We start from the raw sequence: 107,205 nt of genomic DNA on the forward strand, positions 1-107,205 counted from the left end.
GCCCGCAAAGGTCGCCATCGTCGCCTGCATGCGCAAGCTCGTGACCATCCTCAACGCAATCCTCAGGGACAAAAAGCCATGGGCAAACGCTTGACCCTCACGACGGTCGCTCAGGATGAGGTCGATGGGTCAACCTGAGACGGAAAGACTCTAGATGATTAGTCCCGGTGGTTGCTGTTCCGGTCATCCAGAGCGCCGCGAAGGATCTCGCGCTCACCACGGATTTCTCCGATAGATTTGTGAGGTTCTTCGCTGTGCTTGCGACGACGTGCCGGCCCTCCACACATGACAAAGGCCGGCCCCCTTCGTTCGGACCGGCCTTCGCCGCTTCAAGAAGCTATTTCTTCTTCACGCTTTCGAGCGTCGGCAGCCTGTAGCGGTCCTCGGGATCGTTCCAGCCCTTGAAGTTGGGCTTGCGCTTCTCGGCGAAGGCGGCGCGCGATTCCATCAGGTCGCTCTTGGCGCCGTGATCGTGCAGTGCGTCGGCTAGGCGCTGCTGGTCGGCGCTCGGGGCCGGGCGCATCTGGCGCATCATGTGGACGGTGTTCACGCGGCTGGCCGGCGGCAGGGTGAGCAGGTGCTCGGCCATCGACATCGCCGTGGGCATCAGCTCGGCTGCATCGACCAGGCGATTCACGAAGCCGATCTCGTAGAAGCGCTGCGCGGTGAAGCGGAAGCCCAGCGCCATCTCCATCGCCACGGGGTAGGGCAGGTTGGCGATGTGGCCGTGATTGTAGCCGCCCAGCAGCCAGCGCTTGGCCTCTGAGACCTCGAACACCGCTTCGCGAACCGCGACACGCAGATCGGTGCGCTCGACCAGCATGAAGCCTCCGCCCATGGCGAAACCGTTGATCGCGGCGATCACCGGCTTTTCGAGCTTGCCCGACATGAACGGGTCTTCGATCTCAGGCCGGCGGCCGCCCGGCGCGCCGTCCTTCAGCGATTCCTTCATGTCCTCGCCGGCGCAGAAGCCGCGGCCGGCACCGGTGAAGATCGCGACCTCGAGTTCCCTGGACGCGCGGAACTCGTTCCAGGCCTTCGACAGTTCGGTCCGCATCTCGTGATTGAGCGCGTTCAACCGGTCTGGCCGGTTCATGCGCACGACGAAGATCTGCCCGTGCTTCTCGGTTTCGACGACAGCCATCTCTTGTTTTCCCTTATCCCTTCAGGAAGGCCAGCAGGTCGGCGTTGAGCTGGTCCTTGTTCATGGTGGCGAGCCCGTGGCTGCCCTTCGGATAGATCTTGAGCGTGGAACCCTTCACCAGCTTGGCGGAAGCGCGGGCCGAAGCGTCGATCGGCACGATCTGGTCGTCGTCGCCGTGAATGATAAGCGTCGGCACGTCGAACTTCTTCAGGTCCTCGGTGAAGTCGGTCTCGGAGAAGGCCTTGATGCAGTCGAGCAGGGGCTTCAGCCCGCCCATCATGCCCTGCATCCAGAAGAAGTCGCGCACGCCCTGGCTCACCTTGGCGCCGTCGCGATTGGCGCCGTAGAACGGCGTCGTCAGGTCCTTGAAGAACTGCGAGCGATCGTCGGTAACACCCTTGCGGATGCCGTCGAACACCTCCATCGGCAGGCCGCCCGGATTGGCCGCGGTCTTGAGCATCTGCGGCGGCACGGCGCCGACCAGCACGGCCTTGGACACGCGCCTGGTGCCATGCCGCCCGATGAAGCGCGTCACCTCGCCGCCGCCGGTCGAATGACCGACCATCGCCGCACCCTTCAGATCGAGCGCCTCGAACAGCGCCGCCAGATCGTCGGCATAGGTGTCCATCTCGTTGCCGTCCCAGGGCTGGCTCGAGCGGCCATGACCGCGGCGGTCATGGGCGATCACGCGGAAGCCGTTCTGCGCGAGGAACACCATCTGGTCTTCCCACGCATCGGCCGTCAGCGGCCAGCCATGGCTGAAGGTCACGGCCGGGCCCTTGCCCCAGTCCTTGTAGTAGATGTCGGTGCCGTCGCGGGTCTTGATGAAAGGCATGGAACGCTCCTCTCGCGGCGATGAGTTACTCGACGCGGGAGAATGCACCAGCTGTGAGGCCGGCGCGAGTAGACGTTATGCGGAGCTACCGCCGCTCGAAGTCGATGCGTTCGTCGACCGGCAGGCCGAGCAGGTGGCGGCGCAGGCAGTCGAGGCCGAGTTCGGTCGCGCCGACGCGCACCCAGTCGCGGCCGCCGATCAGGCGGGCCTGGCGCGTGACCGCGCCGTTTGGGTCGGCGAGGCCGATGCAGATCGTGCCGCCCATGTCGGGCCGGTCGGCACCCTCGTCGAGTTCGAGCAGCACGACCAGCGCGTGGCTGGCGCCGCTGGAGGCGCGGATGGCCTTCGCCACCGAAGCCGCCTGGTCGGGCGCGACCGACGTGGCCCCGAGTTCGGCCAGATCGCGCGCGACGATGCCGCGGCGGAAGGCGCGCTCGGCGCCGGCCAGCGGCGCGAGCCGCGCGGCGAGATGGCCGCCCGTCACCGTCTCGGCGAGGGCCAGCGTGAAGCCGCCCTCCAGCAGCTTGCCCAGGATCACGCCTTCGATCGTCTGATCGTCCTCGGCCACGATGAAGTTGCCCAGCCGCTTGCGCACCTCGGCCTCGGCCGGGCCGAGCCGGGCGGCGAGCGAGGCTTCGTCGTCGGCGCGCAGCGCGAGCTTGGTCTCGAGCTGCGGATAGTGTGCCTGGAAGCCGAGCTTGATGCCGCCGCCTTCCTTGAAGGCCTCGATGTCGCCCAGCATCTGGTCGGCGCGCGATTCGCCGATGCCGAACGTGTGGAATCGCTTGAGTTTCGTCACGCCCTCGAGGCCGCTCATCGCCAGCAGGCGCGGGATCACCTGCTCGTCGAGCATGCGGCGCATCTCGCGCGGCACGCCGGGGGTGAAGAAGAAGCGGGCCTTGCCGATCGTGACGGCAAAGCCGCAGGCGGTGCCGATCGGATTGTCGATGAACTCGGCATTGGCCGGCAGCATCGCCTGCTTCACGTTGTTGGGCGGCATGACCCGCCCGCGGCGCGCATAGGATTCCTCCATGCGCTTCATCCAGTAGTCGCTCAGCACCAGCTCGACGCCGCAGGCCTGGGCCGCGACTTCCTGCGAGAGATCGTCGACCGTGGGCCCCAGTCCGCCGTTCACGATCACCGCGTCGGCGCGCTCGCCGGCCTGATGAAACGCCTTCAGCAGGCTCTCGCGGTCGTCGCCGACGGTGGTGCCCCAATGGACGCCCAGTCCGACCTCTACGAGGCGGCGTGCCATGTGGCTGTAGTTGGTGTTGACGGTCTTGCCGGTGAGGATCTCGTCGCCGGTACAGAGGATTTCCACGCGCATGGGCGGAATTATCGGCTAACGTCGCGTCTAAAGCGAGAGATCAAAAGCGAGCGGGAGAGAAGAGCATGACCATGTTGTCATCCGATCTGAAGGAAGCGCTGGCGAAAGTCGGCACCTCGACCCTGACCGGCGTGCTGAACAAGCGCGGCCTGCGCAGCATGACACTGTACGATGTGTGGCCGATGCGGCCCGAGCAGCCACGCATGGTGGGCCTGGCCTTCACGATGCGCTTCATCCCGTCGCGCGAGGACAAGGACGGGCCGACCTCGACCAGCCGGTCCATGGTCCAGCCGCAGGCGATGGAGGAGTGCCCGCCGGGCCATGTGCTGATGATCGATTCGCGGGGCGATTCGCGGGCGGCGTCTGCGGGCGATCTCTATGTCGGTCGGCTGAAGGCGCGCGGCGCCGCCGGCATCGTCACCGACGGCGGCTTCCGCGATACCGACGGCGTCCACAAGACCGGGCTGCCGGCCTATCACCGCCGCCCGTCCTCGCCGCCCAGCCCGATCGCTCACCGTCCGGTCGATCTCCAGCTGCCGATCGCCTGCGGCGGCGTCGCCATCTATCCCGGCGACGTGATCGTGGGCGACCGCGATGCCGTCCTCGTCATCCCGCCCGACATCGTGGAAGCCGTCGCCCAGGAAGCGCTCGACGCCTACCACTACGAGGAGTTCGCCGAAGCCGAAGTGGCGCGCGGCCGCTCGCTGAAGGGCCTGTTCCCGGTCGCAGGCGAGGAAGCCAAGCGCGACTACGAGGCCTGGAAGGCGCGGGGAAAGAAGTAGCTTTTCATACTCCTCGCCCCCGTTGGGGGAGAGGAACATGAGTCGTCACGCCAGCGACGTCCGGATCTCGAGGCCGTTCTTCAGCGTGAGCGTGACCGGGGTGCGCTCGGCGATGTCGGCCATGCGCTTCTTCTGTTCGTCGTCGACGTTGCCCTCGATCGTCAGCACGCGGTCGATGCGCTGCCTGTCGCCGTCTCGGCTGAAATGGATGTCGGCATGCACGGCCGTGACCGGCCACTGCTTGCGCTCGGCATACATGCGGAGCGTGATGACGGTGCAGGCGCCCAGCGCCGACGTGAGAAGATCGTAGGGGGCGGGGCCGGCATCCTTGCCGCCCAGTTCGGGGCCCTCGTCGGCCGTGAGCCTGTGATGCCCGCCGTGGCCGGTCGAGATGGCGGTCGCGTAGTTGGTCGTGCCGATGCTTGCCCTTGCGTGCGCCATTGCAGCCTCCCGATGCGTCGGAGCGCCCCCGCTTCGGGGACGCTCCGGCACCAGTCTAGCGGCGCTTGCGGCGAGCCGCTGCCTTCTTCGTCGCCTTCTTCACGGCCTTCTTCGGCGCGGTCTTCGTCTTCGTCACGGCCTTCTTCGCCGCCTTCTTGACGCTCTTCTTCGCAGCTTTCTTCTTCGCAGCCATTCCATTTCTCCCTGTGCAAATCGCGAGATCGCAGATGCCGAACCTCGCACAACATTGCATCTAGCGCGCGATTCGCATGTTTGTCTCGTTTTCTTCGCGTGCGCGCACTGTTCCGACATGAGTCATGTCGTCGCTGATCGGCGCGTCGGCGGGCAAGGCCGCAAGCAGGCCACCGGCGGTTTGCGGATCGAACAGCAGCGGCAGCTTGGAATGCGAGGCGGCCCGATCCATGCCGTCGATGAGATGACGGGCGCGCAGATTCTCCGGCTGCAGCGAACTCGCGAAGCCCTGCGCGAACAGCTCGGTTGCGCCCGGCAGTGCCGGCAACGCATCGAGATCGATGTCGACCGCGACGTTGCCGCTCGCGCGGATCATCTCCGCAATGTGACCCGCCAGTCCAAAGCCGGTCACGTCGGTACAGGCATGGGCACCCGCATCGAGCAGCGTCTGTGCGGCAGCGCCCGATGGCGTACGCATGGACGCGAGCGCTGCCTCGATCCACGCGGCCCTGGCCATGCCACGCATCGCGGCCGCGAAGATCACGCCCGTGCCCAGCTTCTTCGTGAGGACAAGCCGGTCCCCGGGACGCAATCCGCCTTTGCGCAGCGCCCGCGATGCGACGACGAGGCCGTTCACCGAAAAGCCCAGCGCGGCTTCCGGCCCTTCGCCGGAATGGCCGCCGATCAACGCGCAGCCCGCGCCGTCGAGCACGCGCCGCGCGCCCGCCAGCATCTGGAAGAGATCTTCCTCCATCAGCCGCTCGGCGGCGGCCGGCACCACCGCCAGCGCGAGCGCGCTGTGCGGCCTGGCGCCCATCGCCCACACGTCGCCCAGCGCATGCACGGCCGCGACCTCGCCGAAGACGAAGGGATCGTCGATGAAGGTGCGGAAGAAATCGACCGACTGGACCAGTGCCTGTCCCGGCGGCACTTCGATCATCGCCGCATCGTCGGGTGCGTCGAGGCCGATGGCCACGCTGGATCCCGGCGAAGGGCCGAGGCGCGCCAGCACGCGGTCGAGCACGCCCGCGCCCACCTTGGCGCCGCAGCCGCCGCAGCGCATGCCGATGTCGGCCAGCAGGCGCCTCGCGTCCGCATCGGCCAGCGCCGGATCGGGCGGCGCGGTACGCGCGCGCCTGTCCATCGGCGCGGCGGGCGGCTCGCGGTACATGCGCATCCACTTGCGGTCGATATGGTCCTTCCAGCGCCAGACCCACGCGCCCTCGATCGCGAAGCCGCCGCGCGTGGCCACGGCATTGCCGTCGCCGGTGCCGAGGATCGACAGGTAGCGGCGTTGCGGCGTGAAGGGCCGGGGTGGCTGGCCCAGCAGCGCGAGCCGCAGGTTTTCGGCGAGCGGCGGGCCGTGGCGCACGGCGAAGACGCCGGCCTTGGGCCGCGGATGCGCGGTCACGCTGGCGCAGTCGCCGGCCGCGAACACCGACGGGTCGCCGCTCGACGCCAGCGTCGGCTCGACGGCGAAGAAGCCACGCTCGTCGAGCGAAAGACCGGTCTCGGCGAACCACGCGGCGGCGCTGGCCTGCGTCACCACGAAGGCGTCGTCGGCCCGCAGCCGCTCGCCGTTCTCGAGATGGACGGCGTCGGCGTCGATGCGCGTGGTGGCGGTATGCTCGATCAGGCGCACGCCGCGCCGCCCGAAGATCGCGCGCATGCGCTGCCGCGCCGCGACCGCCTGGCCTGACAGGATCTCGCCCTTGGTGGCCAGCGTCACCGACACCTGGGCGCCGCGCGCGACCTGGCGCAGGCGATGGTCGATGGCGAGCGCCAGTTCGACGCCGCCCGCGCCGCCGCCGATCACGGCGATGTCGAGCGCGCCCTGCCAGTCCTTGACCCGTTCGAGGAAGCCCAGCCAGCGCCGCCCCAATTCGGCGATCGGCTTCACCGGCGTCGCATGCTCGGCGGCGCCCGCAATTGCCGCCATGCTGGGCGAGGAGCCGACATCGAGCGAGACGAGATCGTAGGAGACCGGCGGGCGATCCTTCAGCAGCACCTGCCGGTTGAGCCGGTCGAGTCCCACCGCCTCGGCATGGATCAGCCGCGCGCCGTTCCAGGCGCAGAGCCGCGCCAGGTCGATGTGACATTCGTCGAACGTGTAGGTGCCGGCCACGAAGCCGGGGATCATGCCGGAGTAGGGCGTCTCGATGTCCCGCCCGATCAGTGTCAGCCGCACGCCGGGCATCGGCTTCATGCCGAAGCTTCTGACCACATGGACATGCGAATGCCCGCCGCCCACGAGCACGAGGTCTTTCAGGAGGGGCGCAGCTTGCATCCTGCTCTCTATATCCCATTCCCTTGGCCGGCTCTCTTCGCGCTGCGGGAGAGTTTGAGATCAATTAGTAGCGTGTCTCAAAAGAATAATGTATATCAATTGATTAGGGGAATTTGTTCCCCTTCTTTCGGAGCGCGCCCCATCGCCGTCACGTCCGGTCTCTCGGTAGCCCCTGATCTCTCCGGGGACGCCGCTTCGCTCGTGGCGCAACCGCGTTCGGCCTGGTCGCTGTCCTGGCCGCTGGTGCTGGGTCTGCTGCTCTTCATCTGCCTCGCCAACGGCAGCGGCCTGCCGCTGCTGGCCGATCCCGACAGCCACTGGCACATTGCCGTCGGCAACTGGATGCTGGCGCACGGCACGGTGCCGACGGTCGATCCATTTTCGTTCACCTTTGCCGGCCAGCCGTGGATCGCCAAGGAGTGGCTGTCGCAACTGCTGATGGCGATGGCCTTCAAGCTGGGCGGCTGGGGTGGCGTCACCGTGCTGGCCGCGACCGCGCTCGCAGCGTCCTTCGCGCTGATGCTGCGGCTGCTGCTGCGCGACCTGCGCCCGTTGCCGGCCGGCCTGTTCGCGCTGGCCGCCATCGCGATGACCCTGCCGCACTTCCTCGCGCGGCCGCATGTCCTCGCATTCGCCTTCATGCTGATCTGGATGGCGGGCCTGGTGCGCGCCGTCGAGGAGCGCCGCGCCCCCGCGCCATTGCTGCTGGTCGCCATGCTGCTGTGGGCCAATCTCCATGGCGGCTTCACGCTCGGCCTGCTGCTGGGCGGCGCCTTCGCAATCGAGGCCCTGCTGGGCGCGCGTAATGCCGACGAGCGCAAGGCGTTGTTCCTCGGCTGGGCGAAGTTCGGCGCGGCCGCCTTCCTCGTCGCCTGCATCACGCCCTACGGGCCCGAACCGATCCTCGTCACCCTGCGCATCTTCGGCATGGGCGATGCGCTGGCCTTCATCTCGGAATGGAAGTCGCCGGACTTCCAGAAGCAGCCGCTGGCCGAGCTGGTTCTGTTGATCGCGCTCTACGCCGCCCTGTCGCGCGGGTTGAAACTGCCGCTGCTGCGCCTGCTGATCGTGCTGGGCCTGCTGCACCTCTATCTCAGTTACGCGCGCAACGCCGAGCTTCTGGCGATGCTCGCGCCCCTGGCGATCGCCCCGCTGCTGGCGCGGCAATGGCCGGGGCTGCGGCCCGATCCCGCCGCGGGTCTCGGTGCGTCGCTCGCCGACCAGGCGGCGGCACTCGCCAAGCCGGCTGGATTGGCGGCCGTTGCGGTCGGCATCGCCGCATGCGCCACGATTGCGCTCGGGCTGGTGCGCTATGGCGGCATCGTGCCACCGCTCTCGACCATGCCCTCGACCGCGATGGCCTATGTGAAGCAGGCGGGCATCGGCGGTCGCGTGCTCAACCACTACAATTTCGGCGGCTATCTCATCCATGCCGGCGTGCCGACCTTCATCGACGGCCGCGGCGAACTCTTCGGCCGCGATTTCATCCGCCGCTACGCCGACACGATCGGCCTGCGCGGCAGCGAATCGCTGGAGCAGCTGCTCGAGCGCAATCGCATCGACTGGACCTTCATGCCGCCCGACCAGCCGGCCAACCGCCTGCTGGCCCGACTGCCGGGCTGGCGCCAGGCCTATGCCGACGAGGCTGCGGTGATCTTCGTGCGCGAGCGCTGACAGCCCCGCGAACGCTCCGGCGGGTCGTCATCGACCTCCCGTCGTCGCGCTACTCCTTCAGCACGATCCAGATGCAGTGGCCCAGCGCGCAGAGGCGGCCGGACTCGGTGTAGAGCGCCGTGCCCGAATAGAGCTTGCGGCCCTCGGCGCCGATTCGCCAACCGACGACGGCGCAGCGTTCGCCGACCCTGGGGCGGTCGAGCACCTTCGCGGTCATGCGGCCGGTGAGGGCGGGGCGCCAGTCGTCCGGGTCCTGCGCGGCCCAGGCGCCGGGGCAATCGAGCGTGCCCCACAGGAACTCCGGCCGGATGCGGCCGTCGGCATCGGCATGGTTGGCGTGAGGCACGTAGCAGGAGAGGGAAGTGCCACCCTGGCCCTGGGCGCTGCCGAATACGCGCAAGCCATCGCCCACGCCCCGGCCGCGACCGCACACCAGGCACCACTGGAAATCGCTGCCCTCGCCACAGCCGCCGACCGCGTCCTGCTGCATCACCTCGTTCCAGTCGGCGGGCGGCTTCGGGGGCTGCAGGTGATCGACAGAGCCGGCACGAGCCTCGCAGATCAGCGTGTCGCCGTCGCGCATCATCAATGCCGCGTCCTCGCGCACGAGGTTCATCGGCGTCTCGATGGGAATCGGCGCGCGCAGGGTGATCTCGACCGCATCGTCGCCCGTGCCGTACGCCTTGTTGTAGTGCGCGGCCAGCACGCCGCCGACATAGCCGCCGTTGCCCGAGAGGCGCGGGCCGTTGAAGCCGGTCCGGATGATGACTTGATCGTCCACTCTGTCCTCGCTTGCGTTGGCAGCGGCAAAAACTGGCGTGCGCATGCGGAGAATGCAAGCCTGCCGGGCCCGCAATCGGCTTGCATCGCCGCGCGCGCTCGTCGAGGGTAAATCGATGGGTTCGGCTTTGCCGTGGGCGCTGGTGGCGCTGTGTTTTGCGCTCGGCATCGCCAGCCGCTCGGTCAGCGACACGTTCGTCGTCTTCGTGCCTGCGCTGCAGCACGACTTCGACGCCAATCGCGGCCCGGTCACGCTGATCTACAGTTTCGCGCTGCTGGTCGGCGGTACCGCGGCGCCGATCACCGGCTGGATCCTCGACCGCTTCGGCCTGCGCGCGCTGACCGTGTTCGGCGTGATCGCCGCCGCCGGCAGTACGGCCCTCGCCTCGCAGGCGAGCCAGCTCTGGCATCTCTATCTTTCGCTGGGCGTGATGATGGGGTTCGGCGCGGCCTCGCTGTCGGGCATCCTGTCGTCGTCGCTGATCGGCCGCTGGTTTCCGGCCCATCGGCTGGGCGTGCCGCTCGCGGTGTCGTGGTCGGCCTCGGGCGTCGGTGCGATGGCGACCTTTCCGGCGGCGCAATATCTGATCGACACCGAGGGCTGGCGTCATGCCTATCTCGTGTTCGCCGCCTTGACCGCGTTGTTCATCCCGTTGCTGCTGGTGCTGCCGTGGAAGAAGATCGAGCGTGGCGCGCCGGGCCTCGCGAAGCTGCGCGAGACCGCGGCGCCGGGCGTCACGGTGAGCGAGGCGTTGCGCGACTGGCCCTTCTGGGCGCTGACCTCGTCCTTTGCATTGACCTCGATCGGCATCTTCTCGCTGGTTCCGCAGAGCGTGGTCTATCTGCTCGAGCGCGGCATGGACGGTCCCTATGCCGCGCGGGCGATGGCGGTCGCGGGTTTCCTGACGCCGCTCGGCATGATCGGCTTCTCGTGGCTGGCCGATCGCGGCGGACGGCGGCTGGCGGCGATCCTGGCCTATGCCTGCTCGATCGCCGGCGTCGGGGCGCTGGCGATGGTGCGCGGGCCGGACGACGATTTCTGGCTCTGGACCTTCGTGCTTCTATTCGGCGGCAGCATGGGGTCGCGCGGGCCGATGATCTCGACGCTCGCCACCCTGCGCTATCGCGGCGCGCATTTCGGCCGCATCTACGGGCTGATCGCCATCGGCATGGGGCTGGGCGGCTTCCTGGGCGCCTGGATCGGCGGCGTGCTGCACGATCTCACCGGCGGCTATGCGGCGGTCATGGTGCTGTCGGTGCTGGCGCTGGCGACGGCGGCGGCGACCCTGGGCGCCGAGGCCGGGGCGCGGGAGCGGCTCAGCCGCCGACCTCCTGCCGCATGACATGTCGGTGACGATTGCTCCCGCATATTGTGTTTCGTCCCGAGTCCGGCCACTATGGCCGGCATGTTGGACCGCATCGACTTACCGAGTAGTCCCACTCCGAGGCGGCGGACCTAGCCGTGACCCCGGGCCTTGAGTCCTGCCAAGCGCTGGTGCTCAACGCCGATTTTCGGCCACTGTCGTATTTTCCTTTGTCCGTCTGGTCCTGGCAGGATGCGGTCAAGGCCGTGTTCCTCGATCGGGTCTGCGTGGTCTCCCAGTACGACCGCAAGATCCACAGCCCGACGTTCGAGATGCGGCTGCCCAGCGTCATCGCGCTCAAGGAATACGTGCCGGCGGCGCGCCGTCCCGCCTTCACGCGGTTCAACGTCTTCCTGCGCGACCGCTTCACCTGCCAGTACTGCAACGGCGACTTCGCGACCAACGAACTCACTTTCGACCACGTGATTCCCAAGTCGCGCGGCGGTCGCACGAGCTGGCAGAACGTCGTGACCGCCTGCAGCCCCTGCAACCTGCTGAAGGGCAACATGCTCCTGAAGGAGAGCGGCCTCGCCCTGCGCTGCGCCCCGGTCGAACCCTCGACGCAGCTCCTGCAGGAACACGGCCGCGCCTTTCCGCCGGGCTACCTCCACGAGAGCTGGCGCGACTTCCTTTACTGGGACAGCGAGCTCGACCAGAACTGAAGCATCGGCGCGCTCCGATGATTCAGATCCGCGTCGACAGCCAGATTGCCAGGCGGGAGCCGGTCTTGATCACCGCCGAAAGCGCTTCGTAGCCGACCGCCTGTTCGGCGCCGGCGGCGAGGGCTTCGTCGCGGTGTTCGATCTCCTCGTCGCGGAACTTCTCGACGGTCGCGCGCAGGTCCTTCTCGTCGTCGCCAAGGGCGGCGGCCTGCTCGGCGTAGTGCTCCTCGATCGTCTCCTCGACGGCGACGGTGCAGGCCATGGCGGCCTTGTCGCCCATCAGCGCCGTGGCGGCGCCCAGCGCGAACCCCGCCACGCTCCACAGCGGCGACAGCAGGGTGGGCCGCACGCGGCGCTCGACCAGCAGCCGGTCGAACACCTTGTTGTGGTTGCGTTCCTGCGAGGCCATGTGCTGGATGCGGCGGCCGGTCTCGCTGTTCGAGCGGCCGGTCCAGCGCAGCGCGGCCAGCTGGCCCTCGTAGATGCGCACGGCGCCGAACTCGCCGGCCTGATCGACGCGGATGGTTCGTTCGATCACTTCGCGGGCGTCTGGGTCGCCGGGATTGCGGTGGTGAGCGGTCTTCATGGCACCCTCAGCGTGAGCTTGCCGTGCGCGACAGGCCCGAAGCGAGGCCGACGGCCAGGATGGCGGAAAGGATCGCGTTCCAGCCGGCCATCGAGATACCCAGCAGCGACCACACGACGGCGTCGCAGCGAACCATCTTCGCGCCGAACAGGTACTTCTTCAACTCTTCGGGCGAGAGGCCGGTGGGCACCGTGCCGGTGCAGGATTGCGGCCCCTGCCACCAGCGGTACTCGACGCCGGCGTGGAACAGTCCGATCGCCGAAGTGATGGCGATGGCCGCGATGGCGATCACCAGGAACGTGGTGGCGAGGCGCGGGCGGCTCGACGAGGCGAAGGCCGCGAGGCCCGCGATCATCGCGGCGATGTGCGGCCAGCGCTGCCAGTGGCACATCTCGCAGGGAGCGAAACCCATCACGTACTGGAAGAAGAGCGCACCTCCCAGCATGATGCCGCTGCCGAGCAGGGCGACGAGGCCGAGCTGGCTGGGGAGAGGTAGGCGCTGCGCGGCAGCCATGGAGCGATCCTAGAAGAGGTACCGGACGACGACGAATCCGCCGATCAGGGCGAACAGGAAGAGCCAGGTGAGCAGTGTCAGGCGCTTCTCGATGAAGGCCCGGATCGGCTCGCCGAACTTCCACAGCAAGGCTGCCACGAGGAAGAAGCGGAGACCACGCGTCAAGATGGACGCCCACACGAACGTGAACAGGTCGAAATGCGCGGCGCCTGAAGCAATCGTCACGAGCTTGTAGGGGATCGGCGTCAGGCCCTTGATCAGGATGAACCAGGTCCCGTACTCGGTGAACCCGGCGCGGAAAGCCGCGAGGCCCGCCTGCAGCCCGTAGGTCTTCACCACCCAGGCGCCCAGCGTCTCGAAGAAGTAGTAGCCGATCGCGTAGCCGAACAGTCCGCCCGCCACCGAGCAGATCGTGCACACGAGCGCGATTCTGAACGCCTTCTCCCGGTTGGCCAGCACCATCGGCACCAGCATCACGTCGGGCGGAATCGGGAAGAACGAGCTCTCCATGAAGGAGACCACGCCCATCGCGGGGATGGCGTTCTTGTGTTGGGCGAGGCGGATCACCCAGTCGTACAGGCGGCGGATCATGGGCTGCGTTCTAGCCCGGCGACCGGGGCGAGGCGAGCGGGCTTTGTGCTGCCGAAACGGTGTGCTCGCAGGGACCGCTCCGCTTTGGCACACTGGCCCGCATGTCAGCCCTGAACCAGCTCCATCTCGCCCAGCCGCTCACCCTGCCAAACGGCGTCGTGCTGAAGAACCGCATCGGCAAGGCGCCGCTGACCGAGGGGCTGGCCGATCCCATGAACCGTGCCACCGAACGGCATGTGAGGCTCTATGGACGCTGGGCCGCAGGTGGCGCCGGGCTCGTCGTCACGGGCAACGTGCAGGTCGACCGTCGCTACCTCGAACGGCCGGGCAACGTGGTGATCGACGGCAATGACGGGCTCGAGGCGCTGCGGGCCTATGCGCGCGCCGGCACGGCCAACGGCACGCAGCTCTGGATGCAGATCAACCATCCCGGCCGCCAGACGCCGCGCCGTGTCTGCGAGCAGCCGGTGGCACCCTCGGCAGTGCCGCTGGCGCTGCCCGAGAGCGCCTTCGCCCATCCGCGCGCGATGACGGCGGAGGAAGTGGCCGACCTGCCGCGCCGCTTCGCCCATGCCGCCCGGGTGGCGCACGAGACGGGCTTCACCGGCGTGCAGGTCCATGCCGCGCATGGCTACCTGCTCAGCCAGTTCCTGACGCCGCTGGTGAACCGGCGCGACGATCGCTGGGGTGGCGACATCGCCGCGCGCGCGTCCCTGCTCCTCGAGGTCGTGCGCGCCGTGCGGGCGGCGACCTCACCCCGCTTCTGCATTTCGGTGAAGCTCAATTCGTCGGATTTCCAGCAGGGCGGCTTCTCGAACGAGGAATGCCTTCGGGTCGTGACGTGGCTGGGCGAAGCCTCGGTCGACCTCATCGAGATTTCCGGCGGCAACTACGAGAAGCCCGCGATGATGGGCAGCGGCGCCAAGGAAAGCACCGTTCGCCGCGAGGCCTACTTCCTCGACTATGCGCGGTCGGTCCGGAAGGTCGCGACCGTGCCCATCATGCTGACCGGCGGCTTCCGCACGCGCGCCGCGATGGAAGCGGCGCTGGAAGAGGGCGCGTGCGACGTGATCGGGCTCGGCCGGCCGATGTGCGTCGACACCGATCTGCCCAACCGCCTGTTGCATGGCGAGACGGATCGCGCCGAAGCCTACGAGGAGCGCATCGTGCCGGCGAAGGCGGGCCTCGGCTGGTTCTGCCTGCAACTGATTGCCCACGGCGACGGCCGCGAGCCCGATCGGGCGCTGGACGGCGAGGCGGCCATTCGCGGCTATCTCGCCAACGAGGAAAGCACCGCGGCGGCGCTCGAAGGGCGTTCGTGACCCCCGGTGATGCCGGAGGCCCGACCGGTTCTCCATGTCGGGCCGGGGGCTGATTGGGGAAGGCGGAGCTTCAACGCTCCTGCAGGTCCGACGGCTGGTCCGCCGAAGGAGTATCATCCTGCTCGACTCGCTCCTCCCAGGCATGTGGAGGGACTCGGCTATATTGACGAAGCGTCCCTGAAGGATCGGCGGAACCGAACATGACCAGACTGCGACTGCACCGGGAAAACCATCTGGTCCAGCGGATAGGCTGGCTGCGCGCCGCCGTGCTGGGCGCCAACGACGGTATCGTGTCGACGGCGAGCCTGATCGTAGGGGTGGCGGCCGCCGCCGCATCCCCGGGCGACGTGATGATCGCGGGTGTCGCGGGACTGGTGGCCGGCGCCATGTCGATGGCGGCGGGCGAGTATGTCTCCGTGAGTTCCCAGGCCGATACCGAACGCGCCGACCTCGCGCGCGAGGGCGCCGAACTGGCGGCCAATCCCGCCTTCGAACTCGACGAACTGGCCGAGATCTATGTCGCTCGCGGCGTCGAACCCGCACTGGCGCGACAGGTGGCGGAGCAGCTGATGACCAGGGGCGCCCTGGCGGCACATGCCCGCGACGAACTGGGGATTTCCGACGCGACCGCGGCGCGTCCTCTCCAGGCCGCCCTGACCTCGGCCGCGACCTTCTCGCTGGGCGCCGCCTTGCCTCTGCTCATGGTCGTCGTTGCTCCCGCGGCGTGGCTGGTGGCTGCGGTCAGCGCCGCCTCGCTGCTCTTCCTCGCGCTGCTGGGTGCGATCGGCGCGCGTGCAGGTGGTGCCGACATCTGGCGCGCCACGGTTCGCGTCACCTTCTGGGGAGCGCTGGCCATGGCGCTCACCGCCGGCATCGGCCGCGTGTTCGGCACGGTCGTCTGAGCGGCCTCGGCGAGGGCCGGCCTGGCTACGTCGACCTGTCGCGCAGCTGCCGGACGAGTTCGCGATACTCGGCGATCGTCGGCAGGCTCGGATCGCGCGGGGGGCGGCCCAGCGGGATGTCGGTCGCCAGCAGCATCTCGAGCTGGCGCATGGCGTGGTCGCAGTCCGTGTGGCCGGCGGCGAGACGCACCAGCATCTCGGCCAGCCATTCGCACTCCTTGGAATCGACGTCGCGCCCGCGACTTTCCACCTCGTCGAGGAATAACTCGACATAACGGAACAGGGCGGCCTGCTTGGCCTTTGGATCGGGAGCCACGGCTAGCAGGGAAGGAAAAGGGACTCGGAGGCGGCCGTCATGCTGCGCTGTCACGAAGGTGAGCGGGAGCGGAACACTCGGGATGGATGTCGCCGTCTCTCGGTCGCCGGCGCTCGTTCGTCACGGCCGGCGATGGCCCCGAATAAGCCCGTCGGCCGGGGACCGGCAAGCGGAAACTGGCATCGTGTCGTTACGGCTTGGCCGCCCCGGTGCCGGTGCGCGGGACGGGCCGGGTGGGTGCGGGACGCTTTTCCAGCCTCTCGATGCGCTGCTCGAATCCCGCCTGCATCTTCTCCATCCGTTGCTGGAGCTGCTGGTTCTGGACCTTGAGTTGCTCGATCTGGGCCGACAGCGCCGCCGTCGACCGTTGCAGTTCATTCAGCCGCCCCTCGACGCCGCTCTGCGCCGCAGCCGTGCCGGGCAGGAGAAGCAGCGCCAGGAGGGCGAGCCGCGGCATCGGATCGCCGGTTACTCGGCGGCCTGCTTCAGGCTCGTCGGCACCGTCTCGCCGGCGAAGAGGGCGGCGCGCGCGGCGTCGTACTCGGCCTTGAGGCGGGCCACGATCTCGGCGGCTGGCGGCGCGTCGTGGATCTGGCCGACACCCTGGCCGGCGCCCCAGATGTCGCGCCACGCCTTGACCTTCATGTTGCCGCCGGAGCCGAAGTTCATCTTGCTCTTGTCGGCTTCCGGCAGCGCATCGGGATCGAGGCCGGCGGCGGCGATGGAGCGCTTCATGTAGTTGCCGTGCACGCCGGTGAAGAGGTTCGTGTAGACGATCTCCTCGCCGGTCGAATCGATGATGCACTGCTTGTTGGCGTCGGTGGCGTTGCCTTCCTTGCTCGCGGTGAAGCGCGTGCCGAGATAGGCGAGGTCGGCGCCCATGGCCTGGGCCGCCAGCACCGAGGCGCCGTTGGAGATCGAGCCCGACAGCAGGATCGTGCCGTCGTAGAACTGGCGCACTTCCGGCACCAGGGCGAATGGCGAGAGACGGCCGGCATGGCCACCGGCGCCGGCGCAGACCAGGATCAGGCCGTCGACGCCGGCCTTCAGCGCCCGCTTGGCATGCGCCACGTTGGTCACGTCATGGAACACCAGGCAGCCGTAGCGATGCGCCGAGGCGACCACCTCGTCGGGTGCGCGCAGCGACGTGATCTGGATCGGCACCTTGTACTTCTCGCACATGTCGATGTCGTGCTGCAGGCGGTCGTTCGACGAGTGCACGATCTGGTTGACCGCGAAGGGCGCGACTTTCTTCTCGGGGTGCTTGGCCTTGTACTCCGCCAGCTCTCCGGTGATGCGCTTCAGCCACTCCTCGAGCATCTCCTTCGGCCGCGCGTTCAGCGCCGGGAAGGAGCCGACGACGCCGGCCTTGCACTGCTCGATGACGAGGTCGGGGTTGGAGACGATGAACAGCGGCGCGCCCACCACGGGGATCGAGAGGTTGTCGCGCAGCAGGGCGGGAAGGGCCATCGTTTCACTCCTTGGATTCGTACGTTCTTGGTGTCGGCACAGGGCCTAGCACGATGCCGGCCCCAGTCCCAAGCGCTTGTCGCTAGTTGGCAAAGTCGTAGGCGCCGCCCTTGTCCAGGGCGCGCTTGTAGGCGGGCCGGGCATGGATGCGCTCGAGGAAGGCCTTGATCCGGGGCATGCCCTTGATCGCGGGCGCGCGCGAGCCGGCGGCCTCCAGCGGGAAGCTCATCTGGATGTCGGCGGCGGTGAAGTCCGGGCCGGCGAACCATTCGCGGCGCGACAGCTCGCCCTCGATGAACATGAAGTGGTTGCCGAGCTGCGGCGCCAGCAGGCTCTTGTTTGCGCCGCCCGAGATGGCCCGCGCCACCGGCCGCATGAAGAACGGCACGCGGGAAGGGATGCGGTCGAACACCAGCTTCATGAACAGGAGCGGCATCAGCGAGCCCTCCGCGTAGTGCATGAAGTAGGTGTACTGCAGCCGCTCGGGCGTGCCGGCCGCCGGGGTGAATTTCCCGCCGCCGTAGGTCTCCGACAGGTATTCGAGGATGGCCCCCGATTCGGCCAGCACCTTGTCGCCGTCGGTGATGACCGGCGACTTGCCCAGCGGATGGACTTTGCGCAGTTCGTCGGGGGCCTGCATCGAGGGCTGGCGCTGGTAGCGCTTCACCTCGTAGGGGACGCCGAGCTCCTCGAGCATCCAGAGGATGCGCTGCGAGCGGGAGTTGTTCAGGTGATGGACGGTGATCATCCTACAGCGTACCGGGACGCCAGTTGCCATGGAAGCCCGCCGGCACCCGGCTGCTGAGATGGGCAAGCGCCACCGGCCCCTTGGCGATGTCGGTCGCCTCGAAAACGCCGAGGTCGCTGCGGCCCTCGGCGGCGCGGAAGATCGTCGCCAGCACCCAGCCGTCGCCTTCCTCCGCCTTGTCGTGACGGGGCACGAACACCGGCTCGCCGAACCGGTCGTCCTCGCCTGCCTTCCAGGTGGCGTTGGTGCCCTTCTTCAAGTCGTAATGAGTGATGCCTTCGCCTCGGCGCACGCCGGCATGGGTGATGTTGCCCGACACGATCCAGCCGTGGCGGTAGTCGCTCATGCAGAAGCGCTCGTCGAAGCGCGGGAACTCGCCGGCGCGGTCGTCAAGCTGTTCCTCGCGGAAGGTGTTGGACTGGCCCGACAGGTCGAAGGTCCAGCGGAACAGGCGGGCGGCCGGCGGCTCCTTGGTCGAGGGCGAGCCGTCGGGCAGCGGGAACAGCGGCGCCACGTCGTACTTCATGACGTCGATCACGATCCTGCCGTCGTCCGTCTCGAAATGGTTCATCGGATGGAAGACATAGGACGGCGGCGCCGTGACCCACTTCACGTCGGCGACGGTGCCCTTGCGCGGGATGAAGGCGATGTGCGTGCCCTTGTCCGGCTCCCAGGCGAAGGGCGGCAGGCCGCCCATGGCGCGCTCCATCGACGAGGTGAGCGGGAAGATGGGCACGACGATCCAGTTCTTCGTCACCGCGAAGTCATGGATCATCGACGGATAGGGACCTTCGAGCATCTCCGCGCGCGTAACGGTGCCGTCCTCCGTCACGGTCTGGATGCTCACTTCCTTGGTGAAGCGCCCCGTGGCTGAGTAGCCGAAGAACACCATCTCGCCGGTCTCGGGATCGAACTTCGGATGGGCGGTGAACGGACCGATCAGCTTGTCGCCGAAGGTCTCGTAGCCGCCGTCCTTCGGGCCGACCGGCATCAGGCTCTTCGGATCGAGCGAGAAGGGCGCATGCGCCTCCTCCAGCGCCAGCAGCTTGCCGCCGTGCCAGACGATGTTGGTATTGGCGATGGTCGAGTTCAGTGCGAAGACGCGCGGGTCGGTGTAGCGAGGATTGCCGAACGTGCCGGAGAGGCCTTCGCCTTCCGCGTTCTCGATCATCCACTTAGGGGTACGCACCCAGCGGTTCTTGTAGGAGACGTTGCCGTTCTCGACGTGGAAGGCGTGGATCATGCCGTCGCCGCCGAACCAGTGATACGGCCCGCGCGGCGCGAACTGCGGGTTCGGACCGTTGCGGTAGAGCGTGCCGCAGAGTTCCTTCGGCATCTCGCCGGTGATCTGGAGATGCCCCGCATCCGCCTCGGTGTTGACCGGCGCGAAGTAGCCCTTGAGGAACGGATTGTCGGTCGGAAATGGCTTGGCCACGGGAAGTCTCCTTCTGGGTAACGCCGTGTATCTATCCGAGGTTATCGATACACGGCGTTTCCCGCAAGGGCGGAATCGAAGAATTCCAATTCTCTCCTCAGGACGGTCGACATCGGTTAGTCAGGTGCCAACATGACTTCGATCAAACCCGTTCTGCCTTCAGGTTATTCCGCCGTTCCGCCCGGCCATGTCGCCACGGTCGTGACGAGCCTCGAGATGTCGGCCCGTCCGCCGGAGCGACCGGCGCAGCCGTTTCCGGCGGGTGTCGCGCTGGAGCCGCTGGAGCGCACGGTCGCGGCCTATCGCGCGCTCTATCGCGCGGTGGGGACGGACTGGCTGTGGTTCTCGCGGCTGGTGATGGCGGATGCGAAGCTGCAGGCGATCCTCGACAATCCGCAGGTGGAGTTCTTTGCCCTGCGCAAGGACGGGCGGGATGCCGGAATCCTCGAACTGGATTTCAGCCAGGCCGGCGAATGCGAACTCGCGTTCTTCGGGGTCACGCCGGACATGGTGGGAACGGGCGTCGGGCGGAGCCTGATGAACGAGGCGATCGCGCGGGCGTGGTCGCGGCCGATCAGCCGCTTCTGGGTGCATACCTGCACGCTCGATCATCCCGCGGCGCTCGACTTCTACCGGCGGTCGGGCTTCGTGCCCTACGCCTTCCAGGTCGAAGTGTTTCCCGACCCGCGCCTTAGGGGCGTGCTGCCGCGCGACTGCTCACGGCACGTGCCGCTGCTGGGCTGAGGCGGCCGCGCCGGCGACCTCGCGGTTCTCGGCGCGCCAGAAATAGAGCCAGCCGCCGATGCCCAGCGCCAGCAGAAGCAGTCCGAACCAGAACTCGGTGTGGGTCGGACCGATCAGGTCGAACATCGGCGTGGCCGCGAGGTTGAACAGCAGCATTGAGCCCGCCATCACGGCCAGCCGCAGCCGGAACACGCGGGCGATCTCGGCGCCGCGGAACACGGTCTGCATGCGGGTGATCATCGGGATGAAATAGAACGGCCCGCCGAAGCCCGCGACCAGTCCGGACAGCATCATCGCCGGCAGCTTGTAGGGATTGTCGAGGCCCCAGGCCGACAGCGCGATCAGCGCGAAGCCCGTGCCCATGGCGACGTAGCCCAGGAACATGGTTGAGAGCGGGCGGCGGAAGCGCACGCTGCCGGCCACCAGGTTGCCGGCCACGTCGCCCACGCCGCAGGCGCCTACGATCATGCCGAGCGACGCGAGCCCGTGCAGGCCGAACAGGTGCGGGTCGTGCTCCACGACCATCAGCGCGATGCAGAGCTGCAGCGCCACGCTCCAGGGCCCATTGGCGAAGGCATTGATCATCAGCAAGGCGCCCATGCGGGGCTCGCGCAGCATCAGCCGCGCGCCGTCGAGCAGGGCATCCCAGGCGCCGCGCCAGCCGCCGCGGCCCGGCCTCGGCTTCTGGGCGGGGTCGTACAGCCGGTCGCGCACCGCCCAGACCGCCAGCCCCGACAGCACGAAGCCCAGCGCGGTGATCGACAGGAAGTGGATCACCGGCAGCAGTGTGTTCAGCACAGCGGCCATCATCGGCCCGATCAGGCGGGCGAGCCGCCAGGTCGCGTCGAACAGGCCGTTGATCGCCTGCATGGCGTCGCGGTTGGTCACCAGCACGGGCACCGCCGACTGCAGCGCTGGCGTGAAGACCATGCGCATCGCCGCGAGGCCCATGACCGACACGATGAGAAGCGGAATGGAGATCCCGAACACGTAGAAGCCGAGCACCGGCAGGATCGCCAGCACCGCGCTCGCATACTTGGCGCCCATCATGGCGCGGTCGGCGCGCCAGCGGTCGAAGGCGGAAGCGCCCAGCAGGCCGACCACCAGCATGGCGCCGTACTGCGTGGCATTCACGTAGCCGGCGGCATTGCCGATCTGCTCGGCCGCGATCCAGACGACGGCCACGCGGAACAGGTCCTCGCCGATGGTCGAGGCGGCGAGGCCCGACCAGATCGTGGCGACGGCGGGATCCTTTAGCGGGCGGAAGACGGGGATCATGCCGGGTGACGATTCCCCACTATCCTCATCCTGAGGAGGCGCGACGCGCCGTCTCGAAGGATGGGCAACGGACGCGGTGCGGGTTCCCACCCTTCGAGACGCAGCCTGCGGCCGCTCCTCTGGGTGAGGCTCTGTTTTGCAATCCCAACTGTCACTTCACCCACACGCCGCCGTCCTTGTTGCGATACCCGAGCGACAGATAGGCCGCGTCGACCAGCGACTGGCCGCGCTCGTTCATCAGCAGGCCGGGGCCCATGCGGTTCATCGTGTAGCCGAAGGACAGGCCCGCGGCCGGATCGGCGAAGCCCAGCGAGCCGCCGGCACCGACATGGCCGAACGCTGCGCTGCTCATGATCACGCTGTCGCAATCCTCACCCCACAGCTTGGCGGCGAGGCTGCGCCTGCGATTGTCCATCGACTTCATGAAGCCCAGCGCAAAGCGCGTCGGGATGCGCAGTGTGGCGTCGTCGTGCGTCGCCATCGACACTTCGCCCATACGCAAAAGAGTCGTCGCATCGACCAGGTCACCGCCGCCGTTTGCCAGCGGCGCATACATGCCGGCCAGGCCGCGTGCGTTGGTAATGCCGTTGGCCGCACCGATCTCGGCGGCGTGGCCCGCGCGGCTGTTGGCGCCGCCGGAGCGCCAGGCGCCGTTGTTGAAGTAGAAGAGGGCGGCCACCGATTGCTTGTTGGTCGCGAGATCGCGCATGAAGGGCGTCACCGCATCGGCCGCCTTGTAGACATGCGGCACGATCGGCGCGACGCGCGGCTCGATCGCTTCGGGAAGGCCGATCCAGAAGTCGAGTCCCAGCGGCCCCGCGATCTCCTCGCGGAAGAACGTGCCCAGCGATTTGCCCGAGGCGCGGCGCACCATCTCGCCCACCGTCCAGCCGAAGGTGAAGCCGTGATAGCCGTTGCGCGTGCCGGGCTCCCAGAAGGGGACTTCGGCCGCCAGCCGGTCCGTCATGTAGGCCCAGTCATAGGGCCCGTCGTCCTTCACCGGCGCACGCACGGCGGGCACGGCCGAGGAATGGTCGAGCATCATGCGCGTGGTCACGCGCTCCTTGCCGTGTTGCGCGAACTCGGGCCAAAGCTCGGCGACCGGCGTGTCGAGGTCGAGCTGGCCGCGGCTCGCCAGCACATGCGCGCACAATGCCGTGGCGCCCTTGGTGCAGGAGAAAACGATGCTCACCGTGTCGCGGGTCCACGGGGCCTTCGTCTTGGGATCGGCGACGCCGCCCCACAGGTCGATCACCGTCTCGCCGCCCAGCGTCAGGCAGACCGAGGCGCCGATCTCGCCCTTTTCCTTCAGGTTCCTCTCGAAGGCTTCGGCGACGCGCTCGAAACCCGGACGGCAGCTGCCGCCGATCGCTCCCTCGCTCATGGCTTCGGCACCTGAAGCTTGAAGGCTTCGAGCACGAAGCGGGCGCAATGCGACAGGCCGGTCTGGTCGATCCCGTGGCCGACGCCTGGGGCGATGTGGACGCCGACCTGCACGCCGTTCTCGTTGAGTGTCTGCGCCGCGCGCTGGGTCAGGACGGCCGGCAGCATCTCGTCGCTGTCGCCATGGACCAGCAGCACCGGCGGCTTCGACCTGATCTCGGCCTCGAGCGTCTCGGGCCCGGCCAGCATGCCGGAGAAGCCGACGATGCCCGCGAGCGGCTTGGCGCGGCGCAGGCCGACATGCAGCGCCATCATCGTGCCCTGGCTGAAGCCGATCAGCACGGTCTTGGATTCGTCGAGCCCGTACTGCGCCATCGTCTCGTCGAGGAACCGGTCGACGAAGGGTGCGGCCGAGCGCACGCCCGCCGCCGCCACCGCGGGGTCGAGGCGCGAGATGCCGAACCACTGGAAGCCCATCGGATTGCCCTCGCAGGGATAGGGCGCGTTGGGGGAATGGAACACCACGTCGGGCATCAGCGGCGCCAGCACGGGCGCGAGGCCGATCAGGTCGTTGCCGTCGGCGCCGTAGCCGTGCAGCAGGATCACGAGATGGCAGGGCTTGCCACCGGCCTGCGGGCCGTGGCTGGGGCCGTCGAGCTTCTTCGCGGTCATTTCTTCTCCTTCGCCGACCAGTCCGGCATGTTGCGGCGATAGTGCCAGAGCACGAGCGCGGCCGCGCTGCGCCACGGCCGCCACGCCTCGGCGATTTTGAGAAGCCGCTTTGCGTCGGGGCGGGTGCGCAGCTTCTTGAGATGCTGCGCCGCCACGACCAGGCCAAGATCGAGGCCCGGCATGATGTCGGGGCGGCCGTGCGCGAACATCAGGTAGATCTCGGCGGTCCACGGGCCGATGCCCTTGGCCTGCGTCAGCATGGCAATGGCCGCCGTGTCGTCGAGTTCGTGCAGCCGGTCGAAGGCGATGCGGCCCTCGACGATGTCGGTGGCAAGGCTGCGGCCGTACTTCATCTTGGCACCGGAGAGGCCGACGGCGCGCAGCTGCTCGTCGCTCATCGCCAGGAAGTCCGCCGGCTCCATCGACGGCACGGCTGCTTCCAGCCGCAGCCAGATACTGCGGGCGGCATGGACCGAAACCTGCTGGCCCACGATCGAGCGCATCAGCCCGCCGAAGCCCGTCGGCATATCGCGCAGCTCGGGGTGCCCTGCCTCGGCCAGCGCTCGCGCGATGTCGGGATCGGCGGCCGCCAGTTCGGCCAGCGCCTTCTTCAGGGTCTTCTTGTCGAGGACAACGCCGGGCGCCGGGGTGCGCGTGGTCTTGGATGCCGTTTTGGCCATGTTGCTCCCGCCATAGCACGCGGCGAGGGGGCGCTGTAACGTCGGATCATGACGGCCGTCACGCGTTTTGCCCCCAGCCCGACAGGCGAACTTCATCTCGGCAGCGCCTATTCGGCCCGCATCGCCTGGCGGCGTGCGCGCGACGTCGGCGGCACGTTTCTGGTGCGGATAGAAGATATCGACATCCGCCGCTGCCGCCGCGAGTACGAGACCGCGATGCTGGCCGACCTGCAATGGCTGGGTCTCGCCTGGGACGGCGAGGTGCGCCGCCAGTCCGATCATTTCGCCGACTACGGTCGCGTCCTCGACCAGCTCGACGCGCGCGGCCTGGTCTATCCCTGCTTCTGCACCCGTGCCGACATCGCCGCCTCGACCAGCGCACCGCATCCCATCGCGATGGGGCCGGACGGGCCGCTTTATCCCGGCACCTGCCGGCACCTCTCGCGCGAGGACCGTCGCCAGCGTATCGCCGCCGGTATCGAGCATTGCATGCGCTTCCATGCGGCGCGCGCGGCAGAGCAGGCGGGGCCATATTCCTTTCTTGACGAGGGGCTCGGCCGCATCGAGGGCCAGCCGCTGCTGCTCGGCGACTTCGTGATCGCGCGAAAGGACACGCCGACCAGCTACCATCTCTCGGTCACGGTCGACGATCACCTGCAGGGTGTGACGCTGGTGACGCGCGGCATCGACCTGCTGCCGTCGACGCACGTCCACGCGTTGCTGCAGACGCTGCTGGGCTACGCTGCGCCGCAATACGCGCATCATCCGCTGTTGACCGATGCGACCGGCCGGCGCTTCGCCAAACGCGACCGCGACCTCACCATCCGGGCGCTGCGCGAGAGTGGCAGGACTCCCGCCGAGGTGTTCGCGATGATCGACGGTTGGAGTTGCGCAGGTCCGGCGAAGGCATAACATCGCCGTCATGGACCGGAACGAACAACTGGCCGTCGGGAGGCGGCTGCTCGGCCATATCGACGGCCGCACCACCGATCTCGCCGACGCGATGTTCCACAATCGTGTCGACGCCTATTCAGACCGCGAGCGCGCCGCGCGCGAACGCGACCGGCTGTTCCGCAGCCAGCCGCTGTTCATGGGCCTGTCCTCGCGCCTGCCCAAGGCCGGCGACTACCTCACCGAGGACGTGGCCGGCATGCCGGTGCTGCTGGTGCGCGGGCCCGACGGCACGCTGCGTGCCTTCGCCAATGTCTGCCGCCATCGCGGCGCGCCAGTGGCGGAAGGCTGCGGCAATGCCCGCGCCTTCGTCTGTCCCTATCACGCCTGGACCTACGATACGCAGGGAAGGCTTCTCGGCGTCACCGACAAGGCGGGCTTCGCCGGTCTCGACATCGGCGCGCACGGGCTGGTGCGGCTGCCGGCCGGCGAGAAGCACGGCATGATCTTCGTGCGCGCGACGCCGGTGCAGGCGGGCGAGGCGGCCGACATCGACGTCGATGCGGTGCTGGGTTCCTTCGTTCCCGACTTCGCGGCGCTGCGGCCGGAGACCTATCCGCTCTATTCGGTCGATCGCATCACGCCGCGCATCAACTGGAAGTTCGCCGTCGACACGTTCCTCGAGGGCTATCACATCCCGCACCTGCACCGGAAAACCATCGCGCCGTACTTCATCGGCAATTGCGGCACCTTCGACAGCGCCGGACGTCACGGCCGCATGTGCGTGCCACGCACCTCGATCGAGGCGCTGCGCGACCTGCCCGACGACGAACGCAACCTGCGCCCGCACATCATCGCGATCTACCAGCTGTTCCCCAACACCATCGTCATCTGGCAGGTCGACCATATCGAGATCTGGCGGGCCTTTCCCGGCCGCGACGATCCCGGCCGCTGCGACATCGAGTTCACCCTCTACCGGCCCGCCGAAAGCGACCGGCCGGAGAAGCACTGGGCCAAGAACCGCGACATCGCGATCCGCACCGTGCTGGAAGAGGACTTCCCGCTGGGCGAGCGCATGCAGATCGGCTTCGAGTCCGGCGCGACGGAAGAGGTGATCTACGGCCGCAATGAGCCCTCGCTGGTCCATTTCCACAACTCGATCCGCAGCGCGCTCGGCGTGGCGGCTTGAGTGGTCTTCCTATCGTGTTCCTCTCCTCCGATAGGGGGAGAGGCTAGGTGAGGGGGCCAGGGGCGGTCGCGCGTCACCCCCTCACCCAATCTCTCCCCCTTTCGGGGGAGAGGAGCATAAATTGATCGCCCGCCCGCTTACCCGCGTCGCGCTGGCATTCAGCGTCATCCTGTTCGCCGCGAGCCTGACGCAGGACGCGTTCTGCGTTTCCGGCATCTGCTCGGACTGGCCGGGATGGAGCATCCTTCTGTTCGGCGCGTTGGGCCATACGAGCTGGTTCGCCAACCCGCTGCTCGGTGCTTCCTGGATCGCAAGCTTGTTCAGCCGCCGCGTGCCGGCGCTGATCCTGGCTCTGGCCGCCCTCGCACTCGCCGGCTCGTTCCTGTTCGAGACAAGCGTCGTCACCAACGAGGCCGGCATGTCCAACCCTGTGACCGGCCTGCGTGAAGGCTACTGGCTGTGGCTGGCCAGCATGGCCTTCGCTTTCATCGCCGCCTTCTTCGCACGCAAGGTGCCGGTGAAGTTGTAGCGGCCATGTGCGACGTCGACGGCCAACCGGACTTGTCATCCTGAGCGACGCGAAGGATCTCCCGCGAGCCCCGGAGTACGGCGGGCGCTCGCCGAAGTCCTTCGCCGCTCAGGACGACAGAATCATCGCCCCTCGAGCTGCTTATTGATCCAGACCTGCGCGGTGTTCGACTCCAGGAACTCGTGCGCGAACTTGCGCCGGGCTGGATCGCGCGCGTCGCCGTCGATGATCGCGGTGATGACGTCGCATTTGTAGGCCACGGCGACGGCCTCGCCGTAGCGCAGGGACTTGTTGTTGCGGCGGTGGACGTAGACGCGGGTCCAGCCGGTCAGGTCGGTGACGCGGATGCGTTCGCCCGGGCCGACCGGTTCGAAGCGCGGGTCGAGGATCCGGATGTCGACGGCGCGTTCCAGCGCCGCATCGTTCGCGATGCCCTCGGGGCAAACACCGCCGGGCGGACCGAGCGCATCGAGCGTCAGCCAGACATAGACGTCGTGGTCCTCGCCGCTATAGGCGCGTCCTGCCGGCGCGCGCTCCGTCGAGAGCGGCCATGTGAAGGGCCGCCAGCCGAGCTTGTCGGTCGGGCCCAGCGCCACCTGCCGCTCGGCGAACCAAGCCAAGGCAGCCAGCGCCGCGACCTGTGCCACGCCGAGCAGGATGTAGCGGCGCGTCTGGCGGCTCAGGGCCATCGGACGCGCCAGCCCTCACGTCAGATCTGATGCGCCATCGGCGGCGCGGGGATCGGGCGGACGCGCTCGTAGGCTGCCGCGGCGCGCAGGACGAGCGCGTCGCGGGCGTGGCCGCTGACGATCTGCAGGCCGATCGGCATGCCCTCGCGGTCGAGGCCGCAGGGGATGGTGGCGGCCGGCTGGCGCGTCAGGTTGAAGGTGAGGGTGAACGGCGTCCAGCCGATGTCCACGCCGTCGCCGCCCCAGGCCGCGTTCTCGTTCACCGGGAAGGCGGTCATCGGCATGGTGGGCGTCAGCAGCAGATCGTACTTGGCCATGAACTGGTTCATGATCGCGGAAATCGCCTGGCGCTGGTGGATGGCCGTGACGACGGCCTCCTGGCCGAGCTGGGCGCCGAATTCGGCGGCCTTCACCAGGCCGGGGTCCATCAGTTCGCGCTTCTCCGGACTGAAGCCCTTGAGCAGCAGCGCGACGTTCGACTGCCAGTGCGCGTTCAGCACCTTGCGCGGATCCATGCCCTGGAAGTCGGGCGAATCCTCGACGATCTTGGCGCCCAGCGTCTTGAACACCTTGACCGCCTGCTCGACGGCGACCGCCACGTCGCGGTCGATCTTCTCGCGCTCGACGAAGCCCAGGTGGGGCGAATAGGCAATGCGCAGGCCCTTCACGCCCTTATCGAAGCCCTTGAGATAGTCCTCGACATCGTCGGGACGGCCATAGGGGTCGCGCGGGTCGGGGCGGGCGATAACGTTCATCATCATCGCCGCGTCGCGCACGGTGCGCGTCATCGGCCCGATATGCGAGAGCGTGCCCTGCGCCGAGACCGGGAACAGCGGCACGCGCGCCTGCGTGGGCTTGAGGCCGAACAGCCCGCAGAACGAGCAGGGGATGCGGACGGAGCCCGCGCCGTCGGTGCCGATGGCGAGGTTGCCCATGCCGACCGCCTCGGCCGCGGTGCCGCCGCCCGAGGAGCCACCCGAGGTGCGTCCGATCTTCCACGGATTGTGCGTGGCGCCGAACAGCTTGGAATCGGTGACGCCCTTCCAGCCGTATTCGGGCGAGGTCGTCTTGCCGAGCAGCACCGTGCCCGCCTCGCGCAGCCGCTGCGCCACCGGCGCGTCGACGGTGAAGGGGCCGTCGGGATCGGTGGCGAGGCTGCCCATGCGCGTGGGCATGCCCTTGGTCAGCACCATGTCCTTGATGGTGATCGGCACGCCGTCGATGTCGGACAGCCGCTTGCCGCCCTTCTTCCAGCGCTTCTCCGAGGCGCGCGCCTGGCGCATCGCCGAATCGGGATCGAGATGCTGGAAGGCGTTGAGCTGGCCGTTGAAGGCATCGACGCGCGCGAGCGCGGCTTTGGTCGCCTCGACCGGGGAGGCCTTGCGGGCCTTGAAGAGTTTCACCAGCTCGTGGGCCGGCATCATCGCAAGGTCGGCGGTCATTTACTTGGTCTCCGGAAGGACAGGGAATCTCAGGGTGTGGATCTCGGCAAAAGCCGCCGCGGCGCGCAGTACAAGCGCGTCCTTGTAATGCGCCGAGACGATCTGCAGCCCGACCGGCAGGCCCTGCCGCGACAGGCCCACCGGCACGGTCGCGGCGGGATGGCGCGTCAGGTTGAACTGCGGCGTGTAGGGCGACCACATCACGTTGGGCTTGCCGTCGGGGCCTGGCGGCAGGTTGGTGCCGGCCGCGAAGGGCTGCACCGCGACGGTGGGCGTGAGCAGCAGGTCGTACTTCTCGAAGAACAGGTTCCAGGCCAGCGTCAGGTCGCGCCGCGTCACCTGCGCGTTCACGACGTCCTGCAGCGTGCAGCGCAGGCCCGCCTTGGCGCCGGCCAGCAGGCTGGGGTCGAACTCGTCGTGGCGCGCCTCGGGGAAGACCTGCAACAGCCGTTGCAGGGCCGAGAGCCAGTGGACCACGAAGGCGCGGCTCGCCTCGCCGAACGAGAACGGCGCCTCGACCTCCTCGACCTTGCAGCCCAGCGCCGCGAAGTCGCGCGCCGCCTTGGTCACCATCGCGGCGACTTCGATGTCGAGCGGATGGTCGCCGAGGCGCAGCGCGAAGCCGACCTTCAGCTTCTTCGGCAGCCTGCCGAGCTTCCGCGTGTAGTCGGTGTCGTCCGCGGGGAGGGCGGAGCCGTCGCGCGCGTCGGGACGGGCGATGACGTTCATCATCAGGGCCGCGTCGAGCGCGGTGCGCGCCATCGGGCCGGTGTTGGACAGGTCGCCGGTCATCGAGGGCGGCCAGGCGGGCACGCGGCCGAACGTGGCCTTGAGGCCGATCAGCCCGTTGAAGCTCGCGGGGATGCGCACCGAGCCGCCACCGTCGGTGCCGATGGCGATCGGGCCGAGACCGGCGGCCACGGCCGCACCGGCGCCGCCGGACGATCCGCCCGGCGTCAGGGCGGTGTTCCACGGATTGCGCGTGATGCCGTGCAGGGGCGAATCGGTCACGCCCTTGTGGCCGTATTCCGAACTGGTGCTCTGCGCGAACACGACGGCGCCCGCCGCGCGCAGCCGCGCCACCGCCGGCGCGTCGGCATCGGCGGGAGTCTTGTCGGTGAGCTTGCTGCCCATCGAGGCCGGCCAGCCCTTCACCCGAACGAGTTCCTTGACCGAGACCGGCACGCCGTCGAGGGCGGAGCGCGGCTCGCCCTTCTTCCAGCGCTTCTCGGAGGCGCGGGCCGCGGCCAGGGCACCGCGCGTCTCGACATGGCAGAGCGCGTTGACGGTCGCGGCAAGCGCGTCGGCGCGCGCCAGCACAGCCTTCATCGTCTCGACCGGGGAGGCCTTGCCCTTGGCGTAGAGTCGGCCGAGGTCGGCCGCGCTCGCCTGCGTGAGGTCCGTCGTCATGCCGCTTCTCCCGTCCTGCCGTGGGCGGCGCGATACTGGCGGGCGAGCCGTTCGGCCTGGTACTCGGCGGCCAGCGCCTGCTCGGTGCGGCCGACCTTGCGATAGACGTCGGCCAGCGCGCGCTTGGTCGCGGCGACGCCCGGACGCTCGCGCTCGTCGGCCTGCAGGATCGCCAGCGCCGCATCGTTCCAGCCGGCGCGGGTGAGCGCGTCGAGATGGATGGCGCCGAACAGCGCGCGCTGCGCGATCGATCCGCCCAGCGTGCGCAGGTGCGGCATCGCCTGGCCGAGCAGCCGCGCGGCGGCCGCCATGTCACCCGACGCGTGCGCGGCGAGGCCGTGCGCCAGCGGCACGACGCAGTCGGCCCAGGTCTCGCGCTCGAACGGACGGGCGCGCGCGGCGCGATCCTCGAGGCTCGCCAGCATCTCGGTGACGGCGCCGCGTTCGCCGGCGCGCGCCAGGCCGTAGAGATAGTGGACGTCGTGGAAGGCCGAGAGATGTTCGTTGAGGCGCGGCTTCAGGTAGGTCGCGAGATCGGCCCAGCGCGCACCGACATCGACGCCGCGCAGTTCGAGCCGGGCCAGCAGCGAGACGGCGTTGGCCTGGTCCTCGCAGAACTCCTTCCACACGCCCCAGACGCGCTCGTCGTACAGGGCCAGCGCCTCGCCGGTGCGATCGAGATCGATCAGGAACAGCGCGAGGTGCCACCAGTTGTGCGTCTGCATGAAGGAGTTGCACTCGGCCCAGGTGTCGGACACCGAGTGGAGGAAGGCCACCCCCTCCAGCATCCGCCCGCGTGCTTCGAGACAATGCGCGATGGCGTGATGCGCCCACGGATCGTTGCGGTCGAGCGCCAGCCCCTTGCGCGCGGCGGCCTCGGCCTCGTCGAGGCGATTGCACTCTTCGAGGCCGAACGCATACATGCCCCAGACGAAGCGGTTGTCCGGATTGCCGGCGAGGAGCTTCTCGCCGACCTCGAGCAGCGTCTCGGCCTCGCCGCGGTTGAAGGCCAGCAGCTGCGCCAGCTTGCCGGCCAGCAGGTCGCGCGGCCATTCGGCGACGATCCGGCGGAACTGCTGCAGGCTGCGGTCGGTGTCGCCTTCGACCCACCATTCGATGGCGCCGAGCCATGCGCGCTCGCGCGCGCCGGCGCCCGCCGTCAACCGCTGCGCGCGTGCGAGGTAGCGTGTGGCCGCGGCCTGGCCCTCGGGCGAGTACATCGTGAGGACCAGGCTGGCCGCCACCAGCGGCAGCATCAGGCACTTCTCTTCGCGATCGGCGGCGGCGATGAAGTCGGCGAAGCGCTTGCCGAAGCCCAGCCATTCCTGCGTGACGAAATCGAGTGCGGCGACCGCGCGCGCGTCCGCATTGCCCAGCTCCAGCCCCTGCCCGTCGCGCGTCACCCGTCCTCCGATCCCTTGCGCCACGACCTTCGCATACCGTGCCGCGGCTGGTCGAGCCTCCCGCCGCGTCAAACCGGTTGTCAATGGCCCGTCCGGCCGACAAGAGTACGGACAAAGACAAGAAACAAAACGGAGGAACACGATGAAGCGCCGCCAACTCCTGGCATCCGCCACCGCACTCTCGATCGGCCCCGCGCTCGCGCCGTCGCTGGTGCGGGCGCAGGCCTTTCCCGACAAGCCGATCCGCTTCGTCGTGCCCTATGCGCCGGGTGGCGCCACCGATACGTCCGCCCGCATCGCGGCGGAGTATCTGACGAACAAGTTTGGTCAGCAGGTTCTGGTCGAAAACAAGCCGGGCGGCGGCACGATCATCGCCACCGAGATCGTCGCCAAGGCCAGGCCCGACGGCTACACGATCCTCATGGCGGCCGCTCCCGTCGCCACCAATACGTCGTTCGGACTCAAGCTGCCCTACGATCCGGTCAAGGAGCTCGCGCCGGTCTGCAGCTATGTCGACATGCCGCTGCTGCTCGCCTGCAATCCCGGCGCGCCCTACAAGACGATGGCCGAGTTCATCGCCTGGGCGAAGAAGCAGACCTCGCCGATCCCGTTTGCGTCGGCGGGCAACGCCAGCATGCCGCATCTGTGGGGCGAGCAGCTCGGAATGGCGCTCGGCATCAAGCTCGATCATATCGGCTACAAGGGCAGCGCCGACGCGCTGAAGGACGTGCTGGGCGGCCACGTCATGCTGTTCTCCGACACGCTGCTGCCGAGCGGTCTCGCGGTGAAGGACGGACGGTTGCGCGGCCTGGTCGTGGCCTCGGCCAAGCGCGTGCCGATGCTGCCCGACGTGCCGACCGTGGGGGAAGCGGGCCTGCCCGCCGACCTGACGGGCGCGGTGTTCTTCGGCGTGATGGCGCCTGGCGGGACACCCGAGCCGATCGTGGCCAGGCTCAATGCCGCCTTCAACGAGGTGCTCTCCGATCCCGCGACGGCGAAGAAGCTGGTCGATCTGGGCTTCGTCCTGATCGGCGGCAGCGCGGCCGACTACGGCAAGCGCCTCTCTGCTGAGACCGACAAGTGGCGCAAGGTCATCCAGCAGGCGAACATCGCGCCGCCGTCTTGAGACGCGTGCGTCATGGCAACCGTGCGGGCTCTCGGCGCTGACTACAGCCCCTGCCGCCCGCCGTCCAAGCCGACTACGACTTGGGCGACCCTCCCAGGAAGCAGAAGATGCTGCCCGTCTTGTTCGCGCAGATGTGGCTGCGTCCGTCGGGGGCGAGTTCGTGCAAGACGACCTTGGGCGGCACCATGACCCAGCGGCCGTCGAGCAGGGCGAACCAGGTGCCGTCGTCCTTCTGATAGGCGCGGGTCGGACGGCAGTCGCCTTCGACGCCGTTGATCGTGCCGCTGCAGCACGAGGCGTTGGACCCTGGCCTTTTCAGCTTCTGGTACCAGTCGTGGTTCTCGACGTGTCCCTGGCCGTGATGGCCGTCCTGCGCCATTGCGGAAAGCCCGGCGAACGACGCCGCCAGGACAAGGATCGCCGAAACCGGCAGATGTCGTGGCATGGAGGCCGCCACCCGTCGCTGTATCGGCCGGGCCGGCACCGTATTCGAAACGACGGGCCGTCGCTCAGCCTGAACCGTTGCGCGGAGTGTACAGCATCCGCAGCCCGGCCACGATGGGGATGAAGTCGGGGTCGTCGGCCGACAGCATGCCGTGGCGCACGAAGAAATCGATCAGCACGAGATTGCAGTTGTACTTGAACTCGGTCGTGTCGCGCACGGTCTCGAACACGCGCCGCGCCGGCCACAGCTCGAACGAATGGACCTCGCCGTCGTTGGCGCGCGGCGTGAAGTCGTGCGGCAGTTCGAGATCGAAGCAGGTCATCACGTCCGGCTTGAGCTGCTGGCCCGACTGGTTCCAGTAGCCCACGACGCTGACCGCCTTCGCCTGTTGCGCGAGTTCGGGCGGGATCGAGGCTTCCTCGCCGCATTCCTTCACGAGATTCTCGTGCAGGCCGAGCCCCGCCGGCTGACCGCCCGCCACCGTGTTGTCGAGCTGGCCGGGAAAGGTCGGCTTTTCGTAGGAGCGGCGCGGCACCCAGATGTGCAGGCCGTCGGCGCGGCGTACGAAGCCCGTCATGTGCGGGCCGCCGGCGCGCACGCCGAACCACGGTACGGCCGAGCGCTCCATCTCCATCAGCAAGGGCGCGCCTTCCTGGGGGGCCACGGCATAGCTCTCCTCGCGCCACAGGCCGTTGAAATAGCCGCGCTCGCGCAGGGCGAGGAGAAAGGCGCGGACCTCGGCGGTACGCGTCCCAGGCGTATCGAGGCGCGGATCGAGATGCCAGGCGCCCCCGCGGTGCCCGAACAGGCCGCTGTCCTGCAAGGCATCGGCGGCAAAGTCGCGATGCACGAAGCCCGCTCGATGCTCGCCCACGAACCAGGGCTCGAACTGCGCGAGGTCGGCGTTGTTGCAACGGCGGATATGGTCGAGGAAGGACATGGGGCGGGGAGATAGCATAGAGTGCGGCAGATGACCGAAGACGAACTTCAGGCGCGGCTCGAAGCCACGCTGCCCGTCGCCGACCTCCATGGAGCCTTCGTCGAGGAGTGCCAGGACCAGGACGTGCGGCTGCGCTTTTCAGCGGCGGCCGCAGGCGGATGGACCACGGCGGCGCTGCTGTCCTTGGTCGACACCTCGCTGCGAGCGGCGGCCGGACTCGACGCGCGCGTATCGCACCTGAACGTCACGGTGCTTCGCGCGGCGCAAGCCGCCGACGTGATCGCGCTCTCCCGCGTCCTGCGCCGCGATGGACCGTCGGTCCATGCCGAGACCTGGCTGTTCAGTCATGCCGTCGTCGAGCCGATGCTGCACGCGACGGCTACGCTTCGGGACTGAAGCGAGGGACCGGACGCCGGGCATGCCCTTCACCCTCGACTGTGCGCCGCCGTTCCTGACGCTGCGATTCGCGGAGCCGCAGCGTACGCTGGGATGGTCGTTGCTGCATCCCGGCTTCGCCGTGGCGCGCGACGTCGTGTGGGTCGAGGTGCGCAACCGCGATCTCGGTCCTTCCGTCGATCCGCTGGAGTTCCTGGCGGCGCGGCGCGCCGAGGCGGGACTTCCCGATGCGCTCGCCTTCATGACCTCGCGCGACATCAGCCGCCATCACCGCGCCGAGCGCACCGTCGAGGGCATCGTGGCGACCTGTGTCACGACGGTCGGCCTGGCGAACGCCGAGCGGGTGGGCGCCCGCAAGCTCCGCGCCCCTCATGCGGGAACGATCAACACACTGGTCCATGTCTCGGTGCCGCTGACCGACGGGGCCTTGGTGGAGGCCCTCTCAATCGTCTCGGAGGCCCGCACGGCCGCCATCGTCGACTGGGGCCGCGCCGAGCCGGGCGCCGCCGTCACCGGTACCGGGACGGACTGCATCGTCGTCGCCTCGCCGCAATCGGGATCGCCGCAATCGGGACCGCAGCAGGCCTATGCCGGGCTGCACACCGCGGTGGGCGAGGCGATCGGCGGCGCCGTCTACGAAGCGACGCTGGAAGGTGCCGGCCAATGGCAGCAGGACTTCGCCGCCTTCATCGCGGCGGGCAACGTCGCCGTGCCGCGCTAGAAGCGGCTAGGCAGCTTCCTTCCAGGCGCCGTCGACCACCGAGACCACATCGCGCATGATCTGGGTGAGGTCGAAGTCCTTGGGCGTGTAGACCCGCGCGACGCCCGCGGCGATCAGGGCCTCGGCATCGGCGGGCGGGATGATGCCGCCCACGACCACGGGCACGTCGCCGATTCCGGCCTCGCGCATCCCCTTGAGGACGTCGCTCACCAGCGAGACGTGGCCGCCCGACAGGATCGAAAGGCCCACGACATGAACGCTCTCCTCGAGCGCGGCATTGACGATGCGCTCCGGCGTGAGCCGGATGCCCTCGTAGACGACTTCCATGCCGCAATCGCGGGCGCGCACGGCGATCTGCTCGGCACCGTTGGAATGACCGTCGAGGCCGGGCTTGCCGACCAGCATCTTGATGCGCCGGCCAAGCCGTCGCGACACCGCGTCGACCTCCCGCCGCGTGACTTCGAGGCGGCCGTCGGTGACGCCGGCGGCACGCGCGACACCGGTCGGCGCACGATACTCGCCGAACACGCTGCGCAGCGCGTCCGTCCATTCGCCGGTGGTGACGCCGGCCTTGGCGCAGGCGATCGAGGCCGGCATGACGTTGCGGTCTTCCTTGGTGGCGGCGACCAGCTCGGCAAGGGCGGCCTTCACCGCAGCACCATCGCGATTGGCGCGCCAGGCGTTCAGCCGCTCGATCTGGCCGCGCTCGACCGAATCGTCGACCGTCAGGATCGAATCCTGGCCGCCGGCGAGCGGCGAGGGCGCACCCTCGGTGTAGGCGTTGACGCCGACCACGGTCTGCTCGCCGGATTCAATGGCGGCGAGGCGCTTCAGGTTCGATTCGACCAGGCGCTGCTTCATGTAGGCGGCTTCGATGGCCGCGACGGCGCCGCCCATGTCGGCGATGCGGCCCATCTCGGCCAGCGCCTCCAGCTTCAGCGCCTCGACGCGCGCCTCGATCTCCTTGCTGCCGTCGAAGATGTCGCCGTACTCGAGCAGGTCGGTCTCGAAGGCCACGATCTGCTGCAGCCGCAGCGACCATTGCTGGTCCCACGGGCGCGGCAGGCCCAGCGCCTCGTTCCACGCCGGGAGCTGCACCGAGCGGGCGCGGGCGTTCTTGCTCATCACCACGGCCAGCATCTCGAGCAGGATGCGATAGACGTTGTTCTCGGGCTGCTGCTCGGTGAGGCCGAGCGAATTCACCTGCACGCCGTAGCGGAACAGGCGCTGCTTGGGATCGGCGACGCCGTAGCGGTTCAGCGTGATGTCTTCCCACATCTCGGCGAACGCCCGCATCTTGCACATCTCTGTGATGAAGCGGATGCCGGCGTTCACGAAGAAGGAGATGCGGCCCACCACCTTGGGAAAGTCGGCGTCGGGCACCTGGCCGCGAGCCTTCACCGCGTCGAGCACGGCGATGGCGTTGACGAGGGCGAAAGCGAGTTCCTGCACCGGCGTCGCGCCGGCTTCCTGCAGGTGATAGCTGCAGACGTTCATCGGGTTCCACTTGGGAACCTCGCGATAGGTGAAGCCGATCGTGTCGGCGGTCAGCCGCAGCGACGGCTCGGGCGGGAAGATGTAGGTCCCGCGCGAGAGATACTCCTTGATGATGTCGTTCTGCGTCGTGCCCTGCAGCTTGGCGCGCTCCACGCCCTGGGCCTCGGCGGTGGCGATGTAGAGCGAGAGCAGCCAGGCGGCCGGCGCGTTGATCGTCATCGACGTGTTCATCCGGTCGAGCGGGATGCCGTCGAACAGCGCGCGCATGTCGCCGAGATGGGAGATCGGCACGCCGACCTTGCCGACTTCGCCCTTGGCCAGCACATGGTCGCTGTCGTAGCCCGTCTGCGTCGGCAGATCGAAGGCGACGCTGAGGCCGGTCTGGCCGCGCGCGAGGTTGGTGCGATAGAGCTCGTTGGACTTCTCGGCGGTCGAGTGGCCGGCATAGGTCCGGATGAGCCAGGGCTTGTCGCGATTGGGCATGGTCATGGGTGGCGGTTCGCAGTCCTGTTGACGTAGACTGGCCTACACCAGATCATGCTGCGTTGCAGCATCGAAAATTTTGCAGAGCGGCGGGGTTCAGGGAGTTGAGTGACGCGTCTTCTCCCTGGCAGCAGGCGGCGATCGAGCAGGCCAACCGGAGCGCGGGCGAGGGGGCGGGTGCATCCGGCCCGGTGAACCCGCCGGGCGGTACCTGGAACCGGCCCGACCTTACACCGAGTCAGCCGGTCTATGACGGCCGGCTGGGCGAACTCTACGCCATCTACCTGCGCCATCTTGCGTTGATGCTGGTGACGCTCGGCTGGTCGCGCTTCTGGGGCCGCACGCGCATCCGCCGCTATGTCTGGAACCACATGTCGGTGCTGGGCGACCGTTTCGAGTATCGCGGTCGCGGCCGGGAACTGCTGATCGGCTTCCTGCTGGCGCTGCTGCTGATCGCGGCCTGGGCCGGGCTGATGTACGTGGTCTGGATCTACGTCTTCCACGAGAAGCCGTTCGCCAGCTTCGGGATGTTCGACATCTTCTCGCTGTCGGTGTTCCTGATCGGCTTTCCGCTGGCCTATGTCGGGCACTATGCCGGGCTGCGCTACAAGCTCTCGCGCACGCGCTGGCGCGGCATCCGCTGTGGCATGGCGGGGTCGGCGTGGCGCTACGGCGCGATCGCCACCTTCCTGCATTTCGCCAACGCCTCGACGGCCTATCTGCTGACGCCGGTCGTTTCGGTGAATCTGGCGCGCCCGCGCATCGTCAATGCGCGGGTGGGCACGCAGGGCTTCGCTTTCGCGGGCAGCGCCGGCGACATCTACGGCCGCTACCTCGGCTACTACTTCCTGAACATCGTGGCCTGGATCGTCGCGGCTGGCGCCACCTTCGCCCTGATCGGCGGCACGATCGAGAGCCTGGGCTTCACGTTCGCGGATGTTCAGAAGCTCTTCTCCCATCCCAGCCTGCGCACCCTCGTCGTCGTGCTGGCGATCGGCTTCGCCGCCTACTTGGTGTTCGGCCTGCTGATCCTGCCGCTGCGCTGCTGGTGGCAGGCCTATCTGATGCGCTACCTGGTGACCCGCAGCCGCGCCGGCAACGTCCTGTTTGCGACGGCGCTGTCCACGCGCCAGATGTGGGGCTTCCTGGTGCTGAACTACCTGATCGTGCTGCTGACCCTGGGCATCGGCTGGCCGTGGGTGATGCACCGCACGATGAAGCTGATCGCGGGCCAGCTCTGGATCTATGGCGCGCCGCTCAGCGACGACATCCGCCAGCCGACCGATCTCGGCCCGACCTACGGTGAGGGCCTGCTCGACCTGTTCGACGTGAGCGGGGTCTGACCATGGCCGCCCGCTACTACGACGGAGAGAGCGCCGGTGTGCAGGAAGTGCTGCTGCGCGTCACGGCCAGCGAACTGGTGATCTATCGTCCGGCCGATTCCAGCATCGTCGCGCGCTGGCCGGTCGCGGACCTTTCGGTGCTCGGCGATTCGCAGCACGAGGCCGTGCCGCCCGTCATCCTTCGCGGCAGCGAAGCGCGACTGGCGATCGAGGACCCGGCCTGGCGCAAGCAGCTCGCCGCGCTGGTGCCGACGCTGAAGCCGCTGGCGCTCGAGCCGGTGAAGGTCGCGCCGCGCCTCGGCGCCTATTCGCTGGCGATCGTCGCGCTGATCGGCCTGTTCTGGAGCGCGATCGAATACGGCACCGGCTATGCCGCGCCGCTGCTGCCCTATTCCTGGCAGGTGAAGCTCGGCGAGACGGTGCTCGACCAGCTCATCGCCGACGAGGAGGAGTGCACGGGCAAGGCGGGTCTCGCCGCCATAAACCGGCTGGCCAACGATCTCGCGAAGGAGGCGGGCTATCCGCACGAGGTCACGGTGCATGTCGTCAAGGGCGGGCCGGTCAATGCCTTCACCCTGCCGGGCTCCATCCTCGTCTTCTATTCCGACCTGATCGACCAGGCGACCAGCACGCAGGTGGCGGGCGTGCTGGCGCACGAGATCGGCCATGTCGTGCATTACCATCCGACCAAGGGCCTCGTGCGCGCCTACGGCTTCGACCTGCTGATCAAGCTCCTGACCGGCGGATATTCGGACGTGCTTACCACCTTCGGCAGCGGCGGCACCGCGCTGCTGGCGCTGCGCAACGGCCGCGCCTTCGAGCGCGAGGCCGACGAGACCGGCGTTCGACTGCTCGAGAAGAGCGGACTGCGTGCCGACGGCGTCTCGACCTTCTTCGAGCAGATGCTGAAGAAGAAGCCCGAGGACGCCGCCACCGAAGCCGGCATCTGGTCGAGCCATCCGCCCACGCAGGAGCGTATCGCGGCGACCAAGCGCCCGCCCTCGGGCAAGCTGCCGTTCACGACGGCGGAATGGCAGGCACTGAAGAACGTCTGCAAGTAATCGGTGCGGCCCGTTCAGTCGACGCGCCGCACCCGGATCTCGACTTCGCGCTCGACATAGGTCCATTCGGGGCTGGCGCGCAGTTCGGCCAGCAGATCGTCGAAGGCCGCCGCGTGCTCGGGCGCGAATTCGAACCAGGTGAGGAAATCGAACGGCTCGCCAAGGTCCCGCGCATGGTGCAGGCGGCGCGCGACGGCGGGCAGATATTTCATCGACAGCGCGATGTGGCGCGAGCGATCCTCGAACACGGCGCGGCGCTCGTCCTGTGCCATCGACCACCAGGCCTCCGACTTGCGGATCGGGATCAGCGCCGCACAGGTCGCCTCGGGGCGGCCCAGCCCGGCCTGCACCCCGGCCAGCATCTTCAATTCGGCCGCTGTCGAATAGCGCGGATGACTGACCACGCCGCGCAGGCGCCAACTCGCCCCGGGCAGGTCGGTCATCGCGAGATGCGTGGCGGCGGGAAGCCCGGGGCCCGCGAGCGTCGAGAGGCGTTCGACGCGCCAGGGGCCGGCGGACCCGGCGGAAAAGGTCACAGTGAAGGGCGGCGGCATGGTCGATCCCAAGCAAGACGCGCGCCGGAGCTTTGGTTATGTAGCGGCATGCGTCCGCACATTGTTCTCGCCACTTCCGCCGACGACCCCGAGATCACCGCCTCCGATCGTCTCTATGCCGATGCGCTGGAGCGGCGGGGCTGTCGCGTGACGGGCGCGCCGTGGGACGGACCGCGCGCTGCTTTCGACGGCGCCGACGCCGTCGTCTTGCGCTCGACCTGGGGTTATTACCGGGCGCTCGACGCGTTCCGCGGCTGGACCGAGGCGATGGCGGCCGCGACGCGGCTGTTCAATTCCATCGAACTGGTGCGCTGGAACCTGCGCAAGGACTACGTGGCCAAGCTCGACGCCGCGGGCGTGCGCGTGCCGCGCAGCTTCGTGGTGCCCTGCGACGCCCGTTCGGTCGGGCGGGTCTTCGACGAGACCGGCTGGGACCTTGCCGTGGTGAAGCCCGCCAGCGGCGCGTCGGGGCATTCCGTCGAGCTGCTGCAGCGTCCCACGATCGCCCGGCAGATCGCGGCGCTCTCCGACGAGGCGCGCGCCTCTGGCGTGGTCGTGCAGGAATTCCTGCCCGAGATCGGCGAGGGCGAGCTGTCGCTCGCCTATTTCGACGGCGTGTTCAGTCACGCCCTGCGCAAGCGACCTCCGCCCGGCGAGTTCCGCTCCAACTCGCGCTTCAATCCGACCCGCACCGCCGAAACGCCGTCGCCGCAGGTGACGGCGCAGGGCGCGGCGTGCCTCGCGACGCTTCCCGCAATGCCGCTCTACGCACGCGTCGATGGCGTGGTGCGTGAGGGAATGCTGATCGTCATCGAGGTCGAGGTGCTCGAACCTGCCTTGTTCATGGACTTCGAACCGTCGTCGGCCGAGCGCTTCGCCGACGCCACGCTGCAACGACTGGCGACATCGTCCCGCGGCTGAACAGGCGCCATCGACTCACCGCCGCGTCGAGACGACGCGCAACCACATTGCTGCCAATTTTCGAACCAAGTCTGCCGCCGCCGGCGCGGTGAGACCTCCGGCACCTGCTTCCCCTTCAACGCCGTCCCCGAGGACCTTCCTGGAATGCCGGATTCACAGGCTGCCGTCGCGCAGACCCCCTTCGAACAGTTTCGTCCGGCCCTTGCGGCAGGACGGCCGTGGAGAAAGGTCGGGATGTGCTTCGGCAGCCTCGCCGTGGTGGCGGCCGTCAGCCTCATGACGCTGAAGGAAAAGCCGGTCGCTCCGCGGACGGCCAGTGCGTTCGATCTCGCACCGGAATCCGGAACGCCGCAGGTCGAGATGGCGGAAGCGGGCGAGCCCGAGCCTTCGATTCAGGACATCGCGTCGGTCCTGCCCGAGCCGCCCACGGAACCGGAGGCACCGGATTTCGGCCTGCCCTACGTCGAGGCCGCGATCCAGCTGCGCAAGGGCGACACGGTGGCCCGCGTGCTCGACCGTCTGGGCATTTCGGCCGCCGACGGCGCGGAGATCGTGGCGGCGCTGGCGCGCCATGTGCGGCTCGACCGCCTGCCGATCGGCCAGGCGCTGCTCCTGAAGCTGCAGCGGCTGGAGGCGGAGGAGGCAACGCTGCTCGTGGGCCTGTCGATCCGCACCGAGCCGCACCGAGCCTTCACGCTCGAGCGCGGAGAAGACGGAGACTACAGCGTCGAGGAGGAGGTCTTTGCGGTGACGCCGCGGCTGCAGCGTGCCGCGGGCCTGGTCGAGGGGTCGGTGATCGGCAGCGCAGAGGCCGCCGGCGTGCCGCATGGGGCGCTGGCGGAAATGCTGCGCGCTTTCTCGTGGGACGTGAACTTCCAGCACGACATCAAGGCCGGCGACCGCTTCGACGTATTGGTCGAGCGCGGCTGGACGAGCGACGGGATGCCGGCCGACGAGGGACGCGTGCTGTGGGCGGAGTTGACGACCGGTGGCGGCGCCGAGCGCTACAGCATCTACCGGTTCAAGCCGCTCGACGGCGAGGAGTTCTTCTTCAACAGCGATGGGGAGAGCGTGATCAAGTCGCTGCTGCGGACGCCGCTGAACATGAGCCGCATCTCCTCGCGCTTCGGCCTGCGTCAGCATCCGGTGCTCGGGTTCAACCGGCTGCATGCCGGCATCGACTTCGCCGCGCCGCCGGGCACGCCGATCCTTGCGGCCGGTGCCGGTCACGTCATCGAAGCCGGGGTGTTCGGCGGCTATGGTAAATGGGTGAAGATCGCCCACGAGGGCGGTCTCGCCACCGGTTACGCCCACATGTCGCGCATCGCCGCCGGCGTGAAGCGCAGCGCGCGCGTGCGCCAGGGGCAGGTGATCGGCTACGTGGGCAGCACCGGTCTCTCGACCGGGCCGCACCTCCATTTCGAACTGCATCGCGGTGGCCGGCCGATCGACCCGCTCAGCATGGCGCGCACCGAACAACGCACGCGTCTCTCTGGTCGGGAGCTCGAGCGCTTCAAGGCCGAGATGGCCGAGACGGATCGCGCTCGGGACGCCGTGAGCACCGACCGCGAGGACGACGGCGAGTGATCGCGCGGGTGCGCCCTCGCTTCGCGGGCGGTGTCGGCGCGCTCTGCCTGTTCCTGTTCGCGTCTTCCGTGTCGGCCGGCGACTGCGAGCGCGGCGTGCTCGATGACGGGGAGGCGGGCATGAACGTGCTCGTCTACGAACTCTGCGCCGATCGCCTCAGCGTGGGCTTTCTGAGCAGCGGCGTGATCGAGGAGATTTCCTGCACGTCGGCCGGAAGCATTCGGCTCTGGATGTCGGTCCACCACGAAAGGTGCGACGCCCTGCCGGCCGCCAGCGGCGAGCGGGCGAACGAACTGTTCGAGCCTCTGCGCGGCGTCGGCCGGTCGATCAAGGCCCCGGTGCTGCAGCACCTGCGATGCGGCGATGGCACGCCCCACCAGGCGACCATCGTGATCGCGGACGCCCGCGACGCCTTGCTCGAAACCCGTACCGGCGACACGAAGTACGAGCGGCTGACCCGGCAGCTCATCGCCCGCTGCGACGGGCCGGGTGTTTAGGTCGACGGTCAGTTTCTCCCGGTCAGTTCGATGCGCCGCGTGATGCCGATGGCCGCGAGGAAACTCTCGTCGTGGCTCACGACCAGCAGCGCGCCGTCATAGGCCCGCAGGCCCGCTTCCACGGCTTCGATCGCATCGACGTCGAGATGGTTGGTCGGCTCGTCGAGGATCAGCAGTTCGGGCGGCCGCGGTCCGCCCAGGACGCAGGCGAGGCCGGCACGCAGCATCTGGCCGCCGCTCAGCGTTGCGACCGTCTGCAGCGCGGCATCGGCCCGGAACATGAAGCGCGCCAGCGCGGCACGGCAGGCGTTCTCGTCGCTGCCGGGATTGAGCTTCAGGAAATTGTCGCGGATCGACAGGCGGGGATCGAGCAGGCTCACCTGCTGGTCGAGCAGTGCGAAGGCGCGCGTCCTGCGCACCTCGCCCGAGCGTGGCGCGAGCGTGCCGGCGATCAGCGCCAGCACCGTCGTCTTGCCGGAGCCGTTGGGACCCGTGAGGGCCACGCGCTCGGGTCCCGTCATGACGAAGGCCAGGCCGTCGATGAGGGCGCGCCCGGGTTCGTAGCCGGCGCTCACCGTCTCGACGCGCAGAACTGTCCGGCCCTCCGGCAGGTTCGTCGACGGCAGGGTGACGGAAAGCGGCTGCAGGATCTCGATGCGCCGCCGCGCTGCCGTCGCGTCTTCGGCGGCCTGGGCGCGGCGCCGCTCGGCCAGGCGCATCTGGTCGCCCGACGTGTTCTCCGCGCGGCTCTTGCGGGCGCCCGCCAGGATGCGCGGCATGTCGCCCTTGGCGCGCTGGCGCTGGCCGCCGCCATCCTTGCGCGCCTTGCGCTCGGCCGTGGCCTGCGCCGTCCGTTCGATCTCGCCCATGCGCTTCTCGGCGTCGGCGAGATCGTGCCGCGCCGCCGCGAGGTCGAGCGCCCTGCGCGTGCGATAGTGGCTCCAGTTGCCGCCGTAGCGTGTCGCCCCCAACGAGGTGAGTTCGACGATGGCGTCCATCGTCTCCAGCAATTCACGGTCGTGGCTGACCACGATCGCTCCGGAGCGCCATGCGGCCAGCAGGTCGATCACCGCGGCGCGGCCCTCGCGATCGAGATGGTTGGTCGGCTCGTCGAGCAGGATGAAGTCGGGTTCGGCGAGGATCAGGGCGGCGAGGGCCGCGCGTGTGCGTTGTCCGCCCGAGAGCGTCGAAAGCAGGGCCGCCGGCGCCGCGTCGAGGCCGACGCGGCCCAATGCCGAGGCGAGGCGCGCCTCCAGCGTCCAGTCGGCCCCCGCCAGTTCCTCGGCGGTGGCGCAGCCGTCGTCTGCCCGGCGCAGCAGGGCCAGCGCGCCGGCCACGCCCATCAGGTCCGCGAGCGTTTCGTCCGGCGCGACCTGCACCGTCTGGCGCAGCAGGCCGACGGTGCCGTTCACCGACAGCGATCCCCTCTGGGGAGGAAGAATGCCGGCGATCATCCGCAGCAGCGTGGTCTTGCCCACGCCGTTGCGGCCGACCAGGCCGGTCCGGCCCGCGTCGAAGCTCAGATCGATGTCGGAGAAGAGGGGACGGCCGTCAGGCGTGGAGGCGGCGAGGCCGGAAAGCGTGATCGAAGGCATGGACGTGGATTTCCCTGAGGGCAAGGCGGGCGGGCGTTGCGGTCAGGTGGAGATCCATTGCGGTGCAGGTCCATGTTCGATGGCGGAGGGCGGTAGATAGGCGCGGAGTTTGGCACGATCAAGGCTGGTGGCGCTTGTCCTCCGCCCTTGATCGCCGTGTGCCGCAGCGCTGGACGGGGGCGGGGCTTTGCGCCCGCCTCGCCCCCGGTACGCCCGCTGGAAGACGTTACTTCGTCGTGGCGTCCCAGCGGCAGCCGCGGTTCTTCTCCGTCACGACAAGGGTGCGGGGAGACGTGGCCGAATTCGCCACGACGTCGAGCCGTACGCCGGAGAGGGTGAAGACGGTCGTATAGACGCCCGGGGCCGTCTGCTTCAGCGTCTCGCTGATGCCGCCCGCCAGCTTCAGCAGGGCCGTGTCGCCGTTGAGCGTAACCGAGTGGACGCGCGACAGCTGGGCGTCGAGGCCGCGGCAGCCGGCTATGTTGGCATCGGACGCGGCCATGCGGAACTCGATGGGCGCACCCTGGGCGTGCGCGAACGAGGCTGTCATGCCGACGAGCGACGCGGCGGTGATCACTGATTTAATGGGGACGCGCTCCGGTCCGACGGGCTGATGAGGCAGGAGCGCCTCCGCGGACACCGCACCCATCGGACAATATTCAATGCACGGCAACCGCTCTCACGATGCGGCATTCGCATGGATGCCGCCAGGAAGGTGCTGCCGCACGGCCGGCGAAGCGCAATCAGCCCTTGAGGCGCTGTCCGCCGATGCGATGGTCCTTCAGGATCTCGGGCCGGAAGACGACGCCGTGGCCGGGCCGCTCGGGCGGCGACATGGTGCCGTCCTTGGCGGGCAGCACCGGCTCGATCCAGAGATCGTCGTTCCAGTCCATGTATTCGAGGTAGCTGGCGTTGGGGATCGAGGCCAGCACGTGGACCATCTGCTCGTGGAACAGGTGCGGGGCGATGCGGATGCCGTGCGGTTCGGCCATCGAGGCGATCTTGCGCAGTTCCGAATAACCGCCGCGCATCGGGTCGGGCTGCAGGATGGGCGTGCCCGGATGCTCGAAGAAGGGACGCAGGTCGTTGCGCATGAAGTGGCTCTCGCCGCCGACCACGCGCGTCTTCAATGCTGCGGCGATGCGGCGGTAGCCCGCGAAGTCCTCAGCCACCACCGGCTCCTCCAGCCAGTAGGGATCGAACTCGTCGATGCGATGGCCAGCCTGGATCGCGGTATCGGCGTCCCAGCCCATGTTGACGTCGATCATGATCTCGATGCCGTCACCCATCGCCTCGCGCATGGCCTTCACGTTCTGGACGTCCTCGCGCCACGGCCGGATGTGCGCCACCTGCATCTTGATCGCCTTGAGGCCCTGCGCGGTGAATTCCTGGGCACGCCTGATCATGCCGTCGCGCCCCAGCCCGCGGAAGCAGCCCGAGCCGTAGGCGGGAATGGAGGTGCGCGCCGCGCCCCACAGGCGGAACAGCGGCAGGCTCGCGCGCTTGCCCACGATGTCCCACAGCGCCATGTCGACGGCGCTCTGCGCGAACAGGGTGACGCCCATGCGGCCCAGCCAGAAGTTGTTCTTGTAGAGCGTCTGCCAGATGCCCTCGATCTCGGTTGCGTCGCGGCCGATCACATAGGGTGCAATCAGCTCCTTCATGCAGGCGTCGAGCGTATGGAGGCCGCCGTGCAGCGGCATCAGGTAGCTCATGCCTACGAGGCCGCCCTGAGTCTCGATCTCCAGCACGAAGATCTCGCGCGGCCCCGGCGCCAGGATCCCCGCCGCCGGCGGCGACGACCGCCACGGCACCTGCAGGAGCGTGGTGCGAAGCTCGACGATGGTGGTCGGAGTGGTCATAAGCGTATCTCCCGAGGTTTCCCGACACTATGATGCGCGCGCCATGAGCCAGTCCAACCGAGTCTATCTCTTCGACACCACCCTGCGAGACGGGGCCCAGACGCAGGGCGTCGATTTCACCGTGGCCGACAAGGCTGCGATCGCGCGCGAGCTCGACCGGCTGGGCATCGACTATATTGAAGGCGGCTGGCCGGGGGCGAACCCGACCGACGACCGGTTCTTCGCCGATCCGCCTGAATTCCAGAACGCCAAGTTCGTGGCCTTCGGCATGACGCGGCGCGCCGGCCGAAGTGCGGCCAACGATCCCGGTCTCGCCTCCATCCTGCAGACCAAGGCGCGCAACGTCTGCATGGTCGGCAAGACCTGGGACTTCCATGTCGACGTGGCGCTGGAAGTCGACCGCGACGAATATCTCGAAATGATCACCGACTCGCTCGCCTATGCGAAGACGCGCATGGACGAGACGATGTTCGACGCCGAGCATTTCTTCGACGGCTACAAGGCCAATCCCGACTATGCGATGGCCTGCCTCGCCGCCGCGGAGAAGGCGGGCGCCCGCTGGCTGGTGCTGTGCGACACCAACGGCGGCACGCTGCCGCACGAGGTCGAGCGCATCGTGGGCGAAGTGGTCAAGAAGATCCCGGGCGACCGGATCGGCATCCATACGCACAACGACACCGAGAACGCCGTGGCCAATACGCTGGCCGCGGTGCGCGCCGGCGCGCGCCAGGTCCAGGGCACGATCAACGGGCTGGGCGAGCGCTGCGGCAACGCCAACATGATCGCGCTGATCCCCAACCTCGTGCTGAAGATGGGCTTCGACACCGGGCTGAAGGATGGCGCGATGCAGCGGCTCACGCACCTGTCGCGCCTGCTCGACGACCGGCTGAACATGCCGACCAACCGCAGCGCCGCCTATGTCGGCACGCGTGCCTTCGCACACAAGGGCGGCCTGCACGTCTCGGCCGTCGAGAAGGATCCCAAGACCTACGAGCATGTCGATCCGGAGGTCGTCGGCAACCAGCGCATCATCGTCGTCAGCGACCAGGCCGGCCGCTCAAACATCATGGCGCGCTTCCGCCAGATCGGCCTCGAGGTCGATCCGAAGAATCCCGGCGTCGCGCGTTTGCTGGAGATCGTGAAGGAGCGCGAGTCGGAGGGCTATGCCTACGACGGCGCCGACGCGAGCTTCGAGCTGCTGGCGCGGCACCAGCTGCAAACCGTGCCGGACTATTTCTCGCTGCAGAGCTTCCGCGTGCTGGCGGAGCGGCGCGTCAATGCCAGGGGCCAGACGGTGGCGTTGTCGGAGGCGACGGTGAAGCTGGACGTCGCGGGCCGGCGCGCCATGGAAGTGGGCGAGGGCAACGGCCCCGTGAACGCGCTCGATGCTGCGCTGCGAAAGGCGCTCGTGCCGGTCTATCCCGAGCTGGAGGACATGCGGCTGGTCGACTTCAAGGTCCGCATCCTCGATTCGGCGGGCGGAACGGCGGCGACCACGCGCGTCATGATCGAGAGCGCCGATGCCAAAGGGCGCCGCTGGAGCACGATCGGCGTCTCGCCCAACATCGTCGACGCCTCCTACAACGCGCTCTACGACGCCATCACCTACAAGCTGTTCCGCGACGGTGCGACGCCGGCGGAGAAGGTCGTCGCGTAGCAGCCATGCTGCGACGGCCGGTTGACCTAGACTAGGTCGGGGCAGACCATACGACGCGTGCGAGACGGAGAACATCTGGACACCCGGAATCCGCCCATCGCGACGGCCGAGACACGGCGTCCGAGGTTGGGAGGTCGCGTCCTTGCGCGCGCCTTCATGTGGGCCCTGCCGGCCCTCGTGCTCGCCGCCACCCTTTTCATCTGGCTGTCCGCGGGCGGCACGGTCACGACCGACAATGCCTATGTGAAGGGCGATCGCGCCCAGATCGCGACCCAGCTTTCGGGCCTCATCGTGGAGGTGCCGGTGCAGGAGAACGAGAAGGTCTCTCGCGGCCAGCTGCTGTTCCGGCTCGACGACCAGTCCTATCGCCACGCGCTGACCCGGATCGAGGCGGAGACCGAGACGGTGCGCGCCGAGATTCGCGGCCTTCGCGCCCAGTGGCGCACCAAGCGCGAGGAGATCAAGGCCGCCCTCAGCCAGCAGACCTACGCCCAGGCGGAGTTCGACCGCCAGGCCGAGCTGGCCGAGAAGAAGGTCGCCTCGACCGCCAAGCTGGAAGAGGCGCGCATGGGCCTCGAGGTGGCGCGCCAGCGCATCTCGGCCGCACAGGAAGACCTGCAACGCATCGAAGCGGCGCTGGCGGGCGATCCCAAGATCCGCGCTGACGACCATCCGCGCGTGCGCCAGATGATGGCGATGCGCGAGGAGGCGTTGCTGCAACTGCGCCGCACCACCATCGAATCGCCGATCGACGGCATCGTGAGCAAGCGCCCCGTTCCGGGCAGCTACGCCACCGCGGGCGTGCCGGTGATGGTGGTGGTGGCCGACACCGATCTCTGGGTCGAGGCCAACTTCAAGGAGACCGAACTGACGCGCGTGCGGGCCGGCCAGAAGGTGCTGATCCACGTCGACACCTACCCCGAGTCCGAGTGCCACGGCACCGTGTCCAGCATCTCGCAGTCGACCGGTGCGGAGTTCGCGGTGCTGCCGCCGCAGAATGCCAGCGGCAACTGGGTGAAGGTGGTGCAGCGCATTCCCGTGCGCCTCACCGTCGCCTGCCGCGAAGGCGATCCGCCGCTGCGGGTCGGCATGAGCACCACCGTCGAGGTCGAGACGGGTCACACGCGCTCGCTCGCCAGCCTTTGGGCCGGATGGTCGAAGTCGCTTGGGCTCTCCAGCGCCTCGGCGACACCCAAGCCCTAGCGACCATGGCGCCGGCCGTCGATCCGGCGGTGCTGCGCCGCCGCCGCCTCATCACCTTCACGGTGATGGCCGCGACCATCATGCATGCGCTCGACGGCACCATCGCCAACGTGGCGCTGCCGTCGATCCAGGGATCGCTGTCGGCCACGCAGGAGCAGGTCTCCTGGGTCGTGACCTCCTACATCGTGGCCTCGGCGATCCTGACGCCGCTCGCGGGCTTCTGCGCCATGCGCTTCGGCCTGCGACGGACCCTGGCGACCTGCGTAATCGGCTTCACCATCGTGTCGATGATGTGCGGCGCGGCGCAGTCGCTGGAACAGCTCGTGCTGTTCCGCGCGCTGCAGGGCGGCTTCGGCGCCGCCCTCGTGCCGGTGTCGCAGGCCATCATGATGGACACCTATCCGCGCGAGGAGCAGGGCAAGGCGATGGCGATGTGGGGCGTCGGCACCATGCTCGGTCCGATCGCGGGCCCGTCGCTGGGCGGCTGGCTGACCGACGAGTTTTCCTGGCGCTGGGTGTTCTACGTGAACCTGCCCGTGGGCATCCTCTGCGCCGTCGGCATCCTGGCGCTGGTGCGCGACAACGTGCACGGCGCGCCGCGGCGCTTCGATCTTCTGGGCTTCACCCTGCTGGCCGTCGCCATTGGCTCGTTCCAGCTCATGCTCGACCGCGGTCATCTGCTCGACTGGTTCGATTCGGCCGAGATCATCGGCGAGACCCTGGTGGCGGCCGTCGCCTTCGCGATGTTCCTGATCCACATGATGACCGACCGCCAGCCGTTCCTGTCGCGCGACCTGTTCCGCGACCGCAACCTGAAGGTCGGACTTTGCTTCACCGCGCTGGCGGGGCTCGTGCTGATCGTGACCGCGACCCTGATGCCGCCCTTCCTGCAGCAGCTCATGGGCTACCCCGTCTTCACCACTGGGGTCGTGCTGGCGCCGCGCGGGGCAGGCATGATGGTTTCAATGATGCTGGTGTCGCGGCTGATCGGCCGGATGGATGCGCGGATCCTGATCGGTCTGGGGTTCGCGCTGGCCGCGCTGTCGCTCTACGACATGACGCTGTTCAACCTCAATGTCAGCGAGAGCCGCATCGTCTGGAACGGCATCCTGTTGGGCTTCGGCCTCGGCCTCGTATTCCCGCCGCTCACCGTGCTCACCTTCGCGACCCTGCCGCCGCGCCTGCGCACCGAGGGGGCGGCGGTGAACGCGCTGCTGCGCAACCTCGGCGCCAGCATCGGCATCGCGGTGCTGGTCTCGGTGCTGGCCAGCAACACCCAGCAGAACCGCGCCGACATGACCGAGAAGTTCACGCCCTGGCATCCCGGCTGGCCGATGGCCGGCTCCGGCGTGAGCCTCGATTCGACGCAGCTCGCGATCTGGGACGGCGAGATCACGCGGCAAGCCGCCCTGATCGGCTACCTCAACGATTTCCGCATCATGATGATCTGCTCGCTGGCGCTGATCCCGCTGTTGTTCCTGATGCGACGTCCGCCCCTTATCGCCGGCCGCTGAGCACGCTATACGGCGGCATGGGACGCGCATCGAAGGGCCGGGACGTCGCCGCCGCAACGCCGGTGGTCATCCTCGTGCGCCCGCAGCTCGGAGAGAATATCGGCATGGCCGCGCGGGCCATGCTGAATTGCGGCCTGTCGACCTTGCGCCTCGTGGCGCCTCGTGACGGCTGGCCCAACGAGAAGGCGCAGCGCGCCGCCTCGGGAGCCGACATCGTGCTGGAGAAGGCCGAGGTGTTCGACAGTGTGGGCGAGGCGGTGGCCGATCTCGAGCGGGTGATCGCCACGACGGCGCGCAACCGCGAGCTGGCGCAGCGCATCGTGACGCCGCGCCAGGCCGCCGCCGACATGCGCGGCTGGATCGGGCAGGGCGAGCGGGTCGGAATCCTGTTCGGGCCCGAGCGGACCGGCCTCGAGAACGACGACATGGTGCACGCCGACACCGCGCTCAACATCCCGCTCAATCCGCAGTTCTCTTCGCTGAACATGGCGCAGGCGGTGCTGCTGGTGGCCTATGAATGGATCACGGCCGGCGACGCGACGCCGCCGTCGCGCATGGCCGACCACGCGACGCGTCCCGCGACCAAGGAAGAACTGCAGAGCCTGTTCGACCACCTGGAGCGTGCGCTCGACCAGTCGGGCTTCCTGCGCAACAAGGAGATGCGCCCCTCCATGGTTCTCAATCTCCGCGCCCTGCTGCAGCGCGCCGAGATGACCGAGCAGGAGGCCCGCACCTTCCACGGCGTCATCAAGTTCCTGTCCAAGAGCAAGCACGAGGAATAGCCATGTCCACGACCGCCAAGATTTCCTGGGTCGACGGCGCCCTGCTGGTCGCCGAAGGCGGCAGCGGCCACACGATCACCATGGACGGCGCGGCCGACATCGGCGGCCGCAACCTGGCCTCGCGGCCGATGGAGGTCCTGCTGATGGGCATGGGCGGCTGCACCGCCATCGACGTCGTCTCGATGCTGAAGAAGCAGCGCCAGGACATCGAGGGGGTGGAGGTCTCGCTGGTCGCCGAGCGGGCCGACGACCATCCCAAGGTCTACACCTCGGTGAAGCTGGTCTACACGGTGCGTGGCCGGAAGCTGAACAAGGCGCTGGTCGAGCGCGCGGTCAGCCTGTCGGACGAAAAGTACTGCTCGGCCACCGCGATGGTGAAGAAAACCGCCGCCGTGACCCACGAAATCGTGCTGGTAGAGATCTAAGTCGTTGATTTTACTGCCGGAACGGGCGCTTGACTGGCCCGCATCCGCCAGTATGTTCCGCGCTTCTTCCGGAGAACGTGGTGGAGGGCCGTTCGGGCTCGCCTCCCGCCCCGACAAACGTCGGACCCAGGCCTATCCGGACAACAGCGCGGACCCGCGAAGCGGGACGCACAACGATGGAGTGACGCGTGAGCAAGCGCGCAAATTCGAAGTACAAGATCGACCGCCGCCTCAGGGTCAACCTGTGGGGCCGTCCCAAGAGCCCGCTCAACAAGCGTGAATACGGTCCCGGCCAGCACGGCCAGGGTCGCACCAAGCCGACCGACTACCGCCTGCAGCTCATGGCGAAGCAGCGCCTGAAGGGCTACTACGGCTCGGTCAGCGAACGTCAGCTCCGCCGCTATTACACCGAAGCCGTGCGCCGCAAGGGCGACACCGGCGAAAACCTGGTCGAGCTCCTCGAGCGCCGGCTGGACGCGGTGATCTACCGCATGAAGTTCGCCATCACCGTCTTCGCCTCGCGCCAGCTGGTCAGCCACGGCCACGTGAAGGTCAACGGCCGCCGCGTGAACATCGCTTCGTACCTTGTGAAGGACAACGACGTGATCGAGCTCACGTCCAAGGCCAAGGAGATGGAGCGCGTCCTCGAGGCCACGCAGAGCGCCGAGCGCGACGTGCCGGAATACGTCACGGTCGACCACAAGGAGATGAAGGGCACCTACGTGCGCGGGCCGAAGCTCGCCGACGTGCCGTACCCCGTCCAGATGGAACCGTCGCTGGTCGTCGAATACTACAGCCGCTGATCCGGCCGACATCCCGATAGAGACGAAAAACCCGCCCTCATGTGGCGGGTTTTTTGCATTAAAATTCCCTGTGATCGTGGTTCTTTGAGTCTATCGCCCGAGGGCCGGAGGATTATAATCCTACCGGGGCTTGGGGACTTGGGAGTCTAGGCAATGGGATTGGTCCGTGCGGCGGTCTTCGCCTCGATCGTTGCGATCGGCGGAGCGGCCTACGTTTACCGCGACGACGTGATTCGCGAGGTCGGCCCCTACGTAGGCATGGGCTCCGCAGCCAAGGCCGCCGAAAGCCAGGCCAGCCCCGCTGCGGGAGCCCAGCCGCAGGGACGCCGCGGTCGCGCCAACCCCGGCGGCAACGTGCCGGTCGTCGTCACGACCGTGGGCAAGAAGCCGATGTCCGTTGTGATCGAGGCAGTCGGCACCGTCCAGGCCATCGCCTCCATCCAGATCAAGCCGCGGATCGACAGCCAGATCATGAAGGTGAACGTCGAGGAGGGCGCGCTGGTCAAGGAAGGCCAACTGCTGTTCGAACTCGACAACCGCACCCTCAAGGCGCAGCTCGGCATGATCGAGGCGCAGATCCGCAAGACGCAGACCCAGATCCAGCAGGCAAAGCGAGACAACGAGCGCGCCGACGGGCTTCTCAGCAAGGGCGCAGGCACCGCCGTTCAGCGCGACACCAGCGCGACCAACCTGAAGTCGCTGGAAGCCCAGCTCGAGGCCGACGAGGCCAGCCGCGACGCGACCCTCACCCAGCTGAGCTACACGGAGATCCGCGCGCCCGTGTCGGGCCGGATCGGTTCGATCAACAGCAAGGCCGGCACCGTCGTCCGCGTGGCCGACAATACCGCCACCGCCACGCTGGCGGTCATCAACCAGGTGGATCCGATCTTCGTCAGCTTTGCGTTGCCGCAGGTCCTGCTGCCCGACCTGCGTGCGGCCATGGCCAAGGGTCCTGTCCGCGTCGATGCGATCGTCAGCGACAAGCGACAGTCCGGCACGATGGCTTTCATCGAGAACACGGTGGATCCGAACACCGGCACCGTGACCGCCAAGGCTCGGATCAACAACAGCAACGAGGGCCTCTGGCCAGGCCAGTTCGTCAAGGTGGAGGTCATCCTCGGTGTCGAGCCCGAGGCGATCGCCGTCACCGCCGCGGCCGTCCAGCTCGGACCGCAGGGACCGTACATCTTCGTCGTGAAGGATGGGGTCGCCGAGGTCCGTCCGGTGGTGATCAAGCGTACGCAATCGGGCGAGTCGGTGATCGGCAGCGGCCTCGCCGAGGGCGAATCGGTGGTGGTCGACGGCCAGCTTCGCCTGGTCAACGGCGCTCCCGTGGCCATCCGGCCGCCGCCCGGCGCGCCGGCACCGGCATCGCCCGGTCCGTCGGGAAATCCCGGATCTTCGGGCCCGTCGGGTCCCTCGGGCAACTCAGCTCCCTCGGGCACGGCGGCACCGACGGCGCCCAACACGGCCGCCCGGCCGCGCGGCTAACCCCAACGGAGAGCGGACATGTCGCTTTCGGCTCTCTGCATCCGGCGTCCCGTGATGACGATCCTGCTGATGGCGATGATCGTCATCGCGGGCATCTTCGGTTTCAAGCAGCTTCCCGTCGCCGCCGTCCCGCGCGTCGACTTCCCGACCATCCAGGTCCAGGCGCAGCTTCCCGGCGCCAGCCCCGAGACGATGGCCGCCTCGGTCGCCTCGATCCTCGAGCGCCAGTTCTCGACCATCGCCGGCGTGACGTCGATGACCTCGACCTCCTCGCTGGGCAACACCTCGATCGTGCTCCAGTTCGACCTCAACCGCAGCATCGACGGGGCGGCGCTCGACGTGCAGTCGGCCATTTCCTCGGCGATGCGCCGCCTGCCGGTCGAACTGCCGACACCGCCCAGCTTCCGCAAGGTCAACCCGGCCGACTTCCCGATCATGTTCCTGGCGCTGAAATCCAGCCAGGTACGGCTGTCGGATGTCGACGCCTTCGCCAATCGCTCGATCCTGCCGCGTATCTCGACGCTGCCCGGCATCGCCCAGGTCCTGATCTTCGGCACTCAGAAGTACGCTGTGCGCGTGCGTGCCGACCTCGACCAGCTCGCGGTGCGGGGCCTCACCCTGCAGGAACTGCAGAACGCGATCGTCGCCGCCAATTCGAGCAAGCCCGTCGGCGCCATCGCCGATTCCCGCCAGAGCTCGATCCTCGACGCCACCGGTCCGATCAACAAGGCCGCCGACTACATGCCGGTGATCGTGAGCTGGCAGAACGGCGCGCCGGTGCGGCTGTCCGACGTGGCCACGGCCATCGACAGCGTCGAGAACGACAAGGTGGCGAGCTGGCTCGACGGCACCCGCGCCATCCTGCTTGCGGTCTACCGGCAGCCCGACGCAAACACCGTCGAGGTGGTCGACCGGGTCAGGGCCATGCTGCCGGCGATCCAGGCCGAGATGATGAGCGGCGTCGAGATCAGCATCCTGAACGATCGCTCGGTCTCGATCCGTGAAGCCATCGAGGATGTCGAGTTCACGCTCGTCCTCGCGGGCATCCTCGTCATCGTCGCGATCTACTTCTTCCTGCGCAGTTTCCGCGCGACGATCATCCCGGCCATTGCCCTGCCGATCTCCGTCGTCGGCACGTTCGCCGGCATGTATCTCTGCGGCCACTCGATCGACAACATCTCGCTGCTGGCCCTGACTCTGGCGGTCGGCTTCGTGGTCGATGACGCCATCGTCATGCTGGAGAACATCGTCCGCCACATCGAGGCGGGCGAGAAGCCGCTGGATGCCGCCTTCAAGGGCTCGAAGGAGGTGGGCTTCACCATCGTGTCGATGACGCTGTCGCTGGTGGCGGTGTTCATCCCGGTGCTGTTCATGGGCGGCGTGGTCGGCCGCATGTTCAACGAGTTCGGCCTGGTCATCAGCATGGCCATCCTCATCTCGGGCATCGTGTCGCTGACGCTGACGCCCATGCTGTGTTCGCGTCTCCTGAAGCCGATCGACCATCACGAGAAGCACAACGCGCTGCTGCGGCTGTTCGAGTGGAGCTTCAACAAGGTCACGGAAGGCTATGCGTGGTCGTTGAAGCGTGTCGTCAAGCTGCCGCGCCTGGTACTGCTGCTCACGCTCGGGACATTCGCGCTGACAGCCTACCTGTTCCAGGTGATTCCCAAGGGCTTCTTCCCGACAGAGGATATCGGCCAGATCACCGGCTCGACCGTAGGGCCCGACGACGCTTCGTTCGATGCCATGGTGGCGCGCCAGGGTGCGCTCGCAGAGGTCATCAAGCGCGATCCCGACGTCGTCTCCGTCATGTCGACGGTAGGCGGCGGCAACGCGGCCAGCACCGTCAATTCGGGGCGCATCTTCATCACCTTGCGTCCCAAGAGCGAGCGCACCGCGACGGCCACCGAGGTCATCGCCCGCCTGCGTCGCGCCTCGGCGACCGTGCCGGGGATCAACGTCTTCTACCAGCCGATCCAGTCGATCAACATCGCAACGACGCAGAGCCGGGCGCAGTACCAGTTCGGGATGCGCTCCTCCAACCTGGCGCTGCTTCGGGAATACGCGCCGCAGATGGAAGAGCGCATGAAGCGCATTCCTTCGATCACCGACGTGAACTCGGACCTCCAGGTCAGGGCGCGCTCCACTGTGATCGACGTCGACCGCGACACGGCCTCGCGGCTCGGCCTGTCCGTCGACCAGATCCGCCTGCTGCTCTACTCGGCGTTCGGCACGCGCCAGGTCTCGACGATCTACGCGCCCGACGACACCTACCAGGTCATCCTCGAGGCAGATCCGAAGTACGCCGATACCAGCGAAGTGCTTAGGCGGATGCAGGTCCGGACTCCGAGCGGCGCTCTCGTCCCCCTCGATACGGTGGCCAAGCGCAGCGACAAGCCAACCTCGCTCACGGTCAATCACATCGCCCAGCTGCCGTCGGTCATCATCTCGTTCAACCTGGCGCCTGGCGTGGCACTCGGCGACGCGGTGAAGGACATCCAGGCGGTGGCACGCGAGGTCGGTCTGCCCGCCAGCATCGCGACCAGCTTCGAGGGCAGCGCCCAGGTCTTCCAGCAGGCCGTCGCCAATCAGGGCATGCTGCTGTTTGCTGCCGTGCTCGTGATCTACATCATCCTGGGAATCCTCTACGAGAATTTCATCCATCCGCTGACCATCCTCTCGGGGCTGCCGTCCGCCGGCATCGGTGCGCTCGCCACGCTGATGCTGTTCAAGATGGATCTTTCGGTCATCGCCCTGATCGGCGTGGTGATGCTGATCGGCATCGTGAAGAAGAACGCCATCATGATGGTCGACTTCGCGATCGAACGGCGCGGGCAGGGGGCCGACGCGGAGACGGCCATCGTCGAGGCCGCGCTCCTCCGGTTCCGACCGATCATGATGACCACCGTGTGCGCCCTGCTGGGCGCGCTGCCGATCGCGGTCGGTCATGGCGCCGGCGCCGAACTGCGCCAGCCGCTGGGCATCACCGTCGTCGGCGGCCTGCTGGTGTCGCAGGTCCTCACCTTGTTCATCACGCCGGTCGTGTACATGTGGTTCGACAAGCTGACGGGCATGAAGTTCAGCCCCGGCTGGGCCAAGCGCTGGCGCACCAAGGGTCGCACGCCGGCTCAGCCGGCTGAGTAGCCGCGGCGCTTCGTGTGCACCCATCCTTCGAGACGCGTCGCCGGGCGACGCTCCGCAGGATGAGATCGGGAATGGAAAGTGCATTCCCCAGACCAAGACCTCATGCTCAGGCGCCGGGCGGAGCCCGGCGTCTCGAAGCATGGGCCACCGTAGCGGCCTTAGAAGCGAGTAGCGTTCATGACTGACGAGATCGGTGCCTTCGTTCCCGGCCCCCGTGTCCATATCGAGGGGCGTGCCGGTGGCCCCCTGTCCGGCCTCACATTCGCGGCCAAGGACCTGTTCGCGGTGGCGGGCGTACCGACCGGCGGCGGCAATCACGACTGGCCCACCGGGCGACCGATCCCGGACAAGCATTCGTGGGCGGTCCAGACCCTGCTCGATGCCGGGGCCACGCTGATCGGCAAGACCATCACCGACGAGGTGTCGCTGGGTATCCTGGGCGAGAACGCCTTCGACGGCACGCCGAAGAACGTGGCGGCGCCGGGCCGCGTGCCGGGCGGCTCCTCCTCGGGCTCGGCCGCGGCCGTCGCCGCGGGGATCTGCGACACCGCGCTGGGCACCGACACTGGCGGCTCGGTGCGCGTGCCCTCGAGCTTCTGCGGCCTCCATGGGATCCGGCCGACGCATGGTCGTGTGGACGTGACGGGCATGCTGCCCCAGGCGCCAACCTCGGACACGACCGGCTGGTTCGCGCGCGATGCCGAGACCTTTGCCCGGGTCTCCGCCGTCATGCTGGGGGAAGAGATTCCGTCGAAGCTGCCCTCGAAGCTGATCGTGGCCGTCGACGCATTCGGTTTCGCGGATGCCGATACGGCGGAAGCGCTGCAGCCGATGGTGCGGAAGCTCGCCGCGCTGATCGGTTCGAGCGGCGAGGAGATCATGGCGCCGCAGGGCCTGTCGGTGTGGGCGCGCGCCCAGCGCAGCCTGCAGCCTGCCGAGGCCTATGCCACCTTCAGGAGCTGGCTCGACGAGCGCAATCCGCGCTTTGCCTTCTCGGTCGCCAAGGCTCTAGTGACCGGCTCGATGATTCCGGAGAGCGACAAGGTCTGGGCCAACCTGATGCGCCAGGAAGTGCGCGGCCGCATGAAGTACCTGCTGCCCGAGGGCACGATTCTCTGCCTGCCGACCACGCCGTTCCCCGCGCCGAAGGTCGGCCTGCCGCTGTCTGTGCTCGATCCTTTGCGCGACCGCATCACCTGCCTCTGCGCGCAGGGCGGGCTGGCGGGCTTTCCGCAGGTCAATCTTCCCGGCGCCACGACGGTTGACGGTCTGCCGGTCGGCCTGTCCATCATCGGCCCGCGTGGCAGCGATGCGACCCTGGTGGCTGTCGCGCGCGCGATGGAGAAGGCGGCGGGCTGATCGCGCCTTCGCGAAGGAGGCGCGTTGGCGACCGAGAAGCAGAAGATGCTGGCGGGCGAACTCTATGTTGCGGCCGGCGAGGAACTCACCGCCGACGCACGCCGCGTCGCCGGGTGGATGGACCGCTACAACGGCTCGATTGCCGCGACCCAGCGCGACCACGCGGCACTGCTGCGCGAGATCATGGCCGAGGTGGGCGAGGGCGCCTACATCCGCCCCCCCTTCCGTTGCGACTACGGCTACAACATCAGTCTCGGCAAGGGCGTGTTCCTCAACTTCAATTGCGTGATCCTCGACGTGGTGAAGGTCGCGATCGGCGATCGCACGCAGATCGGGCCGGGCGTGCAGATCCTGACCGCGGACCATCCACGTGATCCCGCACAGCGACGCGCCGGCCTGGAGTTCGGCCGGCCTGTCACCATCGGCGCCGACGTGTGGATCGGCGGCGGCGCGATCGTGCTGCCCGGCGTGACCATCGGCGACGGCGCAATCGTCGGCGCGGGCGCCGTGGTGACGCGCGATGTGCGGCCCGGTGCTACTGTCGTCGGAAACCCAGCCAGAGAGAGGCCAGCGTGACGGATTTTACCCCGAACATTCCCGAGGTCGTCGAAGAGGTGCGCGTGCTGTTCGAGCGCTACGAGCAGGCGCTGATCGACAAGAACGTCGAGGTGCTCGACGCCACGTTCTGGAACAGCCCGCATACGATCCGCCTCGCCAACAACGAGCACGGCTACGGCTTCGACCGCATCCACGCCTTTCGCGTCGCCCGCCCGCCGGGCCCCGGCACCAAGGAGAAGCGGCTGCGCCTCGACATCGTGACCCTGGGCCGCGACCTCGCGACGGTGTCGCTGGTCTACAAGGTGCGCGGCCGGGAGATGACGGGCCGGCAGACCCAGACCTGGGTCCGCTTTCCCGACGTCGGCTGGAAGGTCGTCCACGCCCACGTCTCGATGATCGCCGAAGAGCCGATCCTGTAGAGAAAAAGAAAACGGAGGAAACGATGGCGCAGCCCGCCGAAAGCCTTGGCAATGTGATGAATCCCAACCCCGAGTGGGTTACCAAGGTGAGCGAACCGGCGCTCGAGCCCGACCTGCCGATCGTCGATCCGCATCATCATCTATGGCAGCGCGCCGGCAACGACTATCTGTTCCACGACCTGTTGGCCGACACGCAGACCGGACACAACATCGTCGGCACGGTGTTCGTCGACTGCCATTCGATGTACCGCAAGGACGGGCCGGCGGAGCTGCGCTGCATCGGCGAGACCGAGTTCGCCAACGGCGTGGCGGCGATGAGCGCGTCGGGGCTGTATGGAAACCTGCGTGCCTGTGCCGGCATCGTCAGCCATGTCGACCTGCGCCGGGGCGAGAAAGCGGGCGACGTGTTCGATGCCCAGATCGCCGCCGGCAACGGCCGCTTCAAGGGCATCCGCCACCAGACCGGCTGGGATGCCGATCCGGGCATCCGCAATTCCCGCAACGATCCGCCGCCCGAGCAGACGCGCGACCTGACCTGGCGCGAGGGCTTCCGGGAACTGGCGAAGCGCGATCTGACATTCGACGCCTGGCTCTACCATCCGCAGCTCGCCGAGATCGCCGAACTGGCCGACGCCTTCCCGGGGACGCACATCGTCCTCGATCATGTCGGTGGCCCGCTGGGCTATGCAGGCTATGCCGGGCGCCACGATGAGGTGCGCGCGGCCTGGAGGAAATCGATGGCCGAACTGTCCCGCCGGCAGAACATCGTGGTGAAGCTCGGCGGCCTCGGCATGGCGATGGGCTTTTTCGACTTCTACCGGCGCCCGACCCCGCCGGGCTCGGCAGAACTGGCCGAGGCCTACCGGCCCTGGGTCGAGACCACGATCGACCTGTTCGGCGTCGACCGCTGCATGTACGAGAGCAATTTCCCCGTCGACAAGATCACCTCCGGCTACGGCGTCCTGTGGAACGCCTTCAAGCGCATCTCGGCGGGCGCTTCGCCCTCGGAGAAGAAGGCGCTGTTCTCCGGAACGGCGGCGCGGATCTACAAGCTGGCGCTCTGACGCTCGCCTTCCTCTCCCGCCAAGGGGGTGTCGCCCGCGCCTGAAGCGGCCGTGGTGGCTGGCGCTCCGAAGAAGGGCAAAGGTCCCTCGCTTTCGCTCGGGATGACACCGCTCGCTGGGTCGGCGTACTGCGCAAATCCCATGAGAATTGTCATCCCGAGCGTAAGCGAGGGACCCTTACCTCAAACTCGATTGCCCTGTCGGATCAGCGGATAGGCGCCGAAGGCGCGAGGCGCGTCACCCTGCAAGAATCGTGTCGCGCGCTGTCGTTCGGGCAAGGTTTCTTTTTCCTCGGGCGAGGTCTCTCGCGCTGACACAGGCTGTGAACTCGCCCTAGAATTTGGGTCCTCGCGTTTCCATTGGGGGCCAAAGCATGCGTCGTTTGTTGCTGTCTGCCGTTGCCGCGCTCGCCACCGTGTCCGCCGTGCCCATGGCATCGGCGCAGACGCTGAAGGTGGTCATGCATTCCGACGTGAAGGTGCTCGATCCGATCTGGAGCGGTGCCTACATCACCCGCAATCACGGCTACATGCTCTACGACGTGCTGTTCGCCATGGACGAGAAGTTCCAGGTGAAGCCGCAGATGGTCGACACCTGGACGACCAGCGACGACGGACTCGTCTGGACCTTCAAGCTGCGCGACGGGTTGGAATGGCACGACGGCCAGCCGGTGACGGCGGAGGACTGCGTCGCCTCGCTGAAGCGCTGGGCAGCCCGCGACGCGATGGGCCAGAAGCTCGCCCAGGCGCTGCAGGAATACAAGGTCGTGGATCCCAAGACCTTCCAGATCGTACTCAAGGAGAAGTTCGGCGCGGTGCTCGAAGCGCTGGGCAAGCCCTCGGTCGTCGTGCCCTTCATGATGCCCAAGCGCATCGCCGAGACCGATCCGTTCAAGCAGATCGAAGAGTACATCGGCTCCGGCCCCTTCGTGTTCAAGAAGGACGAATGGAAGCCCGGCGAGAAGCTCGTCTACACGAAGTTCGCCAAGTACAAGCCGCGTTCGGAGCCGATGTCGGGCCTGTCGGGCGGCAAGGTGGTGAGCGTCGATCGCGTCGAGTGGGTGTGGATCCCCGATGCCGAGACCCAGGTCAACGCGCTGCTGAAGGGCGAACTCGACATGCTCGAGGCGGTCTCGACCGATCACCTGCCGCTCGTCGAGAAGGACAAGGGCGTCCGCGTCATCAAGGGCCGCGTGTCCAACCAGTACGCCTTCCGGCCGAACTGGCTGCTGCCGCCCTTCAACAATGAAAAAATCCGTCAGGCGGCCGCGTTGGCGCTGAACCAGGAGGACTTCCTGCAGGCCAACATCGGCGACAAGCGCTTCTGGCAGACCTGCAAGGCGATGTTCACCTGCGGCTCGCCGCTTGCCACCGACGCCGGCATGGCAGGCCTCGTGGAAGGCAATGCGGCCAAAGCCAGGGCGCTGCTGGCAGAGGCGGGGTACGACGGCACGCCGGTGACGCTGCTGGCGCCGACCGACCTCGGCGTCATCAAGCAGCTCGGTCCGGTCGCAAAGTCGCTGCTGGAGAGGGCCGGCTTCAAGGTCGAGATGGTGTCGATGGACTGGCAGAGCGTGATCGTGCGGCTTGCCAAGAAGGTGCCGGTCTCGGAGGGCGGCTGGAACGCCTTCTCGACGAGCTGGTCCCAGGTCGACATCCTCGACCCGCTGATGACGCCGTTCCTGATCGCGAGCTGCGACAAGGCCCGGGCCGGCTGGCCCTGCGACGAGGAACTGGAGAAGCTGCGCGATCAGTACGTGAAGGCGGCCACGGAAGCCGAGAAGAAGGCCGCCGCCACGGCCGTTCAGGAGCGCGCCATCAAGGTGGTCACGCACGTGCCGCTTGGCGAATGGTTCGGGGTGAGCGCCGTGCGCTCCAATATCGGGACGCTGAATCCGCCCCCTCCGGTCACGGTCTTCTGGGGGGTAACGAAGAAGTAAGGCGCCCTCGCCGCGCGCAGAAGGAAAGCTCGGGAGCGTCTCAAGAATCCCTGCTCAAGAGGCTCGGACGGCCACTGGCTAATGTTTTGAACGAACAGTGCGGCTGTGGGGCCGGCTGAGGGTTTGGATTAGCTTACGATAGCAAGGCATCGACCTATTCGACGGGTTGGCGCTCTTTCTTCAGGTATTGCTTCAGCAAGCTCAGGCGGCATTTCAGCAAGTGTTGAAAAAATTAGCTGAAACAAAGCCTTGCCAGAGCTGGTTAATGCGCCGACAGCTGGCTGATGTCGGAACCGTCTTTCCTCGGCGGGCGGTTTCCGCCCCATCGCATCCTCGCAGGCTGGCTGGGCGAGGCGGGCTCAGCCCGCCTGCTCGAATATGCCCTGGCCGCCGAGGACCGCTTCATCCCGACGCGGCTGGCCGCCGTGGGAAAGGGCCGGCTCGACAGCGTCGTTCGCCATTCCAGCGTGCTGAAGGATCTGGGCGACTTCGCCGTCCCCCTGCGCCGCCGGGCGCTGGCGCTGCAGGCCGAGCTGGAGACGGACTTCGAGATGCCCGCCACGCCGCGCAACAGCACGCAGATGGAGGTGGTGGCGCATGGCCATGGCGCCTTCTACCGGGCGCATACGGATACCTTCACCGGCGACCACTACACGCCGGGCGGCCGCCGGCGCCTCACCATGGTCTACTACTTCCACCGCGAGCCGCGCCGCTTCACCGGCGGGCGCCTGCGTCTGTTCGATCTGGCGGGCGGCGAGACGATCGATGTTGAGCCGGAGCACGACAGCCTGCTGGTCTTCCCGTCGACGGCGCTTCACGAGGTCGAGCGAGTATCCTGCTTCAAGGGTGCGTTCGGCGACGGCCGCTTCTCGCTGAACATCTGGCTGTGCGGCTGAGGCCTATTCAGCTGCGCGCAGCTCCCCCAAATTTTCCGGCGCCCTGGCCTCGGCGGCGCGGGCCGCCCGCTGGGCGGCGTCCTCGGCCTCCCAGCGCACCGCGATCTCGGCCAGCCGGTCCATGACCTCATCCAGTTCCCCGCCGCGCTTGGTGAGGGAATAGGTCACCTTGGGCGGGATGGTCGCCTCGTAGTCGCGCTTCACCAGGGCCGCGCCTTCAAGTGTGCGTAGACGCTCCGTCAGCATCTTGGCCGAGATGCCCGACACCCGTCGCTTCAACTCGCCGAAGCGCTGCGGGCCGTGGGTTCGAAGATTGTAGAGGATGTACGTCGTCCACGGCCCCATCAGCATGCGCAGGATGAAGTCCATGGGACAGGTCACGCTCTCCTTGGACTGTGTCGTCGGAGTCGGGGTCGGGATGCTCATCGAAAAAACCTTCAGGTTACGATTCGGTACCTACTGGTGAATATATAGAGGGCTTCCCAAATGTTTCCAGTCACTTTGTGAAAGTAACTGATCTGGAGAAACTATAGTTCGATTTCCCCAGATAAATCAAAGGATTGGAAGCCGTCATGAGCAAAGTCGCTATCGTCTATCACTCGGGCTACGGCCACACGCAGGCCCTCGCCGAGGCCGTCGCCACCGGCGCACGGGCCGTTTCGGGCACCGAGGTGAGCCTGATTCCGGTCGCCGAAGCAGAGGCCCGCGCGGCCGAGCTGGATGCCGCGGATGCGATCATCTTCGGCAGCCCGACCTACATGGGCGGCGTCTCGGCCGACTTCGCCAGGTTCAAGGACTGGACGTCGGGACGCTGGATGGAGGGAAGGTGGCGCAACAAGCTCGCCGCCGGCTTCACCGTCTCCGCCTCGTGGAACGGCGACAAGCACAACACGCTCTACCAGCTGCTCACGCTCGCCGTTCAGCACGGCATGGTGTGGGTCGGCCTCGGCCTGCCGCCGGGCAACAACAGCTCGAAGGGCTCGGTCGCGGACCTCAATCGGGTCGGCGCATCGATCGGGGCCATGGGCCAGGCCAATGCCGACCAGGGCGTCGAGGGCATCGGCGCCAGCGACTTCAAGACCTTCGAGGCGCTCGGCCGCCGTGTGGCCGAGGCCAGCCAGCGCTGGCGGGAAGCGCCGCTCGCGCAGGCGGCTTAGCCTAGCCTCTCCCATGGTACGGGGGAGGCCGGGAGGGGGAAAGCCACGCGAATGCCTTGAACCTTGAGTGGTTCAGAGCGGTGGCTTTCCCCCTTAGGTCTTCCGCTGCCTCACCCGGTGCGGAGAAGGAATGTCGGGTCGTCCGCTGGTCATTCCATCTTCACGTTGGCGGATTTCACGATCGAGCCCCACGAGGCCAGCTCGTCCTTGAACAGCGTCGCGAGGGCCTGCGGGCTGCTGGTCTCCACCGTCGCACCCTGCGCCACGAAGTCCGACTGCACATCCTTCATCGCCATGACCTCGCGCATCGCGGCGTTGGCACGCTCGACGATGGGCGCAGGCGTGCCTGGCGGCGCCAGCAGGAAGATGCTGGCCACCGAATTGAAACCCGGCAGCGTCTCGGCGATGGCCGGTGTGTCGGGCGAAACCGGCGAACGCTTGGTAGAGGTCACGGCGAGTAGCCGGAGCTTGCCGCTTCTGGCCAGTGCAAGCGCGGGCGGCAGGCTCACGAAGCAGATCGGGATCTGGCCGCCCACAAGGTCCGCCAGCGCCGGCGTGCCACCCTTGTAGGGGACATGCACGATCTGGACGCCGGCTTCCTTCTGGAACATCTCGGCGCTGAGGTGGGCGATATTGCCGACGCCCGGTGAGGCATAGCTGTACTTGCCGGGGCTGGCCTTCAGCACATCGATGAGTTCACGGACGTTCTGGGCGGGAAACGATGGGTTCACCACCAGCGAGTAGGGCAGGTTGCCGATGATACCGACCGGCGTGAGCGTCAACGGATCATAGCCGACCTTGTCGTAGATCGTTGTGCCGACCAGGATTCCCGACTCGGCGAAGAACAGTGTGTAGCCGTCCGGTGGCGCGCTCGCGAGAGCCGCCGCCGCGATGGTCGAGCCGGCGCCCGGCCGGTTCTCAACGACGACCGGCTGGCCGACCAGCGGGCTCAGCTTGTTGGCAAAGATCCGTGCCAGGATGTCGGCGCCGCCGCCCGGCGGATAACCGACCAGCAGCTTGATGGGGCGCGAGGGGTAGGCCTGGGCGAACGCGCCGCGACCGGCGACCTGGCTGCCCACTATGCCGGCCGCCAGTGCGGAGAGCACATGGCGGCGGCTGAATTTCGTGTCTTCGATGTTCATGTCATGTGACCTTTTCACGGCGCGTGGGCTCAGGCCGACGGCGCGAAGTAGCGGAATTGCAGGCTTTGGTCCTTTTCGAGCTGCTGGATGAGGTCGATCTCCCAAGTGAGATAGGCCGTCATCGACTTGGCGAGATCGTCATAGTCGTAAGGGCTGTACCAGACATCGTCAGTCGCCGAGGTCATGTTCTCCAGCCCGCTGGCAAGCGGGAGGCCGGCAGCGGCCCAGGTGGCAGTGCCGCCGTCGAGGATCGACACCGGCAAGCTCGAGGCGGCCACGGCATCGGCCGCGGCAAGGGCTGCGAACGCGCCATCGTCCGAGGTCAACACTATCCGCTTGGCCCGGGGCGCGCCGGCCACAACCTGCGCGAGGCCGTCGTGCAGCCGCGAGCGCACCGCAAACCAGGCACCCGGAATGTGGCGAACGCGGAACTTCAGGCTGTTGGCGAGGTCGACCACCACGGCATCGCCAGAGGCGAGCAGGCGATGGAGGTCCAGGACGTTGATCCGCTCGACGCCGTCGGCGGCTTCCATCGGCAGCAGCTCGACCGACTCGGGGCCCTTGTCCAACGCGGCGCCGCAGGCGACGAGGCCACCGGTCAGCACGAACACCTCGGTCCAGCCGAGCTGGATCAGCCACGACGCCGTCATGCGCGCCCGTACGCCGTTGTCGTCGCACAGCACGATGCGCGAGTTGCGGGTGGCGACGTAGTGATCGGTCGACTGGATCAACTGGCCGCCGGGCGCGCTGCGTGCGCCCTTGATGTGTCCGGCCTCGTATTCCTCGGGCGTGCGCACGTCGAAGAAGTAGAGCGAGCGCGACGCGTCGGCCTGCAGCGCACGCAGGCCCTTGGCGTCGATCTCGCGCACGCCGAAGCGCTGCGACACGCGCATCGCGGCGTCGATGGCAGCCGCCAGGCCCTTTGGCGACGGGGGCGGCGCCACGGTTCGGCTGCCGCGCGCCATGGTCTCGCCGGCCAGGTGCCAGCCCGCCGTGCCATTGCGCACGCAGACCACCGGGTTCTTGATGCCGGCATTGATCAAGGACTGCGCGCCGATGATGCCGCGGGTGCGGCCCGCGCAGTTCACTACGATGGTGGTCTCCTCGCGCTCGATCAGGTCGAAGACGCGGTGCACCAGCTCGGCGCCGGGGCAGTCGATGCCGCCCGGCAGGCTGTAATTGTGGAACTCGGTATAGGGCCGGCTGTCGAGGATGATCATGTCCTTGCCCTGTTCCATCCAGCGGCGCAGTTCCTGGGCATCGATGGCCGGCGTGTCGTAGCGATGCTCGACGAACTCGCCGAACGCCTTGCTCGGCACGTAGATACCCGCGAACACTTCGAGCCCGGCGGCTCGCCAGCCTTCCAGGCCGTCCATCATGATCGAGATGTCGGTGTAGCCCCAGCCCGAGAGCCGCCGGGCTGCGCGCTCGGCCAGCCCGTCGTCCTGCTGGTCCATCAGGATGATGCGGGTGGCGCGGCGCGGCACGAGGGCCGCCATCCGCGTCTCCAGGTGGCTGAACGGCGCCGACACGATCGTCAGCGGATGGCCGGTGTTGAACAGGCCTTCCTCGCGCACGTCGAGAAAGGCGAACTCCGCGCTTTCGCCCAGAAGCGCATGGACGCGGGCGGCATCGATCCGCGGCCAGGGCGAGGCAGTCTTCTGGTGATCCTTGTCGGTTTTCATCGGGCGGCACGCCATCGTTGAGGAAGGAGGTCGCAAGAATCCTGATCGCGGCCGATGGATAAGGAAAATATAAAGAAAGTATAAACTGATTTGGAATCGGTATGAATTTGACGATCCGGCAACTGCGGGCCTTCACCCTCGGGGCACAATTCTCCTCCTTCTCGGAGGCGGCCAACCGTATGGGCATGACCCAGCCCGGCTACTCTCTGCTGATCCGCCAACTGGAGGCGGAAGTGGGCATGTCGCTGTTCCGGCGCACCACACGGCGGGTCGAACTCACCGAGGCGGGCCGCGAGATCCTGCAGAGCGCCCAGCGCACGCTCCAGCAGCTGGACGAGACCCGTCGCCGCGCCGAGGACTTCCGCGACGCGCGCCAGGGAACGCTCAGTCTCGCCTTCGTGCCCTCGGTCGGCTGCAGCCTGCTGCCGCCCACGCTGTCGCGGTTCGCCGAGGTCCATCCCGGCATCAAGCTCGTGTTCCATGAGGCGCAGGCCGTGGCGTTCGCCGAGCACGTGCGCAGCGGCCAGGCCGAGATCGGGCTCGGCCTGCTGCTGCGACCCGACGAACATCTGGCCTTCGAGCCGCTGATGCGCGATTGCCTGGTGGCGCTGCTGCATGCCCGGCATCCGCTCGCCGGGCGCCCGACGGTTACCTGGAAGGCGCTGGCCCGCTTCAACTCCATCCTCGTGACCAACCAGTCGAGCGTGCGTGTGCATGCCGATCGGGCGGCGGCCGCGGCCGGTATCGACATCGAGCCGACCTATGTCATGGACTCCCTCACCACTGCCGTCGGCCTGGTGCGCGCAGGCCTGGGCTACGCCGTGCTGCCGAGCCTGGCGCTGCGCAGCATGGATCTGGGGGGAGCGGTGGCGCGCGTCGTCGAGCAGCCGCGTGCCTGGCGCGACATCGGCCTGCTCACGCGCTCTCAGTTCACGCTGTCGCCGGCCGCGCTGGCGTTCGCTGCCATCGCTCGCGAAGCGGCGGCCGTGTTTCCGGGTTTCAACGGCTGAAGGGCGCCCCTTCCGCGGGGAAGGGGCGCCGTCGGCTCTACTTCTTGGTGATGTTCCACATCACCGGCACGGGGCCGGGCAGCCAGCCGCTGATGCGGTCCTTGCGGTAGGCGCCGAACGCCTTGTACTGCCCGAGCACGATGTACGTGGCCTGGTCCATCACGCGGTCGGATACGGCCATGGCGATCTCCTTCTGCTTCGCCGGATCGCTTTCCTTGGCGTAGGACGAGCGCAGCTTCTCCATCTCGGGATCGCACGGCCAGCCGAACCAGGCCTTGTCGCAGCCGCCGCTTGTGAAGGCGTTGCCTGCGGGATTGTCGGCATCGACCGTGACGGTCGTCGTGTAGAAGATGTTCCAGCCGCCCTGCGCCGGCGGATCCTTCTTGGCGCGGCGAGTCACGACGGTCTGCCAGTCCATCGCCTGCAGATCGACCTTGAAGCCCACCTTCTCCAGCGCCTGCTTGCCGACCGGCGGAAGCTGGTTGGAGGAGAGGAGGTCGGTCGCCTGCATCATGACGATCGGGGTGCCGTCGTAGCCGCTCTCCTTCAGGAGCTGGCGCGCCTTCTCCAAGTCGGGCTTGATCAGGAGGTTGCCGTAGCTCTTCTCATAGGGCGAGCCGCAGACCAGCGGCGCGTTGCAGACCCGGTAGATCTCGGGGTCGCCCACCTGGGCTCGAAGAAAGTCCTCCTGGGCGATCGCATACATCGCCGCCTGCCGCGCCTTCACGTTGTTGAACGGCGGGTGCAGGTGGTTGAAGCGCATGATGATCTGACTGCCCTGCGCGTTCCAGCCGTAGAGCGAGACGTTCTTGTCGGCCTTCAGCAGCGGAAAGAGATCGGGCACCGGGATTTCGATCAGGTCGATCTCACCCTGGACGAGCGCGTTGACCGCCGTGCTCGGGTCGGAGATCGCCTGCCATTCGACACGGTCGATCTTCGCCACCTTGCCGCCGGCCAGCATCGAGGGCGGCTCGGCGCGCGGCTTGTACTTGGTGTTCTTGGTGTAGACGACCTTCTCGCCGGGCTTCCACTCGTCCTTCTTGAAGATGAAGGGGCCCGAGCCGGTATAGTCGTCGATCTGCTTGAACGGGTCGGTTTCGGCGACCCGCTTGGGCATCATGAAGGGTACCGTGGAAGACGGCTTGCCCAGCGCCTCGATGACGAGGCCGAAAGGCTCTTTCAGCACGATCTGGAAGGTCTTGGCGTCGACGACCTTCAGGCTGCCGGTCGCCGCCATCATCTGCTGGCCGAGCGAATCGCGGGCGCCCCAGCGCTTGATCGAGGCGACGCAGTCCTCCGCCGTCACCGGCTGGCCGTCGTGCCACTCCAGCCCCTCGCGCAGGGTAAAGGTCCAGGTGAGCTTGTCGTCCGAGACCTCGTACTTGTCGACCATCTGCGGCCGGATGCGCAGTTCGGCGTCCTTGGCGAACAGCGTATCGTAGATCATGTAGCCGTGGTTCCGGGTGATGAAGGCCGTCGTCCAGATCGGATCCAGCACCTTCAGGTCGGAATGGGCGACCATCTTCAGTGTCTGGGCCGACGCCGGCGCCGCAGTGGCGGCCGCCGTCGACAGGGCCAGACAGGCCGCCAGTTGTCCCAGTCTCCGCATGACGTGCATGGTTTTGTGCTTCCCTTTGTTTTTTCCCAGACTTCACACAGGCTGCCACGAGCCGGACGAGGAATAAAGCGATGTCGATGCCGACGGCTTCGTGGCCTGAACCCGTCCCCCACGAAAGTGAAGAGGACCTTCGCCTGTCCGGCGAAGGTCCCCCAATCGACTCTGTCGGCGTGATGCTGCTATTTCTTGGTGATGTTCCACATCACCGGCACGGGGCCGGGCAGCCAGCCGGCGAGGCGGTCCTTGCGGTAGGCGCCGAACGCCTTGTACTGGCCGAGCACGATGTAGGTGCCCTGGTCCATGACGCGATCTGAGACGGCCAGGGCGATCTCCTTGCGCTTGGCCGGATCGTTCTCCTTCGCGTAGGAGGAACGGAGCTTCTCCATCTCCGGATCGCAGGGCCAGCCGAACCAGGCCTTCTCGCAGCCGCCGCTGGTGAAGGAATTGCCCGCCGGGCTCTCGGCGCCGACCGTGACGGTGGTCGTGTAGAAGATGTTCCAGCCGCCCTGCGCCGGCGGATCCTTCTTGGCGCGGCGGGTCACGACCGTCTGCCAGTCCATGGACTGCAGGTCGACCTTGAAGCCCACCTTCTCGAGCGCTTGCTTGCCGACCGCGGGAAGCTGGTTGGCGGAGAGCAGGTCGGTCGCGTGCATCATGACGATCGGCGTGCCGTCATAACCGCTTTCCTTCAGGAGCTGCCGCGCCTTCTCGAGATCGGGCTTGATCAGCAGGTTGCCGTAGCTCTTCTCGTAAGGCGAGCCGCAGACCAGCGGCGCATTGCAGACCCGGTAGATGTCGGGGTCGCCGATCTGGGCGCGCAGGAAGTCCTCCTGGGCGATCGCATACATCGCCGCCTGCCGCGCCTTCAGGTTGTTGAAGGGCGGCTGGAGGTGGTTGAAGCGCATGATGATCTGGCTGCCCTGCGCGTTCCAGCCGTAGAGCTCGACGTTCTTGTCGGCCTTCAGCAGCGGGAAGAGATCGGGCACGGGAAGTTCGATCAGGTCGATCTCGCCCTGGACCAGGGCATTGACCGCCGTGCTCGGGTCGGAAATCGCCAGCCATTCGACGCGGTCGACCTTCACCACCTTGCCGCCGGCCAGCATCGAGGGCGGCTCGGCGCGCGGCTTATACTTGGTGTTCTTGACGTAGACGACCTTCTCGCCGGGCTTCCATTCGTCCTTCTTGAAGATGAAGGGGCCGGAGCCGGTGTAGTCGTCGATCTGCTTGAACGCGTCGGTTTCGGCGACTTTCTTGGGCATCATGAACGTAGAGGGCTTGCCCAGCGCCTCGAGGACGAGGCCGAACGGTTCCTTGAGCACGATCTGGAAGGTCTTGGCATCGACGGCGTTGATCGTTGCGAGGGCGGCCGTCATCTGCTGGCCGATCGGGTCTCGGACGGCCCAGCGCTTGATCGAGGCGATGCAGTCCTCGGCGGTGACCGGCTGGCCGTCATGCCATGCCAGGCCGTCGCGCAGGGTGAAGGTCCACGTCAGCTTGTCGGCCGAGGCCTCGTACTTGTCGACCATCTGTGGCTGGATGCGCAGGTCGGCATCCTGGGCGAACAGCGTGTCGTAGATCATGTAGCCGTGGTTCCGGGTGATGAAAGCGCTCGTCCAGACCGGATCCAGGACCTTCAAATCGGAATGGGCGACCATCTTCAGGGTCTGCGCCGAGGTCGGGCCCGCCACCGCCCCTGCCGCCGTCGACAAGGCCAGACAGGCCGCGATCTGTCGCAATCTCCGCATAACGTGCATGATTTACTCTTTACCCCCTTTGCAACACCAATACTCACGCAGGCTGCCGCGAGCCGACGAGGAACAAGCAATGTCGATGCCGACGATTTTCGTTTCCCACGGCGCGCCGACGCTCATCATGAGCGACGCACCCGCGCGCGCCTTCCTGGCGAGTCTGGGTCAGCAAATTCCGCGCCCGACCGGCATCGTGGCGGTATCGGCGCACTGGGATACCGACCTGCCGGCTGTCTCGGTCGTCCGCAGGCCCGACACGATCCACGACTTCTACGGATTTCCCGAGCCGCTCTACCAACTGCGCTACGCCGCGCCGGGAGCGCCGCAGCTGGCGGAAAAGGTGGCAAAGCTCACAGGGGCCGCGCACGATCATCATCGCGGTCTCGACCATGGCGCCTGGGTGCCGGCGATGCTGGCTTGGCCCGAGGCCGACATCCCGATCTTCCAGCTGTCGGTCCAGCCGGACCTTGGCCCGGCGCACCACATCGCGCTCGGCCGAAAGCTTGCATCGCTGCGCGAGGAGGGTGTGCTGGTGATGGGCAGCGGCAGCGCCATCCACAATCTTCGGGCGCTGGTTCGCGGCGCCGGACCGTCGGAGCCCGAGCCCTGGGCGCAGGCCTTCGACGACTGGCTGGCCGATGCGGTGGAGAAGGGCGACGAGGAGGGCCTCGCCGATTACCGCGCCCGCGCGCCTTACGCGCGCGAGGCGCATCCGACCGACGAGCACTTCCTGCCGCTGCACGTGGCCTACGGCGCTGCCGGCCCCGGAGCGAAGGGAAGGGCGCTGCATCGCAGCTTCACGCTGGGAAACCTCTCGATGGCCGCGTACGCCTTCGGCTAGGGGCGTTCATGCGCCACGGCGGCATGTTCCGGTGGGCCAGCCTCAAATCATGAGGTCGTATTCGTGCATTGCATGCGCGGCGGTGAGGGCAGCGGTCCACTCCGCGACGGCGCTGGCATCCTTGGCGACGATATTGGCCAGGGAGAGTTCCGCGAGGGAGACGCCGGTCAGCGTGTAGCTCTGGTTGTTTCCCTCGATGGTGATGACGGTCGAGCCGTTGGCTTCGGCGATGGAGAAATGGTCCCGGGCCATCCAGCTGAAGTCGAGCGTGTCGAGCGCGGTGTCGAAGTCGATCGCCTTGTTGGTGCCCCAGGCCCAGGTGATTGCGAACGTGTCGGCCTGGCCGTTGCCGACATGGCCCTGGTCCGGCGCCGGATCGTCGTTGACGATGGTGCCGACCGCGGTCGCATCGGCGATGGTGGCGCCGCTGGCATTGGAGAGTGCGACCGTGAAGGTCTCGTTCGCCTCGAACGCGGTGTCGCCGCCGATCTCGACATGCACGGTCTTCGATGTTTCGCCCGCCGCGAAGGTGAGGCTGCCGCTGGTGGCCGCATAGTCCGAGCCCGCCGTCGCCGTGCCGTTCGCGGTCATATAGGCCACCGTCACCGCCCCCGTGGCGGCCTTGTCGAGCGTCACGGTGAACATGAAGTGGGCGTGCTCACCATTGCCCTCGACGACCGCGAGGTCGGCGATCGAGAGGGCCGGCAGGAGCGGGGTGTCGTCGTCGTCGAGGATGGTCCCGATGGCGGTGCCGTCGGCGATCGTGGCGCCGGTGGGCGCGGAGAGATTGACGGTAAAGGTCTCGTTGCCCTCGGCGAGCACGTCGCCCGCGATGTCCACGTGGACCATCTTCGAGGTCTCGCCGGCGGCGAAAGTGACGGTGCCGCTCGCGGCCATATAGTCCGCGCCGGCCGTGGCGGTGCCGTTGGCGGTGGAATAGGCCACCGTCACCGGGCCGTCGGCCGCCCGATCGAGCATCACCTCGAACATGAAGTGGGAATGTCCGCCATTGCCTTCCGTCACCGAGAGATCGGCGATGGAAAGCGCGGGCAACGCACCGCCGTCGCTTCCGGTCACGCCATCGGTCGCGCCGGACGCTCCCGCCACCGAGCCGCCGCCGGCGATCGGCAGATTGAAGTCGAGGATCTGGGCATTCGAGACCTGCCCCACGCCGATCTTGCCGGACACGTCGTCCTCGCGGACCTGTGTGAAGGTGAACTCGAAATTGCTCGCCGAAAGTTCGGCCCGCGTGACGCCGAGCAGGATGAGCTTCTGGCCGGTGCTGAGATCGGCGATGACCACGCCTTCGCTGCCCTCGGTCATCGTGATGTTTTCGCGGCTGCCGTAGAACTTGAAGCTCACCACGTCGGCCGCAGGATCGAACGTCACCCGGTCCACCTGCCCGACTTCATGGGAGCGCATGTAGACGGTGTCGGCGGCGAGCACCGGTCCGTTCTCCCAGGCGAGCGCGCCGCTCAGCGCTTCCCGCAGATGGTTGTTGTCGATGAACGTGAAGTTCTCGACCGACAGGTCGGCGAGGCGCACGCCCTGCACGATCACCGTCTCGCCACTCCACGGGCTCAAGAAGCCGAAGCCCTGGGGCGTGTCGATGACGATGAAGGAATGGATGTTGGCATTGCCGAGATCGATCCTGTCCAGCGCCGGATCGAAGCCGACGATATCGGCGCCGCTGACGGAATTGACGAGATAGGTCCTGCCCGTGCCCGTACCCGGATCCTGCATCGTGTCGTCGTCGGTGATCTGGCCCGCCGCCGTGGCGTCGGCGATGGTCGCGCCGGTGGCATTGGAAAGGGTGAGCGAAAAGGTCTCGCTCGCCTCGGGCGCGGTGTCGCCGTTGACGGCCACATGCACCATCTTCGAGGTTTCGCCGGCCGCGAAGGTCAGTGTTCCGGAGAGCGCTGCATAATCGGATCCTGCGTTCGCGGTGCCGTTGGCGGTGGCATAGCTCACCGTCACGGGAGCGGTCGCGGCCTTGTCGAGCGTGACGACGAACATCAGTTCGGTGGCGCCCGAATTCCCCTCGCGCATCGACACGTCGCTCACGGAGAGTGCCGGCAGGGTGGCGGCCGCATCGTCGTTGGCGAGGGTGCCGGTCGCCGAACCGTCGGCAATGGTCGCGCCGGCGGCATTGGTCAGGCGGATGGTGAAGGCCTCGTTGCCTTCGGTCACCGTGTCGCCGTTGACCGTCACCTGGATGGTCTTGGACGTTTCTCCAGCCGCGAAGACGAGGCTGCCGCTGGCTGCGACATAGTCGCTGCCGGCCGTGGCGGTGCCGTCGGCGGTGGCGTAGGCGACCGTCACCGGGCCGCTCACCGCCGTCGATAGAAGGACGGTGAAGGTCATCAGCCTGGTGCCGGAGTTCCCCTCCTGCACCGATACGTCGGCGAGGGACAGGCTGGGTAGCGCGGGCCCCGCGGTGTCGAGGGCCGCGTCCCATTTCTGGATCGCGCCCGCGTCCTTGGCGCGGATGTTGGCGAGGCTCAGTTCGGCGAGCGTCACGCCGTCGAGCCGGTAGGTCTGGTTGTTGCCGGTGATGGTGATGACCACCGAGCCGCCCACTTCGGCGATCGAGAAATTGTCCTTCTGGAACCAGCCGAAATCGAGGACGTCGAGGCCGGGGTCGAAGGCGAGGACCGTGTTGGTGCCCCACATCCAGCCGATGGTGGTGACGGTGACCGTGCCATCGCCCCCCGGCGCGCCGCCGTCTCCGGTGCCTCCGCCCCCCGTGGAACCGCCATCCGACTGCGTGCCGTCCCAGCCCGAATAGTCGGAGACGGTGCCGTCGCCGTTGAAGTCGTCGCTCCAGAGCTCCTCGGCGAAGGCGAGCGTCTTGCCGGTCTCGTGGGCGGCGATCAGGGTGGAGTAGCCCGGCGCGTCGTAGGCGCCGAACTGCTGGATGTATTTGAGGATCGAGGTGCCGTACTCGTCGGCCGAGGCGCTGCCGTTGTTGAGCAGATCCAGCGTGCCCCAGGCGCCGCGCAGATGGGCGGCGGCCAGGATGCCGGTGAGGGTCAGCGTGACGGTGACGCTCTGCCCGCTGGTGTCCACATAGGTGCGCTGGCTGCCGATCAGCGCGTCAAGGCTGGTGCCTTTGGCCTCGAGCCCGCTCTCGATCACGTCGAGGTTGTAGCCGAAGGCGTCGAGGATGATGGATTCCTGGAGGTCGGTCTTGAGGGTGGCCAGGCTGTCGACGCCGTTCTTGCCGGTGAACTGGCCGGTCCACAGGTTGCCGGTGTTGCCCTGGTAGTAACCGAGGTCGATCAGCAGCGGCTCGCCGAACTGATAGCCGACGAAGCCGAGCGCATTCACGGAGGTGTACTGCATGTCGCGCCAGGAGAGCTGGCCGGCCTGGTAGGCGTTCCAGTTGGCGTCGCCCACCCAGCTTCGGATCTGCCATTCGGTGATCTGTCCCGAAACATAGCGGTCGTAGTCGACACCCGATTCGAATGCCCGCAGCGCGTCCAGAAACTCGGTGAAAGTGCCGTTCGACATGACGCGCCCCCAACTTCGACTCAAAGGTCGGTGCCGCCAACGTGCACGGCCCGTACCCAGACCATAATCGTTCGATATCGCACGCGTCGCAGGCGGCGATGCCGATCACGGATTGATCACACCAGCCGACCTGCGAGCATCAACGAGCGAAGACATCGCGACGGCGCGATCCGGCGAGGGGACTGCCGGCGCGCGGCGGCCGATTTCAGCAACCGGACCCCAAAGAAAAACCGCGGGGTACGAGCCCGCGGTTTCGTCGATCCTTGCTTGGCGGCGGGGGCTCGCGCTTCGCGTCGCGAAGCACGGCGCCCGTCCGGGGACGGCGTCAGGCGGCTTCCGCCAGCGCCACGCCCTTTTCCTTGAAGACCTGTTCGAGTTCGCCGGTTTCGAACATCTCGCGGACGATGTCGCAGCCGCCGATGAACTCACCCTTCACGTAGAGCTGGGGAATGGTCGGCCACTGGCTGAATTCCTTGATGCCCTGGCGCAGTTCCGGATCGACGAGGATGTTGACGCCGTGGAACTTGACGCCGAGCTGGCTCAGAACGTCGACCACCGCGGCCGAGAAGCCGCACTGCGGGAACACGGGCGTTCCCTTCATGAACAGCAGAACGTCGTTCTTGCCGATCTCGTCGCGGATGCGCTCGAACACCTGGGGTTCGCTCATGATCGATCTCCGTGAAGCGCCGACGGGGCGCGGGGTTGCCCGAATATAGGGCGTTCAGGGCCTCTGCGCCATGGTGGTCAGCTTGAGCGCGTGCAGGACCCCGCCCATGCGGCCGCCCAGGGCGCCATAGACCGCCTGGTGCTGCTGGATCTTGGATTTGCCGGCGAACGAGGCGGAAATGACCGTAGCGGCATAGTGGTCTCCGTCGCCAGCCAGGTCCTGGATCTCGACCTCGGCGTCGGGGATGCCCTCCTTGATCAGGCGGACGATGTCGTCGGCGTGCATCGGCATGGCGGTACTCCCTAGGCGGCGCTGTTCATATAGCCCGGCAGCCAGGCTTCATGGGCGTCGCGCAGCTCCTGCAGCGGAACGCTGAGCAACCCTTCGACCGCGATGTCCGGCCCGCCGGAATAGCCCAGCAGGACGGCCGGGACGCCGGCCCTGGTCGCGGCCTCGACGAGGGCGCCGCCATCATCGGTCGCGATCAGGTAGCGGCCCTGGTCCTCGCCGTAGAGGAAGGCGTGCGGGGCGGGAGCGCCGGCCGGCAGCCGGATCGAGGCGCCGGTGCTGCCCGAAAGGCACATCTCGGCCAGCGCGACCAGCAGGCCGCCGTCCGACAGGTCGTGGCAGGCCTCGACCTTGCGGCCGACGATCTGGTCGCGCACGAAGTCGCCGTTGCGGCGCTCCACGGCGAGATCGACCGGCGGCGGCGCGCCTTCCTCGCGGCCGTGCAGCTCGCGCAGGTAGATCGACTGGCCGAGCCAGCCCCTGGTGTCGCCGATCAGCACGAGCGCGAGGCCCGCCTTGACCAGCCGCGACCCGACGGAGGTGGCGATGTCGTCGATCACGCCCACGGCGCCGATGGTCGGCGTCGGCAGGATCGGCCGGCCTTCGGTCTCGTTGTAGAGCGAGACGTTGCCCGACACGACCGGGAAGTCGAGCGCGGTGCAGGCCTCGGCCATGCCCATGATGGCTCCGGCGAACTGGCCCATGATCTCGGGCTTCTGCGGGTTGCCGAAGTTCATGTTGTCGGTGACGGCGAGCGGGCGCGCGCCGACCGCGGTGATGTTGCGCCATGCCTCGGCCACGGCCTGGCGGCCGCCGGTCTCGGGATGGGCCTGCACGTAGCGCGGCGTGCAGTCCGACGTCATGGCGAGACCCTTGTGGCCCGCACCCTTGTGCCCGGCCGCCTTCGAGGCGCCGGGCACACGCACCAGCGCCGCGTCGCCGCCCTGCGGGCGGATCGCGGTATTGCCCATGATCAGATGGTCGTACTGGTGCCAGATCCACGCCTTGCTCGCGAGATCGGGGCTGCTCATCAGCGCGACCAGCGAGGCCTGCCAGTCGGCCGGTGAGTTGCCGGGGGCCGGCACCTTGGCCGCATCGAGTTCGGCCGGCAGCGGCGTCAGCGTCCACGGGCGCTCGTACATCGGCGCCTCGGTGACCAGCGGCGGGATCGGGATGTTGCCCACCACGTCGCCGTGCCAGGTCAGCACCATCCGCTCGGTGTCGGTGAGATGGCCGATCACCGCGAAGTCGAGTTCCCACTTCTCGAAGATCTTGCGCGCCTCGTCCTCGCGGCCGGGCTTCAGCACCATGAGCATGCGCTCCTGGCTTTCCGACAGCATCAGCTCGTAAGGGTTCATGCCGGTCTCGCGCATCGGCACTTTGTCGAGTTCCATGACGAGGCCGAGGCCGCCCTTGGCCGCCATCTCGAACGAGGAGGAGGTGAGGCCGGCCGCGCCCATGTCCTGGATGGCGATGATGGCGTCGGTCGCCATCAGTTCGAGGCAGGCTTCCAGCAGCAGCTTCTCGACGAAGGGATCGCCGACCTGAACGGTGGGCCGCTTGCTCTCGCTGTCCTCGTTGAATTCGGTCGAGGACATGGTGGCGCCGTGGATGCCGTCGCGGCCGGTCTTGGAGCCGACATAGACCATGGGATTGCCGACGCCGGTGGCGGCCGCATAGAAGATCTTGTCGGTCGGCGCGACGCCGACGGTCATGGCGTTGACCAGGATGTTGCCGTTGTAGGCGGCGTGGAAGTTGGTCTCGCCGCCGACCGTGGGAATGCCCATGCAGTTGCCGTAGCCTGCGATGCCGGCCACCACGCCCGACACGAGATGACGCGTCCTGGGGTTCTTCGGATCGCCGAAACGCAGCGCGTTGAGGTTGGCCACCGGCCGCGCGCCCATCGTGAAGACGTCGCGCAGGATGCCGCCGACGCCGGTCGCCGCGCCCTGGTAGGGCTCGATGTAGGAGGGGTGGTTGTGGCTCTCCATCTTGAAGATGGCGGCCTGGCCGTCGCCGATGTCGATGACGCCGGCATTCTCGCCGGGGCCCTGGATGACCCACGGTGCCTTGGTCGGCAGCTTCTTAAGCCAGACCTTCGACGACTTGTAGGAGCAGTGCTCGCTCCACATCGCCGAGAAGATGCCGAGTTCCACCATCGTGGGCTCGCGGCCCATGATCTTCAGCAGGCGCTCGTACTCGTCCGGCGCCAGGCCGTGCTCGGCCACGATCTGCGGCGTGATCGCCGGCTCGTTCGGCAGCTTGACCGGCGGGTTCTTTTCCTGGGCAACCGTCACTTGGAATTCCTCACGAAAGCGCCTCGACCATGCCCTCGAACAGGCCGCGGCCGTCGGTGCCGCCGAACATCGGCTCCACTGCGTTCTCCGGATGGGGCATCAGGCCCAGCACCGTCTTGGTCTCGTTGAACACGCCGGCGATGTTGCTGCTCGAGCCGTTGGGATTGCCGCGTCCGTCGACCGTACCGTCGGGCGCGCAGTAGCGGAACGCGATCTGGCCGCGATCCTCGAGCTTCTTCATCGTGTCGGGGTCGGCGAAGTAGTTGCCCTCGGCGTGGGCGACCGGGACCTTGATCACCTGGCCCGCCTGATAGCGGTTGGTGAACAGGCTCTGGCTGGTCTCGACCTTGAGATGGACGTCGGCGCAGACGAACTTGAGGTGCGAGTTGCGCATCAGCGTGCCCGGCAGCAGGCCGGCCTCGGTCACGATCTGGAAGCCGTTGCAGATGCCCAGCACGGGCACGCCCTGGGCCGCACGCTTCTTCACCTCGGCCATCACCGGCGACTGTGCCGCCATCGCGCCGCAGCGCAGATAGTCGCCGTAGGAGAAGCCGCCTGGCACCACGATCAGGTCGACCTTCTCGAAGTCGCCGTCGCCATGCCACACCAACGAGGGCCGCCGGCCGGTCACCAGCTCGAGCGCCTGCGCCACATCGCCTTCGCGGTTGGAGCCGGGGAAGACGAGGATTGCTGATTTCATATCCGCCTGTCCTTTTCAGTCAGGACCTCACCCTGAGGAGCGCTCCGCAGGAGCGCGTCTCGAAGGGTCGGCACGAGCACCGCGTCCGTTGCCCATCCTTCGAGACGCGCGCGGTGCGCGCTCCTCAGGATGAGGTTCATCTTCGCCATCAACCCACCAGCTCGATCGAGTAGTTCTCGATCACCGTGTTGGCGAGCAGCTTCTTGCACATGTCCTCGACTCGGGCCTTGGCCTTGGCCTGGTCGGTCTCGGCGAGTTCGAGCTCGATGAACTTGCCCTGGCGCACGTCACCGACCTCGGGGAAGCCCAGCCGGTTCAGCGAATGTCCGATGGCCTTGCCCTGGGGGTCGAGCACGCCGTTCTTGAGGGTCACGTGGACTCTGGCTTTCATGTCGCCTCTGCTACTGGAGCGTGGTGGGGCCGCGCACGTCGCCCGGTCCCTGATCGATGAGAATGCCGAGCCGCCGCGCCACTTCCTGGTAGGCTTCCTCGACCTTGCCGAGGTCGCGGCGGAACCGGTCCTTGTCCATCTTCTCGTTGGTCCTGAGATCCCACAGCCGGCACGAGTCCGGGCTGATCTCGTCGGCCAGCACGATGCGGACCATGTCATCCTCGTAGAGGCGGCCGAACTCGATCTTGAAGTCGATCAGCTTGATGCCGCAGCCGAGGAACAGGCCGAACAGGAAGTCGTTCACGCGCAGCGTCAGCGCCACGATGTCGTCGAGGTCCTGCGGCGCTGCCCAGCCGAACGCCGTGATGTGCTCCTCGGTGACCATCGGATCGCCCAGCGCGTCGTTCTTGTAGAAGAACTCCATGATCGAGCGCGGCAGCTGGGTGCCTTCCTCGACGCCGAAGCGCTTGGCGAAGGAGCCGGCGGCGACGTTGCGGACCACGACCTCGAGCGGGATGATCTCGACCTGCCGGATGAGCTGCTCGCGCATGTTCAGGCGGCGGATGAAATGGGTGGGCACGCCGATCTCGCCGAGCTTGGTCATCAGGAACTCGGAGATGCGGTTGTTGATCACCCCCTTGCCGGTGATCGTGCCCTTCTTCTGGTTGTTGAACGCGGTCGCGTCGTCCTTGAAGTACTGGACGATCGTCCCGGGCTCGGGCCCCTCGAACAAGGTCTTGGCCTTGCCCTCGTAGATGCGGCGACGGCGGGACATGTCTCACTCCTGCGCGGGCGATGCGGATCGCCCGCCGTTCGGGCGGAATATGGCGGAAACGCCATGCTCCGGTGCTGGGGAAAAATCCATTGAAAAAGGTGACGGGGTCGTCATATTGGTTGCGAAACAGGAGGCCTCACATGGCCCAGCAAATCACGTACGACAAGGCCTATGACACGGTTGGACGCGAGGATTTTCCGGCGATGCTGGAAGTTCCCCGCTATGGCCGCCGCACGGACGCCTTCGACGGCATCATTTCGGCCACCCATGACCATTTCTGGGACCCGTTCGACAAGGCCTACATCGACTTCGACCAGCCCTTCGACATCGCAAAAACCTCGATCATGCCGCTCGACACGGTCGTCGAGCTGAAGAGCGCGGTGGCCGACCGGCTGGACGAGGGTCAGAAGATCGGGCTGGGCAACGACGTCATGCACTGGTCGATCTCCAACCTGCTCCATGGCGAGCAGGGGGCTCTCTCGCTGTCGGCCAGCCTGTGCCACATCCTGCTCGACCCTGGCGCCCAGGAGTACGCCGCCAACCAGGCCCGCGAGGAGGCCCGGCATGTTGCAGGGTTCACGCGCTATATCGGCCGCCGCTGGGGGGCGCCGCTGCCGGTGGGCAAGACCATCGCCACCGTCCTCACCGACCTGGTGACCACGGAGGAGGTCTACAAGAAGATCGTCGGCATGCAGATGCTGATCGAAGGCATCGCCATGGGCTCCTTCGCGACGCTGAACGCCAAGACCAATGATCCGGTGCTGCGGCGGCTGGTCCAGTTGGTGATGAGCGACGAGGCCTTCCACCATCGTTTCGGCCGCATCTGGGCCTCGCGCACCATCCGCCATCTGAGCGAGGACGAGCACAAGAAGGTCGAGGACTGGGCCGCCCAGATCTTCCAGACCCTGCTGTTCAACCTGATCAACGCCGAGCAGAAGCAGGTCATCTACGCCAAGTACGGTCTGGACTGGCAGTGGGTGCGCGACGCGATGAAGGAGGTCTTCACCGACGAGGACCGCCGCGCGTCGCTGAAGGACAGCACCAACATCTTCCGCGTCCTCATCAAGACACTGCTCCACGCCGGCATCATCACCTCCCGCACCGCGCCGCTCTACGGCGTTTGGGTCGACATGAAGGAACTCGAAGCCGAGGGCGACGGCATCCCCGGCGACATCGTGGCCGAGGAGATGATGGTCACGCTGCGCGAGATCAACGCCAAGCGTAAGCGCATCGTCTCCAAGGACATCCAGGCCGCCGCGAGCTGACCGCCAGATCCCTCTTCCGTTAGGGGAAGAGGCGGGGCGAGCATGATGCTCGTCGTCGATCTCGACGACCAGCTTTGCGGAGAGGAAGGCGACGCCCGCGAAGCAGAAGCCGACGGGATGCTGCCACCGGAACCCGATGCCAGGGCCCGGGAGATTGCGAAGCAGCGCTCGCCCCCTGCAGCCTCTCCCGCGCGGGTACGGGAGTAGGTCAGGGCAGCAGCACCAAGAGCGCGATGCACCAGGCATGATCGCTTTCGACGGTGCCGGATTGTTGTTATCTTTGGAGAACACCCTCCTCGGGCAATGAACGATCGGCGGAGCCTGTGTGAAGTCCACGGTCACCAAGTCCATCGTCATCACGGGCGTTTCGACCGGCATCGGCCATGGCACGGCGGTCGAACTGTGCCGACGGGGGTTCAGGGTTTTCGGGAGCGTCCGTACCGATGAGCAGGCAGCGAGGCTCCAGCGCGAACTCGGCACCGCCTTCACACCGCTCCTGTTTGATGTCACCGATGCCGACGCCATCGGCAGGGCCGTCGCGACGGTGAGGGGGGAGGTCGGCGACGGCGGGCTGTTCGGCCTGGTCAACAACGCCGGCATTGCGAATCCCGGCCCCCTGACCTCGGTGTCGCCCGACGTCCTGCGCCGGCATTTCGAGGTGAATGTGGTGAGCGTCCTGCACATGGTGCAGGCCTTCCTGCCGCTCCTGCGCGGCACGAAGGAGGGCCGGCCCGGCCGCATCGTCAACATCAGCTCGGTGAGCGGGCGGATCGCCTATCCCTTCATGGGACCGTACGCCGCCTCGAAGCATGCCCTGGAGGCGCTCTCCGATTCGCTGCGGCGCGAATTGATGATCTACGGTGTAGACGTGATTGTGATCCAGCCTGGCTCTGTCGACACGCCGATCTGGGACAAGGCCGCGCATCTCAACACTACCTTCGACGGCACGGACTATCATCCGGTCCTGAAGCACATGAACCTCTCCGACGCGCGGCACACCGCGCTCCCGGTATCGGCCGTCACCCGCCGGATCGTCGATGCCCTGGTCGTCAAGCGGCCGAAAGCACGTTACGTCGTCCCCGATCAACGCGTGCGATACTGGCTGCTGCCTCGCTGGCTACCCGATCGCTGGCTCGACCGGGCGATCGACCGGCTGCTCAATTTCCAGAAGATCCGGGATGACATCAATCGATCCTGAGGCAAGGTTGGCCCTCATCACCGGTGCCGCCAGCGGTATCGGCGCCGCCTTCGCGGCGGGTCTGGCGGCAAAGAACTACGGGCTGTGGCTGGTCGACAAACAGCACGACGCCCTGATCGCGATGGCCCAGGACATCGCTGCGCGCCACGGCGTGCCTGTGACGCCGATTGTGGCCGACCTGCAAAGCGTCGCCGATCAGGACAGGGTGATCGACTTCATTTCAGACGCGCCTGCCCTGGATCTGCTCGTCAACAATGCGGGCTTCGGTGCGCCGCAGCTATTCCATACCAACCGGCCGGAAAGCCATTTCGCCATGCTGCAGGTCCATGTCGTGGCCCCGGTCCGCTTCAGCCGGGCGGCGCTGCCGGCGATGATTGCGCGCAGGAAAGGGGCGATCATCAACGTCTGTTCGATGGCTCAGTACATTCGGACCCCGGGCAACACGATGTACGGCGCAACCAAGCTCTTCCTCGACGACTTTTCCCAGAGGCTGAACCTCGAAGTGGGCGCGCATGGCATCGAGATCCAGTCGCTGATTCCGGGGTACACAATCAGCAACTTCGGTGACACGGAAGAATACGAGCATTCACGGCGCGCGGCGATTCCGGCGTTTCTCTGGTCAAGCGCGGAATCGGTGGTGGAGACGTCGCTGCACCAACTCGGCTCGGGCAGGCTGAAATGCGTGCCGGGCACCTTCAACCGCGTTCTGGAGTTCTGCCTGAAGCATGGCCTTTTCTCGCTACCGCTGATCCAGCGCTGGGTCGCCTAGATCGTTTCTGGCGGAGATTGACTCGAGCCGAGCGTTCCAACACCGACCTCACCATGAGGAACGAGCTTCGACGCCCTCGGATGAGTCGGTGTATCCGCCGCTGCTGCGCCGGCTACTCCAGCCGATCCGGCAGATACCGACTTGCAAGGGTGAGGTGGGGCGATGTGAGATGGAAGGAGTCTCGGCGCACCATCCTCACGCCGGTGCTCCGCTCTACGGCTTTCGTGCCAGCACGAAGCAGGAGAGGCCGGCCAGGCGGTTGACTGGGAAGAGCGGGAGTTCGGCGGCGCAAAGGGCTGTGAGGATGCCGTTCGCGACGGCGCCCTGCTTCTTCAGGCTGCTGCGTGGTTCCGTGGTGTTGCGGTCGGCCAGACGTACGGCGGCAGCCAGCGGGAAGACGAAGCCGAAATAGTAGCTGCCGCGGACGATCTCGAGCCCGGCGTCGCTCATCGCGGCCTCGATCTCGGGCAGGCGGTAGCGGCGCTTGTGTTCGAGGAAGACGTCGTGGCCGCTCCACAGGAAGGCGAAGGCCGGAACGGTCACGAGGAAATGCGCGCCGGCGGGCACCTTTTCGACATAGTGGCGCAGCAGCCAGCGATCGTCGTCGACATGCTCCAGCACGTCCATCATCAGCACGAGGTCGCAATCGGTCGGGCCGGTGTCGCGACGATAGCGGACGGGTTTGCCGGCGACGCTGTCGTCGCGATCGGCGGGATAGCCGATGTCGACGCAGAGCGCGCTTTCGGCCGGCGTTTCCGACAGCAGATGGCGCGAGAAGAAGCCCGAGCCCGCGCCGACGTCGAGCAGGCGCTTCGGCGCGAGACGCCCCACCGCCCGACGGAGCGCGGCGGCCTTGGAGCGGTAGTACCAGTGGCGGCCGATACCGGCGCCGAGAATGTCTTCTTCCTTGAGGTCCATCGAGGTCAGGTCGCCGGCGGCCGGGGCGGGACATCCTCGTAAACGCCTTCGACGACGTAGATCGGCCGGCCCTTCACCTCGATGAACAGGCGCCCGAGATACTCGCCGATGATGCCAAGCGACAGGAGCTGGATGGCGCCCATCAGCAGGACGGCGATCAGCAGCGAGGCGTAGCCGGGCGTGTCGATGCCGAAGATCAGCACGCGCGTGACGATGAACAGCGCATAGAGCATCGCCACGGCGGCGATGACGACGCCGACGTAGAACCAGGCGCGCAGCGGCGCGGTCGAGAAGCTCACCACGCCGTCGATGGCGAAGTTCCAGAGCCGCCACAGGTTGAACTTGGTCGTGCCGGCGGCGCGCTCGGGCCGCTCGTAGGGCACACCCACCGAGTTGAAGCCGACCCAGGCGAACAGGCCCTTCATGAAGCGGTTGCGTTCCGGCAGTTGCCGCAGCACCTCGACGGCGCGCCGGTCGACAAGCCGGAAGTCGCCGACGTTGGGCGGGATACGCACCGGCGACATGGAATTGAACACCCGGTAGAACCAGCCGGCCGAGACGCGCTTGGCCCGCGTGTCGGCATGGCGCGCCGCGCGGATGCCGTAGACGATGTCGTAGCCCTCGCGCCAGCGTGCGATGAAGGCGGCGATCAGTTCGGGCGGATCCTGCAGGTCGATGTCCATCGGGACCAGGACGTCGCCGCGCGCATGGTCGATGCCGGCGGTGAGCGCGGCTTCCTTTCCGAAGTTGCGCGACAGGTTGACGATGCGCACGCGGCGGTCGGCGCGGCTGCGCTCGAACAGGCGGGCAAAGGTGTCGTCGCGCGAGCCGTCGTTCACGAACACGATCTCGAAGCGGACGCCGTCGCGTTCCAGCATCGGCGTCACGGTGTCGAGGAAGAGGTCGATCGTCTCCTCCTCGTTGAACACGGGCACGACCAGCGACAACAGCGGATCGGCCGGCCGGCGCGCGCGCTGTACGGCGAGCTGGTGCTCCAGCGCCACGTCCCGGCTGGTTGGACTCTCGCTGGTGAAGGGAAGGCTCTGTTCGGGCACGACGACCGTCCGCGAAAGACTCAGCTGACCGCTTCTACGGTGCCGTTCAGGTCCATGATGCCGAGTTCGACGATCAGCTGCGGCTGCCGCTTCAGCGCCTGTTCGCGGAAGGCGCGCAGGCCCTGGCCGAGCATCTCCGTCTCGAAGGCCCTGTCGGTCTTGATGCGGTCGCCGTAGGCCAGCGCCGCCGCGCCGCAATCGCGATGGGCCATGCCGATCAGGCGCTTCACGCTGTGCAGCTGGACCGAGATGTCGAGGTTGGCTTCCCAGGCGGCGCGCCATTCCTGGAAGATCGGCGCCACCGCCGCGATCGGGCCGCCGGCGATGTTGAACTGGCTGTACTTGTTCTGCCAGCCGCGCGAGGACATGTACTTCCAGACTTCCGTCGTGAAACGCGGATCGATGCACTTCATCAGCATCGCCTCGTAGCCCTCGTCGAGGGCCAGTGCCGGACCTGTCGCCGAAACGGTGGCGGCGATTGCCGCCGCACCGAGGCCGAGACCCAGCAGGTTGCGACGAGAGAGGGCGGCGAGGCAGCCGCAGCCGGCCTGGTGGAGATGTCTCATCGGAACGTCGCCTTGCCCTGTTGTGCGAGACCGCCGTCGGGACCGGCGATCCAGGTGGTGACCGAGCCGTCCGGTTCCCGGCGGCCGTGAACGCCGAGCGTCGCGCCGCCGAACACCGGCGACAGGGCGCGGAACTCGAAATTCCGCACCACCTTATCCGGGTTGGAGCGCCGCGCCAGTTCGATCTGCAGCATGCCCATCAGCGGCCCGTGCACGATCAGGCCGGGATAGCCCTCGACGCCCGTCACATAGGGCTGGTCGTAATGGATGCGATGGCCGTTGAAGGTGAGGGCTGAGAAGCGGAACAGCAGCACCGGATCGGCCAGGACGTGGCGCGTCCAGGTCGCGTCGGTGGGCGCAGGCTTCGGCGGCTTCGGCGCCTCGCCGGGTTTGGCCGCCTCGCGATAGACGATGTCGTGCTGCTCGACGAAGGAGACGCCCCGCGGCCCCGAGACCGTGTGCTGCACCGTGACGAACACCATCGAGCCGGTGGACCCGGTCTTTGGTTCGACGGACTTGATCTCGGAGAGGCGCTCGATGGTCTCGCCGACGCGGATCGGCTCGCCGTCGAAAGTGAAGCGGGAGCCGGCCCACATGCGGCGCGGCAGCGGGACCGGCGGCAGGAAGTCGCCGCGCTCGGCATGGCCGTCGGATCCGATCTTGGACTGCGGCGCGATCTCCAGGAAATAGAGCCAGTGCCAAAGGGGCGGCAGGGGATCGCCGTTCTTCGGATCGGCGTCCTTCTCGTCGAAGGTCGCGGTGAGGGCGCGGACCGGGAAGGGGGCGGCGAGATCCTCCACGGTCTGCGTCCGGCCGATCCAATTCTTGAGATTCTCCAGTGACATGACGGACTTTCCTCCCTGCGGGGCGGGACATTGCCACTGCGAGGGCAGGGTGGAAAGACGCCGTCCCGGTCGCTATATACCGCCCGCAAGAAACAGCCCAACCGGAGCGGCCGATGACCACGTTCGATGATCGCGAGAAGGCCTTCGAGGCGAAGTACGAGCACGATGAGGAGCTGAAGTTCAAGGTCAACGCCCGCCGCAACAAGCTTCTGGGCCTGTGGGCCGCCAACCTGCTGGGCAAGACCGGCGCCGACGCGGAGGCCTATGCCAAGGAAGTCGTGATGGCCGATTTCGAGAAGCCCGGCGATTCCGACGTCATGCACAAGCTGATCAGCGATCTGGCGGCCGGCGGCAAGCCCACCGAGGAGCACACGATCCGCAAGCAGTCGGAGCGCCTCGCCGACGAGGCCAAGAAGCAGATCATGACGGAAGTCCGCTGATCGGACGTCCCGCCCGTCCAGGCGGCGAGCGGCGTCAGGCCTGCTTGCCCATTCCGTCGTCGCGCCATTCGCGGCGCATGCGCTCGATTTCGGTTTCGTTCGGCCGATAGGCCGGCGATTCCGGATCGAAGGTGGTCCAGCCCTTGTCGCGCCACGACCGGGCGCGTTCGGCCGGATCGATCGGACGGTGAACCGACATCAGTCCCTCGATCCGGGCGACCTCCGTGTCGGGCACGCGTGCGGTGACCAGGGTGGCGCCGCGCCGCACCGCCTCCGCCTGCACGGCCGCGACCTCCTTTTCGACGCCCGATCCGATCAGCGCGCCCACCAGGCCACCGGCCGCGACCCCCGCGGCCGCTCCCACCGCGGTCGCGGCGAGCCAGCCGGCGGCGACCACGGGGCCCAGCCCCGGGATCGCCAGGAGGCCGATGCCTGCGAGGAGACCGGCCCCGCCGCCGACCACGCCGCCGAGACCGGCGCCTGCCGCCGTGTCGGAGACGGCGTCCCCCTCGGCATAAGCCGGTTCCACGTGCCTGTTGGCGATGATGCTGACGTCGGAGGAGGGGATGCCGGCCTTTTCGATGGCCGCCACTGCAGCGCGGGCCTGGGCGTAGCTATCGTAGGCATCGCTGACCGTCTTCATTGCAGGCTCCCGTCGGTTGAAGCCCTACAACAAGTGCGCCGACGCAAGGTTGCCGTTCGGGCCGCGGCTGCTCGTGTGCAATCGGCAGACCTGGATATGCGGAGATGGTCGTCCGGCAGCCGCTGCCCTGCCCTAGCATGGCGGCGTGAACAGATGCCTGCTCCTGGCCCTTGCGCTGTGCGGGGCGTCCGGAGCCCATGCGGCCGACCCGCTCGACGCCGATCAGTTTCGCGCCGCCTACTGCGTCGGGGCCGCACAGGTGCGCGTGCTGACCTATGAGCAGATGGCCGCGGTCGCCTGCGGCGCGGACCTGGGCCAATGCACGGACGTCCGCCGGCTCGCCGCGGCGGTATTGCCGCGCCTGCGACGCGAACTCGAGGCCGCCAATGCCGCGCTGGCCACCTACCACCTTCTCGATGACGGCGAGCGTCCGGAGGCCCATCGACCGGGCGTATGGCAGCAGGGGGGCGAGGCGATGGCGACGGGCGAGCGGGACGCCCTTCGATGCCTCAACCTGCGGGTCCCCGGCTTTCCGGAGGTCGCGGGCGACATCGAACGTCACTGCCGGCGGGTCGCGGCCTGTTCCACTGCACCGACGTCGTGAACGCAGGCACATGCTGCCGCGCGAAAATCCCGCGCGGACGGAACCTTTTACCCCATTGTTCGGTTGATGACGCAGTGACTCCGAGGATGCCATAGAACCATGGTCGTCAAGCTTGCCGCCTGGCTGATCGCCGCGGCCGTCGCGTGCCCCGCCGCCGCCCGCGATTTCACGTCCTCCGACATCTATCCCGCCGACTATCCGACCGTGCGCGCGGTGGGTCACATGGCCGACGTGATGCGCGAACGCAGCGGCGGACGCCTGACACTTTCGAAGCTCGGCGCCGGCGACCAGGAGACCGAGAGCTACACGCTTGGCGAACTGCGCAACGGCACGCTCGACATGGCGCGTGTGAGCCTTGCCACCCTCAACAGCACGGTGCCGGCCACCACCGTCCTGACCTTGCCTTACCTCTTCCGATCGACGGCGCATGAACGCCGTGTACTGGACGGGCCGATCGGCCTGGAGATCCTCGCCGCCCTTGAGCGCGTGGGCGTCGTCGGACTGGTCTTCTACGATGGCGGACCCCGATCGACCTACGGCGCGAGGCCGGTCCGCTCGCCCACGGACCTGCGCGGGGTGAAGTACAGGGTCCAGCAATCCTCGAACTGGGCGCCGATGGTGCGGGCAATGGGCGCGCAGCCCGTCGTCCTGCCGCTGGCGCGCGTGGCGCCGTCGATGCGCGCGGGCATCGTGGACGTGGCCGAGGGCAACTGGTCTTCCTTCGTCGCTCTGGAGCACCATCGCGCGGCGAGGTTCTTCAGCCAGACGGAGCATGCCCGGTCCCCCGGGGTGGTGCTGTTCTCCCGCCGCATCTGGGACACCCTGTCGGACGAGGAGAGGGCGATCATCCGGTCTGCCGCTCGCGAGTCTGTCGCCTACTATCGCCGCCTGTGGGACGAGAACGAGGCTGCGGCACGCCGCACGGCGGAGGCGGCGGGTGTGCAGGTGGTGGACGACGTCGATGTCGCGGCGTTCGCGAGAGCGCTCGTCCCGCTCCACGCGACGGTGATTTCCGATCCGCGTCTCAAGGCGATGATCGAACGCATCCAGGCCGATCCCGGCCCCTGACGAAGGGCCCCCGGGAGGGATCGCCCCCTGTCCATCCGCCCGTCCCCTGCCTAGGATCAGGCTGGGGAGAAGGTTGGATGAAGATCGTCCGTTGGATGCCAGGCCTCGCGGCCGTCCGTGACTATCGTGCGTCCTTCCTGCCACGCGACCTGGCGGCGGGTGTGACCCTGGGCGCAGTCATGGTGCCGGTGGGGCTCGCCTATGGCGAACTGGCCGGCCTTCCGCTGGCGGGTCTCTATGGCAGCATGCTGCCCCTGCTGGCCTACGCCCTGTTCGGCAGTTCACGCCATCTCGTCGTGGGACCCGACACCGCCATGGCGGCCATCGTCGCGGTCGCGGTGGCGCCGCTCGCCATTGGGGATCCGACGCGACTGGCCTTCCTCGCGGCCGGCCTCGGCGTCATGGTCGGGGCGATCTGCCTGCTGGCAGGGCTGTTCCGTCTGGGCTTCGTCGCGAATTTTCTGTCCAAGCCGGTGATCACCGGATTCCTGCATGGCCTCGCGCTGGTGATCCTGGGCGCGCAGCTTCCGAAAGTCCTTGGCCTTCGCGTGGACGGCGCCATGACGCTCGACCAGTTCGCCGCGACGATCCGGCAGCTCGGGGAGACAAACCTCGCGAGCCTTGCGATCGGCGCCTCCTGCCTTGCCGTGATCCTGCTCTGCCGCCGCTTTGCGCCGCGCGTGCCCGGTGCGGTGCTGGCGTTGGCGGGATCGATGCTGGCGGTTGTCCTGCTGGGACTGGACCGGCAGGGCGTGACGCTGGTCGGCCGCATCCCGACCGGTCTTCCCGATCTCTCGCTCCCGTTGCTGTCGCTGGCCGATTTCGACGTCTTGCTGCCGGTGGCCCTGGTTGCCGCGCTCCTGTCCTTTTCCGACACGATGATCACCGCGCGCGCCTTCGGCACCCGCCACGGTACGCGCGTCGACGCCGACCAGGAACTGCTGGGGCTCGGCGCGGCCAACCTGGTCTCGGGTCTCAGCCAGGGACTACCGATCAGCGCCAGCGACACCCGCACCGCCGTTGCCGAGGCGGCGGGCAGCCGCACGCAGCTCACCATGGTGATCGCCGCCGCTATCGTTGCCGGTGTCACGCTCTGGCTGGCCGATCTTCTCTATCACCTGCCGACGGCGGCGCTGGGCGGCATCCTGATTGCCTCGGCCTGGGGGCTCTGCGACGTCGACGAATTCCGCCGTCTCTGGCGGTTCCGCCGCAGCGACTTTGCGGCCGCCCTGCTCACCATGGCGGGCGTCGCGGCGCTGGGTGTCATGGAAGGCATCCTCGTGGGCGTGGTCTTCTCGCTGGTGCTGCTGTTGCGCGCCCTGGCCTTTCCGTCCGATGCGGTGCTGGGGCGGACGCCCGACGGCGGCTGGCATGACGTCGCGCATCGCCCGGATGCCACACCGGTGCCGGGATTGCTGGTCTACCGCTTCTCCGCGCCGCTCTTCTTCGCCAACTGCGAGTTGTTCCGCGACCGCATCGAGGCCCGCATTGCGGCGGCGGCGCATCCGGTGCGGCGCGTCGTGGTCGATGGCGGGGCAATTCACGACATCGATCTGATGGCATGCGAACTGCTCGTCGAACTCGAACGCGAACTGCGGGCCAAAGGCATCTCCGTCGCCTTCGGCAATCTGCGCGACCGCGTCCGGCGTGACATCGAACGCGGTCTCCATCTGACCGCGGGAGACGGCGAGGGCGATCTGGTCTTTCCGTCGGTCGCCGCCGCCGCCGCAGCGCTGGACGATCCCGGACCCTGACAACCTTTGGAGGAAAGGCTCCGCTCCGGGGACGGCCGCGATGGTAGAACGACCGCACCGGACTCAACATTCGAGTGTGCGGTAAACTACGCCGGTGTCGAATTCTGTAGTTTTTTCAAAGTATTGCTATTTACACAGCGAGGGCAATTCTTTACTCCCAATATTCTGCGTTCGCAGTGAAAACACAACTGGGGGGAGAGAAATGTCTGCTGGAAAGACGGCGATGGCCGTTGTTCTTCTGTTTGGACTTGCCGGCTGCGCCGGCCGCGCACCGGCGCCGGTGGCGGTGGTGCAGGCGCAGGATCGCTTTATGGACTGCGCCGCCATCAGCGCGGAGGTCCAGGCGAACAACAAGCGAATCTCGGAGTTGGGCGCGGAGGAGGGCGGCAAGGTCGCGCAGAACGTCATTGCCGGCGCAGCGGGCCTCATCATTCCGATCCTGTGGTTCGGCATGGATTTCCAGAACGCCGCCGGCAAGGAAGTCGCGGCGCTCCAGTCGCGCCAGCAGTACTTGGCGTCCCTCGCGGAGCAGCGTTGCGGGGCGGTCGTGCCCGTGCCGATCCAGACCATCCCGGTAGCCCCCTCCGCACCGGCTCAGTCCGCGCCGGTGGCGGCTCCGGTTCCTGCCGCGCCCGCGCCTGCCGTGGTGCCTGTGTCGGCACCCGCACCGGTCGCCCGGGAAATGGACTGCCTCGAGCCCGACGGCTCGACGTCGCGAATCGTGGCGACGGACTGTCCGCCCCCGTCCAAGCCGGCGCCGTAGGCTGCGTGTCGCGGGGGACTGCCAAGGGCGGTCCCTCGTCGGCTGCGCAGCTACTTCAGGGCGTTTCTCAGCGGCTCGTTCGATAGCTGCATCAGGCCGCCGAACGGCAGGCCGAGTTCAAGAATCAGGTAGAAGGCCGCAGACGCGGAGAGGATGCACATCGCGATCACGATGAACAGGGTCGGGTTGGGGGGCGCCGTCATGCTGAAGATGCCGAAGATGAACATCAGCCAGACGATCAGCACGACCAGGAAGGTGTTGGAGATCGAATCGGTCGGCTGGGCGAATAGCGCGAGTTGGGTCTGCTGCAGGTCGGTGCTGATCTGTATGGCGCGCGTCTGCAAGGCGCGCTGCTTGGTATTCGTCGGCTGAAGGTCCTGCAGCATGAACAGCACCTCCTCCTCGGGCGCCTTCGATTCGTCGAGCTTGGCGCCACGGGCGATCGCTTCGTCACGCCAGATCGAATCGATCATCGGCTGGATCTCAGCGCGCAGTGCCGCCCGGATCGGATCCGCTTCCGGCCCGTAGTGCTTCAGGACGCGGTCAAGTTCGGCGATGTCGGCCGTCAGGCGGCTGACGAGCCCGCTGGTCCGCTCGAACGACGTGCGTGTCGAGGCGAACAGCAGCGCGAGGACCAGCGCTGACATCGTGGCGACCAGCGCGATCGAGAGCTTGATCACGTCCTTCGAATCGCCGCTCACATGCGCCTCGGGCAGGCGGGTTCGGAGCAGGGCTCCGCCGATGGCACTGGCGATGATGCAGACGAAGGCAATCGCGGCAAACTGGATGGGGCTCAAGGGGCGGTCCTCGTGGGCATCTGGTGGTTGACGCACCAACCTGCCCGACCGGAAGGCGCATTAGCAATGTGAACAGTTTGCGGTTCAGTTCCCGTGAAACTGATCTGCGCGTGAGCCCCTTCGCCACAGGCTGATCACAACCGCGGTGCTGCCTGCTGGGGCAAGTTTATCCCGCCGCCGCCCAAGGCGGCCACCCGGCCTCCATGACACAGGAGGCTCCCCGACCCGCCTGCGACCCCAAGCGCAGGCGGGTCTTTTGTTTCGGGGCAGCGTCAGTTGAACCGGACGTACTCGAAATCGACCGGCTGGTTGTTGATGCCGCGGGCCGGCGGGGCGATCCAGTGGGCGTACTTGCCGGGCTGGGTGACGGCGGCGCCCATCAGCGAGGTGACGTAGGCGCGGTCCTCGTCGGTCGGCAGCCAATGGTCCTTGTGCGCGTTCCATTCGGCCTCGGAGAGGACCTTGCCGGTCGGCGACACGCGCATGCCGGCGAAGGCGCCGATCTGGCGGTCGAAGGCGCGGTGCGGCAGCGACAGCTCGAAGTCGATGCCGGCCCGCTCGATCGTCTTGTTCCAGCGCAGCACGCCCTTGGCGCAGTCGTCGATATAGTCCTGGCGCAGCCGTTCGTTCAGCGCCTGCAGGGCGGGCACCGCCTTCCTGACGATGCGGCCGTCCTCGACCGTATCGATCTCGTAGTTCGCGTTGACGAGAAGATGGTCGTCGTCGATCCGCGTCTCGAGGAAGCGGCCCTTCACGCCCTGGGTGTAGTAGTTGGCGGCGTTGGTCGAGGCTTCCTGGCCGAACAGGTCGAGCGACACCGAGAAATGGAAGTTGAGATACTTCTGGATGGTCGGCAGGTCGATGCCGCCCAGGCTGCGCACGTCGTCCGTGCGGTGCTCCTTCATCAGCTCGCAGGTGCGCTGGAGGATGCGGCCGACGCCGGTTTCGCCCACGAACATGTGGTGCGCTTCCTCGGTCAGCATGAAGCGGCAGGAACGGGCCAGCGGATCGAAGCCGGATTCGGCCAGCGAGGCGAGCTGGTACTTGCCGTCGCGGTCGGTGAAATAGGTGAACATGAAGAAGGAGAGCCAATCCGGCGTCGCCTCGTTGAAGGCCCCCAGGATGCGCGGCTTGTCGGGATCGCCCGAATGCCGCTCCAGCATCGCCTCGGCCTCCTCGCGGCCGTCACGGCCGAAATAGGCGTGCAGCAGATAGACCATCGCCCACAGGTGACGGCCTTCCTCGACGTTGATCTGGAAGAGGTTGCGCAGGTCGTAGAGCGACGGGGCGGTCTTGCCCAGCAGCCGCTGCTGCTCGACCGACGCGGGCTCGGTGTCGCCTTGCGTGACGATCAGGCGACGCAGGGTCGAGCGTAGTTCGCCGGGCACGTCCTGCCAGGCGGGTTTGCCCTTGTTGTCGCCGAAGGCGATCTCGCGATTGGGATCGCGGTCGGCCAGGAAGATACCCCAGCGATACTCGGGCATCTTCACGTAGCCGAAGTTGGCCCAGCCGTTGGAGTCGGTCGAGATGGCGGTGCGCAGGTAGACGTCGAAGGCCGAGGTCCCGTCGGGCCCCATGTCCTTCCACCAGTCGAGGAAGCGCGGCTGCCAGTTCTCCAGCGCGCGCTGGAGGCGACGGTCCGAGGAGAGGTCGACGTTGTTGGGAATGAGCTGGCTGTAGTCGATGGCCATTGTTGCCTCCTTCTAATCCTGCTTGCAGGAGATCACCTCACCCGGAGGAGGCGCGTAGCGCCGTCTCGAAGGGTGGGAACGAGCACCTTGTCTGTTGCCCATCCTTCGAGACGCGCTCCGGCGGAGCGCATCTCAGGATGAGGTCGTGGTTTACCGTTCACGCCCGCTTGCGGTCGTACTTGCTCTGCTTGCCCGTGCCGTAAAGCTTCAGCGCGCCCTCCGGGCCGGTCGCGTTGGGGCGCTGGAAGATCCAGTTCTGCCACGCCGAGAGGCGCGCGAAGATCTTGGTCTCCATCGTCTCCGGGCCGGGGAAGCGCAGATTCGCCTCCATGCCGATCAGCCCGTCGGGCGAGAAGCCGGCGCGTTCCTCGACGGCGAGGCGTACCTCGTCTTCCCAGTCGATGTCGTCTGGAGTGAAGGTGACGAGGCCGGCTTCGTCGGCGGCCGCGGCGTCCAGCGCTTCGCCGATCTCGCCCTTGAGGTCGTCGACCAGCGACGGGTCATGCAGGAAGCGCGTTTGCAGGCGCGTCAGCCCGTTGCCCATCGGATAGGCGCCAAAGTTCATACTGGTCAGCCGGATCGTCGCCGCCGGCAGGTTCGAGCCTTCGAACACGCCGTCCAGCATGTAGGATCGGTCGGCGGCCAGCGCGACCTCGAGCAGCGTACCGGCGAAGCAGGAGCCGGGCTCGATCAGCGCGATCAGGCTGCGCGAGCTCACATCGAGCCGCTTCAGCGTGCGCTTCCAGTAGAGCACGATCTCGCGCACCAGCCAGTCGCCGGCATTCTTCGCCAGCAGCGCGTCATAGGCCTCGACCAGCGCGGCATCGCCCTGGGTGGTCAGCACCCAGGTGCCGATCTCGGTCTCGTTGAGGCGCAGATGCATCATCGCATCGTCGAACTCGCGGGCCAGTGCCAACGGCCAGAAGGCGGCGCCCGCGGCATGCACGTCCGACGGCGGCGCGGCGGCGGGACCATTGAGTCGGAACTTCGCCGAGCGTCCCTCGCGATCGATCTCGACGGTGAGGTGGCTGTAGCGCAACGTATCGCCGTCGATCTGGCGTTCGACGGTCGGCAGCGCGATGCCCTTGGCGTCTTTCGGTCGCGACGACTTCGCGGCGACGTCCTCGGCGATCTTCTGAGTCTGCTCGACGAGCTTCGACGGCGGGATCAGCTGGTCGACCAGGCGCCAGTCGCGGGCGCGCTTGCCGCGCATGCCCTCGGCAGTGGTGCAGAAGAAGTCGGCATGGTCGCGGCGCACCATGCGCTTGTCGACCAGGCGTGTGAGGCCGCCGGTGCCCGGCAGCACCGCCAGCAGCGGCAGTTCGGGCAGCGACACCGCGCTCGATCCGTCGTCGGCCAGCAGGATCTGCTCGCAGGCCAGCGCCAGCTCGTAGCCGCCGCCGGCGGCGATGCCGTTGATCGAGCAGATATAGGTCTGGCCGGAATGCTCGCTCGCATCCTCGATCGAGAGGCGTGTCTCGTTGGTGAACTTGCAGAAGTTCACCTTGTGATCGTGGGTAGACAGGCCAAGCATGTTGATGTTGGCGCCGGAGCAGAAGATGCGGTCGCGCTGGGAGCGGATGACGACGGCGCCGACTTCGGGATGCTCGAAGCGCAGCCGCTGCACCGCGTCCGCGAGCTCGATGTCGACGCCGAGATCGTAGGAGTTGAGCTTCAGCTTGTAGCCGGGCTTCAGGCCGCCATCCTCGTTCACGTCCATCGTGAGATAGGCGACGCCGTTCTCGATCGTGAGCTTCCAGTGCTTGTAGCGGCTGGGATCAGTGCGGAAGTCGATGGGCGCGGCGGCGGTGTCCATTGGCATTCCCCAATTCTGTAATTCAGTACGGAATTACCTATTTACTTTTCCCGAAGCAAGCGCATTCTGTCCCGAATGATCGCGATCCGCCCTGCCGAGCCGGCCGACCTGTCGGCAATCTCCGCCCTCGATGCCCGCCTGACCGGGCAGGCGAAGGCGATTTACTGGCAGGAGACGCTCGCCCGCTATGCCGGCGGCCCGCCGGAGCGGCACTTCCTGGTGGCGGAAACACCCAAGGGGGGGCTGGTTGGCTTCATCGCCGGCGAGGTGCGCGCCTGGGAATTCGGACAACCGCCGGCCGGCTGGGTCTTCGCCATCCAGGTCGACCCAAGGCTGCGGCTGAAAGGGGCAGGCAGTGCGTTGTTCGAGGCCCTCGCGGCACGCTTCAAGGCCCAAGGCGTCACCCATGTGCGCACGCTGGTGGATCGTAAGGACCATTTGATCCTGTCCTTCTTCCGCGCCCAGGGCATGGTGGCCGGCCCGTCGCTGCAGCTCGACAAGGCGTTGTCGTGAGGAGCGGGGCGTGAAGCTGCAGACGGCCACCCGGCTCGGCCTCTACGCGACCCTGGAACTGGCGCGCGATCCCACGCAGACGCTGTCGTCGGCCGACCTCGCCGAACGCTTTGGCGTCTCGACCCACTCGCTCGCCAAGGTTCTGGGCACGCTCTCCGCCGCCGGCCTCGTGCAGGGCGGCCGTGGTGCGTCGGGCGGCTACCGGTTCACCGGCAACCGCCGCCGCACAACCTTGATGGACGTCGTCGCCCTGTTCGAACCCGCGCCGGGCAACCGCGCCAAGGAGCCGGGCGAGGACACGGAAATCGGCGCCGCTCTCCAGCGTGTCCTGACCGAGATCGACGAAATCGCCGAGGCGACGTTGCGCTCGGTGAGCCTTGAGACGCTACTCGGTTCGTCGTGTGCTGGCTGATTTTCGGCGGCGGATGTAAAAATGCAACCATCAGTATATTGATACCTTCAGTTACAACTATAAAGTCCAAACCCATGAAGTTCGAAGACGCCGTTCAGATTGCCCAAGGCCGGCCCAGGCCCGATGGTCGCTTCATCGAAGCGTGCACGGCCGTGGTGACCGCCGTGGAAGCAAAGGCGGACCAGAAGGTCGAAGCGCTTGTCAGTCGTGCCATTGGGTATGCAATGGGCAAACAGTACGAAAAGGCACTGAGCGATCTGGACGAGGCCGTTCGTCTGCATCCGACTTTCGATCGAGCGTACGTCAATCGTGCCAATGTGTATTCGATCCTCCGCAAGGATCAGATGGCCTTGTCCGATTATGGTCGGTCGATTGATCTCAATCCCACGAACCCCATCGCCTACATCGGCCGAGGCCAACTGCACAGGCGTCTGGGAATGATCGGTGAGGCCGTTGCCGATGTCGCAATGGCGTGCGCTCTTGATGAAGAGAATCCCCATTACGTGCGCCTCTGGGAAGAACTGCTTGACGAATCCCAGGCAGCAGCCGCCAAGCCGAACTGACCGGCTGGCATTGCGGAACCGAGGTGGAGCAAGGGAGCGAAGCGACTACCTTCGGCCAGTCCGGAGACTTTCAGGAAGGGTGATGCGATGGCTTCGAAACTCGGGACGATCCTGCTGATTGCGCTTTCCGGGTTTTTCGCGGCGCCTGTATTTGCCCAAGCCTCCGGGAGCATAGAAATCTTCGACATCATGGCGCCCGGCGAGCGGGCGACGGTCACGCCGGGCTGGGAATCCATCAACGCGCATCCGTTGGGGACGCGCGAGAATCCAGTGCGGGTGTTCCAGCCCGAAGGGCAGCGGATGTATCTGCGTCGGCTGATCTGTCCGGACGGGGCGATGCCGGCGTTTCGCCGTATCTCGAGCCTCGGAGTGGGGCCCTACACGTCAATTCTCGACAGCTACGAAGTGAAGTGCGGAGACGTCGTGCATGTCGTCGTGATGGATATGTACCATCCGCAACATTTCGAATGCCGCTCGGTTCCGGGGTTCTCGATCCGCAACGGCTGTACCGGTTCGTCCTAGGCCGCCGGCATGATCGCCCGCCTGACCTGTCTCGCCATCCTGTTGCTTTCGAGCATGGCTCTTGCGCAGGCCACGGGCGAGGCGCCGAAGGTTTGTACTGGTGTTGGCCTCTCCGGCTTCGACTACAAAGAGTATCAGGCCACGGAATGGCCGGAGGAAGCCCGCCGCATCGAGGCAGACGTTCCAAGCGTGGCGCGCCGGGGCGACCGTCTTCGCCTGGCGATCGACGGTGGCAAGAGTATCGAACTACAGGATTGTCTCAACGGCGACGGCAGCTACGGCTATCTCTACGAGAGATTCGACGATCCCGGCCGCTTCTATGTTGTCCGTACTCCAGCGTACGAGGACTTCTACTACACGCTGGTGATGAGACGCACCGGCCGGCTGTTCACCGTCCATGGCGCGCCGGTCTGGGCTTCCGACAAGACGCGGTTCCTGACGGTGGCCTGTTCGCTTCAGCCGCCGCGCGGCACGCTGTCGATCTTTACGCCATCCGGCGATGGGCTGGCGACCGAGGCTGAAGTCGAGCTGCCCTGCGCGACCGAGAGCTGTTCGGCACGATGGGATTTCGAATCCTGGATCTCGGTCGCCTGTACGCCGCGCGACGACACTGCAAAGAAGGGCAGGGAGTTCGTCCTGATGCGCGGCAGGGACGGAAAGTGGAACCGGTTCGGGCGTTAGGGCCTAGGATCCTTCAATGTTTCTGCGGGTGTTTCCGGGGGCTGCGTACAGTCTGATGGGCGCATCGAAGCCCTTGAGGGCATAGTCTCGCCCGGCGTCTTTCCAGGGGAGTGCGGGCGTACGGTCATGCACCTGTTGCGTCACGAGGATCTCGCCTGGGACTGCGGCGGACTGCGCACGTGCGGCGACATTCACCACCGTGCCGATCGCGGTCAGATCACGATGGGAGTGACCGAACTCGCCAAACTTCATGACTCCCGAAGCGATCCCTATGCCGATGCCAAGCGACTGCTCATCGATGCCATGCTTACGTGCAAAGTCTGCGAACCTGGCGCGACAATCCTCCTGCAGAAGATGTGCCGCTGCGACGGCGCGGGCGGCGTGGTCGGAATGCTTCACCGGGAAGTTGAATACCGCCATCACGGCGTCGCCGATCGTCTTGTTGAGCAATCCGTCCTGGGCCCAGATGGCGTTGCCGCAAGCGTCGTAGAAAGTATCGAGCAGTTCGGACATCGTCTCCGGCTGCAGGGTCTCCGTGAGGCCCGTATATCCCCGCAGGTCGGCGAACATCACCGACGCATCGATGTCGACGTTGCGGGCCCGCATGATCGTGGTGAAGGCCAGTTCGCAGAACGTACATGTATTGGGGTTCATCCGGCTGGGCTTGAGGCCGAAAGCCCGGAATGGCAGCGAGGTGATGCCGCGCAGAGGCACCGGCAGACGCAAATTCTGCCAGCATCCCTTGCAGATCAGCGATGGAGACTGCGCCATGAAGACCTCGCGGCCTGGACGTTGTTACGCCTAGTCGATCAACGCCTGATAAAACGGATCTTGGGTACGCGGAGCTGCACATTCCATAGATGATCGTCCAGCCTAGGCTTTGTCCCACCCGTCGCGCGTCTGCGGCAGCTTCTTCTTCAGCAGCGCGCCGGCCACGACGTTGCGCAGGACCTCGGCCGTGCCGCCGCCGATGGTGAACATGCGGACGTCGCGGGCCATGCGTTCGAGCGGCAGTTCGCGGCTATAACCGCGGGCGCCGAAGAACTGCAGGGCGTCGTTGACGACCTGGATGGCGCTTTCCGACGTGAAGACCTTGGCCTGGGCGGCCATCAGCATGTCGGGGAAGCCGCCTTCGCCCGAGCGCGCGGCGTTGTGGACCAGCGCGCGCGACGCCGCGAGCTTGATCGACATGTCCGCGAGCTTCCATTGCAGGCCCTGGAACTCGTTGATCGGCCGGCCGAACTGATGCCGCTTCTCGGACCAGTCGAGCGCCAGCCGGTAGGCGCCCTCGGCGATGCCGAGCGCCACGGTGGCGGCGCCGACGCGCTGGCTGTTGTAGGCGGTCATCAGGTCGGCGAAGCCCTTCTTCAGGCCGCGCGGCGGGATCACCAGCGCCGAGGGCGGGACGTCCATGTCCTCGAGGTCGATCACCGCCTCGGGGATGCCGCGCAGGCCCATGGTCGGCTCGCGCTTGGTGATCTTGAGGCCCTTGGTCTCGTCGCGGATGGCGAGGAAGCCGCCGATACCCTCGAAGGTGCCCTTCTCGTCGTAGACCTTGGCGAAGATCAGGTGCAGGCGCGAGACGCCGCCGCCGGTGATCCAGTGCTTGCGGCCGTTCAGGACGTAGCGGTTGCCCTTCTTGTCGGCGCGCGTGGTCATGCCGTTGGCGTCCGAGCCGGCGTCGGGCTCGGTGATGCAGATGGCGGGCTTGTCGCCGGCCAGCACCATGTCGGCCGCCATCTTCTTCTGCTCTTCCGAGCCGTAGGCCATGACCGCGCTGATCGCGCCCATGTTGGTTTCGACGGCGATGCGGCCGGTGACGGCGCAGGCCGAGGAGAGCGCCTCGATGGCCAGCACCGCGTCGAGCCAGTTCTTGCCCTGGCCGCCATACTGGGTGGGGATCGTCATGCCGACCAGCTTCGCGTCCTTCAGCAGCTCGACATTGTCCCAGGGATACTGCTCGGTGCGGTCGACCTCGGCGGCGCGGGCGGCGACGGGGCCGGCGGCGAGTTCACGGGCGCGCGCCTGAAGGGCGAGCTGATCCGGGGACAGGGCGGACGGGTTCATGGACGGCGGACCTCAGACGGTATCGACAGTGAAGATGGCGAGCGACGCGCTGCGGCCGCGGACGGCGGTGCTGCCCAGCGGCTTGAACACGAACTCGGTGCCGCAGCCGGCGCGCGTCGTCTCCGACAGCAGAATGCTCGTGCCATGATCCTTGTTCAACTTCTCGAGGCGCGCGGCGAGGTTCACCGTGTCGCCTAGCAATGTGAAGCTGAGGCGCTGTCCCGCGCCGACCGATCCGCCGATGACCGAACCGGTGCTGATCCCGATGCGGGTGGCGAACGGCACTTTCGCCTCACCGAAACGGCGGCCCGCGACGGCGCGCTGGATGTCGATGGCGGCGCGGATGGCCGCGGCCGCATGGCCGGGACAGGCGAGCGGCATGTTGAAGGAGGCAAAGATACCGTCGCCGATGAAGGTGTTGACCACGCCGCCGTGCGCTCGAATCGGGGCGAGGACGGTTTCCAGGTAATCGTTCAGCGCACCGATCAGGTGCTCCGGCGGCAGGGTCTCGGCGATCGTCGTGAAGCCGGAGACGTCGGTGAACAGGATCGTCGCCTCGCGCGTTTCGCCGGCGAGCACCCCGTCGCCGCCCCGCTGCAGGATGGTCGAGGCGACGCTTTCGTCGACATAGCGGCCGAAAGTCTCGCGGATCCGCTCGCGCTCGCGCAGGCCCTCGACCATGGTGTTGAATTGGCCCGTCAGTTCCCCGACCTCGTCGTTCGAGGTGACCGGAATCCGAACCGTCATGTCGCCCTGTGCGACCGTCGACATCGCGCGCGACAGGATCCGGATGGGCCGCAGCAGCGAACGGCCGATGAAATAGACCGACACGACCACGCCCATCATCGCGATGGCGACATCGGTCGCGATCTCGAAGTGCAGCTTCTCGCCTTCGTAGGAAACGAGGTCGATGACGACGGCGGCCATGGGCACGAGCGATATGACCAGCAGGGCGAAGCCGAGCTTCAGGCGATATCGCCCGAAGAAGAGCGACAGGTTGCGGCCGCTGCGCTCGAAGATGAAGGCGCAGAGACCGCCGAGATAGTCGCTTATGACGAAGTAGATGTAGGTGAAGTAGAAGAGCGGCAACAGCACGCAGAGGGCGATGGCGTCGGCGACCGTCTGTCTGGGAAGGGCCTGAAGGGTAGGATCCGGCGAGACGAACGGCGCCGCGCTTCGGAAGCCCACCATGATCAGAGCCAGGAAGGCGACGCGCGCGGCGGTCAGAAGCGGAAGCTGGGTGAGCCGGCGCTGCACCTCATCGAACGAGCGCCGTCCTGCGAGAAACTCCTCGATCGGGAGGAACAGGGGCCGGCAGAGGAGATAGTTCATGCCGAGGAGCAGCAGGAGCCCGACGGCCATCGAACGCGGCGCGTAGGCCCAGGCATCGGCGAAAGCCACGAAGACCGTGGTGAAGACGATGTCCACGCCCGCAGCGGAGACGGCACGCAGCAGAAAGCGCTGTCGCAGCCGCCGGATCTCGGCACCGGACGCGATGGGGGACGCTTCGCCGGCCGTCACCGGGCCGCTCCCACCCGATACACCACCACGCCATGATGCCCGCGAACGTCGGTCGTTCCGAGGCGCTCGCAGGTTTCCTGAGCACCGGCCGCCAGAATCGTGCTCTCGGCGGCCAGGATGCGGGTGCCGAACTTCTTGTTGAGTTGCTCGATCCGCGACGCCACGTTCACCGCATCGCCGAGCAGCGTGTAGCTGAGGCGGTTCTCGGTGCCGATCGTGACGCCGATCACCGGGCCGGTATTGATGCCGATGCGGGTGTGCAGAGCATGGCTGTGCGCGAATTGCGCACGGGCAAGCGCCTGCTGAATCTCCGTCGCCGCGGCGAGAGCGGCCGCGGCATGATCGGGGAGGGCACGGGGCAGACCGAAGCTTGCGAACAGGCCGTCGCCGATGAAGCTGTTGACGATACCGCCATGGCGCTGGATCACCGGCACGACTGTGCCGAGATAGGCGTTCAGCAGGGCGGCCACTTCGGCGGGAGCGAGGCTCTCCGACAGGCCGGTGAAGCCCTCGATGTCGGTGAACATCAGCGTCGCCTCGGCCGTCGTATCGATGCTGCGGCCGGTGTTGCTGCGGTTCGACAGGATCGAGGTGGCCACGGCCTCGCTGACATACTTGCCGAACGTGTCGCGGAGATAGGCCTTCTCGGCGAGGCCTTCCACCATCTGGTTGAAGCGGCTGGCGGCGTGGCCCAGCTCGTCGTTGGAGGTCACGGGCAGGCGCACCGTGTAGTCGTTGTCGGCGACTCGGCGAAGGCCGCCGTCCAGCCGCGTGATCGGTCGCGTCAGCGCCTCGGAGATCCAGTAGTACATGAAGATCGCGCCCACCGCCGACGTGGCGACGTCGGACGAGACCTCGCGCACGAGCCGGTCGCCGGAATAGCTCAGCACGTCGGCGACCATCAGGACCATGGTGGCGAACGTGATGAACAGCAGCGCCATCGCGACCTTGCGGCTGAAGCGGCCGTTGAACTGCGAGATGTTCACGCCTCGCGCCCGGAACAGATACTGGCAAAGATGGTCGAGATAGGCGGCGACCACGAAGAAGGTGAGGACGACGTCGAAGCCCGTGCCGACCGTGAGGTTGGCGATGACGTCGGGCCACTCGACCTGTTGCAGGGTGGCCCCGAAGGTGATGCCGAGCCGGTGGGACAGGAGACGCAGGGCCATCATGGGCGCGAACATCACGCCGACCACCAGGGCCGAATGCCGGGGCAACCGCGACAGCCGGGACTCGATGTCGGCGAAGGGGACGCGACCCTCGATGAAGAGCCGGATCGGCCGGATCAGGACCCACGCGCCGAATCCCACGCCGACCACGAGGAACAGGGTCGAAACGGCCAGCGACGGCAGGAACACCTCCGGCGCCTCGTTCTGCACGCAATAGACGACCAGCGTGAACAGGTCGATCAGGAACGGCACCGACATCGCGAAGTAGTAGCGATGCACGAGGCTGGCGGGCACCTTCAGCGGTGCCGCGTCGGTCGATGCGGTCATGCGCCCGTATAATGCGGATCGGGGCGGAGCGGAATGCCCCGCCCGCCGCAACGGGAGGCTCAGGCCGTCAGTTCACGCGCGGTGATGCGATACTTGAACTTGTCTGGATCGAGCGAATCGAGGAAGCCCGAGCGGTTCTCGGCCTGCGGGTACATCAGGAAGGCGATGGGGCCTTCCTTCGATCCCGGCAGCTTCACGTCGTGCGCGACGTTGTAGGCCAGCCAGTTGCCTTCCCACGAGCCGAACAGCGCCCGCCGCGCGGCGACGACCTTCGGGTCGGTCATCGCGAGGTTGGTCGGCGGCTCCTCCAGCACGACCTTGCGCACGTCGGCCGGGTCGACCGGCGTCCAGCCCGAGCCCGAGAGCCAGACCTCGGCGCGGCAGTGCTGGGCCTTGGACACGACCTCCGATCCCGCGCCCAGCGCCTTGAAGCCGAACTCCGACGGCATGACGCGGATGCCGTAGACGTCGCGCGCCGGCAGGCCGACCGAGCGGGCGAGACCGACGAACAGGGCGTTCAGGTCGGCACACTTGCCGTTCAGGTTGCCGGTGCGGATCATCGTGGTGATGTCACCGACGCCGCAGCCCAGCGTCTTGGGATTGCGGAAGGTGTTCTCGACCACCCAGTCGTAGATCGCACGGGCCCGGGCGACGTCGCCCTGCTTGCCGCGCACGATTTCCTCGGCCGTTTCCTTCACCAGGCCATCGGTCGGCAGGAAGGTGGTCGGCATCAGGTTCAGCGCGCGCTCGGCATCGCCGAGCGGCGCGGCGTTGCCCTTGCCGGGCACGACCGAGCGGTTCTGCGCCTGGACCTGCGCCACGATCTCGATCGCGGGCGACTGCTGGTCGGCGGCCCATTCGACCCTGAGCATCTCGGCGCCATACTTGGGATCGCGCACCCGCTCGGCGACGCGGGCATTGCCGGTCCAGGTCACGTTGCCGGGGCGTTGCCAGTCCGGCGCCTCGAAGGTCGGCAGCGGGATCCACGCCCGGGTGGCGCCGGCTGTCGGCTCGACCCGGGTGGTCAGCACGTAGCTGCGCCAGCCCTTCGGCACCGGCGCATAGGTGACGGCCTGGGCCGACGCGAGGCGCGGCGCGAGACCGAGGGCGCCGGCGGCGAGGCCGGCCTTGAGCATGTCACGACGATTCATGGTGTTTCCTCCCAATGGCAAAAACTGCCGGGGAGGGCGGTCGTCCCGTCGTCGGGAGGAACCAGATCCATCCCGGACCAATCCGCGTCGCACGCGACAGCGGTGAGTACCGGAAGGCACAGGATTGCAACGACCTGCGGCGCTCGTCAACGCCAACTCGATTCATCCACCTCATCCTGAGCGACCGTCGTGAGGGTCAAGCGTTTGCCCATGGCTTTTTGTCCCTGAGGATTGCGTTGAGGATGGTCACGAGCTTGCGCATGCAGGCGACGATGGCGACCTTTGCGGGCT

The 107,205-nt window shown here is 67.3% G+C and carries 104 protein-coding genes; 49 read left to right on the forward strand and 55 right to left on the reverse strand.

Going from position 1 to position 107,205, the window contains the following annotated elements; genetic code table 11:
- Positions 1-337: 337 nt before the first annotated feature.
- From LJ725_RS26600 to LJ725_RS26610, 3 genes are all read right to left on the reverse strand, one after another.
- Positions 338-1,144: an enoyl-CoA hydratase/isomerase family protein gene (locus LJ725_RS26600; protein WP_230553986.1), complete on the reverse strand. Its 807-nt coding sequence runs from the start codon at positions 1,142-1,144 to the stop codon at positions 338-340.
- Positions 1,145-1,157: 13 nt separating this feature from the next.
- Positions 1,158-1,979, reverse strand: a complete 822-nt coding sequence (locus tag LJ725_RS26605) for an alpha/beta fold hydrolase (RefSeq protein ID WP_230553987.1) — start codon at positions 1,977-1,979, stop codon at positions 1,158-1,160.
- An 85-nt stretch (positions 1,980-2,064) separates the two neighbouring features.
- Positions 2,065-3,306, reverse strand: a complete 1,242-nt coding sequence (locus tag LJ725_RS26610) for a CinA family nicotinamide mononucleotide deamidase-related protein (protein ID WP_230553988.1) — start codon at positions 3,304-3,306, stop codon at positions 2,065-2,067.
- A 65-nt stretch (positions 3,307-3,371) separates the two neighbouring features.
- Between LJ725_RS26610 and LJ725_RS26615 the strand changes: the two genes are divergently transcribed.
- Positions 3,372-4,088 (forward strand): ribonuclease activity regulator RraA, encoded by a 717-nt coding sequence (locus tag LJ725_RS26615; RefSeq protein WP_230553989.1) that lies wholly within the window; start codon positions 3,372-3,374, stop codon positions 4,086-4,088.
- A gap of 45 nt (positions 4,089-4,133) precedes the next feature.
- Here the strand turns inward: LJ725_RS26615 and LJ725_RS26620 are convergent, their stop codons facing one another.
- Genes LJ725_RS26620 through selD form a run of 3 tightly spaced genes read right to left on the reverse strand, consistent with a single transcriptional unit; the run spans position 4,134 to position 7,008 of the window.
- Complete coding sequence (locus LJ725_RS26620) at positions 4,134-4,529, reverse strand: OsmC family protein (protein WP_230553990.1); 396 nt, start codon at positions 4,527-4,529, stop codon at positions 4,134-4,136.
- 55 nt (positions 4,530-4,584) lie between these two features.
- Complete coding sequence (locus tag LJ725_RS26625) at positions 4,585-4,722, reverse strand: hypothetical protein (protein ID WP_230553991.1); 138 nt, start codon at positions 4,720-4,722, stop codon at positions 4,585-4,587.
- A gap of 60 nt (positions 4,723-4,782) precedes the next feature.
- Positions 4,783-7,008: a selenide, water dikinase SelD gene (gene selD, locus LJ725_RS26630; RefSeq protein ID WP_230553992.1), complete on the reverse strand. Its 2,226-nt coding sequence runs from the start codon at positions 7,006-7,008 to the stop codon at positions 4,783-4,785.
- A 201-nt stretch (positions 7,009-7,209) separates the two neighbouring features.
- Here selD and LJ725_RS26635 point away from each other — a divergent pair, with 201 nt between their 5' ends.
- The gene (locus LJ725_RS26635; protein WP_230553993.1) at positions 7,210-8,682 is read left to right on the forward strand and encodes a hypothetical protein; all 1,473 of its coding nucleotides are present in this window, start codon (positions 7,210-7,212) and stop codon (positions 8,680-8,682) included.
- 49 nt (positions 8,683-8,731) lie between these two features.
- On the opposite strand, the gene LJ725_RS26640 is transcribed toward LJ725_RS26635, so the two are convergent.
- Complete coding sequence (locus tag LJ725_RS26640; protein ID WP_230553994.1) at positions 8,732-9,463, reverse strand: hypothetical protein; 732 nt, start codon at positions 9,461-9,463, stop codon at positions 8,732-8,734.
- A gap of 115 nt (positions 9,464-9,578) precedes the next feature.
- On the opposite strand from LJ725_RS26640, the gene LJ725_RS26645 reads away from it, so the two are divergent.
- Both LJ725_RS26645 and LJ725_RS26650 read left to right on the forward strand, forming a co-directional pair.
- Positions 9,579-10,805 (forward strand): MFS transporter, encoded by a 1,227-nt coding sequence (locus LJ725_RS26645; RefSeq protein WP_230553995.1) that lies wholly within the window; start codon positions 9,579-9,581, stop codon positions 10,803-10,805.
- A 191-nt stretch (positions 10,806-10,996) separates the two neighbouring features.
- On the forward strand, positions 10,997-11,488 hold the full coding sequence (locus LJ725_RS26650; RefSeq protein WP_408015776.1) for an HNH endonuclease: 492 nt from the start codon (positions 10,997-10,999) through the stop codon (positions 11,486-11,488).
- 22 nt (positions 11,489-11,510) lie between these two features.
- Here the strand turns inward: LJ725_RS26650 and LJ725_RS26655 are convergent, their stop codons facing one another.
- Genes LJ725_RS26655 through LJ725_RS26665 form a run of 3 tightly spaced genes read right to left on the reverse strand, consistent with a single transcriptional unit; the run spans position 11,511 to position 13,179 of the window.
- Positions 11,511-12,074, reverse strand: coding sequence for a demethoxyubiquinone hydroxylase family protein (locus tag LJ725_RS26655; protein ID WP_230553997.1), 564 nt, complete (start codon positions 12,072-12,074; stop codon positions 11,511-11,513).
- A 7-nt stretch (positions 12,075-12,081) separates the two neighbouring features.
- Positions 12,082-12,588 (reverse strand): disulfide bond formation protein B, encoded by a 507-nt coding sequence (locus LJ725_RS26660; RefSeq protein WP_230553998.1) that lies wholly within the window; start codon positions 12,586-12,588, stop codon positions 12,082-12,084.
- A gap of 9 nt (positions 12,589-12,597) precedes the next feature.
- Entirely contained in the window at positions 12,598-13,179 is a 582-nt protein-coding gene (locus tag LJ725_RS26665; protein ID WP_230553999.1) for a YqaA family protein, read from the reverse strand.
- 101 nt (positions 13,180-13,280) lie between these two features.
- Between LJ725_RS26665 and LJ725_RS26670 the strand changes: the two genes are divergently transcribed.
- The gene (locus LJ725_RS26670) at positions 13,281-14,501 is read left to right on the forward strand and encodes an NADH:flavin oxidoreductase/NADH oxidase family protein (protein ID WP_230554000.1); all 1,221 of its coding nucleotides are present in this window, start codon (positions 13,281-13,283) and stop codon (positions 14,499-14,501) included.
- Positions 14,502-14,701: 200 nt separating this feature from the next.
- On the forward strand, positions 14,702-15,403 hold the full coding sequence (locus LJ725_RS26675; RefSeq protein ID WP_230554001.1) for a VIT1/CCC1 transporter family protein: 702 nt from the start codon (positions 14,702-14,704) through the stop codon (positions 15,401-15,403).
- Between the two features lie 25 nt (positions 15,404-15,428).
- Here the strand turns inward: LJ725_RS26675 and LJ725_RS26680 are convergent, their stop codons facing one another.
- The 5 genes from LJ725_RS26680 to LJ725_RS26700 all read right to left on the reverse strand — a co-directional run bounded on the left by LJ725_RS26680 (position 15,429) and on the right by LJ725_RS26700 (position 19,372).
- Positions 15,429-15,719, reverse strand: a complete 291-nt coding sequence (locus tag LJ725_RS26680) for a hypothetical protein (protein ID WP_230554002.1) — start codon at positions 15,717-15,719, stop codon at positions 15,429-15,431.
- A gap of 190 nt (positions 15,720-15,909) precedes the next feature.
- The gene (locus tag LJ725_RS26685; RefSeq protein ID WP_230554003.1) at positions 15,910-16,176 is read right to left on the reverse strand and encodes a hypothetical protein; all 267 of its coding nucleotides are present in this window, start codon (positions 16,174-16,176) and stop codon (positions 15,910-15,912) included.
- 11 nt (positions 16,177-16,187) lie between these two features.
- A complete protein-coding gene (locus LJ725_RS26690) occupies positions 16,188-17,189 on the reverse strand; it encodes an NAD(P)H-dependent flavin oxidoreductase (protein ID WP_230554004.1) in 1,002 nt (333 codons plus the stop codon).
- Positions 17,190-17,271: 82 nt separating this feature from the next.
- Complete coding sequence (locus LJ725_RS26695) at positions 17,272-17,937, reverse strand: glutathione S-transferase family protein (protein ID WP_230554005.1); 666 nt, start codon at positions 17,935-17,937, stop codon at positions 17,272-17,274.
- A gap of 1 nt (position 17,938) precedes the next feature.
- The gene (locus LJ725_RS26700) at positions 17,939-19,372 is read right to left on the reverse strand and encodes a carotenoid oxygenase family protein (RefSeq protein ID WP_230554006.1); all 1,434 of its coding nucleotides are present in this window, start codon (positions 19,370-19,372) and stop codon (positions 17,939-17,941) included.
- Between the two features lie 132 nt (positions 19,373-19,504).
- Between LJ725_RS26700 and LJ725_RS26705 the strand changes: the two genes are divergently transcribed.
- On the forward strand, positions 19,505-20,116 hold the full coding sequence (locus LJ725_RS26705) for a GNAT family N-acetyltransferase (RefSeq protein ID WP_230554007.1): 612 nt from the start codon (positions 19,505-19,507) through the stop codon (positions 20,114-20,116).
- On the opposite strand, the gene LJ725_RS26710 is transcribed toward LJ725_RS26705, so the two are convergent.
- The 4 genes from LJ725_RS26710 to LJ725_RS26725 all read right to left on the reverse strand — a co-directional run bounded on the left by LJ725_RS26710 (position 20,090) and on the right by LJ725_RS26725 (position 24,129).
- The gene (locus LJ725_RS26710; RefSeq protein WP_230554008.1) at positions 20,090-21,394 is read right to left on the reverse strand and encodes an MFS transporter; all 1,305 of its coding nucleotides are present in this window, start codon (positions 21,392-21,394) and stop codon (positions 20,090-20,092) included. The two genes, LJ725_RS26705 and LJ725_RS26710, sit on opposite strands and share 27 nt — an antisense overlap.
- A gap of 151 nt (positions 21,395-21,545) precedes the next feature.
- A complete protein-coding gene (locus LJ725_RS26715; RefSeq protein WP_230554009.1) occupies positions 21,546-22,778 on the reverse strand; it encodes a serine hydrolase domain-containing protein in 1,233 nt (410 codons plus the stop codon).
- Complete coding sequence (locus LJ725_RS26720) at positions 22,775-23,449, reverse strand: alpha/beta hydrolase (RefSeq protein ID WP_230554010.1); 675 nt, start codon at positions 23,447-23,449, stop codon at positions 22,775-22,777. Before LJ725_RS26720 ends, LJ725_RS26715 begins: the two co-directional genes overlap by 4 nt.
- On the reverse strand, positions 23,446-24,129 hold the full coding sequence (locus LJ725_RS26725) for a DNA-3-methyladenine glycosylase family protein (protein WP_230554011.1): 684 nt from the start codon (positions 24,127-24,129) through the stop codon (positions 23,446-23,448). Before LJ725_RS26725 ends, LJ725_RS26720 begins: the two co-directional genes overlap by 4 nt.
- Before the next feature lie 48 nt (positions 24,130-24,177).
- Between LJ725_RS26725 and gluQRS the strand changes: the two genes are divergently transcribed.
- The 3 genes from gluQRS to LJ725_RS26740 all read left to right on the forward strand — a co-directional run bounded on the left by gluQRS (position 24,178) and on the right by LJ725_RS26740 (position 26,738).
- Complete coding sequence (gluQRS, locus tag LJ725_RS26730; protein WP_230554012.1) at positions 24,178-25,041, forward strand: tRNA glutamyl-Q(34) synthetase GluQRS; 864 nt, start codon at positions 24,178-24,180, stop codon at positions 25,039-25,041.
- Between the two features lie 10 nt (positions 25,042-25,051).
- On the forward strand, positions 25,052-26,209 hold the full coding sequence (locus LJ725_RS26735; RefSeq protein ID WP_230554013.1) for an aromatic ring-hydroxylating oxygenase subunit alpha: 1,158 nt from the start codon (positions 25,052-25,054) through the stop codon (positions 26,207-26,209).
- A gap of 121 nt (positions 26,210-26,330) precedes the next feature.
- Positions 26,331-26,738, forward strand: coding sequence for a hypothetical protein (locus LJ725_RS26740; protein WP_230554014.1), 408 nt, complete (start codon positions 26,331-26,333; stop codon positions 26,736-26,738).
- A gap of 122 nt (positions 26,739-26,860) precedes the next feature.
- Here LJ725_RS26740 and LJ725_RS26745 read toward each other — a convergent pair whose 3' ends face one another.
- From LJ725_RS26745 to LJ725_RS26760, 4 genes are read right to left on the reverse strand one after another with little or no spacing between them, the layout of a single operon-like run.
- Entirely contained in the window at positions 26,861-27,427 is a 567-nt protein-coding gene (locus tag LJ725_RS26745) for a hypothetical protein (protein ID WP_230554015.1), read from the reverse strand.
- A gap of 20 nt (positions 27,428-27,447) precedes the next feature.
- Positions 27,448-28,869, reverse strand: coding sequence for an amidase (locus LJ725_RS26750; RefSeq protein ID WP_230554016.1), 1,422 nt, complete (start codon positions 28,867-28,869; stop codon positions 27,448-27,450).
- Positions 28,870-30,279, reverse strand: a complete 1,410-nt coding sequence (locus LJ725_RS26755) for an amidase (protein ID WP_230554017.1) — start codon at positions 30,277-30,279, stop codon at positions 28,870-28,872.
- Complete coding sequence (locus LJ725_RS26760; protein WP_230554018.1) at positions 30,276-31,682, reverse strand: tetratricopeptide repeat protein; 1,407 nt, start codon at positions 31,680-31,682, stop codon at positions 30,276-30,278. Before LJ725_RS26760 ends, LJ725_RS26755 begins: the two co-directional genes overlap by 4 nt.
- Positions 31,683-31,824: 142 nt before the next feature.
- Here LJ725_RS26760 and LJ725_RS26765 point away from each other — a divergent pair, with 142 nt between their 5' ends.
- Positions 31,825-32,808: a Bug family tripartite tricarboxylate transporter substrate binding protein gene (locus LJ725_RS26765; RefSeq protein WP_230554019.1), complete on the forward strand. Its 984-nt coding sequence runs from the start codon at positions 31,825-31,827 to the stop codon at positions 32,806-32,808.
- A gap of 73 nt (positions 32,809-32,881) precedes the next feature.
- On the opposite strand, the gene LJ725_RS26770 is transcribed toward LJ725_RS26765, so the two are convergent.
- Together LJ725_RS26770 and LJ725_RS26775 are read right to left on the reverse strand one after the other, a co-directional pair.
- Positions 32,882-33,253, reverse strand: coding sequence for a hypothetical protein (locus tag LJ725_RS26770; protein WP_230554020.1), 372 nt, complete (start codon positions 33,251-33,253; stop codon positions 32,882-32,884).
- Between the two features lie 64 nt (positions 33,254-33,317).
- Entirely contained in the window at positions 33,318-34,193 is an 876-nt protein-coding gene (locus tag LJ725_RS26775) for a DUF4743 domain-containing protein (protein ID WP_230554021.1), read from the reverse strand.
- A gap of 30 nt (positions 34,194-34,223) precedes the next feature.
- Between LJ725_RS26775 and LJ725_RS26780 the strand changes: the two genes are divergently transcribed.
- The gene (locus LJ725_RS26780) at positions 34,224-34,589 is read left to right on the forward strand and encodes a hypothetical protein (protein ID WP_230554022.1); all 366 of its coding nucleotides are present in this window, start codon (positions 34,224-34,226) and stop codon (positions 34,587-34,589) included.
- A gap of 22 nt (positions 34,590-34,611) precedes the next feature.
- A complete protein-coding gene (locus LJ725_RS26785; RefSeq protein WP_230554023.1) occupies positions 34,612-35,310 on the forward strand; it encodes an adenosylcobinamide amidohydrolase in 699 nt (232 codons plus the stop codon).
- Between the two features lie 6 nt (positions 35,311-35,316).
- Here the strand turns inward: LJ725_RS26785 and LJ725_RS26790 are convergent, their stop codons facing one another.
- Positions 35,317-37,296: a protein meaA gene (locus LJ725_RS26790; protein ID WP_230554024.1), complete on the reverse strand. Its 1,980-nt coding sequence runs from the start codon at positions 37,294-37,296 to the stop codon at positions 35,317-35,319.
- 98 nt (positions 37,297-37,394) lie between these two features.
- Here LJ725_RS26790 and LJ725_RS26795 point away from each other — a divergent pair, with 98 nt between their 5' ends.
- Positions 37,395-38,633: a YjgN family protein gene (locus LJ725_RS26795; protein WP_230554025.1), complete on the forward strand. Its 1,239-nt coding sequence runs from the start codon at positions 37,395-37,397 to the stop codon at positions 38,631-38,633.
- A gap of 2 nt (positions 38,634-38,635) precedes the next feature.
- Positions 38,636-39,694 (forward strand): M48 family metallopeptidase, encoded by a 1,059-nt coding sequence (locus LJ725_RS26800; RefSeq protein WP_230554026.1) that lies wholly within the window; start codon positions 38,636-38,638, stop codon positions 39,692-39,694.
- Positions 39,695-39,708: 14 nt separating this feature from the next.
- Here LJ725_RS26800 and LJ725_RS26805 read toward each other — a convergent pair whose 3' ends face one another.
- On the reverse strand, positions 39,709-40,248 hold the full coding sequence (locus LJ725_RS26805) for a chlorite dismutase family protein (RefSeq protein ID WP_230554027.1): 540 nt from the start codon (positions 40,246-40,248) through the stop codon (positions 39,709-39,711).
- A gap of 48 nt (positions 40,249-40,296) precedes the next feature.
- Between LJ725_RS26805 and LJ725_RS26810 the strand changes: the two genes are divergently transcribed.
- The 3 genes from LJ725_RS26810 (at position 40,297) to LJ725_RS26820 (ending at position 43,253) form a co-directional block, all read left to right on the forward strand.
- Positions 40,297-41,169, forward strand: a complete 873-nt coding sequence (locus LJ725_RS26810) for an ATP-grasp domain-containing protein (RefSeq protein ID WP_230554028.1) — start codon at positions 40,297-40,299, stop codon at positions 41,167-41,169.
- 234 nt (positions 41,170-41,403) lie between these two features.
- Positions 41,404-42,756: a M23 family metallopeptidase gene (locus tag LJ725_RS26815; RefSeq protein WP_230554029.1), complete on the forward strand. Its 1,353-nt coding sequence runs from the start codon at positions 41,404-41,406 to the stop codon at positions 42,754-42,756.
- The gene (locus LJ725_RS26820; protein WP_230554030.1) at positions 42,753-43,253 is read left to right on the forward strand and encodes a hypothetical protein; all 501 of its coding nucleotides are present in this window, start codon (positions 42,753-42,755) and stop codon (positions 43,251-43,253) included. Before LJ725_RS26815 ends, LJ725_RS26820 begins: the two co-directional genes overlap by 4 nt.
- A gap of 8 nt (positions 43,254-43,261) precedes the next feature.
- Here the strand turns inward: LJ725_RS26820 and LJ725_RS26825 are convergent, their stop codons facing one another.
- From LJ725_RS26825 to LJ725_RS26835, 3 genes are all read right to left on the reverse strand, one after another.
- On the reverse strand, positions 43,262-44,848 hold the full coding sequence (locus LJ725_RS26825) for an ABC-F family ATP-binding cassette domain-containing protein (protein WP_230554031.1): 1,587 nt from the start codon (positions 44,846-44,848) through the stop codon (positions 43,262-43,264).
- A 226-nt stretch (positions 44,849-45,074) separates the two neighbouring features.
- On the reverse strand, positions 45,075-45,398 hold the full coding sequence (locus LJ725_RS26830) for a hypothetical protein (RefSeq protein WP_230554032.1): 324 nt from the start codon (positions 45,396-45,398) through the stop codon (positions 45,075-45,077).
- Positions 45,399-45,591: 193 nt separating this feature from the next.
- Positions 45,592-46,710 carry a mandelate racemase/muconate lactonizing enzyme family protein gene (locus LJ725_RS26835; protein WP_230554033.1) on the reverse strand — a complete coding sequence of 373 codons (1,119 nt, stop codon included), beginning with the start codon at positions 46,708-46,710 and terminating at the stop codon, positions 45,592-45,594.
- Positions 46,711-46,753: 43 nt separating this feature from the next.
- On the opposite strand from LJ725_RS26835, the gene cimA reads away from it, so the two are divergent.
- From cimA to LJ725_RS26905, 14 genes are all read left to right on the forward strand, one after another.
- Positions 46,754-48,367 carry a citramalate synthase gene (gene cimA, locus LJ725_RS26840; RefSeq protein ID WP_230554034.1) on the forward strand — a complete coding sequence of 538 codons (1,614 nt, stop codon included), beginning with the start codon at positions 46,754-46,756 and terminating at the stop codon, positions 48,365-48,367.
- Between the two features lie 156 nt (positions 48,368-48,523).
- Positions 48,524-49,570 (forward strand): HlyD family secretion protein, encoded by a 1,047-nt coding sequence (locus tag LJ725_RS26845; protein WP_230554035.1) that lies wholly within the window; start codon positions 48,524-48,526, stop codon positions 49,568-49,570.
- Positions 49,519-51,084 (forward strand): DHA2 family efflux MFS transporter permease subunit, encoded by a 1,566-nt coding sequence (locus tag LJ725_RS26850; RefSeq protein ID WP_230554036.1) that lies wholly within the window; start codon positions 49,519-49,521, stop codon positions 51,082-51,084. The genes LJ725_RS26845 and LJ725_RS26850 overlap by 52 nt, the downstream gene beginning before the upstream one ends.
- Positions 51,085-51,101: 17 nt before the next feature.
- Positions 51,102-51,866 (forward strand): RNA methyltransferase, encoded by a 765-nt coding sequence (locus LJ725_RS26855; RefSeq protein WP_230554037.1) that lies wholly within the window; start codon positions 51,102-51,104, stop codon positions 51,864-51,866.
- A 2-nt stretch (positions 51,867-51,868) separates the two neighbouring features.
- Entirely contained in the window at positions 51,869-52,291 is a 423-nt protein-coding gene (locus tag LJ725_RS26860) for an OsmC family protein (RefSeq protein ID WP_230554038.1), read from the forward strand.
- Positions 52,292-52,479: 188 nt separating this feature from the next.
- Positions 52,480-53,094 carry a 30S ribosomal protein S4 gene (gene rpsD / locus LJ725_RS26865; RefSeq protein ID WP_230554039.1) on the forward strand — a complete coding sequence of 205 codons (615 nt, stop codon included), beginning with the start codon at positions 52,480-52,482 and terminating at the stop codon, positions 53,092-53,094.
- 153 nt (positions 53,095-53,247) lie between these two features.
- Positions 53,248-54,585, forward strand: a complete 1,338-nt coding sequence (locus tag LJ725_RS26870) for an efflux RND transporter periplasmic adaptor subunit (protein WP_230554040.1) — start codon at positions 53,248-53,250, stop codon at positions 54,583-54,585.
- 18 nt (positions 54,586-54,603) lie between these two features.
- The gene (locus LJ725_RS26875; protein ID WP_230554041.1) at positions 54,604-57,729 is read left to right on the forward strand and encodes an efflux RND transporter permease subunit; all 3,126 of its coding nucleotides are present in this window, start codon (positions 54,604-54,606) and stop codon (positions 57,727-57,729) included.
- Positions 57,730-57,906: 177 nt separating this feature from the next.
- Positions 57,907-59,088, forward strand: coding sequence for an amidase (locus tag LJ725_RS26880; RefSeq protein ID WP_230554042.1), 1,182 nt, complete (start codon positions 57,907-57,909; stop codon positions 59,086-59,088).
- A 24-nt stretch (positions 59,089-59,112) separates the two neighbouring features.
- Positions 59,113-59,664, forward strand: coding sequence for a sugar O-acetyltransferase (locus tag LJ725_RS26885; RefSeq protein ID WP_329958400.1), 552 nt, complete (start codon positions 59,113-59,115; stop codon positions 59,662-59,664).
- A complete protein-coding gene (locus LJ725_RS26890) occupies positions 59,661-60,065 on the forward strand; it encodes an AtzH-like domain-containing protein (protein WP_230554043.1) in 405 nt (134 codons plus the stop codon). The genes LJ725_RS26885 and LJ725_RS26890 overlap by 4 nt, the downstream gene beginning before the upstream one ends.
- 23 nt (positions 60,066-60,088) lie before the next feature.
- A complete protein-coding gene (locus tag LJ725_RS26895; RefSeq protein ID WP_230554044.1) occupies positions 60,089-61,129 on the forward strand; it encodes an amidohydrolase family protein in 1,041 nt (346 codons plus the stop codon).
- 373 nt (positions 61,130-61,502) lie between these two features.
- Positions 61,503-63,068, forward strand: coding sequence for an ABC transporter substrate-binding protein (locus tag LJ725_RS26900; protein WP_230554045.1), 1,566 nt, complete (start codon positions 61,503-61,505; stop codon positions 63,066-63,068).
- Between the two features lie 284 nt (positions 63,069-63,352).
- Positions 63,353-63,964, forward strand: coding sequence for a 2OG-Fe(II) oxygenase (locus LJ725_RS26905; protein ID WP_230554046.1), 612 nt, complete (start codon positions 63,353-63,355; stop codon positions 63,962-63,964).
- A gap of 3 nt (positions 63,965-63,967) precedes the next feature.
- Here the strand turns inward: LJ725_RS26905 and LJ725_RS26910 are convergent, their stop codons facing one another.
- The gene (locus LJ725_RS26910; RefSeq protein ID WP_230554047.1) at positions 63,968-64,390 is read right to left on the reverse strand and encodes a winged helix-turn-helix transcriptional regulator; all 423 of its coding nucleotides are present in this window, start codon (positions 64,388-64,390) and stop codon (positions 63,968-63,970) included.
- Positions 64,391-64,536: 146 nt separating this feature from the next.
- Here LJ725_RS26910 and LJ725_RS26915 point away from each other — a divergent pair, with 146 nt between their 5' ends.
- Positions 64,537-65,121, forward strand: a complete 585-nt coding sequence (locus tag LJ725_RS26915) for a flavodoxin family protein (protein ID WP_230554048.1) — start codon at positions 64,537-64,539, stop codon at positions 65,119-65,121.
- A 149-nt stretch (positions 65,122-65,270) separates the two neighbouring features.
- On the opposite strand, the gene LJ725_RS26920 is transcribed toward LJ725_RS26915, so the two are convergent.
- Complete coding sequence (locus LJ725_RS26920) at positions 65,271-66,263, reverse strand: Bug family tripartite tricarboxylate transporter substrate binding protein (protein WP_230554049.1); 993 nt, start codon at positions 66,261-66,263, stop codon at positions 65,271-65,273.
- A 29-nt stretch (positions 66,264-66,292) separates the two neighbouring features.
- The gene (locus LJ725_RS26925; RefSeq protein ID WP_230554050.1) at positions 66,293-67,948 is read right to left on the reverse strand and encodes a rhodanese-like domain-containing protein; all 1,656 of its coding nucleotides are present in this window, start codon (positions 67,946-67,948) and stop codon (positions 66,293-66,295) included.
- A gap of 101 nt (positions 67,949-68,049) precedes the next feature.
- Here LJ725_RS26925 and LJ725_RS26930 point away from each other — a divergent pair, with 101 nt between their 5' ends.
- Complete coding sequence (locus tag LJ725_RS26930) at positions 68,050-68,958, forward strand: LysR family transcriptional regulator (protein ID WP_230554051.1); 909 nt, start codon at positions 68,050-68,052, stop codon at positions 68,956-68,958.
- A 37-nt stretch (positions 68,959-68,995) separates the two neighbouring features.
- On the opposite strand, the gene LJ725_RS26935 is transcribed toward LJ725_RS26930, so the two are convergent.
- The gene (locus LJ725_RS26935; RefSeq protein ID WP_230554052.1) at positions 68,996-70,576 is read right to left on the reverse strand and encodes an ABC transporter substrate-binding protein; all 1,581 of its coding nucleotides are present in this window, start codon (positions 70,574-70,576) and stop codon (positions 68,996-68,998) included.
- A gap of 179 nt (positions 70,577-70,755) precedes the next feature.
- Complete coding sequence (locus LJ725_RS26940) at positions 70,756-72,330, reverse strand: ABC transporter substrate-binding protein (RefSeq protein WP_230554053.1); 1,575 nt, start codon at positions 72,328-72,330, stop codon at positions 70,756-70,758.
- Positions 72,331-72,406: 76 nt separating this feature from the next.
- On the opposite strand from LJ725_RS26940, the gene LJ725_RS26945 reads away from it, so the two are divergent.
- Positions 72,407-73,165 (forward strand): DODA-type extradiol aromatic ring-opening family dioxygenase, encoded by a 759-nt coding sequence (locus LJ725_RS26945; protein WP_230554054.1) that lies wholly within the window; start codon positions 72,407-72,409, stop codon positions 73,163-73,165.
- A 42-nt stretch (positions 73,166-73,207) separates the two neighbouring features.
- Here the strand turns inward: LJ725_RS26945 and LJ725_RS26950 are convergent, their stop codons facing one another.
- From LJ725_RS26950 to purC, 7 genes are all read right to left on the reverse strand, one after another.
- Positions 73,208-76,678 carry a Calx-beta domain-containing protein gene (locus LJ725_RS26950; RefSeq protein ID WP_230554055.1) on the reverse strand — a complete coding sequence of 1,157 codons (3,471 nt, stop codon included), beginning with the start codon at positions 76,676-76,678 and terminating at the stop codon, positions 73,208-73,210.
- A gap of 325 nt (positions 76,679-77,003) precedes the next feature.
- Positions 77,004-77,345, reverse strand: a complete 342-nt coding sequence (gene grxD / locus LJ725_RS26955; RefSeq protein WP_230554056.1) for a Grx4 family monothiol glutaredoxin — start codon at positions 77,343-77,345, stop codon at positions 77,004-77,006.
- 54 nt (positions 77,346-77,399) lie between these two features.
- On the reverse strand, positions 77,400-77,636 hold the full coding sequence (locus tag LJ725_RS26960) for a BolA/IbaG family iron-sulfur metabolism protein (RefSeq protein ID WP_216961108.1): 237 nt from the start codon (positions 77,634-77,636) through the stop codon (positions 77,400-77,402).
- An 11-nt stretch (positions 77,637-77,647) separates the two neighbouring features.
- Positions 77,648-79,894: a phosphoribosylformylglycinamidine synthase subunit PurL gene (gene purL / locus LJ725_RS26965; protein WP_230554087.1), complete on the reverse strand. Its 2,247-nt coding sequence runs from the start codon at positions 79,892-79,894 to the stop codon at positions 77,648-77,650.
- 46 nt (positions 79,895-79,940) lie between these two features.
- A complete protein-coding gene (gene purQ, locus LJ725_RS26970; protein ID WP_230554057.1) occupies positions 79,941-80,630 on the reverse strand; it encodes a phosphoribosylformylglycinamidine synthase subunit PurQ in 690 nt (229 codons plus the stop codon).
- Between the two features lie 148 nt (positions 80,631-80,778).
- The gene (gene purS, locus LJ725_RS26975; RefSeq protein ID WP_230554058.1) at positions 80,779-81,021 is read right to left on the reverse strand and encodes a phosphoribosylformylglycinamidine synthase subunit PurS; all 243 of its coding nucleotides are present in this window, start codon (positions 81,019-81,021) and stop codon (positions 80,779-80,781) included.
- Between the two features lie 10 nt (positions 81,022-81,031).
- The gene (gene purC, locus LJ725_RS26980) at positions 81,032-81,796 is read right to left on the reverse strand and encodes a phosphoribosylaminoimidazolesuccinocarboxamide synthase (RefSeq protein WP_068189890.1); all 765 of its coding nucleotides are present in this window, start codon (positions 81,794-81,796) and stop codon (positions 81,032-81,034) included.
- Positions 81,797-81,936: 140 nt separating this feature from the next.
- Here purC and LJ725_RS26985 point away from each other — a divergent pair, with 140 nt between their 5' ends.
- The 4 genes from LJ725_RS26985 to LJ725_RS27000 all read left to right on the forward strand — a co-directional run bounded on the left by LJ725_RS26985 (position 81,937) and on the right by LJ725_RS27000 (position 85,028).
- The gene (locus LJ725_RS26985; RefSeq protein ID WP_230554059.1) at positions 81,937-83,061 is read left to right on the forward strand and encodes a ferritin-like domain-containing protein; all 1,125 of its coding nucleotides are present in this window, start codon (positions 81,937-81,939) and stop codon (positions 83,059-83,061) included.
- 42 nt (positions 83,062-83,103) lie between these two features.
- Positions 83,104-83,268: a hypothetical protein gene (locus tag LJ725_RS26990; protein WP_230554060.1), complete on the forward strand. Its 165-nt coding sequence runs from the start codon at positions 83,104-83,106 to the stop codon at positions 83,266-83,268.
- A 118-nt stretch (positions 83,269-83,386) separates the two neighbouring features.
- A complete protein-coding gene (locus LJ725_RS26995) occupies positions 83,387-84,259 on the forward strand; it encodes an SDR family oxidoreductase (RefSeq protein WP_230554061.1) in 873 nt (290 codons plus the stop codon).
- Positions 84,240-85,028: an SDR family NAD(P)-dependent oxidoreductase gene (locus tag LJ725_RS27000; protein WP_230554062.1), complete on the forward strand. Its 789-nt coding sequence runs from the start codon at positions 84,240-84,242 to the stop codon at positions 85,026-85,028. Before LJ725_RS26995 ends, LJ725_RS27000 begins: the two co-directional genes overlap by 20 nt.
- Before the next feature lie 213 nt (positions 85,029-85,241).
- Here the strand turns inward: LJ725_RS27000 and LJ725_RS27005 are convergent, their stop codons facing one another.
- From LJ725_RS27005 to LJ725_RS27020, 4 genes are read right to left on the reverse strand one after another with little or no spacing between them, the layout of a single operon-like run.
- Positions 85,242-85,946: a class I SAM-dependent methyltransferase gene (locus LJ725_RS27005; RefSeq protein ID WP_230554063.1), complete on the reverse strand. Its 705-nt coding sequence runs from the start codon at positions 85,944-85,946 to the stop codon at positions 85,242-85,244.
- A 5-nt stretch (positions 85,947-85,951) separates the two neighbouring features.
- Positions 85,952-87,001 (reverse strand): glycosyltransferase family 2 protein, encoded by a 1,050-nt coding sequence (locus LJ725_RS27010; RefSeq protein ID WP_230554064.1) that lies wholly within the window; start codon positions 86,999-87,001, stop codon positions 85,952-85,954.
- A gap of 20 nt (positions 87,002-87,021) precedes the next feature.
- A complete protein-coding gene (locus LJ725_RS27015; RefSeq protein WP_230554065.1) occupies positions 87,022-87,567 on the reverse strand; it encodes a hypothetical protein in 546 nt (181 codons plus the stop codon).
- Positions 87,564-88,412: an FAS1-like dehydratase domain-containing protein gene (locus LJ725_RS27020; RefSeq protein WP_230554066.1), complete on the reverse strand. Its 849-nt coding sequence runs from the start codon at positions 88,410-88,412 to the stop codon at positions 87,564-87,566. Before LJ725_RS27020 ends, LJ725_RS27015 begins: the two co-directional genes overlap by 4 nt.
- Positions 88,413-88,525: 113 nt before the next feature.
- Between LJ725_RS27020 and LJ725_RS27025 the strand changes: the two genes are divergently transcribed.
- Positions 88,526-88,852 (forward strand): DUF1476 domain-containing protein, encoded by a 327-nt coding sequence (locus tag LJ725_RS27025; protein ID WP_230554067.1) that lies wholly within the window; start codon positions 88,526-88,528, stop codon positions 88,850-88,852.
- 34 nt (positions 88,853-88,886) lie between these two features.
- Here the strand turns inward: LJ725_RS27025 and LJ725_RS27030 are convergent, their stop codons facing one another.
- Positions 88,887-89,495 carry a hypothetical protein gene (locus LJ725_RS27030; protein WP_230554068.1) on the reverse strand — a complete coding sequence of 203 codons (609 nt, stop codon included), beginning with the start codon at positions 89,493-89,495 and terminating at the stop codon, positions 88,887-88,889.
- Between the two features lie 145 nt (positions 89,496-89,640).
- Between LJ725_RS27030 and LJ725_RS27035 the strand changes: the two genes are divergently transcribed.
- The 4 genes from LJ725_RS27035 to LJ725_RS27050 all read left to right on the forward strand — a co-directional run bounded on the left by LJ725_RS27035 (position 89,641) and on the right by LJ725_RS27050 (position 93,684).
- Complete coding sequence (locus tag LJ725_RS27035; protein ID WP_230554069.1) at positions 89,641-90,099, forward strand: hypothetical protein; 459 nt, start codon at positions 89,641-89,643, stop codon at positions 90,097-90,099.
- A gap of 99 nt (positions 90,100-90,198) precedes the next feature.
- Complete coding sequence (gene dctP / locus LJ725_RS27040; protein ID WP_230554070.1) at positions 90,199-91,167, forward strand: TRAP transporter substrate-binding protein DctP; 969 nt, start codon at positions 90,199-90,201, stop codon at positions 91,165-91,167.
- 77 nt (positions 91,168-91,244) lie between these two features.
- Complete coding sequence (locus LJ725_RS27045) at positions 91,245-92,921, forward strand: SulP family inorganic anion transporter (RefSeq protein ID WP_230554071.1); 1,677 nt, start codon at positions 91,245-91,247, stop codon at positions 92,919-92,921.
- A gap of 223 nt (positions 92,922-93,144) precedes the next feature.
- Complete coding sequence (locus LJ725_RS27050) at positions 93,145-93,684, forward strand: hypothetical protein (protein WP_230554072.1); 540 nt, start codon at positions 93,145-93,147, stop codon at positions 93,682-93,684.
- 50 nt (positions 93,685-93,734) lie between these two features.
- Here LJ725_RS27050 and LJ725_RS27055 read toward each other — a convergent pair whose 3' ends face one another.
- From LJ725_RS27055 to boxC, 3 genes are all read right to left on the reverse strand, one after another.
- Positions 93,735-94,481 carry a bestrophin-like domain gene (locus tag LJ725_RS27055; RefSeq protein ID WP_230554073.1) on the reverse strand — a complete coding sequence of 249 codons (747 nt, stop codon included), beginning with the start codon at positions 94,479-94,481 and terminating at the stop codon, positions 93,735-93,737.
- A gap of 272 nt (positions 94,482-94,753) precedes the next feature.
- Positions 94,754-96,172 carry a benzoyl-CoA 2,3-epoxidase subunit BoxB gene (gene boxB, locus LJ725_RS27060; RefSeq protein WP_230554074.1) on the reverse strand — a complete coding sequence of 473 codons (1,419 nt, stop codon included), beginning with the start codon at positions 96,170-96,172 and terminating at the stop codon, positions 94,754-94,756.
- Positions 96,173-96,329: 157 nt separating this feature from the next.
- Entirely contained in the window at positions 96,330-97,988 is a 1,659-nt protein-coding gene (boxC, locus tag LJ725_RS27065; RefSeq protein ID WP_230554075.1) for a 2,3-epoxybenzoyl-CoA dihydrolase, read from the reverse strand.
- A gap of 75 nt (positions 97,989-98,063) precedes the next feature.
- On the opposite strand from boxC, the gene LJ725_RS27070 reads away from it, so the two are divergent.
- From LJ725_RS27070 to LJ725_RS27090, 5 genes are all read left to right on the forward strand, one after another.
- Entirely contained in the window at positions 98,064-98,501 is a 438-nt protein-coding gene (locus LJ725_RS27070) for a GNAT family N-acetyltransferase (RefSeq protein ID WP_230554076.1), read from the forward strand.
- 10 nt (positions 98,502-98,511) lie between these two features.
- Positions 98,512-98,913, forward strand: a complete 402-nt coding sequence (locus LJ725_RS27075; RefSeq protein ID WP_230554077.1) for an Rrf2 family transcriptional regulator — start codon at positions 98,512-98,514, stop codon at positions 98,911-98,913.
- A 74-nt stretch (positions 98,914-98,987) separates the two neighbouring features.
- Positions 98,988-99,476 carry a tetratricopeptide repeat protein gene (locus LJ725_RS27080; protein WP_230554078.1) on the forward strand — a complete coding sequence of 163 codons (489 nt, stop codon included), beginning with the start codon at positions 98,988-98,990 and terminating at the stop codon, positions 99,474-99,476.
- Between the two features lie 87 nt (positions 99,477-99,563).
- Positions 99,564-99,998, forward strand: a complete 435-nt coding sequence (locus LJ725_RS27085) for a hypothetical protein (RefSeq protein WP_230554079.1) — start codon at positions 99,564-99,566, stop codon at positions 99,996-99,998.
- Positions 99,999-100,007: 9 nt separating this feature from the next.
- Complete coding sequence (locus LJ725_RS27090) at positions 100,008-100,679, forward strand: hypothetical protein (RefSeq protein WP_230554080.1); 672 nt, start codon at positions 100,008-100,010, stop codon at positions 100,677-100,679.
- 3 nt (positions 100,680-100,682) lie between these two features.
- Here LJ725_RS27090 and LJ725_RS27095 read toward each other — a convergent pair whose 3' ends face one another.
- The 5 genes from LJ725_RS27095 to LJ725_RS27115 all read right to left on the reverse strand — a co-directional run bounded on the left by LJ725_RS27095 (position 100,683) and on the right by LJ725_RS27115 (position 106,914).
- Positions 100,683-101,450, reverse strand: coding sequence for an adenylate/guanylate cyclase domain-containing protein (locus tag LJ725_RS27095; protein WP_230554081.1), 768 nt, complete (start codon positions 101,448-101,450; stop codon positions 100,683-100,685).
- Positions 101,451-101,552: 102 nt separating this feature from the next.
- The gene (gene acdA, locus LJ725_RS27100; protein WP_230554082.1) at positions 101,553-102,746 is read right to left on the reverse strand and encodes a 3-sulfinopropanoyl-CoA desulfinase; all 1,194 of its coding nucleotides are present in this window, start codon (positions 102,744-102,746) and stop codon (positions 101,553-101,555) included.
- Between the two features lie 12 nt (positions 102,747-102,758).
- Positions 102,759-104,267, reverse strand: a complete 1,509-nt coding sequence (locus LJ725_RS29285; RefSeq protein WP_230554083.1) for an adenylate/guanylate cyclase domain-containing protein — start codon at positions 104,265-104,267, stop codon at positions 102,759-102,761.
- A complete protein-coding gene (locus tag LJ725_RS27110; protein ID WP_230554084.1) occupies positions 104,264-105,763 on the reverse strand; it encodes an adenylate/guanylate cyclase domain-containing protein in 1,500 nt (499 codons plus the stop codon). Before LJ725_RS27110 ends, LJ725_RS29285 begins: the two co-directional genes overlap by 4 nt.
- Before the next feature lie 59 nt (positions 105,764-105,822).
- Positions 105,823-106,914 (reverse strand): transglutaminase-like domain-containing protein, encoded by a 1,092-nt coding sequence (locus LJ725_RS27115; RefSeq protein WP_230554085.1) that lies wholly within the window; start codon positions 106,912-106,914, stop codon positions 105,823-105,825.
- Positions 106,915-107,205 lie beyond the last annotated feature (291 nt).

This window comes from Reyranella aquatilis (assembly GCF_020880995.1).
GTDB lineage: Bacteria > Pseudomonadota > Alphaproteobacteria > Reyranellales > Reyranellaceae > Reyranella > Reyranella aquatilis.

Excerpts from the sequence above, each read along its gene's own strand:
- LJ725_RS26805 (WP_230554027.1), bottom strand. The coding sequence starts at position 40,248 with ATGCCGCCGCCCTTCACTGTGACCTTTTCCGCCGGGTCCGCCGGCCCC.
- LJ725_RS26605 (WP_230553987.1), bottom strand. The coding sequence starts at position 1,979 with ATGCCTTTCATCAAGACCCGCGACGGCACCGACATCTACTACAAGGAC.
- LJ725_RS26940 (WP_230554053.1), bottom strand. The coding sequence starts at position 72,330 with ATGCACGTTATGCGGAGATTGCGACAGATCGCGGCCTGTCTGGCCTTG.
- LJ725_RS26835 (WP_230554033.1), bottom strand. The coding sequence starts at position 46,710 with ATGACCACTCCGACCACCATCGTCGAGCTTCGCACCACGCTCCTGCAG.
- LJ725_RS26925 (WP_230554050.1), bottom strand. The coding sequence starts at position 67,948 with ATGAAAACCGACAAGGATCACCAGAAGACTGCCTCGCCCTGGCCGCGG.
- LJ725_RS26770 (WP_230554020.1), bottom strand. The coding sequence starts at position 33,253 with ATGCCACGACATCTGCCGGTTTCGGCGATCCTTGTCCTGGCGGCGTCG.
- dctP (WP_230554070.1), top strand. The coding sequence starts at position 90,199 with ATGGTCGTCAAGCTTGCCGCCTGGCTGATCGCCGCGGCCGTCGCGTGC.
- LJ725_RS26610 (WP_230553988.1), bottom strand. The coding sequence starts at position 3,306 with ATGCGCGTGGAAATCCTCTGTACCGGCGACGAGATCCTCACCGGCAAG.
- LJ725_RS26785 (WP_230554023.1), top strand. The coding sequence starts at position 34,612 with ATGCCCTTCACCCTCGACTGTGCGCCGCCGTTCCTGACGCTGCGATTC.
- LJ725_RS26845 (WP_230554035.1), top strand. The coding sequence starts at position 48,524 with ATGTGGGCCCTGCCGGCCCTCGTGCTCGCCGCCACCCTTTTCATCTGG.
- LJ725_RS26755 (WP_230554017.1), bottom strand. The coding sequence starts at position 30,279 with ATGACGACGGACCTCACGCAGGCGAGCGCGGCCGACCTCGGCCGACTC.
- LJ725_RS26670 (WP_230554000.1), top strand. The coding sequence starts at position 13,281 with ATGTCAGCCCTGAACCAGCTCCATCTCGCCCAGCCGCTCACCCTGCCA.
- LJ725_RS27005 (WP_230554063.1), bottom strand. The coding sequence starts at position 85,946 with ATGGACCTCAAGGAAGAAGACATTCTCGGCGCCGGTATCGGCCGCCAC.
- LJ725_RS26615 (WP_230553989.1), top strand. The coding sequence starts at position 3,372 with ATGACCATGTTGTCATCCGATCTGAAGGAAGCGCTGGCGAAAGTCGGC.
- LJ725_RS26765 (WP_230554019.1), top strand. The coding sequence starts at position 31,825 with ATGAAGCGCCGCCAACTCCTGGCATCCGCCACCGCACTCTCGATCGGC.
- LJ725_RS26855 (WP_230554037.1), top strand. The coding sequence starts at position 51,102 with ATGGGACGCGCATCGAAGGGCCGGGACGTCGCCGCCGCAACGCCGGTG.
- LJ725_RS27080 (WP_230554078.1), top strand. The coding sequence starts at position 98,988 with ATGAAGTTCGAAGACGCCGTTCAGATTGCCCAAGGCCGGCCCAGGCCC.
- LJ725_RS27070 (WP_230554076.1), top strand. The coding sequence starts at position 98,064 with ATGATCGCGATCCGCCCTGCCGAGCCGGCCGACCTGTCGGCAATCTCC.
- purC (WP_068189890.1), bottom strand. The coding sequence starts at position 81,796 with ATGTCCCGCCGTCGCCGCATCTACGAGGGCAAGGCCAAGACCTTGTTC.
- LJ725_RS26725 (WP_230554011.1), bottom strand. The coding sequence starts at position 24,129 with ATGGCCAAAACGGCATCCAAGACCACGCGCACCCCGGCGCCCGGCGTT.
- LJ725_RS27085 (WP_230554079.1), top strand. The coding sequence starts at position 99,564 with ATGGCTTCGAAACTCGGGACGATCCTGCTGATTGCGCTTTCCGGGTTT.
- LJ725_RS26990 (WP_230554060.1), top strand. The coding sequence starts at position 83,104 with ATGATGCTCGTCGTCGATCTCGACGACCAGCTTTGCGGAGAGGAAGGC.
- LJ725_RS26810 (WP_230554028.1), top strand. The coding sequence starts at position 40,297 with ATGCGTCCGCACATTGTTCTCGCCACTTCCGCCGACGACCCCGAGATC.
- LJ725_RS26690 (WP_230554004.1), bottom strand. The coding sequence starts at position 17,189 with ATGGCCCTTCCCGCCCTGCTGCGCGACAACCTCTCGATCCCCGTGGTG.
- LJ725_RS26910 (WP_230554047.1), bottom strand. The coding sequence starts at position 64,390 with ATGAGCATCCCGACCCCGACTCCGACGACACAGTCCAAGGAGAGCGTG.
- LJ725_RS26920 (WP_230554049.1), bottom strand. The coding sequence starts at position 66,263 with ATGAACATCGAAGACACGAAATTCAGCCGCCGCCATGTGCTCTCCGCA.
- grxD (WP_230554056.1), bottom strand. The coding sequence starts at position 77,345 with ATGAGCGAACCCCAGGTGTTCGAGCGCATCCGCGACGAGATCGGCAAG.
- boxC (WP_230554075.1), bottom strand. The coding sequence starts at position 97,988 with ATGGACACCGCCGCCGCGCCCATCGACTTCCGCACTGATCCCAGCCGC.
- cimA (WP_230554034.1), top strand. The coding sequence starts at position 46,754 with ATGAGCCAGTCCAACCGAGTCTATCTCTTCGACACCACCCTGCGAGAC.
- LJ725_RS27025 (WP_230554067.1), top strand. The coding sequence starts at position 88,526 with ATGACCACGTTCGATGATCGCGAGAAGGCCTTCGAGGCGAAGTACGAG.
- LJ725_RS26860 (WP_230554038.1), top strand. The coding sequence starts at position 51,869 with ATGTCCACGACCGCCAAGATTTCCTGGGTCGACGGCGCCCTGCTGGTC.
- LJ725_RS26960 (WP_216961108.1), bottom strand. The coding sequence starts at position 77,636 with ATGCCGATGCACGCCGACGACATCGTCCGCCTGATCAAGGAGGGCATC.
- LJ725_RS26870 (WP_230554040.1), top strand. The coding sequence starts at position 53,248 with ATGGGATTGGTCCGTGCGGCGGTCTTCGCCTCGATCGTTGCGATCGGC.
- LJ725_RS26625 (WP_230553991.1), bottom strand. The coding sequence starts at position 4,722 with ATGGCTGCGAAGAAGAAAGCTGCGAAGAAGAGCGTCAAGAAGGCGGCG.
- LJ725_RS26705 (WP_230554007.1), top strand. The coding sequence starts at position 19,505 with ATGACTTCGATCAAACCCGTTCTGCCTTCAGGTTATTCCGCCGTTCCG.
- LJ725_RS26815 (WP_230554029.1), top strand. The coding sequence starts at position 41,404 with ATGTGCTTCGGCAGCCTCGCCGTGGTGGCGGCCGTCAGCCTCATGACG.
- LJ725_RS27000 (WP_230554062.1), top strand. The coding sequence starts at position 84,240 with ATGACATCAATCGATCCTGAGGCAAGGTTGGCCCTCATCACCGGTGCC.
- LJ725_RS26895 (WP_230554044.1), top strand. The coding sequence starts at position 60,089 with ATGGCGCAGCCCGCCGAAAGCCTTGGCAATGTGATGAATCCCAACCCC.
- LJ725_RS26945 (WP_230554054.1), top strand. The coding sequence starts at position 72,407 with ATGCCGACGATTTTCGTTTCCCACGGCGCGCCGACGCTCATCATGAGC.
- LJ725_RS26775 (WP_230554021.1), bottom strand. The coding sequence starts at position 34,193 with ATGTCCTTCCTCGACCATATCCGCCGTTGCAACAACGCCGACCTCGCG.
- LJ725_RS26600 (WP_230553986.1), bottom strand. The coding sequence starts at position 1,144 with ATGGCTGTCGTCGAAACCGAGAAGCACGGGCAGATCTTCGTCGTGCGC.
- gluQRS (WP_230554012.1), top strand. The coding sequence starts at position 24,178 with ATGACGGCCGTCACGCGTTTTGCCCCCAGCCCGACAGGCGAACTTCAT.
- LJ725_RS26905 (WP_230554046.1), top strand. The coding sequence starts at position 63,353 with ATGTCGGAACCGTCTTTCCTCGGCGGGCGGTTTCCGCCCCATCGCATC.
- LJ725_RS26675 (WP_230554001.1), top strand. The coding sequence starts at position 14,702 with ATGACCAGACTGCGACTGCACCGGGAAAACCATCTGGTCCAGCGGATA.
- LJ725_RS26950 (WP_230554055.1), bottom strand. The coding sequence starts at position 76,678 with ATGTCGAACGGCACTTTCACCGAGTTTCTGGACGCGCTGCGGGCATTC.
- LJ725_RS27015 (WP_230554065.1), bottom strand. The coding sequence starts at position 87,567 with ATGAGACATCTCCACCAGGCCGGCTGCGGCTGCCTCGCCGCCCTCTCT.
- LJ725_RS26745 (WP_230554015.1), bottom strand. The coding sequence starts at position 27,427 with ATGGCCCTGAGCCGCCAGACGCGCCGCTACATCCTGCTCGGCGTGGCA.
- LJ725_RS26875 (WP_230554041.1), top strand. The coding sequence starts at position 54,604 with ATGTCGCTTTCGGCTCTCTGCATCCGGCGTCCCGTGATGACGATCCTG.
- LJ725_RS26930 (WP_230554051.1), top strand. The coding sequence starts at position 68,050 with ATGAATTTGACGATCCGGCAACTGCGGGCCTTCACCCTCGGGGCACAA.
- LJ725_RS26665 (WP_230553999.1), bottom strand. The coding sequence starts at position 13,179 with ATGATCCGCCGCCTGTACGACTGGGTGATCCGCCTCGCCCAACACAAG.
- LJ725_RS26695 (WP_230554005.1), bottom strand. The coding sequence starts at position 17,937 with ATGATCACCGTCCATCACCTGAACAACTCCCGCTCGCAGCGCATCCTC.
- LJ725_RS26790 (WP_230554024.1), bottom strand. The coding sequence starts at position 37,296 with ATGACCATGCCCAATCGCGACAAGCCCTGGCTCATCCGGACCTATGCC.
- LJ725_RS26750 (WP_230554016.1), bottom strand. The coding sequence starts at position 28,869 with ATGACCGCCGACCTTGCGATGATGCCGGCCCACGAGCTGGTGAAACTC.
- LJ725_RS26800 (WP_230554026.1), top strand. The coding sequence starts at position 38,636 with ATGGCCGCCCGCTACTACGACGGAGAGAGCGCCGGTGTGCAGGAAGTG.
- LJ725_RS26720 (WP_230554010.1), bottom strand. The coding sequence starts at position 23,449 with ATGACCGCGAAGAAGCTCGACGGCCCCAGCCACGGCCCGCAGGCCGGT.
- acdA (WP_230554082.1), bottom strand. The coding sequence starts at position 102,746 with ATGAACCCGTCCGCCCTGTCCCCGGATCAGCTCGCCCTTCAGGCGCGC.
- purS (WP_230554058.1), bottom strand. The coding sequence starts at position 81,021 with ATGAAAGCCAGAGTCCACGTGACCCTCAAGAACGGCGTGCTCGACCCC.
- LJ725_RS27030 (WP_230554068.1), bottom strand. The coding sequence starts at position 89,495 with ATGAAGACGGTCAGCGATGCCTACGATAGCTACGCCCAGGCCCGCGCT.
- LJ725_RS26935 (WP_230554052.1), bottom strand. The coding sequence starts at position 70,576 with ATGCACGTCATGCGGAGACTGGGACAACTGGCGGCCTGTCTGGCCCTG.
- purQ (WP_230554057.1), bottom strand. The coding sequence starts at position 80,630 with ATGAAATCAGCAATCCTCGTCTTCCCCGGCTCCAACCGCGAAGGCGAT.
- LJ725_RS26735 (WP_230554013.1), top strand. The coding sequence starts at position 25,052 with ATGGACCGGAACGAACAACTGGCCGTCGGGAGGCGGCTGCTCGGCCAT.
- LJ725_RS26825 (WP_230554031.1), bottom strand. The coding sequence starts at position 44,848 with ATGCCTTCGATCACGCTTTCCGGCCTCGCCGCCTCCACGCCTGACGGC.
- LJ725_RS26830 (WP_230554032.1), bottom strand. The coding sequence starts at position 45,398 with ATGACAGCCTCGTTCGCGCACGCCCAGGGTGCGCCCATCGAGTTCCGC.
- LJ725_RS27090 (WP_230554080.1), top strand. The coding sequence starts at position 100,008 with ATGATCGCCCGCCTGACCTGTCTCGCCATCCTGTTGCTTTCGAGCATG.
- LJ725_RS26645 (WP_230553995.1), top strand. The coding sequence starts at position 9,579 with ATGGGTTCGGCTTTGCCGTGGGCGCTGGTGGCGCTGTGTTTTGCGCTC.
- LJ725_RS26710 (WP_230554008.1), bottom strand. The coding sequence starts at position 21,394 with ATGATCCCCGTCTTCCGCCCGCTAAAGGATCCCGCCGTCGCCACGATC.
- LJ725_RS26985 (WP_230554059.1), top strand. The coding sequence starts at position 81,937 with ATGGCCCAGCAAATCACGTACGACAAGGCCTATGACACGGTTGGACGC.
- LJ725_RS27095 (WP_230554081.1), bottom strand. The coding sequence starts at position 101,450 with ATGGCGCAGTCTCCATCGCTGATCTGCAAGGGATGCTGGCAGAATTTG.
- LJ725_RS26850 (WP_230554036.1), top strand. The coding sequence starts at position 49,519 with ATGGTCGAAGTCGCTTGGGCTCTCCAGCGCCTCGGCGACACCCAAGCC.
- LJ725_RS27050 (WP_230554072.1), top strand. The coding sequence starts at position 93,145 with ATGGCCGTTGTTCTTCTGTTTGGACTTGCCGGCTGCGCCGGCCGCGCA.
- LJ725_RS27020 (WP_230554066.1), bottom strand. The coding sequence starts at position 88,412 with ATGTCACTGGAGAATCTCAAGAATTGGATCGGCCGGACGCAGACCGTG.
- LJ725_RS26915 (WP_230554048.1), top strand. The coding sequence starts at position 64,537 with ATGAGCAAAGTCGCTATCGTCTATCACTCGGGCTACGGCCACACGCAG.
- LJ725_RS27110 (WP_230554084.1), bottom strand. The coding sequence starts at position 105,763 with ATGACCGCATCGACCGACGCGGCACCGCTGAAGGTGCCCGCCAGCCTC.
- LJ725_RS26880 (WP_230554042.1), top strand. The coding sequence starts at position 57,907 with ATGACTGACGAGATCGGTGCCTTCGTTCCCGGCCCCCGTGTCCATATC.
- LJ725_RS26715 (WP_230554009.1), bottom strand. The coding sequence starts at position 22,778 with ATGAGCGAGGGAGCGATCGGCGGCAGCTGCCGTCCGGGTTTCGAGCGC.
- LJ725_RS26655 (WP_230553997.1), bottom strand. The coding sequence starts at position 12,074 with ATGAAGACCGCTCACCACCGCAATCCCGGCGACCCAGACGCCCGCGAA.
- LJ725_RS26780 (WP_230554022.1), top strand. The coding sequence starts at position 34,224 with ATGACCGAAGACGAACTTCAGGCGCGGCTCGAAGCCACGCTGCCCGTC.
- LJ725_RS26620 (WP_230553990.1), bottom strand. The coding sequence starts at position 4,529 with ATGGCGCACGCAAGGGCAAGCATCGGCACGACCAACTACGCGACCGCC.
- LJ725_RS26660 (WP_230553998.1), bottom strand. The coding sequence starts at position 12,588 with ATGGCTGCCGCGCAGCGCCTACCTCTCCCCAGCCAGCTCGGCCTCGTC.
- LJ725_RS27115 (WP_230554085.1), bottom strand. The coding sequence starts at position 106,914 with ATGAATCGTCGTGACATGCTCAAGGCCGGCCTCGCCGCCGGCGCCCTC.
- LJ725_RS26900 (WP_230554045.1), top strand. The coding sequence starts at position 61,503 with ATGCGTCGTTTGTTGCTGTCTGCCGTTGCCGCGCTCGCCACCGTGTCC.
- selD (WP_230553992.1), bottom strand. The coding sequence starts at position 7,008 with ATGCAAGCTGCGCCCCTCCTGAAAGACCTCGTGCTCGTGGGCGGCGGG.
- LJ725_RS26685 (WP_230554003.1), bottom strand. The coding sequence starts at position 16,176 with ATGCCGCGGCTCGCCCTCCTGGCGCTGCTTCTCCTGCCCGGCACGGCT.
- LJ725_RS27045 (WP_230554071.1), top strand. The coding sequence starts at position 91,245 with ATGAAGATCGTCCGTTGGATGCCAGGCCTCGCGGCCGTCCGTGACTAT.
- boxB (WP_230554074.1), bottom strand. The coding sequence starts at position 96,172 with ATGGCCATCGACTACAGCCAGCTCATTCCCAACAACGTCGACCTCTCC.